The sequence below is a fragment of the Bradyrhizobium quebecense genome (assembly GCF_013373795.3).
GTDB classification, from domain to species: Bacteria; Pseudomonadota; Alphaproteobacteria; order Rhizobiales; family Xanthobacteraceae; genus Bradyrhizobium; species Bradyrhizobium quebecense.
This window is the reverse complement of the sequence record NZ_CP088022.1, coordinates 1-110,201: the sequence shown is the minus strand read 5'-3', so window position 1 is coordinate 110,201 and position 110,201 is coordinate 1. Positions and strand designations below refer to the sequence as shown.

116 protein-coding genes, 2 pseudogenes and 1 other annotated feature (1 of these 119 running past the window's edge) are annotated in these 110,201 nt (G+C 64.6%); of the genes and pseudogenes, 53 read left to right on the top strand and 65 right to left on the bottom strand.

The features are described from left to right. The 4 genes from HU230_RS00590 to HU230_RS00575 all read right to left on the bottom strand — a co-directional run. Positions 1 to 478: the 5' portion of an autotransporter outer membrane beta-barrel domain-containing protein gene (locus HU230_RS00590; RefSeq protein ID WP_176533430.1), read on the bottom strand. The gene continues 2,219 nt to the left of window position 1, outside the view; only the first 478 of its 2,697 coding nucleotides appear in the window; the start codon lies at positions 476 to 478; its stop codon lies beyond the left edge, outside the window. Between the two features lie 272 nt (positions 479 to 750). Then, positions 751 to 1,185 (bottom strand): DUF5413 family protein, encoded by a 435-nt coding sequence (locus HU230_RS00585; RefSeq protein ID WP_176533431.1) that lies wholly within the window; start codon positions 1,183 to 1,185, stop codon positions 751 to 753. Between the two features lie 193 nt (positions 1,186 to 1,378). Then, positions 1,379 to 2,947, bottom strand: coding sequence for a hypothetical protein (locus HU230_RS00580; RefSeq protein WP_176533432.1), 1,569 nt, complete (start codon positions 2,945 to 2,947; stop codon positions 1,379 to 1,381). 35 nt (positions 2,948 to 2,982) lie between these two features. Beyond that, positions 2,983 to 4,275, bottom strand: a complete 1,293-nt coding sequence (locus HU230_RS00575) for an adenylosuccinate synthase (protein ID WP_176533433.1) — start codon at positions 4,273 to 4,275, stop codon at positions 2,983 to 2,985. 350 nt (positions 4,276 to 4,625) lie between these two features. On the opposite strand from HU230_RS00575, the gene ybaK reads away from it, so the two are divergent. Further along, positions 4,626 to 5,108 (top strand): Cys-tRNA(Pro) deacylase, encoded by a 483-nt coding sequence (gene ybaK, locus HU230_RS00570; protein WP_176533434.1) that lies wholly within the window; start codon positions 4,626 to 4,628, stop codon positions 5,106 to 5,108. Positions 5,109 to 5,212: 104 nt separating this feature from the next. Here ybaK and HU230_RS00565 read toward each other — a convergent pair whose 3' ends face one another. Genes HU230_RS00565 through HU230_RS00555 form a run of 3 tightly spaced genes read right to left on the bottom strand, consistent with a single transcriptional unit; the run spans position 5,213 to position 7,450 of the window. After that, complete coding sequence (locus HU230_RS00565) at positions 5,213 to 5,431, bottom strand: hypothetical protein (RefSeq protein ID WP_092117320.1); 219 nt, start codon at positions 5,429 to 5,431, stop codon at positions 5,213 to 5,215. 38 nt (positions 5,432 to 5,469) lie between these two features. Continuing rightward, the gene (locus HU230_RS00560) at positions 5,470 to 6,834 is read right to left on the bottom strand and encodes a cytochrome P450 (RefSeq protein ID WP_224942785.1); all 1,365 of its coding nucleotides are present in this window, start codon (positions 6,832 to 6,834) and stop codon (positions 5,470 to 5,472) included. Beyond that, entirely contained in the window at positions 6,794 to 7,450 is a 657-nt protein-coding gene (locus tag HU230_RS00555) for an acyl-homoserine-lactone synthase (RefSeq protein ID WP_176533435.1), read from the bottom strand. The genes HU230_RS00560 and HU230_RS00555 overlap by 41 nt, the downstream gene beginning before the upstream one ends. Before the next feature lie 78 nt (positions 7,451 to 7,528). On the opposite strand from HU230_RS00555, the gene HU230_RS00550 reads away from it, so the two are divergent. The 5 genes from HU230_RS00550 (at position 7,529) to HU230_RS00530 (ending at position 12,531) form a co-directional block, all read left to right on the top strand. Continuing rightward, on the top strand, positions 7,529 to 8,302 hold the full coding sequence (locus tag HU230_RS00550) for a LuxR family transcriptional regulator (RefSeq protein WP_176533436.1): 774 nt from the start codon (positions 7,529 to 7,531) through the stop codon (positions 8,300 to 8,302). A gap of 420 nt (positions 8,303 to 8,722) precedes the next feature. Beyond that, complete coding sequence (locus tag HU230_RS00545; protein ID WP_176533437.1) at positions 8,723 to 9,109, top strand: hypothetical protein; 387 nt, start codon at positions 8,723 to 8,725, stop codon at positions 9,107 to 9,109. Between the two features lie 290 nt (positions 9,110 to 9,399). Beyond that, positions 9,400 to 10,326, top strand: coding sequence for a DMT family transporter (locus HU230_RS00540; protein WP_176533438.1), 927 nt, complete (start codon positions 9,400 to 9,402; stop codon positions 10,324 to 10,326). A 112-nt stretch (positions 10,327 to 10,438) separates the two neighbouring features. Continuing rightward, positions 10,439 to 11,248, top strand: a complete 810-nt coding sequence (locus tag HU230_RS00535) for an MlaD family protein (RefSeq protein ID WP_176533439.1) — start codon at positions 10,439 to 10,441, stop codon at positions 11,246 to 11,248. A 128-nt stretch (positions 11,249 to 11,376) separates the two neighbouring features. Then, entirely contained in the window at positions 11,377 to 12,531 is a 1,155-nt protein-coding gene (locus HU230_RS00530; RefSeq protein WP_176533440.1) for an alpha-hydroxy acid oxidase, read from the top strand. 2 nt (positions 12,532 to 12,533) lie between these two features. Here the strand turns inward: HU230_RS00530 and HU230_RS00525 are convergent, their stop codons facing one another. Next, complete coding sequence (locus HU230_RS00525) at positions 12,534 to 12,938, bottom strand: hypothetical protein (protein ID WP_176533441.1); 405 nt, start codon at positions 12,936 to 12,938, stop codon at positions 12,534 to 12,536. Between the two features lie 74 nt (positions 12,939 to 13,012). Between HU230_RS00525 and HU230_RS00520 the strand changes: the two genes are divergently transcribed. After that, positions 13,013 to 13,630 (top strand): TetR/AcrR family transcriptional regulator, encoded by a 618-nt coding sequence (locus HU230_RS00520; RefSeq protein ID WP_176533442.1) that lies wholly within the window; start codon positions 13,013 to 13,015, stop codon positions 13,628 to 13,630. Between the two features lie 142 nt (positions 13,631 to 13,772). Here the strand turns inward: HU230_RS00520 and HU230_RS00515 are convergent, their stop codons facing one another. Continuing rightward, positions 13,773 to 14,177: a DUF1330 domain-containing protein gene (locus HU230_RS00515; protein ID WP_176533443.1), complete on the bottom strand. Its 405-nt coding sequence runs from the start codon at positions 14,175 to 14,177 to the stop codon at positions 13,773 to 13,775. A gap of 133 nt (positions 14,178 to 14,310) precedes the next feature. Between HU230_RS00515 and HU230_RS00510 the strand changes: the two genes are divergently transcribed. Together HU230_RS00510 and HU230_RS00505 are read left to right on the top strand one after the other, a co-directional pair. Beyond that, positions 14,311 to 15,156, top strand: coding sequence for an HD domain-containing protein (locus tag HU230_RS00510; protein ID WP_176533444.1), 846 nt, complete (start codon positions 14,311 to 14,313; stop codon positions 15,154 to 15,156). Between the two features lie 414 nt (positions 15,157 to 15,570). Then, on the top strand, positions 15,571 to 16,512 hold the full coding sequence (locus tag HU230_RS00505) for a DMT family transporter (protein ID WP_176533445.1): 942 nt from the start codon (positions 15,571 to 15,573) through the stop codon (positions 16,510 to 16,512). A 118-nt stretch (positions 16,513 to 16,630) separates the two neighbouring features. Here the strand turns inward: HU230_RS00505 and HU230_RS00500 are convergent, their stop codons facing one another. After that, the gene (locus HU230_RS00500) at positions 16,631 to 17,587 is read right to left on the bottom strand and encodes a LysR family transcriptional regulator (protein ID WP_176533446.1); all 957 of its coding nucleotides are present in this window, start codon (positions 17,585 to 17,587) and stop codon (positions 16,631 to 16,633) included. Positions 17,588 to 17,722: 135 nt separating this feature from the next. On the opposite strand from HU230_RS00500, the gene HU230_RS00495 reads away from it, so the two are divergent. Next, positions 17,723 to 18,106 (top strand): nuclear transport factor 2 family protein, encoded by a 384-nt coding sequence (locus tag HU230_RS00495; RefSeq protein ID WP_176533447.1) that lies wholly within the window; start codon positions 17,723 to 17,725, stop codon positions 18,104 to 18,106. Positions 18,107 to 18,493: 387 nt separating this feature from the next. On the opposite strand, the gene HU230_RS00490 is transcribed toward HU230_RS00495, so the two are convergent. Further along, a complete protein-coding gene (locus tag HU230_RS00490) occupies positions 18,494 to 20,179 on the bottom strand; it encodes a methyl-accepting chemotaxis protein (RefSeq protein WP_176533448.1) in 1,686 nt (561 codons plus the stop codon). Between the two features lie 269 nt (positions 20,180 to 20,448). On the opposite strand from HU230_RS00490, the gene HU230_RS00485 reads away from it, so the two are divergent. The 4 genes from HU230_RS00485 to HU230_RS00470 all read left to right on the top strand — a co-directional run bounded on the left by HU230_RS00485 (position 20,449) and on the right by HU230_RS00470 (position 24,957). Then, entirely contained in the window at positions 20,449 to 21,492 is a 1,044-nt protein-coding gene (locus HU230_RS00485; RefSeq protein WP_176533449.1) for a C-terminal binding protein, read from the top strand. Between the two features lie 141 nt (positions 21,493 to 21,633). Beyond that, positions 21,634 to 22,980: an ABC transporter substrate-binding protein gene (locus tag HU230_RS00480; protein ID WP_176533450.1), complete on the top strand. Its 1,347-nt coding sequence runs from the start codon at positions 21,634 to 21,636 to the stop codon at positions 22,978 to 22,980. Between the two features lie 131 nt (positions 22,981 to 23,111). Further along, on the top strand, positions 23,112 to 24,068 hold the full coding sequence (locus HU230_RS00475) for a carbohydrate ABC transporter permease (protein WP_176533451.1): 957 nt from the start codon (positions 23,112 to 23,114) through the stop codon (positions 24,066 to 24,068). 46 nt (positions 24,069 to 24,114) lie between these two features. Next, on the top strand, positions 24,115 to 24,957 hold the full coding sequence (locus tag HU230_RS00470) for a carbohydrate ABC transporter permease (RefSeq protein WP_375789772.1): 843 nt from the start codon (positions 24,115 to 24,117) through the stop codon (positions 24,955 to 24,957). A 171-nt stretch (positions 24,958 to 25,128) separates the two neighbouring features. On the opposite strand, the gene HU230_RS00465 is transcribed toward HU230_RS00470, so the two are convergent. From HU230_RS00465 to HU230_RS00440, 6 genes are all read right to left on the bottom strand, one after another. Next, complete coding sequence (locus HU230_RS00465; RefSeq protein WP_176533452.1) at positions 25,129 to 25,950, bottom strand: TonB family protein; 822 nt, start codon at positions 25,948 to 25,950, stop codon at positions 25,129 to 25,131. 5 nt (positions 25,951 to 25,955) lie between these two features. Continuing rightward, positions 25,956 to 26,402, bottom strand: coding sequence for a TonB system transport protein ExbD (gene exbD, locus HU230_RS00460; protein WP_176533453.1), 447 nt, complete (start codon positions 26,400 to 26,402; stop codon positions 25,956 to 25,958). Between the two features lie 3 nt (positions 26,403 to 26,405). Then, positions 26,406 to 27,158 carry a tonB-system energizer ExbB gene (exbB, locus tag HU230_RS00455; RefSeq protein WP_224944081.1) on the bottom strand — a complete coding sequence of 251 codons (753 nt, stop codon included), beginning with the start codon at positions 27,156 to 27,158 and terminating at the stop codon, positions 26,406 to 26,408. 58 nt (positions 27,159 to 27,216) lie between these two features. After that, entirely contained in the window at positions 27,217 to 27,690 is a 474-nt protein-coding gene (gene hutX / locus HU230_RS00450) for a heme utilization cystosolic carrier protein HutX (protein ID WP_210284616.1), read from the bottom strand. A gap of 47 nt (positions 27,691 to 27,737) precedes the next feature. Then, positions 27,738 to 28,070: a heme-degrading protein HmuQ gene (gene hmuQ, locus HU230_RS00445; protein WP_176533455.1), complete on the bottom strand. Its 333-nt coding sequence runs from the start codon at positions 28,068 to 28,070 to the stop codon at positions 27,738 to 27,740. Between the two features lie 159 nt (positions 28,071 to 28,229). After that, positions 28,230 to 30,578, bottom strand: coding sequence for a TonB-dependent hemoglobin/transferrin/lactoferrin family receptor (locus tag HU230_RS00440; RefSeq protein WP_176533456.1), 2,349 nt, complete (start codon positions 30,576 to 30,578; stop codon positions 28,230 to 28,232). Positions 30,579 to 30,828: 250 nt separating this feature from the next. On the opposite strand from HU230_RS00440, the gene HU230_RS00435 reads away from it, so the two are divergent. The 6 genes from HU230_RS00435 (at position 30,829) to HU230_RS00410 (ending at position 36,240) form a co-directional block, all read left to right on the top strand. Next, on the top strand, positions 30,829 to 31,035 hold the full coding sequence (locus HU230_RS00435) for a hemin uptake protein HemP (RefSeq protein ID WP_176533457.1): 207 nt from the start codon (positions 30,829 to 30,831) through the stop codon (positions 31,033 to 31,035). 8 nt (positions 31,036 to 31,043) lie between these two features. After that, positions 31,044 to 31,994, top strand: coding sequence for a heme/hemin ABC transporter substrate-binding protein (locus HU230_RS00430; protein WP_176533458.1), 951 nt, complete (start codon positions 31,044 to 31,046; stop codon positions 31,992 to 31,994). Beyond that, on the top strand, positions 31,991 to 33,091 hold the full coding sequence (locus tag HU230_RS00425; protein WP_176533459.1) for a FecCD family ABC transporter permease: 1,101 nt from the start codon (positions 31,991 to 31,993) through the stop codon (positions 33,089 to 33,091). The genes HU230_RS00430 and HU230_RS00425 overlap by 4 nt, the downstream gene beginning before the upstream one ends. Beyond that, the gene (locus HU230_RS00420) at positions 33,088 to 33,891 is read left to right on the top strand and encodes a heme ABC transporter ATP-binding protein (protein ID WP_176533460.1); all 804 of its coding nucleotides are present in this window, start codon (positions 33,088 to 33,090) and stop codon (positions 33,889 to 33,891) included. The genes HU230_RS00425 and HU230_RS00420 overlap by 4 nt, the downstream gene beginning before the upstream one ends. A 108-nt stretch (positions 33,892 to 33,999) precedes the next feature. Continuing rightward, positions 34,000 to 35,352, top strand: coding sequence for an esterase-like activity of phytase family protein (locus tag HU230_RS00415; RefSeq protein ID WP_176533461.1), 1,353 nt, complete (start codon positions 34,000 to 34,002; stop codon positions 35,350 to 35,352). A gap of 444 nt (positions 35,353 to 35,796) precedes the next feature. Beyond that, a complete protein-coding gene (locus HU230_RS00410) occupies positions 35,797 to 36,240 on the top strand; it encodes a hypothetical protein (RefSeq protein WP_176533462.1) in 444 nt (147 codons plus the stop codon). A gap of 21 nt (positions 36,241 to 36,261) precedes the next feature. Here the strand turns inward: HU230_RS00410 and HU230_RS00405 are convergent, their stop codons facing one another. The 13 genes from HU230_RS00405 to HU230_RS00345 all read right to left on the bottom strand — a co-directional run bounded on the left by HU230_RS00405 (position 36,262) and on the right by HU230_RS00345 (position 50,676). Beyond that, positions 36,262 to 37,098, bottom strand: a complete 837-nt coding sequence (locus HU230_RS00405; RefSeq protein ID WP_176533463.1) for an enoyl-CoA hydratase-related protein — start codon at positions 37,096 to 37,098, stop codon at positions 36,262 to 36,264. Between the two features lie 81 nt (positions 37,099 to 37,179). After that, positions 37,180 to 38,856 (bottom strand): mucoidy inhibitor MuiA family protein, encoded by a 1,677-nt coding sequence (locus HU230_RS00400; protein WP_176533464.1) that lies wholly within the window; start codon positions 38,854 to 38,856, stop codon positions 37,180 to 37,182. A 272-nt stretch (positions 38,857 to 39,128) separates the two neighbouring features. Continuing rightward, positions 39,129 to 40,301 (bottom strand): thiolase family protein, encoded by a 1,173-nt coding sequence (locus HU230_RS00395; RefSeq protein ID WP_176533465.1) that lies wholly within the window; start codon positions 40,299 to 40,301, stop codon positions 39,129 to 39,131. Positions 40,302 to 40,683: 382 nt separating this feature from the next. After that, positions 40,684 to 42,273 (bottom strand): phosphoglycerate dehydrogenase, encoded by a 1,590-nt coding sequence (gene serA / locus HU230_RS00390; RefSeq protein ID WP_176533466.1) that lies wholly within the window; start codon positions 42,271 to 42,273, stop codon positions 40,684 to 40,686. Positions 42,274 to 42,481: 208 nt separating this feature from the next. Continuing rightward, positions 42,482 to 43,654: a phosphoserine transaminase gene (locus HU230_RS00385; protein WP_176533467.1), complete on the bottom strand. Its 1,173-nt coding sequence runs from the start codon at positions 43,652 to 43,654 to the stop codon at positions 42,482 to 42,484. A gap of 78 nt (positions 43,655 to 43,732) precedes the next feature. Beyond that, positions 43,733 to 43,945 (bottom strand): hypothetical protein, encoded by a 213-nt coding sequence (locus tag HU230_RS00380; protein WP_176533468.1) that lies wholly within the window; start codon positions 43,943 to 43,945, stop codon positions 43,733 to 43,735. 163 nt (positions 43,946 to 44,108) lie between these two features. After that, positions 44,109 to 44,579, bottom strand: coding sequence for a GNAT family N-acetyltransferase (locus tag HU230_RS00375; protein WP_224942784.1), 471 nt, complete (start codon positions 44,577 to 44,579; stop codon positions 44,109 to 44,111). An 18-nt stretch (positions 44,580 to 44,597) separates the two neighbouring features. Further along, positions 44,598 to 45,188, bottom strand: a complete 591-nt coding sequence (locus tag HU230_RS00370) for a glutathione S-transferase family protein (RefSeq protein ID WP_224942777.1) — start codon at positions 45,186 to 45,188, stop codon at positions 44,598 to 44,600. Positions 45,189 to 45,259: 71 nt separating this feature from the next. Continuing rightward, on the bottom strand, positions 45,260 to 46,111 hold the full coding sequence (locus HU230_RS00365) for an outer membrane protein (protein WP_176533469.1): 852 nt from the start codon (positions 46,109 to 46,111) through the stop codon (positions 45,260 to 45,262). 192 nt (positions 46,112 to 46,303) lie between these two features. After that, complete coding sequence (locus HU230_RS00360) at positions 46,304 to 47,152, bottom strand: outer membrane protein (protein WP_176533470.1); 849 nt, start codon at positions 47,150 to 47,152, stop codon at positions 46,304 to 46,306. 300 nt (positions 47,153 to 47,452) lie between these two features. Beyond that, positions 47,453 to 48,712: an MFS transporter gene (locus HU230_RS00355; protein ID WP_176533471.1), complete on the bottom strand. Its 1,260-nt coding sequence runs from the start codon at positions 48,710 to 48,712 to the stop codon at positions 47,453 to 47,455. Between the two features lie 226 nt (positions 48,713 to 48,938). Further along, on the bottom strand, positions 48,939 to 50,285 hold the full coding sequence (glmM, locus tag HU230_RS00350; RefSeq protein ID WP_092117402.1) for a phosphoglucosamine mutase: 1,347 nt from the start codon (positions 50,283 to 50,285) through the stop codon (positions 48,939 to 48,941). A 217-nt stretch (positions 50,286 to 50,502) separates the two neighbouring features. After that, positions 50,503 to 50,676 carry a hypothetical protein gene (locus HU230_RS00345; protein WP_176533472.1) on the bottom strand — a complete coding sequence of 58 codons (174 nt, stop codon included), beginning with the start codon at positions 50,674 to 50,676 and terminating at the stop codon, positions 50,503 to 50,505. A 122-nt stretch (positions 50,677 to 50,798) separates the two neighbouring features. Between HU230_RS00345 and HU230_RS00340 the strand changes: the two genes are divergently transcribed. After that, on the top strand, positions 50,799 to 51,935 hold the full coding sequence (locus HU230_RS00340; protein WP_176533473.1) for an alpha-hydroxy acid oxidase: 1,137 nt from the start codon (positions 50,799 to 50,801) through the stop codon (positions 51,933 to 51,935). 313 nt (positions 51,936 to 52,248) lie between these two features. Here the strand turns inward: HU230_RS00340 and HU230_RS00335 are convergent, their stop codons facing one another. Both HU230_RS00335 and HU230_RS00330 read right to left on the bottom strand, forming a co-directional pair. Next, on the bottom strand, positions 52,249 to 53,277 hold the full coding sequence (locus HU230_RS00335) for an IS110 family RNA-guided transposase (RefSeq protein WP_176528479.1): 1,029 nt from the start codon (positions 53,275 to 53,277) through the stop codon (positions 52,249 to 52,251). 195 nt (positions 53,278 to 53,472) lie between these two features. Then, complete coding sequence (locus tag HU230_RS00330; RefSeq protein WP_176533474.1) at positions 53,473 to 54,081, bottom strand: single stranded DNA-binding domain-containing protein; 609 nt, start codon at positions 54,079 to 54,081, stop codon at positions 53,473 to 53,475. 368 nt (positions 54,082 to 54,449) lie between these two features. Here HU230_RS00330 and HU230_RS00325 point away from each other — a divergent pair, with 368 nt between their 5' ends. Then, a complete protein-coding gene (locus tag HU230_RS00325; RefSeq protein WP_176528479.1) occupies positions 54,450 to 55,478 on the top strand; it encodes an IS110 family RNA-guided transposase in 1,029 nt (342 codons plus the stop codon). A 327-nt stretch (positions 55,479 to 55,805) separates the two neighbouring features. Here HU230_RS00325 and HU230_RS00320 read toward each other — a convergent pair whose 3' ends face one another. The 5 genes from HU230_RS00320 to HU230_RS00300 all read right to left on the bottom strand — a co-directional run bounded on the left by HU230_RS00320 (position 55,806) and on the right by HU230_RS00300 (position 61,248). Then, positions 55,806 to 56,432 carry a hypothetical protein gene (locus HU230_RS00320; protein ID WP_176533475.1) on the bottom strand — a complete coding sequence of 209 codons (627 nt, stop codon included), beginning with the start codon at positions 56,430 to 56,432 and terminating at the stop codon, positions 55,806 to 55,808. Between the two features lie 68 nt (positions 56,433 to 56,500). After that, positions 56,501 to 57,355 carry a shikimate dehydrogenase gene (locus HU230_RS00315; protein WP_176533476.1) on the bottom strand — a complete coding sequence of 285 codons (855 nt, stop codon included), beginning with the start codon at positions 57,353 to 57,355 and terminating at the stop codon, positions 56,501 to 56,503. A 31-nt stretch (positions 57,356 to 57,386) separates the two neighbouring features. Continuing rightward, a complete protein-coding gene (locus tag HU230_RS00310; RefSeq protein ID WP_176533477.1) occupies positions 57,387 to 58,028 on the bottom strand; it encodes a YoaK family protein in 642 nt (213 codons plus the stop codon). Between the two features lie 95 nt (positions 58,029 to 58,123). Then, positions 58,124 to 60,172, bottom strand: a complete 2,049-nt coding sequence (locus tag HU230_RS00305) for an elongation factor G (RefSeq protein ID WP_176533478.1) — start codon at positions 60,170 to 60,172, stop codon at positions 58,124 to 58,126. A 170-nt stretch (positions 60,173 to 60,342) separates the two neighbouring features. Continuing rightward, positions 60,343 to 61,248, bottom strand: coding sequence for a LysR substrate-binding domain-containing protein (locus HU230_RS00300; protein ID WP_176533479.1), 906 nt, complete (start codon positions 61,246 to 61,248; stop codon positions 60,343 to 60,345). Positions 61,249 to 61,372: 124 nt separating this feature from the next. On the opposite strand from HU230_RS00300, the gene HU230_RS00295 reads away from it, so the two are divergent. Beyond that, on the top strand, positions 61,373 to 62,305 hold the full coding sequence (locus tag HU230_RS00295) for an alpha/beta fold hydrolase (protein WP_176533480.1): 933 nt from the start codon (positions 61,373 to 61,375) through the stop codon (positions 62,303 to 62,305). Here HU230_RS00295 and HU230_RS00290 read toward each other — a convergent pair. The 3 genes from HU230_RS00290 to HU230_RS00280 all read right to left on the bottom strand — a co-directional run bounded on the left by HU230_RS00290 (position 62,302) and on the right by HU230_RS00280 (position 65,024). After that, a complete protein-coding gene (locus HU230_RS00290; protein ID WP_176533481.1) occupies positions 62,302 to 62,784 on the bottom strand; it encodes a DUF992 domain-containing protein in 483 nt (160 codons plus the stop codon). The genes HU230_RS00295 and HU230_RS00290 overlap by 4 nt on opposite strands. A gap of 259 nt (positions 62,785 to 63,043) precedes the next feature. Continuing rightward, positions 63,044 to 63,568 carry a DUF992 domain-containing protein gene (locus HU230_RS00285; RefSeq protein WP_176533482.1) on the bottom strand — a complete coding sequence of 175 codons (525 nt, stop codon included), beginning with the start codon at positions 63,566 to 63,568 and terminating at the stop codon, positions 63,044 to 63,046. A 253-nt stretch (positions 63,569 to 63,821) separates the two neighbouring features. Continuing rightward, on the bottom strand, positions 63,822 to 65,024 hold the full coding sequence (locus HU230_RS00280) for a pyridoxal phosphate-dependent aminotransferase (RefSeq protein WP_176533483.1): 1,203 nt from the start codon (positions 65,022 to 65,024) through the stop codon (positions 63,822 to 63,824). A gap of 645 nt (positions 65,025 to 65,669) precedes the next feature. Here HU230_RS00280 and HU230_RS00275 point away from each other — a divergent pair. From HU230_RS00275 to HU230_RS00265, 3 genes are all read left to right on the top strand, one after another. Next, positions 65,670 to 66,323 carry a glutathione S-transferase family protein gene (locus tag HU230_RS00275; protein WP_176533484.1) on the top strand — a complete coding sequence of 218 codons (654 nt, stop codon included), beginning with the start codon at positions 65,670 to 65,672 and terminating at the stop codon, positions 66,321 to 66,323. Between the two features lie 180 nt (positions 66,324 to 66,503). Next, a complete protein-coding gene (locus tag HU230_RS00270) occupies positions 66,504 to 66,680 on the top strand; it encodes a hypothetical protein (RefSeq protein WP_176533485.1) in 177 nt (58 codons plus the stop codon). Between the two features lie 61 nt (positions 66,681 to 66,741). Further along, complete coding sequence (locus HU230_RS00265) at positions 66,742 to 66,897, top strand: hypothetical protein (RefSeq protein WP_176533486.1); 156 nt, start codon at positions 66,742 to 66,744, stop codon at positions 66,895 to 66,897. Between the two features lie 15 nt (positions 66,898 to 66,912). Here the strand turns inward: HU230_RS00265 and HU230_RS00260 are convergent, their stop codons facing one another. Beyond that, positions 66,913 to 67,266 carry a DMT family protein gene (locus tag HU230_RS00260; RefSeq protein ID WP_097673131.1) on the bottom strand — a complete coding sequence of 118 codons (354 nt, stop codon included), beginning with the start codon at positions 67,264 to 67,266 and terminating at the stop codon, positions 66,913 to 66,915. A 211-nt stretch (positions 67,267 to 67,477) separates the two neighbouring features. Between HU230_RS00260 and HU230_RS00255 the strand changes: the two genes are divergently transcribed. The 3 genes from HU230_RS00255 to HU230_RS00245 all read left to right on the top strand — a co-directional run bounded on the left by HU230_RS00255 (position 67,478) and on the right by HU230_RS00245 (position 70,074). Continuing rightward, positions 67,478 to 68,293, top strand: a complete 816-nt coding sequence (locus HU230_RS00255) for a PAS domain-containing protein (RefSeq protein WP_176533487.1) — start codon at positions 67,478 to 67,480, stop codon at positions 68,291 to 68,293. 102 nt (positions 68,294 to 68,395) lie between these two features. Beyond that, positions 68,396 to 68,857 carry a GNAT family N-acetyltransferase gene (locus HU230_RS00250; RefSeq protein ID WP_176533488.1) on the top strand — a complete coding sequence of 154 codons (462 nt, stop codon included), beginning with the start codon at positions 68,396 to 68,398 and terminating at the stop codon, positions 68,855 to 68,857. Positions 68,858 to 69,132: 275 nt separating this feature from the next. Beyond that, entirely contained in the window at positions 69,133 to 70,074 is a 942-nt protein-coding gene (locus HU230_RS00245) for an aldo/keto reductase (protein WP_176533489.1), read from the top strand. A 147-nt stretch (positions 70,075 to 70,221) separates the two neighbouring features. Here HU230_RS00245 and HU230_RS00240 read toward each other — a convergent pair whose 3' ends face one another. Genes HU230_RS00240 through HU230_RS44005 form a run of 3 tightly spaced genes read right to left on the bottom strand, consistent with a single transcriptional unit; the run spans position 70,222 to position 73,031 of the window. Further along, positions 70,222 to 71,451, bottom strand: a complete 1,230-nt coding sequence (locus tag HU230_RS00240; protein ID WP_176533490.1) for a DUF1501 domain-containing protein — start codon at positions 71,449 to 71,451, stop codon at positions 70,222 to 70,224. Beyond that, a complete protein-coding gene (locus tag HU230_RS00235) occupies positions 71,448 to 72,878 on the bottom strand; it encodes a DUF1800 domain-containing protein (RefSeq protein ID WP_420840827.1) in 1,431 nt (476 codons plus the stop codon). The genes HU230_RS00240 and HU230_RS00235 overlap by 4 nt, the downstream gene beginning before the upstream one ends. Further along, positions 72,879 to 73,031: a hypothetical protein gene (locus HU230_RS44005; RefSeq protein ID WP_420840826.1), complete on the bottom strand. Its 153-nt coding sequence runs from the start codon at positions 73,029 to 73,031 to the stop codon at positions 72,879 to 72,881. 314 nt (positions 73,032 to 73,345) lie between these two features. Between HU230_RS44005 and HU230_RS00225 the strand changes: the two genes are divergently transcribed. After that, entirely contained in the window at positions 73,346 to 74,020 is a 675-nt protein-coding gene (locus HU230_RS00225) for an HAD family hydrolase (RefSeq protein WP_176533491.1), read from the top strand. Between the two features lie 903 nt (positions 74,021 to 74,923). Here HU230_RS00225 and HU230_RS00220 read toward each other — a convergent pair. Continuing rightward, entirely contained in the window at positions 74,924 to 75,520 is a 597-nt protein-coding gene (locus tag HU230_RS00220; protein ID WP_176533492.1) for a TetR/AcrR family transcriptional regulator, read from the bottom strand. An 88-nt stretch (positions 75,521 to 75,608) separates the two neighbouring features. Here HU230_RS00220 and HU230_RS00215 point away from each other — a divergent pair, with 88 nt between their 5' ends. Beyond that, positions 75,609 to 76,403 (top strand): crotonase/enoyl-CoA hydratase family protein, encoded by a 795-nt coding sequence (locus HU230_RS00215; protein WP_176533493.1) that lies wholly within the window; start codon positions 75,609 to 75,611, stop codon positions 76,401 to 76,403. A gap of 114 nt (positions 76,404 to 76,517) precedes the next feature. Here HU230_RS00215 and HU230_RS00210 read toward each other — a convergent pair whose 3' ends face one another. Beyond that, positions 76,518 to 77,225, bottom strand: a complete 708-nt coding sequence (locus HU230_RS00210) for a glutathione S-transferase N-terminal domain-containing protein (RefSeq protein WP_176533494.1) — start codon at positions 77,223 to 77,225, stop codon at positions 76,518 to 76,520. Positions 77,226 to 77,445: 220 nt separating this feature from the next. On the opposite strand from HU230_RS00210, the gene HU230_RS00205 reads away from it, so the two are divergent. Both HU230_RS00205 and HU230_RS00200 read left to right on the top strand, forming a co-directional pair. Then, positions 77,446 to 78,561, top strand: a complete 1,116-nt coding sequence (locus HU230_RS00205) for an MBL fold metallo-hydrolase (protein WP_176533495.1) — start codon at positions 77,446 to 77,448, stop codon at positions 78,559 to 78,561. After that, positions 78,558 to 79,193, top strand: a complete 636-nt coding sequence (locus tag HU230_RS00200) for an SCO family protein (protein WP_176533496.1) — start codon at positions 78,558 to 78,560, stop codon at positions 79,191 to 79,193. Before HU230_RS00205 ends, HU230_RS00200 begins: the two co-directional genes overlap by 4 nt. Before the next feature lie 187 nt (positions 79,194 to 79,380). On the opposite strand, the gene HU230_RS00195 is transcribed toward HU230_RS00200, so the two are convergent. Next, positions 79,381 to 79,614 (bottom strand): hypothetical protein, encoded by a 234-nt coding sequence (locus tag HU230_RS00195; protein ID WP_092117453.1) that lies wholly within the window; start codon positions 79,612 to 79,614, stop codon positions 79,381 to 79,383. A 115-nt stretch (positions 79,615 to 79,729) separates the two neighbouring features. Between HU230_RS00195 and HU230_RS00190 the strand changes: the two genes are divergently transcribed. From HU230_RS00190 to HU230_RS00150, 9 genes are all read left to right on the top strand, one after another. After that, positions 79,730 to 80,632 (top strand): LysR substrate-binding domain-containing protein, encoded by a 903-nt coding sequence (locus tag HU230_RS00190; RefSeq protein WP_176533497.1) that lies wholly within the window; start codon positions 79,730 to 79,732, stop codon positions 80,630 to 80,632. Continuing rightward, entirely contained in the window at positions 80,625 to 81,623 is a 999-nt protein-coding gene (locus tag HU230_RS00185; protein ID WP_224942774.1) for an NAD(P)-binding domain-containing protein, read from the top strand. The genes HU230_RS00190 and HU230_RS00185 overlap by 8 nt, the downstream gene beginning before the upstream one ends. Beyond that, positions 81,620 to 81,835, top strand: coding sequence for a hypothetical protein (locus tag HU230_RS00180; protein ID WP_224942772.1), 216 nt, complete (start codon positions 81,620 to 81,622; stop codon positions 81,833 to 81,835). Before HU230_RS00185 ends, HU230_RS00180 begins: the two co-directional genes overlap by 4 nt. 152 nt (positions 81,836 to 81,987) lie before the next feature. Continuing rightward, a complete protein-coding gene (locus HU230_RS00175) occupies positions 81,988 to 82,212 on the top strand; it encodes a hypothetical protein (protein WP_176533498.1) in 225 nt (74 codons plus the stop codon). Beyond that, a complete protein-coding gene (locus HU230_RS00170; protein WP_420831769.1) occupies positions 82,209 to 82,415 on the top strand; it encodes a hypothetical protein in 207 nt (68 codons plus the stop codon). The genes HU230_RS00175 and HU230_RS00170 overlap by 4 nt, the downstream gene beginning before the upstream one ends. Positions 82,416 to 82,527: 112 nt before the next feature. Then, positions 82,528 to 85,440, top strand: a complete 2,913-nt coding sequence (gene uvrB / locus HU230_RS00165) for an excinuclease ABC subunit UvrB (RefSeq protein ID WP_176533499.1) — start codon at positions 82,528 to 82,530, stop codon at positions 85,438 to 85,440. A gap of 38 nt (positions 85,441 to 85,478) precedes the next feature. Next, positions 85,479 to 86,186 (top strand): hypothetical protein, encoded by a 708-nt coding sequence (locus HU230_RS00160; protein WP_176533500.1) that lies wholly within the window; start codon positions 85,479 to 85,481, stop codon positions 86,184 to 86,186. After that, complete coding sequence (locus HU230_RS00155; RefSeq protein ID WP_176533501.1) at positions 86,183 to 86,950, top strand: DpnI domain-containing protein; 768 nt, start codon at positions 86,183 to 86,185, stop codon at positions 86,948 to 86,950. Before HU230_RS00160 ends, HU230_RS00155 begins: the two co-directional genes overlap by 4 nt. Before the next feature lie 9 nt (positions 86,951 to 86,959). Continuing rightward, on the top strand, positions 86,960 to 87,241 hold the full coding sequence (locus tag HU230_RS00150) for a hypothetical protein (protein ID WP_176533502.1): 282 nt from the start codon (positions 86,960 to 86,962) through the stop codon (positions 87,239 to 87,241). A 44-nt stretch (positions 87,242 to 87,285) separates the two neighbouring features. Here HU230_RS00150 and HU230_RS00145 read toward each other — a convergent pair whose 3' ends face one another. The 4 genes from HU230_RS00145 to HU230_RS00130 form a co-directional block, all read right to left on the bottom strand. After that, the gene (locus HU230_RS00145; RefSeq protein ID WP_176533503.1) at positions 87,286 to 87,789 is read right to left on the bottom strand and encodes a GNAT family N-acetyltransferase; all 504 of its coding nucleotides are present in this window, start codon (positions 87,787 to 87,789) and stop codon (positions 87,286 to 87,288) included. Between the two features lie 45 nt (positions 87,790 to 87,834). Next, the gene (locus HU230_RS00140) at positions 87,835 to 88,221 is read right to left on the bottom strand and encodes a hypothetical protein (RefSeq protein ID WP_176533504.1); all 387 of its coding nucleotides are present in this window, start codon (positions 88,219 to 88,221) and stop codon (positions 87,835 to 87,837) included. 145 nt (positions 88,222 to 88,366) lie between these two features. Continuing rightward, complete coding sequence (locus HU230_RS00135; protein WP_224942770.1) at positions 88,367 to 88,558, bottom strand: hypothetical protein; 192 nt, start codon at positions 88,556 to 88,558, stop codon at positions 88,367 to 88,369. An 81-nt stretch (positions 88,559 to 88,639) separates the two neighbouring features. Continuing rightward, complete coding sequence (locus HU230_RS00130) at positions 88,640 to 88,879, bottom strand: hypothetical protein (protein ID WP_176533506.1); 240 nt, start codon at positions 88,877 to 88,879, stop codon at positions 88,640 to 88,642. Positions 88,880 to 89,232: 353 nt separating this feature from the next. Between HU230_RS00130 and HU230_RS00125 the strand changes: the two genes are divergently transcribed. The 6 genes from HU230_RS00125 (at position 89,233) to HU230_RS00100 (ending at position 92,858) form a co-directional block, all read left to right on the top strand. After that, a complete protein-coding gene (locus tag HU230_RS00125; protein ID WP_176533507.1) occupies positions 89,233 to 89,676 on the top strand; it encodes a nuclear transport factor 2 family protein in 444 nt (147 codons plus the stop codon). 127 nt (positions 89,677 to 89,803) lie between these two features. Then, positions 89,804 to 90,064: a hypothetical protein gene (locus HU230_RS00120; protein WP_097673103.1), complete on the top strand. Its 261-nt coding sequence runs from the start codon at positions 89,804 to 89,806 to the stop codon at positions 90,062 to 90,064. A 194-nt stretch (positions 90,065 to 90,258) separates the two neighbouring features. After that, on the top strand, positions 90,259 to 90,693 hold the full coding sequence (locus HU230_RS00115) for a nuclear transport factor 2 family protein (protein ID WP_171947760.1): 435 nt from the start codon (positions 90,259 to 90,261) through the stop codon (positions 90,691 to 90,693). 244 nt (positions 90,694 to 90,937) lie between these two features. Continuing rightward, on the top strand, positions 90,938 to 91,915 hold the full coding sequence (locus HU230_RS00110) for a hypothetical protein (protein WP_176533508.1): 978 nt from the start codon (positions 90,938 to 90,940) through the stop codon (positions 91,913 to 91,915). A gap of 154 nt (positions 91,916 to 92,069) precedes the next feature. Beyond that, positions 92,070 to 92,489: a hypothetical protein gene (locus tag HU230_RS00105; RefSeq protein WP_092117486.1), complete on the top strand. Its 420-nt coding sequence runs from the start codon at positions 92,070 to 92,072 to the stop codon at positions 92,487 to 92,489. A 228-nt stretch (positions 92,490 to 92,717) separates the two neighbouring features. Then, complete coding sequence (locus HU230_RS00100) at positions 92,718 to 92,858, top strand: hypothetical protein (RefSeq protein ID WP_171947762.1); 141 nt, start codon at positions 92,718 to 92,720, stop codon at positions 92,856 to 92,858. A gap of 107 nt (positions 92,859 to 92,965) precedes the next feature. On the opposite strand, the gene HU230_RS00095 is transcribed toward HU230_RS00100, so the two are convergent. The 3 genes from HU230_RS00095 to HU230_RS00085 form a co-directional block, all read right to left on the bottom strand. Then, complete coding sequence (locus HU230_RS00095) at positions 92,966 to 93,109, bottom strand: hypothetical protein (protein ID WP_016841369.1); 144 nt, start codon at positions 93,107 to 93,109, stop codon at positions 92,966 to 92,968. A gap of 183 nt (positions 93,110 to 93,292) precedes the next feature. After that, the gene (locus HU230_RS00090) at positions 93,293 to 93,775 is read right to left on the bottom strand and encodes a MaoC family dehydratase (protein WP_176533509.1); all 483 of its coding nucleotides are present in this window, start codon (positions 93,773 to 93,775) and stop codon (positions 93,293 to 93,295) included. An 8-nt stretch (positions 93,776 to 93,783) separates the two neighbouring features. Continuing rightward, positions 93,784 to 94,242, bottom strand: a complete 459-nt coding sequence (locus HU230_RS00085; protein WP_173640865.1) for a MaoC family dehydratase — start codon at positions 94,240 to 94,242, stop codon at positions 93,784 to 93,786. Positions 94,243 to 94,556: 314 nt separating this feature from the next. On the opposite strand from HU230_RS00085, the gene HU230_RS00080 reads away from it, so the two are divergent. Together HU230_RS00080 and HU230_RS00075 are read left to right on the top strand one after the other, a co-directional pair. Then, positions 94,557 to 94,853 (top strand): DUF4282 domain-containing protein, encoded by a 297-nt coding sequence (locus tag HU230_RS00080; protein WP_092126096.1) that lies wholly within the window; start codon positions 94,557 to 94,559, stop codon positions 94,851 to 94,853. A 155-nt stretch (positions 94,854 to 95,008) separates the two neighbouring features. Then, on the top strand, positions 95,009 to 95,152 hold the full coding sequence (locus HU230_RS00075) for a hypothetical protein (RefSeq protein ID WP_173640864.1): 144 nt from the start codon (positions 95,009 to 95,011) through the stop codon (positions 95,150 to 95,152). Positions 95,153 to 95,273: 121 nt separating this feature from the next. Here HU230_RS00075 and HU230_RS00070 read toward each other — a convergent pair whose 3' ends face one another. The 3 genes from HU230_RS00070 to HU230_RS00060 all read right to left on the bottom strand — a co-directional run bounded on the left by HU230_RS00070 (position 95,274) and on the right by HU230_RS00060 (position 96,954). Beyond that, positions 95,274 to 95,954: a ParA family protein gene (locus tag HU230_RS00070; RefSeq protein WP_021081815.1), complete on the bottom strand. Its 681-nt coding sequence runs from the start codon at positions 95,952 to 95,954 to the stop codon at positions 95,274 to 95,276. 181 nt (positions 95,955 to 96,135) lie between these two features. Next, positions 96,136 to 96,462: a hypothetical protein gene (locus HU230_RS00065; RefSeq protein ID WP_176533510.1), complete on the bottom strand. Its 327-nt coding sequence runs from the start codon at positions 96,460 to 96,462 to the stop codon at positions 96,136 to 96,138. 207 nt (positions 96,463 to 96,669) lie between these two features. After that, a complete protein-coding gene (locus HU230_RS00060) occupies positions 96,670 to 96,954 on the bottom strand; it encodes a hypothetical protein (protein WP_224924250.1) in 285 nt (94 codons plus the stop codon). Positions 96,955 to 97,361: 407 nt separating this feature from the next. Between HU230_RS00060 and HU230_RS00055 the strand changes: the two genes are divergently transcribed. Next, a complete protein-coding gene (locus HU230_RS00055) occupies positions 97,362 to 98,645 on the top strand; it encodes a tyrosine-type recombinase/integrase (RefSeq protein ID WP_224924249.1) in 1,284 nt (427 codons plus the stop codon). Here the strand turns inward: HU230_RS00055 and HU230_RS00050 are convergent. From HU230_RS00050 to HU230_RS00035, 4 genes are all read right to left on the bottom strand, one after another. Continuing rightward, positions 98,642 to 99,345 (bottom strand): IS5 family transposase gene (locus HU230_RS00050; RefSeq protein ID WP_371821831.1). Its coding sequence is split into 2 segments (ribosomal slippage): positions 98,642 to 99,102 and positions 99,102 to 99,345, totalling 705 coding nucleotides; the frame shifts between segments, so codons are not numbered across the junction. The two genes, HU230_RS00055 and HU230_RS00050, sit on opposite strands and share 4 nt — an antisense overlap. A gap of 188 nt (positions 99,346 to 99,533) precedes the next feature. Beyond that, positions 99,534 to 100,298, bottom strand: a complete 765-nt coding sequence (locus HU230_RS00045) for an SDR family NAD(P)-dependent oxidoreductase (protein WP_173640849.1) — start codon at positions 100,296 to 100,298, stop codon at positions 99,534 to 99,536. A gap of 41 nt (positions 100,299 to 100,339) precedes the next feature. Then, entirely contained in the window at positions 100,340 to 101,311 is a 972-nt protein-coding gene (locus tag HU230_RS00040) for an aldo/keto reductase (protein WP_173640848.1), read from the bottom strand. Between the two features lie 88 nt (positions 101,312 to 101,399). Beyond that, positions 101,400 to 101,795, bottom strand: a complete 396-nt coding sequence (locus tag HU230_RS00035; RefSeq protein ID WP_173640847.1) for a (R)-mandelonitrile lyase — start codon at positions 101,793 to 101,795, stop codon at positions 101,400 to 101,402. 296 nt (positions 101,796 to 102,091) lie between these two features. Here HU230_RS00035 and HU230_RS00030 point away from each other — a divergent pair, with 296 nt between their 5' ends. Beyond that, positions 102,092 to 102,985, top strand: coding sequence for a LysR family transcriptional regulator (locus HU230_RS00030; protein ID WP_176533511.1), 894 nt, complete (start codon positions 102,092 to 102,094; stop codon positions 102,983 to 102,985). An 18-nt stretch (positions 102,986 to 103,003) separates the two neighbouring features. Here HU230_RS00030 and HU230_RS00025 read toward each other — a convergent pair whose 3' ends face one another. From HU230_RS00025 to HU230_RS00010, 4 genes and pseudogenes are all read right to left on the bottom strand, one after another. After that, positions 103,004 to 103,639, bottom strand: coding sequence for an SDR family oxidoreductase (locus HU230_RS00025; RefSeq protein WP_173640845.1), 636 nt, complete (start codon positions 103,637 to 103,639; stop codon positions 103,004 to 103,006). 36 nt (positions 103,640 to 103,675) lie between these two features. Next, positions 103,676 to 103,924, bottom strand: coding sequence for a transposase (locus tag HU230_RS00020; RefSeq protein ID WP_173640844.1), 249 nt, complete (start codon positions 103,922 to 103,924; stop codon positions 103,676 to 103,678). A gap of 170 nt (positions 103,925 to 104,094) precedes the next feature. Next, positions 104,095 to 104,637: pseudogene (locus HU230_RS00015) on the bottom strand (IS256 family transposase); the annotation flags it as partial. A 205-nt stretch (positions 104,638 to 104,842) separates the two neighbouring features. Next, positions 104,843 to 109,054, bottom strand: coding sequence for a Ulp1 family isopeptidase (locus tag HU230_RS00010; protein WP_224942768.1), 4,212 nt, complete (start codon positions 109,052 to 109,054; stop codon positions 104,843 to 104,845). 333 nt (positions 109,055 to 109,387) lie between these two features. Between HU230_RS00010 and HU230_RS00005 the strand changes: the two are divergent. Then, positions 109,388 to 110,199, top strand: a pseudogene (locus HU230_RS00005) (IS3 family transposase); the annotation flags it as partial. Continuing rightward, positions 109,672 to 109,789 (top strand) — a sequence feature (AL1L pseudoknot). (Overlaps the previous pseudogene by 118 nt.) Positions 110,200 to 110,201: the final 2 nt, after the last annotated feature.

Sequence of the window (110,201 nt, the reverse complement as noted above, 5' to 3'; positions counted from 1 at the left end):
CGATAATCCCCCCAGAATTGTTGATGTTGGCGGTGCCGCCGACGGTGATCGCCGTCGGTCCAGTAGTGAAGATGGAACCATCCGCCTTGTTGGTTAGCGTTAAATTGCCGCTAGCCACTACGCCTTTGATTGGTCCCCAAATGATGCCACGGGATTCATTAGTTACCGTTCCGTCGTGAATGGAGATGCCGGCAGAATTGCCTGTGAGCGTACTCCCGGTGCCGACGTTGATGGTGACGCCAGCCTCGCTGCCGGTTCCGTAGCCAAAGCCTTGAACACTAGCACTGGTGCCAGGTGCGCCGCCGCCCTGATTGGTGGTCGTGCCCGTGCAGAACGCCGTCACTCCGTCAGCGGCTGCGGGCGTGCAGTCGGCATAGGCCGGCCGGTTCATCCACAACGGAAGTGCTGTCAGTAGTCCCGTAGCCAGCGTCAAGCGACGCAAAGCGACGCCGCGATAGTGAATTCCCAACTTGCGCATTCCCAGCCTTCCCGTCGGGCAATCCAGATTAGAAAGCGCCAACGCTCGGGCACAACTCTGAGGCGATTATCGTAACAGACGCAATGTGGACTGAACCGACTCAACTACCGAAATTGCGGATCGTCGCCTCTTGTTGCTACACGGCAACAATCTGCTTGGCTTGGTCTTGGCGCTAACGGTATAAGCGGTATGGATATCCGGATCGCGGCGCGCGCGGACTGGAGTCATCTGGGGTTCGTGATCTCGAAGGATCGAGATGCTCCGTGAACGTCCTAATGCTGGGATGCCGGCGTCGCCGGCACGTGCTGCTCTTCGGCATATTTGTGCGCCAGCCAGGACGTGATCACGCCTGGGATGAAGCCGACCAGCCCGTAGAGGATGAACTGCACGGCGCCGCTTTCGGAGCCGTGCGAGGCGTAGGTCAGCGCTGCGCCGACGAACGCCACCGCGCCGACGATCAGCATCCGCACCGTCGGCGTGATCCGCCGCATATGCATCAGGATGTCGTCGACCGCGCCGAACATCAGCGACGGCACGATGCCGAACAGATAATTGTATTGCAGCGACTTCACGAACACGACGAGCAGCTTCGCCACCTCGCCGCCATTGGTCTCGGTCCAGTAGCCGGACTGATAGGTGGTCATGAGCAGCAGCAGGAAGCCGCCGATGAACGGCCCGATGGCTGCGAAGATCAGATAGCGTTTCATAGCGTGCCCCTGCCCGACATCAGGCGAGTGTAACGCAGTCACGCAACGGTTCTAGGGAAAATCGAAAGCGCCCGGTAATGTTCCGGGATCATCGCGTCGATGCGCTGCAACAGCCGGACTTCGCTGCGATACGGAATCGCCCGGACACAGCCGGGCGATGAGATCGTGAGTACCGAGGTGAGCGCTGAAGCTGTTACTCACCCCACGCGGCGAACGCGTCGTTGAAGGCGCGCTCGCCGGGGGCGCCCTTTTCGATCGCGATGATGGCGCGGCGCTGGTTGGTATAGACCAGCGGCACGTCGAACCAGGAGCGCTCCTTCAACAGCTGCAGATTGCGCGAGCGGTCGGCGTCGACGTTGGAGAGGCCGACCAGGAAGAAGCCGTCGGTGACCTTGACCGCGAGCCCGGCCAGCGGCGTGCCGCGCGCCTGCTCGTTGGACTTCATCAGGATGCCCGGCACGTTGCCGACGCCGCCATTGGCGAAGTCCTGCGGCAGGATGAAGGTCAATTCCGCGGTGTGGCTCGCCGGCAGCGATGAATCGGTGTTGCGGCGGAACGACATCGTCATCTTGAACTTGCGATCGGGGATGTCGATGTCGGCGCGCACCGCGATGTCGGGCTTCTGGTTGCCCGAGCCCTTGACCTGCTCGGTGCGCCAGACCACCGAACCGACATATTGCTTGCCCTTCGGATCCGACGGGTCCTCGTCATAGAGCACCACGCGCTGCGCCACCGGAGCGACCGGCTCGCCCGACGACGACGGCTGGCCGACGCGGTCGGTGATCTTCTTGCTCGAAGGCGTCGCCGCGGCATCCTTCGGCGCCTCGACGGGGGCGGAGGATTTGAACAGGCTGCTGACGAAGGCGGTCGCCTGCTGCCGCAGCAGGATGCCGGTGCCGGCCAGGATCAGCAGGATGCCGATCACGATCGCGGTCTTGAACGGGAACATCGAACCGACACGCGGCCGCTTCGGCTCGCGCTCGGCATTGCTGACCCGCGCGCGCGGCGGCGGCGCCTGGGGCGGCTGCGGGGCGTAGCGCTCCGCCTCCTCGATCGACTCCTCGTAGGAATACGGCGCCTCGGGATCGCCGCCGCGGTTTTCGAGGCTCGGCTCGAGCCGGTCGAATTCCGGCGAGGGCGACGGCACGTTGGCGTAGGTCTTGCGCGCGTTGCGGCTGGCTTGCGCGGCGGCCCGGCCGAGATCGTCGGCGTCGGCGGTGATGTCGCGGAAGCCGCGCACACCCGGGGCGGCCGGGGGCGGCGCGCCTTCGGGGCCACGGCGCGGCGCAGCCGGCCGGGCGGGCGGCGCCTGGGTATCGGTGCCGGCAGCAACCTGCGGGTTCTGCGGCCGTGGTGGGGCCGGCGGCGGCGCGTCGGGGCGCAAATTGCGCGGGCGGGGTTCGACCGGCGGCCGCGGGCGCGCGGCATTGTCGGCGGAATTGGCCTCGGGCGGCCTTGTATTTGCCTCCGGCGGTCTTGGATTGGCACGGCGCAGCGGGTCGCTGCTGCGGGCCGCCCCGCCGCCGGGGCGCGAGGCCTCGCGGGCGCGCTGCGCGGCCTCGGACTCGACCTTGCGCACCGCCTCTTCCAGCGACAGCCGTTCGCGGGTGATCTCGGATTCGGAGAGCGGCGGCTGCACGCCGCGGAGTTGCTGGATCAACGCCGTCCGCGCCCGCGCATACAGCGCACGGCGGGCTTCGCCGGGGGCGTTGGGGTCCAGTCCGGCGATGGCACGGGCGATCAGCGGGTAGTAGTCAGCCATTTCCACACAATTGGTGGGATATAGGTAATATCCCGTTAAGCCTCGAACGGATTCTGTACCAGAATAGTATCTTCACGTTCCGGGCTGGTGGAAAGCAGGGTGACCGGGCACCCCACCAGTTCCTCGACCCGGCGGACATACTTGATGGCCTGGGCCGGCAGGTCCGCCCAGGACCGCGCATTGGCGGTCGGCTGCTTCCAGCCCTCGATGATCTCATAGATCGGCTCGATGCGGGCCTGCGCGCCCTCGCCCGCCGGCAGATGGTCGATTTCCTTGCCGTCGAGCTTGTAGCCGATGCAGACCTTGATGCTGTCGAACCCGTCGAGAATATCGAGCTTGGTCAGCGCCAGCCCGGCAATTCCGCAGGTGCGGACGGTCTGCCGCACCAGCATCGCATCGAACCAGCCGACCCGGCGCTTGCGCCCGGTGTTGACGCCAAATTCCTTGCCGCGGCGGCCGATTTCCTCGCCGATCTCGTCGTTCAGCTCGGTCGGGAACGGACCCTGGCCGACCCGGGTGGTGTAGGCCTTGCAGATGCCGAGCACATAGCCGACCGCGCCCGGACCCATGCCGGTGCCGGTCGCGGCCTGCGCCGCCACCGTGTTGGACGACGTCACATAGGGATAGGTACCGTGGTCGACGTCGAGCAGCGCGCCCTGCGCGCCCTCGAACAGGATGCGCTTGCCCTCGCGGCGCTTGATATCCAGCAGCCGCCACACCGTCTCGGCATAGGGCAGCAGCTTCGGCGCGAACGCCGTCAGTTCGGCGAGAATCCCCTTGCCGTCGATCTCCTCCAGATTGTTGCCGCGGCGCAGCGCATTGTGGTGCGCCAGCAGGCGTTCGATCTTGTGCGGTAGGGTATCGAGATCGGCGAGATCCATCAGGCGGATGGCGCGGCGGCCGACCTTGTCCTCATAGGCCGGGCCGATGCCGCGGCGGGTGGTGCCGATCGAGGTGACGGCGTTGGAGGATTCGCGCAGCGAGTCGAGCTCGCGATGCAGCGGCAGGATCAGGGTGACGTTCTCGGCGATCCGCAGATTGTCCGGTCCGACCGCAACGCCCTGGCCCTTCAGCTTGGCGACCTCGTCGAGGAAGGCCTGCGGGTCGAACACCACGCCGTTGCCGATCACCGCGAGCTTGTTCGGGCGCAGCACGCCGGAGGGCAGCAGCGCCAGCTTGTAGGTCTCGCCATTGATCACGAGCGTATGGCCGGCATTGTGGCCGCCCTGGAAGCGCACGACGATGTCGGCCTGTTCCGACAGCCAGTCGACGATCTTGCCCTTCCCCTCGTCACCCCATTGGGCGCCGACGACGACAACATTGGCCATTGCGAAGATGTTCCCTTCAGGTGTTTCAGAGACCATGATCGCGGCGAAAACGCGTCCGCCCACAGCGACCATGCATGATATGCCCAGCCCAAACCGCGGCGGCCGGCCGCGGCGCACGCAAGGCGCCTACCGGATAAAGGAAGCGGGTCGGCTGCGCAAGCAAGAAGGGGGTCGTTTGCGCCTTTTAGACGAGCTACAACCCTTTGATATCCCCTGAAAATTCCATGCCGTGCCCGGCTGCGCCGGACTGGCGGGAATTTAATGTTGGGGCGGCCTTGGGCTAACCGTACGGCCGATTGATCGCCGGGCCCATTGCGGCGATCATTCGCCCGTATCAACCGGCCCGGACCATGCCCAATTCGACACAAGCGACGATTGCGCTGCGCAAGCTAGGCATTGCCTTCAAGCTCCACACCTATGTCTACGATTCCAGCGCCGAGAGCATCGGGCTGCAGGCGGCGGAGGCGCTCGGGGTCGACCCGAACCGCATGCTCAAGACGCTGATGGCGGAGGTCGACGGCAAGCCGGTCTGCGCCGTGGTGCCGTCCGACTGCGAGGTCAGCATGAAGAAGCTTGCCGCAGCCCTCGGCGGCAAGTCGGCCAGGATGATGCGCCCGGCCGATGCCGAGCGGCTGACCGGCTATCATGTCGGCGGTATCAGCCCGTTCGGCCAGAAAAAGAAAGTGCCGACCGCGATCGACGAGACCGCGCTCACGCATGTCAGCGTGTTCGTCAATGGCGGCCAGCGCGGCCTGCAGATCGAGATCGATCCGAACGACGCCGCGCTTGCCGCCGGCGCCACGATGAAGGCGCTGGTGGCGACGCAGGATTAGAGCTTCGGTTACGATTGAATCAGAATCGAAGCTCCGGCTTCTTGCTCTAGCGCGCGTTCTTCACGCGAACCGGTGCCCACTTCGCTCGAAAACGCTTCGCGCGATCAATGCGAGGGCTTGTCCCTGTTGAACTCCGCGCCGACATAGTCGGACAGGCCGGACAATTCCTCCGCCGAAATATCGTTGACGTTGAGCCTGAGCTGCATGATCGCGAGGTCGAGCAGATGTGCGGCGAAGGTCGCGCCGGCCGCCGTCACGATGCTGCGCTGCTCGATCAACACCGCGATGACGTCGCGCAAGCTGCGCATTTGCACTTGATCCATGGCCCTCTGCCCGATGCTGGCAGTCGTGATGTGTGTTGTCATTGGGATACCGATTGTAATGTGCTGATGGACGCCGCGCTGGCGGATGAAATGTATGGCAGCCGCTCGGCTTCCTCGCCGAGATGCAGGATGCGCGATGGCAGCTCGCGGACTTCGATGTCGATCGTCATCGGCGGCGGAATCAGCGTCACCGAAGCTTTCGGCCAGGGCGCCGGATTCGGGCTGACGGCGGTGAAGCGATAGGCGGCTGCGATCTCGAGCGCGAGCAATTGCAACTCGAGCATCGCAACCCCCATCCCGGCGCAGGCGCGCGGGCCGGCGCCGAACGGGATGTAGGCGTCGGTGTTGTAGCGCCGCGTCATCAGGAAGCGGTCGGGATCCTCGAAATGCCTGGGATCGCGCTGCAATTGCCAGGGACAGATCAGCAGCGAGGTGCCGACCTTGAGGTCGCGCCCGCCGATCGTCACCGGCTGCATCACCTCGCGCGAGAACCACCAGGCGCTGGGATACAGCCGGCAGACCTCCTTGACAAGCGTCGCGCTCAGATTGGCGCGCTTCACCGCGTCAAGCCGCAGCTCGCCGTCGTCGCCAAGGCACTCCGCCGCCTCGTCGGCAATGTCGTCCATCAGGGCGGGATCGGACGCCATCTGGTAGAACATCCACGCCGCAGTCGAACCGGTGGTGTGATGGCCGGCCAGCAGCAGTGTCAGGATCTCGTCCTCGAGATCGCGATCGCTCAGGCCGAGCGCCTCGAGATCCCGCAGCGCGCTGCTTGAGCCCGCCTTGCGGCGCAGGCGCTGCACCACCGTCGACATCGCGAGCTTGGCGCAGACCCGGTTCTGCCGGCGCCGGTACCAAGCCACCGGACCGAACGGCAACGCGCGGAACATCTCCTCGGCCAGATCGTCCTCGATCACGCCGACGGCCTGAACCAGCGCTTCCTCGTCGCCGGACGACATCAACTGGGAGCCGAAGATCGCGACGCAGATAGTCCGCAACGCCAGCATCGCCGTGACATGATGCGGATCGAACGATCCGAGCCGGGCCAGGCTGGCGCCGACCGCGCGGATCTCGGCGCACATATGCGGCAGGAATTTCTCGACGCTGCCCTTGGCCATGTGCTTCTGCAGCACCGTCCGCCGCCGCTTGTGCTCCTCGCCGCTCAGCATCAGCGAGCTGCGGCCGAGCACCGGCGTCAGCTTCTTGATCAGCTTCCCCTTTCCGATGTCGGTCTCCGGCGCCTTGAGGATCGGGCGCAGCAGATCGGGATCGTTCACCAGAAAGACGGGCGCAGGACCGAGCCGCAGGGGCACGAGACCCAGCTCGGCCTCGTTGCCGCGCGTCAGCAACAGACGCAGCGGGTCACGCTGGAATGCTCGAACGTCCGAGAACATGTGAGGCATCGTGAATCTCCAATTGCCGTCCAAGGTCGAGGAATTTGGTCAGGCCGGGATTGTCGGCGAGACCAAGCGGGATTTCTCCGGCGAGCGCCGTCAGCGGGCGGCCCATGCGATCATTGCCGATCACCTGCGGCGGGCCGTAGCGGCGGGTGCGGATGTCCATGCGGGTGAGAAAGCGCTCGTAGGAAAGGTCGGCGAGCGCCACGAGCGCCGCCGCCCCGCGCAGCTCGGCGAAGCGGAACATCAGCGCGTAGTTCACGCGTGCCGTCCGCGACCTCGCGACACCAGGCAGCACGCCGAACCGGCTGATTTCCCAGGCATCGCGACGGCTCGGAAAGCGACGCATCGCAAGCTGCGGGAACACCGACTTGGTCAGATAGGGATAATCGGTGCGGATCGCCCGGAAGCCGCCGACCAGCTCGACGCCTGAGAACAACAGGCAGTGCTCGGTATACCAACTGTCGAACTGATCGCGTTCGACGTCGCCGGTCGTGCTCAGAAGCCAGCCGCAATGGTCGACGAACAGTTGCTTGCGCAGCCGCAACATCGCCCCGACATGCGCCGCATCAAGCTCTTCCCTGGTGATGAGTGCATGATATCCGTCCAATGAATGCGGCATTATCCCTTCCTCCAAATGCGGAACATCTGGAACGAAAGGGGTTAACTGTGGTACCCCGAAAACCGGGGGTTTTAGTCAATGGGCCTGGTAGACGCGATTGCAACCATCGAGGCGTCGCATACCATCGACGAGCTCAGCTCGTCATTGCATCGTGTCGTCCAGAACTACGGCTTTTCGGGCTTCGCCTTTGTCGATGCCGGCCGGCCCGACCTTGATCTGCCCTATCATGTCGGCACCTTTCCCGACGCCTGGAAGCGGGCGTATGTGCAGAACGAGTTCGTCCATGCCGATCCGGCGCTGGCGCGGTCGCGACGCACCAACACGCCGTTCAGCTGGAGCAGCCTGAAGCTGCCGGAACGAAGCGGACACAAGCGGGCGCCCGAAGCCAAGACGATGGATGCCGCCCGCGAGTTCGGCTTCAAGGACGGCTTCGTGGTGCCTTTCCATTACCGCGACCGGCTCGGCGCCGTGCATTCGAGCTCGACGGTGTTCTTCTGGGAAGACGAGCGGCGCGACTTCGACAAGCTGTTCGTCTGCCATCGCCATGAACTGCATCTGTTAATGATCTACTGGGTGCAGCGCGCGATGGACATCGTCAACCGCGACCAGCGCAACGCGCCGACCATCCTGAAACCCGCCGACGCCGCCGAGACCATCAAGCTGACGGCACGGGAGAAGGAAGTGATCGCCTGGGCGGCGCGCGGCAAGACCGTGGTCGACACCGCGCAGATCCTCGGCATTTCGCCGGAGACGGTGGAAGGCTTCATCAAGCAGGCGCTGCGCAAGCTCGAGGCCTCCAACAAGACGCACGGGGTGGCGAAGAGCATCGCGCTCGGGATCATCGACCTGTGAGCGGGGCCGCGCGGCCGTCGCGGCGCTCTGAGGGCTGCTTCGGTGCGCGCTGCTTCCGTGCGCCCCATATCGCCGCGCTCGGCGGCAACGCCGCGAACTGTGGCAAGGTCACACATCCGGGTTGGATTTGCCTCCACGATCACCCACAGATTGCATTCGCGTACGATCTAGATAATAAGGCTGCGGCCCGATGACAGGGATTTCAGACCATGGGTGCATATTGCAGTGCCCGCCCGGCGCGACTGCCGAGCTGTCGTGAAAGCACGGTTCGTCCTGCACCTCGCCCGGTGCGCCGGGACCGATTGTCGATCCGGGTGATCCGTAGAAGTCCCGTCGCGACGAACCGCTGTTCCATTTGCTACCAATCATCGTCGCGGACATGCTGTCGACGGACGTAGCTGGAGATCGCCCAAGCGCACCATGAGCACATCGCAGGACGACCAGATCGATCAACTGGTGCAGGCGCGCTGGCGCGCAATCGGGCTGTCGCAGGCAGATCTCGCCGAGATCCTGTGCGCGGGGGCCTCCCTGCAAAAGAACGGCGTGGACGGCACCGTCAAAATCGATACCGGCCGCCTGGCGACCGTCGCCGAGATGCTCGGGATCGCCGCCGACATCCTCAATCACCGGCCCGCCGCCACAGCGCAGACACAAGGCGGCCAGGCGTCGGAATCGCTGCAATCCCTGCTCGAGCTGCGCATGCTGCGGGTGTTCCGCGACGTCAAGGACCCTGACACCAAGCGGATCCTGATCGAGCTCGCCGAGCAGATCGTCAAGCGCCAGACCACGCCGCCGGAGACCGGCTAGAGCATGATCCGGAAAAGTGCGACGCGGTTTTCCCTCGCGACAAACGCGGAACGCGTTTGCGCGGAGATCATGCTCATACAAGAGGCTTGTGGCGGATCGGCGTGTGCCGACCGGCCTGGCAAAGCGCCATCGCGCCTTCCGTAAGAGGCCTTCGCGCATGGTCGCGATGCGTCGATCCCCATTGATAGAACGGCGGAATCCGTGTCTGTGACGGGGCGCCGGGACGATCCATACCGGCCCGGCGACGGCCGGGCGGGCGGGCCGCGGCGCCGTGAACCCGGGCCTTTCGCATGTCTGCCACCGATTCCACCACAACGCCTGCGTCCGGCTCCTGGATCGCCAACCAGCCATATCTGCTGCTCTGCATCACCGCGATGTGCTGGGCCGGCAATGCCATCGTCGGCCGGCTCGCGGCCGGCCATATTCCGCCGGTGACGCTGTCGTTCCTGCGCTGGTTCGTGGCGTTCCTGATCATCCTGCCGTTTGCCTGGAAGCACCTCGCCAGCGACTGGCCTGCGATCCGCAAGAATCTCGGCATCATGATGCTGCTGTCGATGACCGGCATCAGCGCCTTCAACACGCTGCAATACTGGGCGCTCGAGCACACCCAGGCGCTCAACACGCTGTTGCTGCAATCCTCCGTGCCGCTGATGGTCGCGCTGTGGTCGCTGATCCTGCTCGGCGCGCGGCTGACGCTGGCGCAGCTCTGCGGCGTGTTGCTATCGCTCGCCGGCGTGCTGGTGATCCTGCTGCACGGCGATCTCACGACGCTGTCGAAGATCGAGTTCAACAAGGGCGACCTGATCTTCATCGCCGCGCTGGTGATCTTCGCGCTGTACTCGGTGCTGACCCTGAAGCGGCCCAAGATCCATGGCCTGTCGGTCGCGGCCTTCACCTTCGGCTGCGGCGCGCTGTTGCTGATCCCGTTCCTGATCTGGGAACTCGGCACGCGTCCGGTGATGCAGCTCACCACCAGCAATCTGCTGTCGCTGTTCTATGTCGCGGTATTCCCCTCGACGGTGGCCTATCTGTGCTTCAACCGCGGTGTGCAGCTGATTGGCGCCAACCGCGCCGCGCCGTTCTTCCACATGGTTCCGGTGTTCGGCACCATCATGTCGATCGTGTTCATCGGCGAGCATCCGCAGGCCTTCCATTTCATCGGCTTCGCGCTGGTGCTGGCCGGCGTCTTCGCGGCGTCGCGGAGGCAGAGCGCATGACTCTCCACTACCTCTCCCCGCAAGCGGGGCGAGGTAAGAGGACAAGCGCGGTGACTATCCGCCGCAAATCCGCTATCTCTTGAGGTCTGCTTCGCGGACAGGTCCCCAACGCATGGCGCGCGCCAGCAATCTCGTGATCGGCACCCTGACGCTGGCCCTGATCGCCGGCTCGCTCGGCGGCTGGCTGGGCTATCAGCGCTATGCCGGCATCAAACGGATGGTGCCGTTCCGCGTCGTGTTCGAGGGCTCGGCCTCCGGCCTGCGCCGCGGCGGCAGCGTCAACTTCGCCGGCGTGCGGATCGGCGAGGTGGTCTCGATCAGGCTCGACCGTCACCGCGTGGTGGCGATGACGCGGATCGAGGGCAACGCCCCGATCAAGAAGGACACCCAGGTCGGCCTCGAATTCCAGGGCCTCACCGGGATCGCCTCGATCTCCTTCACCGGCGGCACCGACGATGCTCCGCCGCCTGCGCTCGGCGCCGACGGCATTCCCGAGCTGACCGCCGACGCCGAAGGCACGATGGGCATCCAGGAGAAGCTGCGCGTCGCGCTGCGCAATGTCGATCGCGTCATCACCGAGAACGAGGCCGACATCAAGGACTCGCTGCTCGGGCTCGAGAACTTCACCAACTCGCTGTCCGGCAGTGGCGAGCTGATCGCGGGCTTCATCGATGCCGCCGAGGACGGCGTCGACGCGGTCGACGGCAAGTTGACGTCCGCCGACAAGTTCCTGAAGAGCTTCGGTAGCGACAAATATGGCGGCGAGTTGCTACCGACCGTGATCTCGCTGCGCGAGCTGATCCAGAGTTTTGACAAGAAATCCGGCGCCATGATCGCCGAAACCCGCAGGACGCTCAGCGACGTCAGCCAGTCCGTCAACACGTTCAACGAGAAAATTGTCGGGCGCGGCGGCAGGCGCTAACCCGAAACTCCAACCAAGAACCAAGAACCAAGAACCAAGAACCAAGAACAACGGAAACACTCGACGTGCACGACCGGACCGCAGCCCCTTCCCCGCCTCCCGCAAGCGTCAACCGCGCGGCGAGTGCCGTGCCCCGGCATTTGCGACGCTATCTCACGCTCGACGATTTCGAGCCGCAGGCGCGGCGGCTGTTGCCGAAATTCCTCTACGGCTACATCTCCGGCGGCGCCGAGACCGACGCGGCACGGTCAGACAATCGCCGGGCGTTCGACGAATACGGCTTCGTGCCGCGGGTACTGAAGGACGTCTCCGGCCGCGACCAGACCACGACGCTGTTCGGCAAGACCTACGCCTCGCCGTTCGGGATCCCGCCGATGGGCTCGTCAGCGCTGTGCGCCTATCGCGGCGATATCGTGCTGGCGCGCGCGGCGGCCGCGGCCAATGTCCCGATGATCCTCTCGGCTTCCTCGCTGATCACGCTGGAGGACGTCCGCGCCGCCAATCAGCAGGCCTGGTACCAGGCCTATCTCGCCGGGCTCGACGAGCGGATCGAACCGCTGGTCGATCGCGTCGCGGCGGCCGGCTACGACACCTTCGTCGTCACCGCCGACGTGCCGGTGCCGCCCAACCGCGAGAACAACATCCGCAACGGCTTCCAGGTGCCGCTCGAGATCACGCCGCGGGTGTTCTGGGACACCATCACCCATCCGGACTGGCTGCTGAACACCTGGGCCCGCACCGTGTTCAATCACGGCATGCCGCATTTCGAGAACATGGACGCCAAGCAGGGCCCGCCGGTGCTGTCCAAGAATTTGATGCGCAACATCGGCAGCCGCGACCAGCTCGCCTGGAAACACGTCGAGCTGATCCGCAAGCGCTGGCGCGGCAAGCTCGTGGTCAAGGGGCTGATCTCGCCGGAGGACGCGCGGCTGGCGCGCGAGCATGGCTGCGACGGCGTGATGGTTTCCAACCACGGCGGCCGCCAGCTCGACTACACCGTCTCCGCGCTGCGCACGCTGCCGGAGATCGCGGCGCAGAAGGGCAGCATGACCGTGATGATGGACGGCGGCATCCGCCGCGGCACCGACGTAATCAAGGCGCTCGCGCTCGGTGCGGACTTCGTCTGGATCGGCCGCCCGTTCCTCTACGGCGCGGTGGTCGCGGGCGAAGCCGGCGTCTCGCGCGCGATCTCGCTGCTGCACGCCGAGATCGACCGCGACCTCGCGCTGCTCGGCATCCGCAGCCTAAAAGAGATCACCCCGGACCTGGTGCGGAAGTTTTGAGCTCACGCATAACGCGCCGCGCCCATGCAGAGCGCGGTGATCGCGAGCAGCCCGGCCGCGATGCGCTGGGCGACCGCGAGCCGCGAACGTGCGGCTGATGCGTCGGCCGCGCCATTGCGCAGCTGCCTGATGGCGCCGCCGCCGACGATGATCTGCACGGTGATCGCGGCCAGCGCGGCGAGCGCGCCGCCCGCCAGGATCTGCTCCGACAACGCGAACGAACCTTCATGGACCAGGCGCCACAGCGTGGCACCGGTCACGATCGCAACCGTCGCCGCGCCGATTTGCGGAACCAGCAGCTTTTCGCCACCGAGGCCGCCGGTGCGCGCCAAAGTGAAGCTGGAGCCGGCCCAAAACACCGATGACAGGACGTGAAGGGACAGGGCTATGATGAGGATGATCTGCATGATCTCGCTCCAATGGGCATTGGAAATTAGATATACACAATGTATAATCAATTAGACGAAAGCAAGGCCAGCCGATGCCGCCGCGCAGCTATGTGAGCCCGGCGCGCAGCGCCGCCGCCGCCGAGACCCGCGAGCGCGTGATCGAGGCGGCCGCGCGCGCGCTGCGCGAAGGCGAGAGCATGGCGCGCTTCTCGCTGGATACGGTGGCGAAGGCCGCCGGCGTGACGCGGCTGACGGTCTATAACCAGTTCGGCTCCCGGCGCGGGCTGCTCGAAGCCGTGTTCGACGAGATCGCGCGCCATGGCGGGCTGCATCAGCTCGCCGACGCCATGGCGATGGCCGATCCGCGCGCCGCGCTCGACCGCATGGTCGAGATCTTCTGCGCATTCTGGAGCCGCGATTCCGCGGTCGCCCGCCTGCACGACGCGATGGCGACCGATCCCGAATTCACCGAAGCCGTGCGCGAGCGCAACGAGCGTCGCCGCCGCGGCGTCACCGCATTGGTCGACCGCATCGCGGGCAAGGGCGCATCGCCGCAGGCCCGCAACGATGCCGTCGACCTGATCTTCGCACTGACGAGCTATCCGACCTTCGCGTCGCTCAGCGCGGGACGATCAAGGGATGAGGTCTGCCGGGTGGTTCAGACGGCCTGCCGCGCAGCGCTTGCTAATCTGTCAGACCCGTCATCCTGAGGTGCGAGCGCTTGCGAGCCTCGAAGGATGAATCGGCCACAGTCGGGCCGTCGACCCTTCGAGGGCCGCTGAAGAAGCGGCCACCTCAGGGTGACGGAGATGGATTGGCGTACACGGGTTCAGTCAAGAGACGTGCGTCTTGCTACTCGCCCACCTTGAACTTGCTGTAGGCCTCGCGCGTCGCGATGATGACGTGCTCCTCGCAGCCGTTGCGGCGATGCGGGTCGCAGCGGGTCTCGTAGTCGGCCGAGGTCATCATGTCGAGGAAGGCCGCGACGCTCGGGTAGGTGACCAGCGCGAGGTAATCCCAGCGCTGGCCGGCCGGTTCGCCCAGTGCGACCGTCTCGGCGCTGCCGGTCCAGAGCAGCGTGCCGCCGCGTGCCTTGATCATGGGGACGGTGAGCGCGCTGTAGCGCAGATATGCATCCCAGCCCGAGCCGTCGCCGTCGAGCGACCGCTGGCGAAATCGCATCAGGTTGACCATGACGACCGGAGCCTCTTGATCCAGTTCGCCCAAGCCTTTGACATTCAGGAGATCGACACCCATCCACCAGCTCCCGCCCAAAGTCGCATCAGTTCGGGCCGGGTCGGTCCGGCCGCAACGATTATGTCACATCGCGGGACTACCCTGAAATGCCGGCAGGCCGTAAGCTCGTCACCCGATCTCGGAGGTCAATGCCGTGATGACCCTTCCCGAACTTGCGGCCGACGCGCTCGGCAAATTCCTCGGCGAATACATGCAGCGCCGGTTCGGCTCTTCACAGACCCAGCTGGTCGAGATGGTGCCCTCGATCGCGCGGATCGCGATCGAATGCATCGGCAACAGCGACGCGCTCTATCACAATGTCGAGCACACCATGCTGGTGACCCTGGCCGGCCACGCCATCCTGCGCGGCCGCGCGCTGCACTCGCACATGAGCGCCGAGGATTATGCGCATGTCATCGTCGCCTGCCTCACCCATGACATCGGCTATGTGCGCGGGCTGTTCGACGCCGACGACCGCAACGGCTATCTGGTCGCCGCCGACGGCCGCAAGGTGATCCTGCCGCGCGGCTCGTCGGATGCGGCGCTGATGTCCTATCACGTCGACCGTTCGAAGATCTTCGTGATGGAGCGGCTCAAGGGCGTCGACCTCCTCGACAAGGAGCGCATCGCGCGCGCCATCGAGGGCACACGGTTTCCGCAGAGCGCGCCGGACGGGAATGAGGAGTTCGGCGAGGAGGCCAGCCTGCTGCGGGCGGCCGACCTGATCGGCCAGCTCGGCGATCCCCATTACATCCGCAAGGCCAACGCGCTGTACCTCGAATTCGAGGAGGCCGGGCTGAACCGCCAGCTCGGCTACGATTCGCCGGCCGATCTCGTCGACCTCTATCCGCGCTTCTACTGGGACAGCGTCGCGCCGCATGTGCAGAAGGCGATCCGCCACCTCAACATCACCTCCAGCGGACGGCAATGGATCGCCAACCTCTACAGCAACGTGTTTCGCGCCGAGCGCGACATCTCGCTATCCGGGCCGCAGAAGTAGGTTGAAGGCCGCGCAGGGCCGCAAGCAAGACACTATCCCCGTCACCCTGAGAGGATGTGAGGCTATATCCTCGTCCACCGCTGTCATCGCCCGGCTTGACCGGGCGATCCAGTACGCCGCGACCTCTCGGCTCAAGCACCGCGGTCTCTGGAATACTGGATCACCCGCATGCGCGGGTGATGACACGGAGCAAGCTCAGCAATCACCCCGTCACCCTGAGGAGGCCGCATCGCGGCCGTCTCGAAGGGTCGACGGCCCAACTGTGGCCGTGCATCCTTCGAGACGCGCTGCGCGCTCCTCAGGATGACGGAATCGCGCGGTGAAACGAGTGACGACAAGCTCGGCCACGCATGGCTCCAATCCGCTCTTTCGTCTTGTGGCGGCGGCGGAATCGGGCACAACATCCGCCAGATAATGACCGCCTTGCCCGCACCTGCCACAACCCCGCGCTATCAGCCGCTGCACTGGCTCAACAACCAGCCCTATCTGCTGCTCAGCCTGACGTCGCTGTTCTGGGCCGCCAATATCGTGCTGGCGCGGCATGTCGGCAGCCATGTGCCGCCGGTCACGCTGACCACGATCCGCTGGTTCGGCGTATTCCTGATCCTGCTGCCGTTCGCCTGGCCGCATCTGAAGGAGGACTGGCCGAAGCTGCGCAGGGCGCTGCCGCTGATGCTGCTGTTGTCCGCGGTCGGTTTCGCGTTCAACAACGCGATCTCCTACTGGGCGATGCAATATACCGAGGCGTTGAACGCGCTGCTGATCCAGTCGGCGGGGCCGCTGTTCGTGGCGCTGTGGTCGCTGATCCTGTTCGGCGTCCGGCTGACGCCGGCGCAGCTTGCCGGCATTGCGATCTCGCTGGCCGGGGTGCTGACCATCATCCTGCGCGGCGATTTCTCGGCGCTCGCCAGCATCAGCTTCAACCGCGGTGACATCATGTTCGGCGCCTCGCTGGTGTCGTTCGGGCTGTATTCGGCGCTGATCCCGCGGCGGCCGAAAATCCATCAGCTCTCGCTGATCTCGTTCACCACCTGCTGCGGTGCGCTGATGCTGTTGCCGGTGGCGGCGTGGGAATTCGCCAACGGCGTGACGCTGAAGCTCGACGTTCTGACCTTTGCCACGCTGGGCTACACGCTGATCTTCCCGTCCACGCTCGCCTATCTGTTCTTCAACCGCGGCGTCGCATTGATCGGCCCGAACCGCGCGGCGCCGTTCTTTCATCTGGTGCCGGTGTTCGGCTCGGCGATGGCGATCCTGCTGCTCGGCGAGACGCTCGCGCCGTTCCATCTGATCGGCTACGCGCTGGTGCTCGCCGGCGTCATCATCGCCTCACGGCAAGGATCGGCGAAGGGCTAGCTGACGCCGGGGATATGGCTAAAGCGTTTTCGAGCGGAGTGGGCACCGGTTCGCGTGAAGAAAACGCGTCAAAGCAAGAATCTAGAGCTTCGGTTCTGATTCAATCAGAACCGAAGCTCTAACCTGCCTTGCGCAAGCCGGCGGACTTGCGTGGCGAATGGGGCTTTGCCGTCAGCGTTTCAGTGATGAAGTCGATGAACCGCCGCACCTTGGCCGGCACGTGGTTACGCGAGGCGTAATAGACGTAGAGCGGAAAACGCTCGTCGGGCCAGTCGGGAAACAGCTCGATCAGCGCGCCGCTCCTCAGGTGATCGTCGAGGCCGAGATCGATCACTTGCGCGATGCCGAAGCCGGCCAGGCAAGCGCCGAGCTTGGTTCCTGAATCGGTCACGGTGAGCCGCCCGTTGACCGCCACCGGCACGACCTCGCCGCCGCGCCAAAACTCCCAATCGAAGGGACGCCCGGTCGCCGCGTCGATGGCCAGGATGCACTGATGGTCGCGGCTCGCCAGCTCCCGCGGATCAAGCGGCCGGCCGTGCCGTTCGAGATAGATCGGCGAGGCCACGGTGAGCACGCGCGCATCGAGGACGCGGCGCGCAATCAGCGCCGACGGCGCCGGCTCGCCGAAACGCACCGCCAGATCAAAACCGTCGCTGACCAGATCCGCGATCCGGTCGCGGGTCTCGATCCGCAGCTCCATGCCCGGATTCTGCAGCAGGAACTCGCTCAGCTTCGGCGACAGCACCATGCGGGAGAACAGCGGATCGACATTGACCCGCAGCCTGCCGCGGACCGCATCGCGCGATTTCGCGGTCTCCGCCGCCGCCTCGCCGATCCCGGCCAGATGCGCGGCAACCCGCTCGACCAGCGCGCGTCCTTCCTCGGTGAGCTCGACGGCGCGGCTCGTGCGGTGAACCAGCCTGGCATCGAGGCGCGCCTCGAGCTTGGCGATCGCCTTGCTGACCCCGGATTGCGTCATGCCGAGCCGTTCGGCGGCCCGGCCAAAGCTGCGCGCATCCGCCAGCGCCGCGAGCACCACCAGGCCGCCAACCAGCCGACCGTCAACTTCGTCCATGCCGATGCCTCTCAGTCATCCAAGAGATGACCGGCCAGTCGTAGCACTCCGCCACCATATCGGCCACTGTCGGCGCAGATCACCGGTTCGATCCGGTGAGGCCACCGCCACATCATCCGCTACGGAGATTTTGCAATGAGCGACATCCAGGCCATCGCATCCGCGATCGATGGATATTTCGACCTGATGTATGACGTCGACGATAGCCGGTTCCGCGACGTCTTCTCCGATGGCTGCATCGTACACGGCATCCGGGACGGCAAGCACACGGTGCGGTCGGCCGCGGAATTTCGCGACTTCATCCGTAGCCGTCCCTCGCCGGCGTCGATGAAATCGCCGCGCGAGGAGGCCATCATCAGCATCGACCAGACCGCGTCCGATCTGGCCATCGCCAAGGTGCGCGTCAGGGCCGGCCAAACCGGCTTCATCGATCATCTCGTGTTTCATCGGATCGACGGCAGGTGGCTCATCACCACCAAGGCCTTTCACGTCGCGCAGGTCTTCCCGGCGGGATCGTAGCGCCCCCTCACCAATATTTCTGAATACCGGAATAATGAGGCTGATTTGCCCGACGTGTCAAGTTGCCTGGTCGACCGCCGGCCGCCATCGGCTACTTTGCATGGGGTTGTTTTCGATATTTTTGGCAGCCCATCCCTGCGACGGCCCGGGAGTAGCCATGCGGCGAAAGGCTGCTCCCGGCACCTGCCAATTCCGTCATCCTGAGGTGCGCGCTGTTGCGCGCGTCTCGAAGGATCGACGGCCACCAGCCGGGCCGCACATCCTTCGAGGCTCGCCCGGCGGCGCAATTGCGCCGCAAGGCTCGCACCTCTGGATGACGGGGATGCGCAGTCGTGGAATGCGCTGGGTGGGTTGCGCTTCGCTAGCTAACCCACCCTGCGCGATCCGTCACGCCGCACGTACCTTCTGCAGGAACTCGTCGACCGCGTTGCGCAGCATGCCGGACTGGGTGTCGAGCTCGCGCGCGTTCGACAGCACGTCGCCCGCGGCGGTGCCGGTGGCGGCGGCCGCGGTGGTGACGCCGCCGATATGGGCGGAGATCTCGCTCGAGCCGGCTGCGACCTGCTGGATGTTGCGCGCGATTTCGCGCGTCGCATCGCCCTGCTGGTCGATCGCGGTCGAGATCGAGGCGGTGATCTCGCTCATCTGCGCGATGGTCGCGGTGATACCGCCGATCGATGTCACCGCTTCGCCGGTAGAGGCCTGCATCGCCGCGACCTGCGCCGAGATCTCCTCGGTCGCCTTTGCGGTCTGGTTGGCCAGCGCCTTCACCTCGGAGGCGACAACCGCGAAGCCGCGGCCGGATTCGCCGGCGCGCGCCGCCTCAATGGTGGCGTTGAGCGCCAGCAGGTTGGTCTGGGCGGCGATCGAGTGGATCAGCTTGACCACCTCGCCGATCTTCTCGGCGCCGGTGGAGAGCGCCTGCACGGTCGCGTTGGTGCGCTCGGCATCGGCCACCGCTTGGCTTGCGACCTCGCTGGAGCGCGCCACCTGGCGGGAGATCTCCGCAACCGAACTGGAGAGTTCCTCGGCCGCCGCGGCGACGGTGCCGACATTGTTGGAGGCAGAATCGGAGGCGGCACCGACGGTCGCGGCCCGCGCGCTGGCGTCGCTGGCGGTTGCGGTCATCGACTGCGCCGTGGTCTGCATGCCGGCGGCGGCGGAGGCCACCGTCCGGACGATGCCGTTCACGCTGCGCTCGAAATCGCTCGCAAGGTCCTGCATCGCGCTGCGCCGCTCGGCGGCGGCGCGCGCCTGCGTCTCGGCCTCGGCCTGCTCAAGGCCGCGGATGCGGATCGCATTGTCCTTGAAGATCTGCACGGTCGCCGCCATGCCGCCGACCTCATCGCCGCGGCCGACACCCGGGATGTCGCCGTCGAGCTTGCCGTCGGCGATGTCGCGCATGCGCGAGCCCAGCAGGTTGAGCGGCCGGGAGATGCTGCGGCCGATCAGCCAGGCGACCGAGCCGGAAATGATGCCGATGCCGAGGATCGCAAGGCCGAGCAGCCACGCGATCGGCCGCATCTTGGCGTCGATATCCTCGAGATAGGCGCCGGTGCCGAGATACATGTCGAAGCCGGGGACCGCGACGGCATAGCCGAGCTTGTGGATCGGCGTCTCCTGACCGGGCTTCACATAATCATAGAACAGCAGGATCTCGCCCTTGGCCTTCACGCCGTCCATCAGTTCCTGCGAGAGCTTGCGGCCATTGGTCACGACGTCCATGCGGTTGGTTCCGACCTGCTTCGGATCAGGCGCCAGCACGGTGATGCCGTTGTAGTCGGTGCCGAACAGATAGCCGGCGCCGTTGTCATAGGTCATGGCGTTGGCGCGCTTGCCGAACTCGGCCAGCGCGGCCTCCTTGGTCATCTTGCCGACGTCGACTTCCTTCTTCAGGCCCGCCGCCATGTTCTTCGCCATCTCGACGATGGCCTTGGCCTGGTCGATGCGTGCATTTGTCATCTCACGCTGCATCAGGTGACCGGCGAGGATGCCGGCCGTGCACAGACCAAGGAGGGTCACCCCCACCAGAATGCCGAGCTTGGGGGTGATCTTCAGATTTGACAGCTTCACGGGGATCTCCAGAAGAGGCGGGGAACGCGACGCGATTGGCGGATTGATTCCGCTCACCGTAATGTGAGACCCTTTACCTGATGGTTACGGAGGTTCCCCGTAGAAGCCCGGAGAATCGGGCCGCGGACCAACCGGCAATTGTGGAGCGAACAGCGCCGCTCGCGTAGAAGTAGGGACAGTGGTGATCCAAGCCGCGCTCCGAGAAGCAAGAACATCAAGAAGCAGACCAGCAAGAAGCAAGAACAGAAGACCTCAATCGGGAGCAGACAATGTCGAAATTCAGGGTGGTGACGCCGAAGGGCGCGAGCTTCACGGTCGCCGGCGGCGGCTATGATTATGAGCGCGAGGCGCTCGATCCGATCGGCGCGGAGATCGTCGAGGCGCCGGCCAACGAGACCGAATTCATCGCCGCGGCACGCACCGCGGACGCGATCTACGCCAAGGGCATGCCGATCACCAAAGCGGTGATCGACGCGCTGGAGAACTGCAAGGTGATCACGCTCGGCAGCGTCGGCGTCGACTCGGTCGACGTCAAGGCCGCGACCGCCCGCGGCATCCCCGTCACCAACATCCCCGACACCTTCATCGAGGAGGTTGCCGACCACGCCATGATGCTGCTGCTCGCCGGCTTCCGCCGCCTGATCGAGCAGGACAAGATGGTGCGCAGCGGCCGCTGGGCCGAGGGCCGCCCGGCGCTGCTGAAGATTCCGCGGCTGATGGGCCAGACGCTCGGCTTCATCTCGTTCGGCCGCGTCGCCCGCGCGGTGGCCAAGCGCGCCGCGCCGTTCGGCCTCAGGATGATGGCCTACGATCCCTTCATTCAGGAAACGCTGATGTACGACCACGGCGTGATTCCCTCGACGCTGTCGGAGGTGCTGTCGCAGTCGGATTTCGTCTCGATGCACGCCCCGGCGCGGCCCGAAGTGCACCACATGCTGACCGAGAAGCATTTTCGTCAGATGAGAAAATCGGCCATCTTCATCAACACCGGCCGCGGCGCCACCGTCGATGAGGAATCGCTGATCAAGGCGCTGCAGGAGGGCTGGATCGCCCACGCCGCGCTCGACGTGCTGGAGAAGGAGCCCCCGTCGCACAACAATCCGATGCTCGGGATGGACAATGTTACCTTGACCGCCCATGTCGCCTCGGCATCGGCACGTTTTGACGAGGCGCGCAAGCGCCGGGTGGGCTACGAATTGTCACTAGTGCTGCAAGGCATGTGGCCGGTAAGCTGCGTCAACCCGTCGGTGCTGCAAGACACCGCGCTGCGCCGCTGGCAGCCCGTCAGCATGGATCGCGGTCCGAACAGCTAAGGCGGGAATGCGCTCTTCGCGCGAGGACCCGCCATGCGGGCCCTTCGCGCGGGCGCGCCGCGACCACAAGACCCTTCACCGGCGGCCAACGCCGGGAAGGAACAATGACAACGAAACAATAAGAACGGGAGTGCGAACGACATGAAGTACGAGATCACGCGTCGCGACGCGCTGGCGCTGGGGGCGTCCGCGGCGGCACTGGCGGTCACCGGGGCTGCGGCGCAGGACGCATCGAAAGTGAAGGCTGCCGACGTGGCGGCGCCGGCGCTGCCGATCGAGAAGGGCGCGACCTTGCGCATGTTGCGGCCGGTGCGCTTCGTCCAGGCCGACGAAGACGTGTTCCGCGCCAATGCCAAGCGATTCACCGACAAGACCGGCGTCGAGGTCAAGGTCGACTTCGTCGGCTGGGAAGACATCAATCAGCAAACCGCGGTGACCTCGAACTCCGGCGCCGGCCCCGACATCATCATCGGCTTCGGCGACGCACCGCACATCTATATCGACAAGCTGATCGAATTGACCGACGTCGCCGATTATCTCGACAAGCGCTACGGCGGATGGCTCACGCTGGCGCGCCGCTACGGCATGCGCTCGAAGTCGAAGAGCTGGGTCGGCCTGCCGTTCGGCGCCTCGGGCGGCCCGCTGGTCTACCGCAAGTCACTGGTCAACGCGGCCGGCTTCGACAAGGTGCCGGAAGACCACGCCGGCATCCTCGCGCTCTGCAAGAAGCTGAAGGCGGCCGGCAAGCCGGCGGGCTTCGCGCTCGGCAACGCCGTCGGCGACGGCAACGGCTTCGCCAACTGGCTGTTGTGGTCGCACAACGCCGCGCTGCTCGATGAGGAAGGCAATATCATCATCAACAGCAAGGAGACCATCGCCGCACTGAAATATTTGAAGGAGCTCTATCCGACCTTCATCGCCGGCACGCCATCCTGGAACGACGTCTCCAACAACCGCGCCTACTCGTCGCAGGAGATCGGCCTGACCGGCAACGGCGTCTCGCTGTACTTCTCGCTGAAGAACGATCCCGCGACCAAGGCGATCGCCGACGACACCGAGCATCAGTTGCTGCCCAAGGGATTGGCATCGACCTCGCCGATGTCCGGCCTGACCCTGAATGCGATGGTGTTCAAGCACAGCCCGTATCCCAACGCGGCGAAGGCCTTCCTACAATTCATGCTGGAGAAGGAGCAGTACGAGCCGTGGCTCAACGCCAACTCCTGCTACTGGTCGCAGCCGCTCGCGGCCTACGCGGACGCTGCGGTGTGGTCGGGCGATCCCAAGGTCGCGATCTTCAAGGACACGATGAAGAGCCCCTATTACAACGGCTACAAGGGGCCGATCTCGACCGCGACCGGTGCCGTCAACGCGGATTACGTGCTGGTGCAGATGTGCGCCTCGGTGGCGACCGATGCGGCAACGCCCGAGGCTGCCGCCGCGGAAGCCGAGCAGCGCGCCAAGCGGTACTTCCGGCGGCAGGGCCGGTAACGACGGTCATTGAACCGCGAAACTTAATCAACCGTCATTGCGAGCGAAGCGAAGCAATCCATAACGCCCCAGAGGAGAGATGGATTGCTTCGTCGCTTCGCTCCTCGCAATGACGACAAGACGAGCATTCAATGTCCGTAACCACCCTCAATTCACGCGGCGCGGCACTACGCCAGCCCGGCTGGCTCGCGCGCCTGTTCGACTACAAGCCGTTCCTGATCGTGATGTGCCTTGCGCCCGCGGTCGGCCTGCTGCTGGTGTTCCTCACCTATCCGCTCGGCCTCGGCATCTGGCTCGCCTTCACCGACACCACGATCGGCCAGCGCGGTGTCTATATCGGGCTCGAGAACTTCCAGTATCTGCTCAAGGATCCCCTGTGGTGGAACGCGGTGTTCTACTCGATCTTCTACACCGCAGTCGCAACCTTCGGAAAATTCGCGCTCGGCTTCTGGCTGGCGCTGCTGCTCAACAACCATTTCCCGTTCAAGAGCCTGATCCGCGCCATCGTGCTGCTGCCATGGATCGTGCCGACGGTGCTCTCCGCGCTGGCATTCTGGTGGATCTACGATCCGCAGTTCTCGATCATCTCCTATCTGCTGGTCGACGTGCTGCACCTGCGCGACAGCAATGTCGATTTCCTCGGCTCGCCCTGGCCGGCGCGGTTCTCGCTGATCGCGGCCAACATCTGGCGCGGCATCCCGTTCGTCGCGATCTCGCTGCTGGCCGGGCTACAAACCATCTCGCCCTCGCTTTATGAAGCGGCGATGCTCGATGGCGCCACCTCCTGGCAGCGCTTCCGCTACATCACCTTCCCGATGATGATGCCGATCCTGGCGATCGTGATGACGTTCTCGATCATCTTCACTTTCACCGACTTCCAGCTCGTCTACGCCATCACCCGCGGCGGCCCGGTCAACTCGACCCATCTGCTCGCGACGCTGGCGTTCCAGCGCGGCATCGCCGGCGGCGAGCTCGGCGAGGGTGCAGCGATCGCGGTCTCGATGATCCCGTTCCTCGTGTTCGCGACGTTGTTCAGCTACTTCGGCCTCGCCCGCCGCAAATGGCAGCAGGGAGAAGCCAATGACTGACGTTGCCGCCCAATCCTCCAACGTCGCCAGCGCCACGCCCGACACGATGGCGTGGGATTCTCGCGCCCGGCGCGTGGTGATGATCTATCTGCCGCTCGCCTGCTTCATCCTGATCCTGCTGTTCCCGTTCTACTGGATGGCGATCACCTCGTTCAAACCGAACGCGGAGCTCTTGAACTACAAGGAGCACAATCCGTTCTGGATCACCTCGCCGACGCTCGCGCATGTCAAGCATCTGTTGTTCGACACGTCGTATCCGCGCTGGCTGAAGACCACCATGCTGGTCGCGATCGGCTCGACCTTCCTGTCGCTGTTCGCCTCAACGCTCGCCGCCTACGCGATCGAGCGGCTGCGCTTCCGCGGCAGCCCCTATGTCGGGCTCGGCATCTACCTCGCCTATCTGGTGCCGCCGTCGATCCTGTTCATTCCGCTGGCAACCGTGATCGTGCAGTTCGGCCTGTTCGATTCACCCTTGGCGCTGATCCTGGTCTATCCGACCTTCCTGGTGCCGTTCTGCACCTGGCTCCTGATCGGCTATTTCAAGTCGATCCCCTATGAACTCGAGGAATGCGCGCTGGTCGACGGCGCAACGCGGCTGCAGATCCTGTGGCGGATCACGCTGCCGCTCGCGGTACCCGGCTTGATCTCGGCCGGCATCTTCTCCTTCACGCTGTCCTGGAACGAGTTCATCTACGCGCTCGCCTTCATCCAGAGCGGCGCCAACAAGACCGTGCCGGTCGCGATCCTGACCGAGCTCATCACCGGCGACGTCTACCAGTGGGGCGCGCTGATGGCCGGCTCCCTGCTCGGCTCGCTGCCGGTCGCGCTGTTCTACTCGCTGTTCGTCGACTACTACGTGTCGTCGCTGACGGGGGCGGTGAAGGAGTAGCGGGGCGTCGGTCGAAGCGAACTCAGCCTTTCCCGTCATCCTGAGGAGCGCGAAGCGCGTCTCGAAGGATCGACGGCCACCGGCGGGGCCGTGCATCCTTCGAGGCTCGCTCCGCTCGCACCTCAGGATGACGGCAAAATGAAGTGCGACCTAGGTCAGTGAGGCTTGGTACTAGCGCGGCACGAACGCGACCGGCACGCTGAAAGCCATCGAGCCCTGCGTGACCTCGGATGGAAACGCCGGAAACGGCTGGGCCTGGCGCACTATCGCCAGCGCCCGCGTGTCGAAGGTCGGATTGCCGGAGGAGCAACCGAGATGGCTCGACAGCACCTGCCCGCCGCGGCCGAGCGTGAACACCAGGCGGACCACGCCGCGCTGGCCGTTGCCCCCGGCCGGATAGGAATGGAACCGCAGCAAATGCGCGCGAACGCGTGCGTTGTAGGCCGCGATCGCCGACGCGGCTGCGCCGGCGCTGATCGCGGATGCCGCGGGCGCCTGACGCTCGGCGCGGCTCGGCGCGCTGGTGCGTGGTGCCTGCGTCGCCTCGGACGGCTTCTTTGCCTCCCGGCGGACCACCCTCGGCTTGATGGGTTCGGGCTTCCGCTCCGGAACGACCTTCGCGGGTTCGGGCTTCGGCGGCCTGGCCTGCTGCTTCTGCTCCGGCGGCGCCGTCACCTCGGGCTTCTCCTGCAGCAGCGTCGGCGCGATCTCCTCCTGCACCGGCAGCGCGGCGGCAGGCTCCGGCGGCGAGGCGTCAGCCTCCTGCATCGCCGGACCCGGCGGCAGTTCGGTCTCCGAAATCGCCGGCGAGGACGTGATCGGCGTCAGGTCGACCAGCACCGCGGGCACGGCAACGCCCGGCGGCGGCGCAGAGACCCAGGTGATGCCGAGCGCAATCAGCGCCGCATGCGCTGCCAGGATCGCGGCCGCCGACAGGCCCCACCGCCTCAACCTGATATCGTCGTCCGCATCATGAAGCGCATACGCATTCATCGAAATCAGCTGCGTCCGTCGAGGCCGACCAGCGCGATCTTGAGATAGCCGGCATTGCGCAACAGGTTCATCACCTCCATCAGGTCGCCATAGCTGACTGCCTTGTCGGCGCGCAGGAAGATGCGCTCGTCCTTCTTGCCTTGTGTCGCGCCGTCGAGGGTCGCGGTCAGCGCGTCGCGCGCGATCACGTCCCCGCCGACCGCAACCGAGAGGTCGGGCTTCACCGTGACGAACACCGGCTTGTCCGGCCGCGGCTGCGGCTCGGCGGTCGAGGCCGGCAGGTCGACACCGAGATCGACGGTCGCCAGCGGCGCCGCCACCATGAATATGATGAGCAGCACCAGCATGACGTCGATGAACGGCGTGACGTTGATCTCATGGGCCTCGGTCAGCTCGTCGTCGCCGCGACGCCGGCCGCCGAACGCACCGCCAGTGCCAAGCTTCGCGCCCATCCCCTACTCCGCGGCGCGCGCCAGCCGGAACAGGCTGCGATCGCCCTCGCGGCTGACCAGCAGCATCACCATGACCGAGGCGTCGCCGAGCAGCGCGCGGTAGGCCGCGATCGAACGCGTCAGGTGATTGTAGATCACGACAGCCGGAATCGCGGCCACCAGACCGAGCGCGGTCGCAAGCAGCGCCTCCGCGATTCCAGGCGCGACCACCGCGAGATTGGTGGTGTGGGCCTCGGAGAGGCCGATGAATGCATTCATGATGCCCCAGACCGTGCCGAACAGGCCGACGAACGGCGCGGTGGCGCCGATGGTGGCGAGCACGCCGGTGCCGCGCGCGATCTGCCGCGACATCGCCGCCTCGATCCGCTCCAGCCGCAGCGCGATGCGCTCCCTGAAGCTGTCGTCGAACATGCCACCGGAGAGCGCCGCCTCGCGCGACGCCGACTGCACGATCTGCGCCACCGCATCGCTGCCGTCGCGGCTCGCCTGCTCGACCTCGGCAAGCTGCGTGTCGCGCTCGAGGAGCCCTATCCGCTGCCGCGCAAGCGTCGTCTTGCGGCGGATCTCGACGGTCTTGGCGAGCCAGACCGTCCAGGTCACGAGCGAGGCGAAGGCGAGCCCGATCATCACCGCCTTCACGACGATGTCGGCGCTCTCGAACATGCCCCAGGGCGAGAGGTTGCGCGGCAGCAGTGCGGCGTCGGCTGCGGCGAGGCTCGCGCCCGGCAGCATGCCGAACACGGCGCCCGCCAACATCCCGATACGTCGCCCAAGCCTGCGCTGCGACATGGTCGCCTCCCGTCCTTCGTCGGTCTCAGCCCGCTTTCGGTGCGAAGCGGTCCGCCAGCGCGTGGAAGCGCGCCAGCTGGTCGCCGCGCAACGCGCGCGTCTCGTCGCGGCCGACGAACACCTTGAACATGATGCCGCCGTCGAGATTGATGAAAGCGATGAAGGCCGACACCTTCCCCATGAACGGCCGCTCGACGAAGGCGATCGCCGCACAGCGCTCATGCCTGAGATGGCCGTGCAGGCCCTTCGGCTGCATCAGGTTGAAATAGCCGCGGCCTACTTCGCCTTTCGGAACAGCGCCGGTGAACTCGAAGATCGCGTCATCGGTGTGCACGATCAGCGTTACCTCACCCCATTCCGCGATGTCCTGCATCGTGGCGGCGAACTCGGCAGCGCCGATCCGCACCATGCTTTCGGGCAGCGCCTCAAGCACCGCGCGCGGCGTCACCTTGCAGTAGCGCGCGACGTCCTCGATGACTGCGCCGGGATTGTCGGCCATATAGGCCTTCAGCCCGGCGAGCTCCGCGTTCTGCACGGCCGCCTCCGTCACGCCGGGCTCTTGGCCCGCTCGGTGATCAGCACCTCAAAACCTTCGAATTTGGGATGGCCGAGATAGAGGCTGCCGCCGGTCTCGTTGCCGGCGCGAGAATGGGCGCGGCGAAACGCATCCGACCGGGTCCAGTCCTCGAACGCTCCCTTGCTACCCCACACCGTGTGGGTTGCATAGAGCGTGTGGTCCTCGGCCTCGGGGCCCTTCACCAGATGAAATTCGATGAATCCCGGCAGATCGCCGAGATAGGATTCACGGGTCTTCCAGACCGTCTCGAACGCCTGTTCCTTGCCCTTGATCACCTGAAACCGGTTCATTGCGATGAACATGAAAGTCTTCTCCTGTTGGCGGCGGCTGCCTCGGACGATGCCTTGGATCCTGCCGGTTGATCTCGTTAATAACATGAATGCGCCAAGGAGTACGCCAAGGCCGCGCTGGGGGCACCAGCGCGGCCGGAGCAACCTGGATGGAATGATCGGCTCGTCGCGTTACGCTCCACCTAGGTGAATCCTGAGCCCGGCCTTGTAGACGGTGCCCGGACCGGGGCTCGAGAACAGCACGTCGTTCTGCGTCGTGCCATCGGTCGAGGAGCCCGGGATCGCATAGGGCCGGTAGTACTGGTTCAAGAGATTGTCGACGGACGCTGTGAAGGTGATGTCCTTGGTGGCGTTCCAGGTCAGATAGAGATTGACCAGCTCGTAGCCGGTCGAGGGCAGATAGCCCGCCGGCAAATCGTTGTTGGCGCCGAACGAGGACCATTGCGCGGCAATGATCAGCGAGCGGTCGAGCAGGCGGACGCCGCCCGTCGTCGTCACCTTGCGCGGCGTGATGGTAGCGAGCCCGACATTGGTCCCGGTGTTCCGGCCGCGCATCAGATGGCCGGTGACCCCCACGAACCAGTCACCCGCGTCATACATCGTCTCGAGCTCAAGACCCTCGACGCGGGCATGGGCGATGTTCTGGTACTGGTAGAACTGGCTGAAGCGTCCGAACGGCGTCAGGGTCGGCGCCGAAGGGACGAGGTCGATATAGCCGTCGACGTCGTTGTGGAACACGTTGATCTTGCCGCGGAATGAATCGTTCGCGGTGAAGATGCCGTCATACTTCAGATTGATGCCGGCTTCCTTGTTCTTGCCGACCTCGGGCCGCAGCGCCGCATTGGGCAGGAAGCAGAACAGGCCGCTGGTGCCATCGGGGCAGTTGAACAGCGCCGGCCCGCCGCCGGTGGCGTGGCCGCCCGAGATCAGGGTCTCGGTGATCGACGGCGCGCGATAGCCTTCGGCATAGCTCACATAGGGCGTGAAGCCGGCCACCGGCGTGACGCCGACCGTGATCTTCGGCGACAGCCGGTCGCCGCTGGTCGTGGTGTTGATCGAGGTGAGCTCGTAATGATCGTAGCGGACCGCACTGACGAGCTCGAGCCAGGTCGAATAGTTCTGCTTCAATTGCACGAAGCCGCCCGACACCGTGCGCTGGCCGCCGGGCGTCGTGATGTTGGAATTGCCGCGGGAGTCGAAGGTCTCGACATCATCGCGGAAGGCGTCGAAACCGTAGGTTAGGGCGTTGCGCCAGTCGCCGAAATTGAAGCGCGAGGTGTTGTTGACGTCGAGGCCGACGGTGTCGAGCGAGTAACCGCGCTTGTCGCCGACGCAGCCGGAGATGTTGTTGCCGGGATCGGCCAGCGTGCAGACGCCGCCGCCGGTGCTGATGCGGTTGTTGTAGGTCTTGACCTGGTCGTTGTCGGTGCGGTTGCCGTAGACCGAGATGTTCCAGTCGAACAGCATGTCGTCGGGCTTGGAGTATCGCCAGCTCAGCGTGCCCGTGTAGTTCCTTGCATCGGAGGCGTAGACCGAGGAGCCGGCGATCGCCGCCAGCGGCGCCGCCGTGGTGGTCGGGCCGCGGTTGGGCTGGCCGATATTGTACTGGTAGTCTTGGAAGACACCGCCGATCTTGAACTCGTGGCCTTCGGCCGGGCGGATCGTCACCTTCATCAGGCCGGCCGCGATATCGTTGCCGGTGTTGCCGATCTCGGTGCCCGCGCCGTCCTCGTAGTTGCTCCGGGTGCGGTAGACCGCGCCGCCGAAGACATCGACATTCGGATCGGCGCGCACGCCGCCGAACACCGAACCCATGCCGCGGTCCTTGTTGCTGCCGAAGGATCCCGACATGTCGACGCCCCAGCGCTCGCCAGGACGCACCACATCGTCGATATCCTTGGTGCGGAACGAGACCACGCCGCCGATCGCGCCGGAGCCGTAGATGTTCGCGGTCGGGCCGCGCACCACGTCGACGCCGCCGACCAATTCGGGATCGAGGAAGAACGAGCCGTTGGCGTTGTGGCCTGTGCGCTGATAATTCTGCCGCGCGCCGTCGACCACCACGGCGACGCGGCCGAAGTCCTGCAGGCCGCGGATGTTGATGACGGTCGCCGGATCGTCGCCGCGTTCCTGGAACGAGACGCCGGGCACGTTATAGAAGATGTCGGACACCCGGTTCGGCTGCAGGCCCTGAATCTTCTCCAGCGTGACGGAGCTGACCGGCGCCAGCGCGTCGATCGCGCGCTCTTCGGTCTTGGAGGCGACCGCCGTGATGGTGTCGAGCGATTGCACCGGCACCGCGCCGATCTGCGCGCGCGCATTCATCGCCGGCGACGCCGCCGCCTGCGGGTTGGCCGCAGGCTTCGGCTTGCGTTGGGCCTGCTTCGGCCGCTCGGTCGCGGGACGCGCAGCCGAAGCATCGGCCGTTTGCGCCAAACCGCCTGCCGGCAGTGCTGCCGAAATTGAAAACACCGACGCACCCAACATCAAGGCGCGCGAAACCCTAGCCCCGTCAGCCATTCTAGCCCCAGCCCGATCTTCGCTCTTCTGGTTTGGCTGGCGTGCGCTCCACTGAGCGGCTTGCTGGCTACGTTGCGATGCAAGCCACAGCCTACATCGTGTGATGATTGGTTACGAGCCGGCAACAAAACGGTCAAGAATGCGGCAGCGCTGTTTACATCGATTGTAAAGTGCAGCCGTTGGAATGCGCTGTCGCCCGCTTATACAAGCAAGCATCATTTGAAGATTTCGTAGGCGCAGCACCACGAGTATGTCGGCAACTTCCGGAGACAACATCGGCGCGGCGGGAAAACAGGCCGCATCAGCGTCTGACGCTGCCAAAACGCTCATCATGCATGGGAATCGCCTCGACAGCCGCGACCTGTTCTCGGCTGAGCGCGAGATCATCATCGTGCATGGCGAAGAGCACTACCGCTTGCGGTTGACCTCGCAGAACAAGCTGATCCTGACCAAGTGACCGCCCCGATGACAATTTGTCGCACGCTCGCTCTGCTCGCGTTCTGCTGTCTGCTGCCGATCGGCGCAGCGGCCGCCGAGGGCATCACCGTGCACGACGCACGCGACCGCGACGTCGTGATCGACGATCCCACGCGGATCGTCTCGATCGGCGGCGCAATCACCGAGATCCTCTATGCGCTCGGCTTCGAGGACCGCATTGCCGGCGTCGATGCGACCAGCCTCTACCCGCCGTCCGCACTGCGCGAGAAGCCCGACGTCGGCTACATGCGTCAGCTGTCGCCGGAGGGCGTGCTCGGCCTGCATCCATCGCTGGTGCTTGCGGTGCAGGGCTCCGGGCCGAAGGAGACCATGGAAGTGCTGGAGGCGGCCAAGGTGCCGCTGGTGCTGGTGCCGGAGACGTTCTCGGAGACCGGGCTGGTGGAGAAGATCAGGCTGGTGGGCCACGCCATGGGCGCCGATCCGCGCGCCGCCTGCCTGGCCACGGCGGTGGAAAACGATCTCACACAACTGCGCACACTGCGCGCCAAAGTGGCAAAGCCGGTGCGCGTGATGTTCGTGATGTCGCTCCTGAACGGCCGGGCGTTGGCCGCGGGCCACAAGACCGCCGCGGACGAGATCATCCAGCTCGCCGGCGGCGTCAACGCGATCGACGGTTACGACGGCTACAAGCCGGTCAACGACGAAGCCATCGTGGCCGCGAAACCGGATGTCGTGCTGTCGATCGATCGCGGCAAGGATTCGCTGACGCCGGAGGCCGTGTTCGCGCATCCGGCCTTCGCGCTGACACCGGTCGCGGCCAACAAGGCCTTCATCTCGATGGAGGGGCTTTACCTGCTCGGCTTCGGGCCGCGCACCGCGGCCGCGGCACGCGACCTCTCGGTCAAGCTCTATCCGGCGCTGGCGCCGGAGGCCGCCACCTTCAAGCCGGCGGCGCTGACCGCGAACTGCCGGCAATGAGTGTGCTGGCCGAACGCCGCACGCGTGCGAACCAACGGCGCGCCGGCATGTCGCTGCGGCCGGCAGCGACACTCGCCCTGCTCTGCCTGCTTGCGGCGCTCGCAGCAAGCGCTCTGGTCGCCCTGACGGTCGGCGCCGCGGGTATCCCAATGGCACGGCTTCCCGCCGCGCTCGGACTATGGGCCGACGGCGCGGCCAACCCGCTGCTCGCGCGCGACCAGCTCGTGGTGTGGTCGATCCGGATCCCGCGGATCGCCGCGGCCGCGATGGTCGGCGGACTCCTTGCCGTATCAGGCACAATCATGCAGGGCCTGTTCCGCAACCCCCTCGCCGACCCGGCGCTGGTCGGCGTCTCCTCCGGCGGCGCGTTTGCCGCCGCGGCGGCGATCGTGTTCACCGACAGCCAGTTCGGCGAGAGCTTGCGCTTCCTGCAGCATCAGCTGCTGCCGATCGCGGCCTTCGCCGGTTCGCTGGTCACGACCATCGTGCTTTATGGCATTGCGAGCCGCGGCGGCCGGACCTCGATTGCGATCTTCCTGCTCGCCGGACTTGCAATTGCCGCGATCGCCAATGCCGGCATCGGGCTGCTGGTCTTCGTCGCCGACGACCGCCAGCTGCGCGACATCACCTTCTGGATGCTGGGTTCGCTGAGCGGCGCGACCTGGACCAAGCTCACGGCGCTGGCGCCGGTGCTGGCCGTGGCCCTGATCGCCTGCCTCTGGATTGCGCGCGGGCTCGACGTGCTCGTGCTCGGCGAGGCCGAGGCGTTCCACAGCGGCGTCGATGTCGAACGGCTGAAGCGGATCTCGATCGTGCTGGTGTCGGCGATGACCGGGGTCGCGGTTTCGGTCTGCGGCGTGGTCGGTTTCGTCGGCATCGTGGTGCCGCATCTGCTGCGGCTGGTGATCGGACCCGGGCATCGCCTGCTGCTGCCGGCCTCCGCATCGCTCGGCGCCATCCTGCTGGTCGGCGCCGACACGGTGGCGCGCACCATCGTGGCCCCCGCGGAAATGCCGATCGGCATCCTGACCGCGGCGATCGGCGCACCGTTCTTCCTTGCCATGCTGCTGCGCCAGCGCTCCCTGGTGTCGCTATGAGCGCGCTGCTGGAGGCGCAGTCGGTATCGATGACGGTCGGCGGCGCGGCGCTGGTCGATGCGGTCTCGCTGCAGATCGGCGCCGGCGAGATGGTCGCGATCGTCGGTCCCAACGGCGCCGGCAAATCGACCCTGTTGCGGATGCTGTCGGGCGATCTCCGTCCGTCGCGCGGAACGATCCGGCTCAGGCAGCGCGACCTCAACGCCTATGGTCCGCGCGAGCTGGCACGGCACCGTGCGATGCTGTCGCAGCACGTCAACGTCACCTTCCCGTTCACGGTCGAGGAAATCGTCAGCATGGGCGCCGGCGAGCGTCCGCGCGCGGTGACGCGGGCGCTGGTCACTGCCGCGCTGGACGAGGTCGGGCTGGCGCATTTCCGGTTCAGGCAATTGCCGACGCTGTCCGGCGGCGAGCAGCAGCGCGCGCATTTCGCCCGCGTGCTGGTGCAGCTCGCCTGCGGCGAGGCGCTGCATGGGCCGGGGCTGTTGCTGCTGGACGAGCCGACCTCGAGCCTCGATTTGCGGCATCAGATCGACCTGGTCGAAACCGCCCGGCGGCGCGCCGCGCGCGGCACCGCCGTGATCGCGATCCTGCACGACCTCAACCTCGCGATGCGGTTCGCCGACCGCATCCTGCTGCTGCATCGCGGCCGGCTTGCCGTCGACGGCGACCGTGCCGCCGCGATGCAAGCGGACACGCTGAGGCAGATCTTCGAGATCGACGCCACGATCGACTATACTACGAGCGGCGTGCCCTTCCTGCTGCCGCAGACGATGCGGCCGGCGGGCAAGGCGACGTAACGCCGCAAGCCTTATCCCGTCGCAACATCCGCGATTCACAAAACTGTCAGCCGGCTGTAACAGGCGGCTCGGAGAACATCGCATCGTTTATCCTTTGGGAGATCAACCATGCGCCTGTCACTGCTCTGTTCCGTCGCCTCGATCCTGCTCGCCACCTCCGCGTTCGCGCAGAGCGAGGGCGAATTCCTGGCGACGCTGGCAGGACATGCCGTGATGCCGGCGGAGAGCTTCATCGACGCCCCCGCGGATGCCCCGAACGATTTGAAGACATCGGGCAAGTACACCACCGGCAAGCGCGTCGACGCCATCGGCACCGTGATGGGCAAGTCCTACGAGCGGCCGACCGGCGTGTCGCTGCCATTCAAGGGCCAGCCGCTGCAAGGCCATTCCGGCATCAAGGCGATGCCCGACGGCTCGTTCTGGGTGATCACCGATAACGGCATGGGCTCGCGCTACAACTCGGCGGACTCGATGCTGTACCTGAACCGCTACAAGATGGACTGGGCGAACGGCAAGATCGAGCGTCAGGAGACCGTGTTCCTGCACGATACCGACAAGAAGGTGCCGTTCCGCATCGTGCATGAGGACACCGCCAAGCGCTACCTCACCGGTGCCGATTTCGACACCGAGGGCTTCCAGATCATCAACGACACCTTCTGGATCGGCGACGAGTTCGGGCCCTACATCCTCAAGGCCGACAAGACCGGCAAGATCCTCGCGGTGTTCGAGACGGTCGCCGACGGCAAGCCGGTGCGCTCGCCGGATCACTGGGCCGTGCAGTCGCCCGGCGCGCCCGGCGCAAGCTACACCAACGTCAATCTGCGCCGTTCCAAGGGCTATGAGGGCTTTGCCTCCTGCAAGGACGGCAAGTTCCTCTACGGCCTGCTCGAAGGGCCGCTGTGGGATGCCGACAAGAAGGACTGGGAGAAGGTCGACGGCAAGGAAGCCTCGCGCATCCTGGAATTCGACGTCGCGGCGGAGAAGTTCACCGGTCGCTATTGGCAATATGTGTTCGAGCAGAACGGCAATGCGATCGGCGACTTCAACATGATTGATCCGACCCAGGGCCTCGAGATCGAGCGCGACAATGGCGAAGGCACCGCCGACAAGGCCTGCCCGCAAGGCCAGCGCGGCGAGAACTGTTTCCCTGACCTCGCCAAGTTCAAGCGGGTCTACAAGATCGAGCTGTCCGACGCCAATGTCGGCAAGCCGGTGCGCAAGATCGCCTATATCGACCTGATGAAGATCCGCGATCCGAACAAGAAGGCCCGCAAGCCGCTCAACGACGGCGTCTACACCTTCCCGTTCTTCACCATCGAGAACGTCGACCGGGTCGACGAGACCCGCATCATCGTCGGCAACGACAACAATCTGCCGTTCTCCTCGAGCCGCGACCCGAACAAGGCCGATGACAACGAGTTCGTGCTGCTCGAAGTCGGCGACTTCCTGAAGGCGAAGTGAGCGGTTGCTCGCGCTACACACAACGGTGTCATCGCCCGGCTCAACCGGGCGATCCAGTATTCCAGAGGCGTCCGAACTCAACGGATGAGCCGCGGCGTACTGGATGCCCCGCTCAAGGCGGGGCATGACAGTGAATATGCGGAAGCAGTCCCGTCATCCTGAGGTGCGAGCGGAGCGAACCTCGAAGGATGCACGGCCCCGACGATGCCGCGCGGAGCAAGCCGGGCCGTCGCCCTTCGAGACGGCCGCTTTGCGGCCTCCTCAGGGTGACGGTGATGGAGCTGCCCCGCCTCACTCAGCGTTAGCTCGCTCCTTCTTCGTCCGAATTCCCGAACATAGGATCGCGCTGGACAAGGCGCCAACGGTTGTCTTGCAATTGCCCTTCTACCGAAGCGCTCGATGATGATAGCCTCGGCCGATACTTGAATCGCTTCGGGGCAAATCATGCGAGATAAATCCAGCCTGACCTGCATCGAGGCGTTCATCGCCGCGGGCTTCGTTGCGTACTTGGCCTGGGACCAGAGCTGGGGGCTTCCGCCCGGGCTCATCGCTTTGATTCTCGGCGTGATCGTCTACTTTGCCTACCTGGCCTTGATGCGACGGTTGGTGAGATTTCATCAGAACAGCTATGAGGTCGTGGCGACGATCTTGGCCGTTGCTTGGGGCGTGTTGGCTTACCTGGTCACGGGTGCGCTGCAGGCGGGGTTCGCCAATCAAATACCCGCCTCGCTGCTGATGCATCTGTGGCCCTGGATCGCGGCGATCGTGGCTTTCATTGGAGCACTCGCCAGCAAAGTGCGCTTCATGGACGATGTTCGCGAATATGTCGTCGGCCGCCGCGCGCGCTGGGACAATCAGCAATGGCTGGAGGAGGACGCGGGCTTCTAGCCCGCGTTCGCCGTCAAGCCGTCACTCCTTCTTGGTCCGGTAATCGCCGAACGTCGTGTCGCGCTGGTCAAGTTGGGCCTTCACGCTGCCGCCGTCGCGGCGGAAGCCGGCCATGTAGGCCTTGCTCGCCTCGGTGGTGAAGGCCAGCGCCTGGATCTCGGTGCCGGCGCGCATCGCGGCGCGGGCGCCCATGATCTCCATCGCGCGATGCACGCTGCGCTTGTTGAGCTGCTGCAGCTCGACCGGCACCTTCGCCGCGCGCTCGGCGAAATCCAGCGTCTTCGCCTCCAGCTCGGCGAGCGGGAACGAGCGGGTCGCATAGCCCCACTCGGCGGCCTCGCGGCCGGACATTGCATCGCCCGTCAGCATCAATTCCATGGCGCGGCGCATGCCGACCAGCCAAGGGTGATACTGCATGTCGGGCGGGCTCATCAGCCGCACCGGCGGATAGCCGATCTGGGCATCGTCGGCGACATAGACCACGTCGCAGGCGGTCGCGAGCTCGGTGCCGCCGGCGAGGCAATAGCCGTGCACCTGCGCGATCACCGGCTTTGCCAGATCCCAGATCGAGAACCAGCCCTCGACGACGTGGCGCGACCACTGGCCGGGGCCGGACGCCGAATGATAGGGCTGGTCGACGCGGTTGTCGGCGGAGAGATCATAGCCTGCCGAAAAACACGGACCCGCGCCACGCAGGATCGAGATCGAAATGTCGGGGTCGCGATCGGCCTGCTCCAGCACCTCGAAAATCTCGCCGCGCAAGCGGTTGTTCAGCGCATTGCGCTTCTCGGGCCGGTTCAGCGTGATGCGGCGGACGCGCGGACGCGGATCATCGACGATGATGTGCTGGTAGCTCATGGATCCTCCCGATCTCGGCTTTTTGCCGTTGGCAAAGTGATGCCCGAGATCGGGAGGGAAGTCATCGGCTGCCGGTGCAGATCAGCCCGCCGGCACCATCACGACGCCCTTGTCCTTGGGCCAGCGCATCCGCCAGGCGAAATTGACATCACGGACTTCACCGGCCTTGGCCTCGAACGCCCACTCCAGCACCCCGCGTCTGTCGCGCAGATTGGTTGTCGTCGCCGGCGTCGACGACGGCAGCATCTCGACCACGATATCGTCGTTCTCGCTGACCGGGAGCTGATCCTGGATCGCGACCTTGATCGGGAAGTCGTGGCCGTTGCGCACCGTGGTTTTGAAGGCGCGCTCGTCGGTCTTCGACGTCGTCACGATCAGGCCGGCGGAGCCTTCATTGCGCTTCACCACCGTGCGCTCGATTTTGACCTTGTCGTCGGCGCCGAAGCCGAGCCGCACGGTCTCGTCCTTGGCGGCGGTGGCCATCCGGCTGCGACCGACAAAGATGCCGTCGCGATAGATCGAGACCTGCCCCGGCAACAACGGCGCCTCGTCGGCCTGCACGAAGCTCGCCTCCAGGAACGCGGTCGGATCGATCACCGGAACGGCGCGCACCGCGAGATCAGGGGTGATCGTCGCCGTCGAGATGCGCAGGCTCTTGGCGCCCTCGTTGGCGGCGACGCTGACACGGCCGGGAATTTTGAACGTGGCCTGGAAGGCGCCGACGTCAGCTGTGGCCTCTTGTTCCGCAATGACCGCCCCCCCACCAAGGTGGAATTCCTTGAGCGCGTCGGCGACCGGAGCGGGCGCCGCGGCCGAGCGCTGTTGCACGCCATCCTCCCTATTTCGCCACGCAAGCGGCCGCGGCGGCTGCGGGTACTGCACGATCAGCGAATGGAGGTCGGGTGCATTGCCGCCGCGGGCGACGCGCACGGTGGAGACGGCGAGCGCGACGTTCGACCAATCCTCGCCGGTCGACTGGGTAATCTCGGCGCGGCGCACCAGTTCGATCGCGGGCTTGCGATCCCTGGCGCCGGTGTCGAGACGGGCGTCGTAAAGCGGCATCCAGCGGGCGTTGCGCACCGCATAGGTCACCCGCAATGTCGCGCGGGTCGCGGCCGCGGAGGCAAGCTCGATCCGCACCTCGAGCTTGCTCGGCGGCTTGGCGGCGCGATCGGCTTCGAGGTGTGCGATCTCGCGATCGATGTCGCGCTGCTTGCGCGCGGCGTCGCGGATCGCGGTGTCGGCGGTTGCGACTTCGTCCCCGACCGCAGAGAACGCGGCGCGCCACTCGCTGACCGGACGTGCCTCGCCCTTCTCGCCGATCCCGACCGGCGAGGCCTCGGCGAAGTGTTCGGCGAATTTGCGCCGCGCCTCGGCCGAGGTGATGATCCCCTGCAGATCCTCGCGCTGATCCCGCAGCGCCTCGATCCGCTTGTCGATCTCGGGCAGGTTCGCCGGCTCCACCGGGCGCGGCGGCCGCGCGTCGATGGCGCCGATCGTCAGCTTGCCGCCGGCCTCACCCTCCACGCGGAGCGAGGACGGATCGAGGCCCATCGGGAAATCCTTCGCGACGAGCGTGTTGTCACCGGCCGGCAGATCGAGCGTAATGACGCGGGTGACGCTCGCGCCATCGGGATAGACGGTCACGGCGTCGACCTGCGACGCCGCGTCGAGATTGGCCGCATGCAGCGGCCCGGCAACCAGCGCTCCCGCCAGCACCAGACTGGTGGTCACAAGACAATTCGCAATCTTTCGCATCACATCCCTCCGGGAAACATCGCATCGCGCGCGAGACGAACGGCACGCCGAACTCAAAGGCGCACCGTTTCTCGTGGTGAGACCCAGCGAGGAAAGGACTGGTTCGATTGAGGTTTCGGTGCGGCGCGACGATGGCGCGCTCGCGGCTGCCGCATGGCGCGGCGATGTCGAGCGGTCTCCTTTGCCGTCAATGCACGGAAGGCGGCATAAAAAAGCACGGCGCCCTGAGGCGCCGTGCTGCAGAATCTTGAGCAGTCAGCCGCGTTGCACGCTCAGCTGTAGATCTCGAACAGGCCGGCGCCGCCCTGACCACCGCCGATGCACATGGTCACGACGCCCCACTTGGCCTTGCGGCGCCGGCCTTCCTGCAGCAGGTGGCCAGTGAGCCGGGCGCCGGTCATGCCGAAGGGATGGCCGATCGCGATCGAGCCGCCGTTGACGTTGTACTTCTCGGGATCGATACCAAGCTGGTCGCGCGAATAGAGACACTGGCTCGCGAACGCCTCGTTGAGCTCCCAGAGATCGATGTCATCGACCTTCAGGCCGTGGCGCTTGAGCAGCTTCGGCACGGCGAACACCGGACCGATGCCCATCTCGTCGGGCTCGCAGCCGGCCGAGGCCCAGGCCACGAAACGGCCTAGCGGATTGAGGCCGCGCTTCTCGGCGTCCTTGGCTTCCATCAGCACCACCGCGGCGGCGCCGTCGGACAGCTGGCTGGCATTGCCGGCGGTGACGAACTTGCCCGGACCCTTGACCGGCTCAAGCTTGGCAAGGCCTTCCAGCGTGGTCTCGGGGCGGTTGCACTCGTCGCGGTCGACGACGTAGTCGACGATCGACTCGGCCTTGGTCGCCTTGTCGACCACCTTCATCTTGGTCTTCATCGGGACGATTTCGTCCTTGAACTTGTTGGCCTGCTGCGCGGCCGCCATGCGGCGCTGCGACTCCAGCGAATACTCGTCCTGGTATTCGCGGCTGACCTTGTAGCGCTCGGCGACGATGTCGGCGGTGTCGATCATCGCCATGAAGATGGCGGGCGCGGTCTTGAGCAGGTCCGGATCGATCGATTCCTTCGGCGCGCCGCCGCCGGGAATCGAGATGCTCTCGACGCCGCCGGCGACGATGCAATCGGAGCCGTCGGAACGGATCGAATTGGCGGCCATGGCGATGGTCTGCAGGCCCGACGAGCAAAAGCGGTTCACCGAGACGCCGGCGGTCGACTTCGGCAGGCCGGCGAGCAGCGCCGCCTGGCGGCCGATGTTCGGCGCGCCATGCGCGCAATTGCCGAGATAGCAATCCTCGACATAGTCCTTGTCGACGCCGGCGCGCTCGACCGCGTGCTTGATGGCGTGCCCGGCCAGCGACATCGGCGGGGTGATGTTGAATCCGCCACGGCCGGACTTCGCCAGGCCGGTGCGCGCGTAGGAAACGATTACGGCTTCACGCATTGTTTTCTCCCTCTGAGATCGCCGGATAGTGGCGCGTCTTGACGCCTTCGTACACATATTTTGGACACTGCAACAGGAATACCAGACGCCCCGGAACGGCAAACGCCGCCGCCGGGGCCGGAGACGGCGTCATGTTCCGCAGATCGGAATTTGGGTGTGCTTGAACGAGATCCGGTGGTGACCACGAGTTCGCTTTGCCCCCTCTCCCGCTTGCGGGGGAGGGCTGGGGTGGGGGTATTTCCGCAATCGAGAGTCTTCGTGAGGAGAGAGCCCCCACCCGGATCGCATCTATCGATGCGATCCGACCTCCCCCGCAAGCGGGAGAGGTGAAGCGAGTGTGCGGACAAACCGCCGATCGCAAAAACTAGAACGTCAGCGCCTCTTAGAAGGTGAGCGCCTTGGCCTGCTTCACCTGCGGCAGCGACTGCACCTTGGCGAGCAGATCCGCCGGCACCGCACCGTCGACCTCGACCAGCGCGATGGCGTCGCCGCCCTGCTTGACGCGGCCAAGATGGAAGGTCGCGATATTGATTTTCGCATCACCCAAGAGGCTCGCGAACGCGCCGATGAAGCCCGGCTTGTCCTCGTTGGTCACGTAGATCATCGACTTGCCGAACTCGGCGTCGACGCGGATGCCCTTGATGTCGACGAGGCGCGGCTTGCCGTCGGCATAGACGGTGCCGGACACCGAGCGCTCCTGGCGCTCGGTGGTGACGGTGACCGTGATCAGGCTTTCATAGTCGCTCTGCGCGGCGCGGACGACCTCGTCCACCACCATGCCGCGCTCCTTGGCGACGACAGGCGCCGACACCACGTTGACCTCGCCCAGCATCGGCCGCAACAGGCCGGACAGCACCGCCGAGGTGATCGCCTTGATCTTCATCTCGGCGACGTGGCCCTCATAGGTGATCGTGGTCTTGAGGATACCGCTCTCGGTGAGCTGGCCGGCGAACGAGCCGAGCTTCTCGGCGAGTTCGATGAACGGCCTCAGCTTCGGCGCCTCTTCCGCTGTGATCGATGGGAAGTTGACCGCGTTCGAGATCGCGCCCGACAGCAGATAGTCCGACATCTGCTCGGCGACCTGCAGCGCGACGTTCTCCTGCGCTTCGGTGGTGGAGGCGCCGAGATGCGGGGTGCAGATCACGTTGGGATGGCCGAACAGCACGTTCGAGGTCGCTGGTTCCTCGACGAACACGTCGAAGGCGGCGCCCGCGACGTGCTTGGAATTCAGCGCATCGACCAGCGCCTGCTCGTCGACCAGACCGCCGCGGGCGCAGTTGATGATGCGCACGCCCTTCTTCATCTTGGCGATCGCGGCCGCGTCGATGACGTTGCGGGTCTTCTCGGTCAGCGGCGTGTGCAGCGTGATGAAATCGGCGCGCTTGAGCAGATCGTCGAGCTCGACCTTCTCGACGCCGATGTCCCTGGCGCGCTCCGGCGACAGGAACGGATCGAACGCGATCACCTTCATGCGCAGGCCGAGCGCGCGGTCGGCGACGATCGAGCCGATATTGCCGCAGCCGATCACCCCTAACGTCTTGGCGGTGATCTCGACGCCCATGAAGCGGTTCTTCTCCCACTTGCCGGCCTGGGTCGAGGCGTCGGCTTGCGGGATCTCGCGCGCCAGCGCCAGCATCAAGGTGATGGCATGCTCGGCGGTCGTGATCGAATTGCCGAACGGCGTGTTCATCACGATGATGCCCTTGGCGGTCGCGGCCGGAATCTCGACATTGTCGACGCCGATGCCGGCGCGGCCAATCACCTTCAGCTTCGTCGCCTTCTCGATGATCTTGGCGGTCGCCTTGGTGGCCGAGCGGATCGCAAGGCCATCATAATTGCCGATGATCTCGGCCAGCTTGTCCTTGTCCTTGCCGAGGTTGGGCTGGAAATCGACCTCGACGCCGCGATCCTTGAAGATCTGCACGGCGGCGGGAGACAGCGCGTCGGAAATCAGAACCTTGGGTTTTGTCATGTGACTGTTCCTCTGCCCTGCAGCGGGCGGGTCTCTTGGACCAATGTGGTGAAGTCTCTGATCACTTCTCCCTCTCCCCGCTCTTGCGGGGAGAGGGTTGGGGTGAGGGCAGCCACGGGCGAGGAACAAGCCGAAAAGGCCCCTCACCCGGATCGCTGCGCAATCCGACCTCTCCCCGTAAGAACGGGGAGAGGTGACAAGAGAAAGCTTAGGCCGCCTTGGGCAGCGCTGCCTTGGTTTCGGCGAAGGCCCAGTCGATCCACTGCGTCAGCAGCTCGACGTCCTTGGCTTCGACGGTGGCGCCGCACCAGATCCGCAGGCCGGCCGGCGCATCGCGGTAATACGCGAAGTCGAAGCCGGCGTTCTCCTTCTCGACCAGCGCGACCAGCTTCTTGCAGAAGTCGGCCTGGGCGTCTGATGGAAGCGAGGTGATCGCGGGATCGGTGAACTTCAGGCACACCGAGGTGTTGGAGCGGATCGCGGGGTCCTTGGCCAAGAAGTCGATCCAGGGCGTCCGCGCCTTCCAGTCGGCGAGCGCCTTGGTGTTGGCGTCAGCGCGAGCGATCAGCGCCTTCAGGCCGCCGATCGACTTCGCCCAGTTCAGCGCATCGAGATAATCCTCGACGCAGAGCATCGACGGCGTGTTGATGGTCTCGCCCTCGAAGATACCCTGGTTGAGCTTACCGCCCTTGGTGAGGCGGAAGATCTTCGGCAGCGGCCAGGCCGGCTTGTAGGTCTCGAGCCGTTCCACCGCACGCGGCGACAGGATCAGCATGCCGTGTGCCGCCTCGCCGCCGAGCGCCTTCTGCCAGGAGAAGGTAACGACGTCGAGCTTGGCGAAATCGAGCGGCTGCGCGAAGGCGGCGGAGGTCGCGTCGCAAATCGTGAGGCCTTCACGGGTTGCGCTGATCCAGTCGGCGTTCGGCACGCGCACGCCGGAAGTGGTGCCGTTCCAGGTGAAGACGACGTCGGACGCGGGATCGACCTTGGCGAGATCGGGGATTCCACCGTAAGCCGCGTTCAGCTTGGTGACGTCCTTCAGCTTCAATTCCTTGACGATGTCGCTGACCCAGCCCTCGCCGAAGGATTCCCAGGCGAGCGTGGTGACGGGCCGCGCGCCGAGCAGCGACCACAGCGCCATCTCGACCGCGCCGGTGTCCGACGCCGGCACGATGCCGATCTTGTAGTCCGCAGGCACCTCGAGCACCTCGCGCGTCAGTTCGATCGCGAGCTTGAGCTTGGCCTTGCCGACCTTCGCACGATGCGAGCGGCCGAGGGCGGCGTCCTTGAGATTGTTGGGGTTCCAGCCGGGGCGCTTGGCGCAGGGGCCGGAGGAGAAATGCGGCACGTTGGGCCGCGAAGCGGGCTTCGCTGCAGTCATCATCTACCCTTCCAGATAGCTGCCTCTCGGTGGGGAGAGGTTTCCCGCCGTCGGAAATAGTGGAAGGGCACCAAAACGTCAAGGAAGTTCCGACTTTTCCGGGACAGCCGGGGGATCACGGCTGATTGATGGAGCGTCCTCGACCTGCTGCATCGTCTCCTGATCGAGCAAATCCGCCGCGAGAGTCATGATCTTAACTGCCTTGCGCCGGCTCGATATTTTCAAAATGCTCTTATCGCCGGCCTGCACGATATACTCGTTGCCGACCCGCACGATCGAATAATCCGACATCCAAATCCCCAGTTGCCCGCCGCCCCGTGGGAGACGTCCGACATACCGGACTCGTTCCGACCCGTAAATTCACGGAGACCGGCTTAGTTTATTGGCTGTTAACCGGATAGCGCAGCAGCGGCTACCGCAGGCATTGCCTTGTGTGCGGCACAACTCGCACAGGTCAGAAGCGCAGCGTCATGCCGACATGGCTGCGCGCGAATCCGAGCCGCTCATAGAAGCGCTGCGCATCGACGCGCGTGTGATGCGTCAGCAACTCGACGAGCATGCAGCCTTGCGCACGCGCCTCCGCGACCGCCCACTGCACGAGCTGCTCACCGATGCCGCGGCTGCGGCAGTGTGTTGCGACGCGGACGTCCTCGAGCAGGCCGCGCGAAGAGCCCTGCGAGCTGATACCCGGCAGCACCGCAAGCTGCAGGCAGCCGACGACGGCGCCCTCCCCGTCGACGGCGACGACAAGCTGCAGGTTGGGATCACGCTCGACCCGCGCGAAGCCGTCGTAATAGCTTTGCGGCAGCGGATCCGCGATCCGTTCGCGCGCACTGCCGAGCGGATCGTCCGCCAGCATGCCGACGATGGCGGCGACATCCTCGCGGCGGGCGCGGCGGATCGTGATCGATGAAGCTTCACGCATGGCGAGGTTTACCCGAGATCAGCGGACCGGCGGCAGAGCGAGCACATGCTCCGCGTTGGCGATCCAGCGGCGGATCATGGGATAGCGTTCGAGCGCGAGGCCGCCATCCTCCGCAACGCGCGTATAGGCCAGCAGCGAGACGTCGGCGAGCGAGAACGCATCGCCGACCAGGAATTTCGTACTGGCAAGATGCCGCTCCAGCTGATCGAGCGCCCCATAGCCGCGCTTGATGAGATTCGGATCGATCTCCGACACGGCCTTGCCGAGATACACGGTCTGAAAGCGGCAGACGGCGACATAAGGCTCGTGGCTGTTCTGCTCCCAGAACATCCAGGCATCCATCTGCGCCGCGCGATAGGGATCGCCGGGAATCAGATCGCTGCCGCGCGCGAGATAGCGAATGATGGCATTGGATTGCGCGAGCGTGCGGCCGTCATCCAGTTCGACCGTCGGCACCTGGCCCCAACCGTTCAGCTTGAGGAATTCCGCGGTGCGGCTGCCGCCCTTCATGGTGTCGGTCTCGACCCATGTGTACGGCAGCGCCAACTTGTCGCACACCCATTTCACCTTCAGGCAATTGCCTGAATTGGCGTCGCCGTAGATTTTCATCTGAGGTCGCTCCGCTTGCGGAGCAACATCCGATCAGCCGCAGTTTGCGGTGTCAAGCGAAGCGGCGTGTGTCAGAACTTGTAGCCGATGGCGGCACGTACGCTGTTCTGCGTGACCGACGTGTTCTTGACCGGGCTGAACTTGACGTATTCCCACTCGCCGCGCACGAAAACACAATTCCACAGCATGTATTCAAGGCCGAGACCAGCGGTCCAGCCGGCAACGTAGGCGTCTGTTTTCGCATCTGTCGCGGTTTGGGCAAACTGCGGGAGTGCAAAGGTGGTCGAACTTCCGTCAGCAAAGTTGATCGTTCGGTTCACGGAGCTTGTGACCGTGCGCGAAACATCCATTCGGCCGACTGCAAGGCCGCCGAAGACGTAAGGCAGAAAGTCACCGGTTGCCCAACCTGCGCGGCCGCGGAATGTCATCTCATCCTTGAGCTTCAGCGACGCGCTTCCGTTCAACGTCACGCCGTCCGCGGCAGTGGCGCCGGCCGGCAAGACCAAGTTTGGCTGAGCGACTTGAATCGGACCCAGACTTCCGGAGGTCGTTGTCGTAAGGCCGGACCAATAGGTATAGTTTGCTTCGACACCCACCACGACGTCGTCAAACTGATAGTTGCGTCCGACAAATGCTCCGAAGCCCGAGCTTTGCGCGTTGACCCGGCCCAGCAGATTGAACTGGGACGTCGGCCCCTGCAGCGTGGTGTTGCGGAAGATGGAATTGGTCAGGGAAGCAACGCTGCCCCCGAAGTCGGTGTTGATCCATGTCTGGCCGGCCTGACCGCCGACATACCAGCCGTCCCAGTTTCTGGTTGGCGCGCTGGAAGCGGGAAGACTGCCGCGAAGGAAATCAGGCATGTCGGCCGCCTGTGCGCCGGTCACCGCCCCGAACATCATCGCCGCCAGCAAGAACCTACGCATTGCAACGCTCCATCCCACTCACCGAATGCGCGTTGATCATCGCCTGTTAACCTTAACCAATCGTTGTCGCCGCGAGCTTTTCGACCATTCAAGTTGCAGAAGCTCGCGACATGACACGCAAAGAAAAACGGCGCGGGGTGATCCCGCGCCGTTTCAATCGTTAACCATGAAGGCTCGAAATTAACCCTCAAATTAGCCCTTGCGGATCAGCGGGGGCGGCGGCGGGGGGGGCAGCACGTCGCAGCAGGGCAAAGCGAAGCGCACGCCGAGCTTCACATCCTGCGAGGTCATGTCGCGGAACTGGAAGCTCGAGGGGCCGGCCGGCGTGCCGTCGAAGAAGTGACCCTGGCCGTGGCCGGCGGTGCCCATGTCGAGGTAGCGATAGGCCAGTTCAACCGTGAAGTTGTTGGTGACCTTGTAGGCGACACCGGCATGCAGCGCCCAGGCGAGGTTGGTCTTGGTCGCGCCGTCGGCGACGAAGGAACTGGTCAGGCCGGACCCGCTCGGGAACGTGGCGACGTCGGAGAAGGCCGAGGTCTTGATCGTCGCGGCACCGACACCGGCGCCGATGAACGGGGTCAGGCAACCCCAGGTGCCGAGATCGGCGTAGACGTTCACGAGGCCGACCCAGCTCTGGACACCGCCATGATAGGTGTCGCCCAGCGAGCTGGGCCCGGGGAACGTGAAGAAGTCGGTGCCGTTGAAGCTCACCTTCGAGCGATATTCACCGGTGATGTCGGCACGGAACCAGCTGTTGAACTGATAGCCGACGCCGACGCCGAACAGCATGCCGCTGTCGAAGCCGGTGCCGAACTGACTGAACGCAGTGCCGGGCGGCAGCGTGTCGTAGGCATTGGCGTGCAGCTTGGCCTGGGTGTTGGTCATGCCGATGTCGCCGCGCAGATACCAGCCGCCGAAATCCTGGACCGGCGGAGGAGCATACGCCATCGGGGGCGGCATGATCGGCATGTCGGCAGCGAACGCCACCGAGGACAGCAGGGATGCCGCGCCTGCGGCAATCAGGGTCGTTACGCTACGCATTGGCTTCGTCCTTTTGGGCCAGTGAGGCGACACGAAAGCCCCACGTCTGAAACTCACGGGCGGGACGATGCCAGCAAATGTTTAAGCGGCACTTAACCCTAATTTTTAAGGTTGATTTTCTCTCACCTTTTGCTGCGACTGTTGCTTATGGGTCCATAAAAGCGCGAGTGCGGTGGCGAAAGATGGCGATCTCGCCACAGGTGCTAATGAAGCGTTGACGCAGGTGCAGGGTTTACCGCGCACGCAAGCCATGAGTGTTAGCGAGTGCTTAATGCGGAGCGGCGCCCTCGCCGCGGACGTTCAGCGAACGGCCTTCGGCATCTTCGGCAGGAACACCGCGAGCAGGCCGATCGCCGGCAGGAATGCGCACAGCTGATAGACGAAGGCGATCGAGGTGTGGTCCGCGAGCTTGCCAAGCACCGCGGCGCCGAGACCGCCGATGCCGAAGGCGACGCCGAAGAACACGCCGGAGATCATGCCGAGGCGATGCGGCATCAATTCCTGCGCGAACACGATGATCGCCGACGTCGCCGACGAAATGATCAGGCCGATCACGACCGTCAGCACGGCGCTTGCGAACAGGCCGGCATAAGGCAGCGCCAGCGTGAACGGCAGCGCGCCGAGGATCGAGAACCAGATCACGTATTTGCGGCCGAAGCGGTCGCCGAGCGGCCCGCCGATGAACGCGCCGGCGGCATTCGCCGCCAGGAAGATGAACAGATAGAGCTGCGCCGCCTGCGTCGAGACGCCGAACCGGTCGATCAGATAGAAGATGTAATAGCTCGACAGGCTCGAGACATAGAGCTGCTTGGAGAACAGCAGCGCGACCAGCACGACGAGCGCAAGCATCACGCGCCGCTGGTCCGGATGGTCGGGATGCCGCGCGATGGTGACGGCCTTCTTGCCTGCGATCTGCGGCTTGTACCAGGCGCCGATGCGCCAGAGGATCATGATGGCGAGGAACGCGATCGAGGAGAACCAGGCGATCGAGGGTTGGCCGAACGGCACCACGATCAAAGCGGCGAGCAGCGGCCCCATCGACGTGCCGAAGCTTCCGCCGAGCTGGAACACCGACTGCGCGAAACCATAACGTCCGCCGGAAGCCAGCCGCGCGATGCGCGAGGATTCCGGATGGAACACCGCGGAGCCGAGACCGACCAGCGACGCCGCGACCAGGATGATTCCGTAGGAGTGCGCGACGCTGAGCAAGAGCAGTCCGAAGAAGGTGAAGCCCATGCCGATCGCAAGCGAGAACGGCTGCGCCTTCTTGTCGGTGAAATGCCCGACCAGCGGCTGCAGCAGCGAGGCCGTGAACTGGAACGCCAGCGTGATCATGCCGATCTGCGCGAAGTCGAGCGCATAATTGTCCTTCAGGATCGGATAGACCGAGGCGATCAGCGACTGCATCGTGTCGTTGAGGAAGTGCGAGAAGCTGATGCCGGCGAGCACGACATAGGCCGGCCCCGCAGCGGCGGCCGCCTTCGCGGCCTGCGCGGCCGTCAACTCCGGCACCGGCACCGGTTCGCCCAGTGCCCGTTGGCTTACGACGGGCTTGTTCAATGCAGCATTCCCGGACAGATTCGCAAAAATACCTCCGTGTCGTACGACGCGGAGGTGAAGTGGACCAGTTGCACTAGCCGATGGCAGCGATGCGCTGTGCAGTCAGCAATTGAGCTCAATCCCCGTCATCCCCGCGCAAAGGCTTCGCCTTTGTCGCGAGGAGCCTGCGCAGCAGGCGTCTCGAAGGATGACGGGACCGGCAGATGCGAGATTGGAAACAGCAGCCTTACGCCGCCGCGGCGTGGCCGAGTGCGCTGACGATGTTGTCGACGACCTCTTCCACCAGGATGCGATCGTCGCCCTCGCCCATGACGCGGATCACCGGCTCGGTGCCGGAGGGGCGGATCAGCAGGCGGCCATGGCCGTTGAGGCGCTTCTCGCCGTCGGTGATCGCGGACTTGACCTCGGCGTCGTCGAGCGGCTTGCCGCTGCGATAGCGCACGTTCTTCAGGATTTGCGGCAACGGATCAAACCGCCGGCAGATCTCCGACACCGGGCGGCGCAGCTTCTGCACCACGGCCAGCACCTGCAACGCGGCGACAAAGCCGTCGCCGGTGGTCGAATAGTCCGACATGATGATATGGCCCGACGGCTCGCCGCCGAGATTGTAGCCGCCGCTCAGCATCTGCTCGAGCACGTAGCGGTCGCCGACCGGGGTGCGAACCATCGAAATGCCGTGGCCCTGCAGGAAGCGCTCCAGCCCGAGATTGGACATCACGGTCGTGACGATGCCGGGCTTGGCGAGACGCCCCTCTTCCTTCCAGCTCTGCGCGATCACCGCGAGCAGCTGGTCGCCGTCGACGATGTGGCCACGCTCGTCGACCAGGATGACGCGATCGGCATCGCCATCGAGCGCGATGCCGATGTCGGCGCGCATCTCGCGCACCTTCCGCGACAGCGCTTCCGGCGAGGTCGAGCCGCATTCCTTGTTGATGTTGAAGCCGTCGGGTTCGACCCCGATCGGCACCACATCGGCGCCGAGCTCCCACAGCGCTTCCGGCACCACCTTGTAGGCGGCGCCGTTGGCGCAATCGACCACGACGCGCAGGCCGTCGAGCGAGAGGTCGCGCGGCAGGGTGCGCTTGGCGAATTCGATGTAGCGGTCATGGACGCCGTCGATGCGGCGGGCGCGGCCGAGGCTCGCGCTCTGCGCCAGGCGTCGGTCGAGCGATTCGTCGAGCAGCTGCTCGATCTGCTTCTCGACATCGTCGGAGAGCTTGAAGCCCTGCGGGCCGAACAGCTTGATGCCGTTGTCCTCGAAAAGATTGTGCGACGCCGAGATCATGACGCCGAGATCGGCGCGCATCGACTTGGTCAGCATCGCGATTGCCGGCGTCGGCATCGGGCCGACCAGCAGCACGTCCATGCCGACCGAGGTGAAGCCTGCGACCATGGCGTATTCGATCATGTAGCCGGACAGCCGCGTGTCCTTGCCGATCACGACGCGATGGCGATGGTCGCCACGCTGAAACACCAACCCTGCGGCCTGCCCCACCTTGAGCGCGAGCTCCGGCGTGATCAGCCCATTGGCGCGGCCCCGAATTCCATCGGTCCCGAAATATTTGCGGCTCATGATACCCCCAACACGGACCTCTCGAACCACCCGGCGAGAGAGTCCTGAACGCCTACCAGTGTAGCGTGCATCGGCCTTATAGACTGCCAGGCGCTAAAATGACTTCAAAAAATATGATGAATCATTACCGCGGCCGAACCGCGTTTTTCGGCATTAAGGTGCTGAAAAGTATAACATTATGGCCCTTCAGGCAATCCCCGGGAACGGGTGCTGTCCCCTACCTCTTGTCGCCTCGCTTGACGTGCTGATCGCCCTTGCTGGGGGCCGGCTGGGTGACATTGACGGGGTCGGAACCGGGAAACGTCTCCTCCAGGCCCTCTTCCAGGGCCTCGTCGAGCTGGCGCTTTTCGGCATTCTCGTCTGGCTTCGGCTTGGAGCCTGATTGCGTCATCGTGCTCTCCCATCCGTCTTCAGATTTGGCGTGCCATCCAACCATGCTAGATGACGGCAAGACCGAACATCCGCAAGACGTCTGCATCGAACTTGCGACCGAGAAGAGGGCCGGGAACGTCCATGAAGCACATTACCTGCATCGAAGATCTACGCCAGCTGCACAAGCGCCGGGTGCCGAAGGCGTTTTTCGATTATGCGGACCGCGGCTCCTACACCGAGGACACGCTGCGCGCCAACTCCGAGGACCTGCAGCAGATCAAGTTCCGCCAGCGCATCCTGGTCGATGTGTCCAAGCGCAGCCTGGCGACCACGATCCTCGGCGAGCCCTCGGCGATGCCGCTGATCCTGGCGCCGGTCGGCCTGCTCGGCATGCAGCATGGCGACGGCGAGATCTACGCCTGCCGCGCGGCGCAAGCGGCCGGCATCCCGTTCACCCAGAGCACGATGTCGATCTGCTCGATCGAGGACATCGCGGCCAGTGTCGACAAGCCGTTCTGGTTCCAGCTCTACGTCATGAAGGACCGCGGCTTCATCAAGTCGCTGATCGAGCGTGCGATCGCGGCGAAATGCTCGGCGCTGGTATTGACCGTCGACCTGCAGGTGATCGGCCAGCGCCACCAGGACATCAAGAACGGCATGACGGTGCCGCCGGAATGGTCGCTGTCGAAGCTGATCGACTTCGCGAGCAAGCCGTCATGGGTCGCCGGCGTGCTGCGCGGCAAGCGCCGCAGCTTCGGCAACATCGTCGGTCACGTCAAAGGCACCGAGGATCTGACCAAGCTGTCGGAATGGACCGCCTCGCAGTTCGATACCACGCTGAACTGGAAGGACATCGACTGGATCCGCAGCATCTGGCCGGGCAAGCTGATCCTTAAAGGGATTCTCGATGTCGAGGACGCCGAGCTCGCCGCCAAGACCGGCGCGCAGGCGATCGTTGTCTCCAACCATGGCGGCCGCCAGCTTGACGGCGCGCCGTCCTCGATCGAGGTGCTGCCGGAGATCGTCGACGAGGTCGGCTCGAAGCTCGAGATCATGTTCGACGGCGGCATCCGCACCGGCATGGACATCATGCGCGCGCTCGCGCTCGGCGCGAAGTCCTGCATGATCGGCCGCGCCTATGCCTACGGCCTCGGCGCCGGCGGCCAGGAAGGCGTCGCCAAGGCGCTCGACATCCTCGGCAAGGAGCTCACCACCACGATGGGGCTGTGCGGCGTCAACACCATCGCCGAGATCGACGACAAGGTGCTGGCGGTTTAGCGCGGCTACACACTGCCCGTCGTCCCGGGCAAGCGAAGCGCGACCCGGGACCCATATGTGGACGGCCCCCGTGGCACAAGAGCTTTCTGGGATTGGTCGGATCGCTGTCATCCATATGTCCGGCCTGTTTGATGCGATCGTGTTGATCGCTGGGCCAAGATGGTTTCCGCGACGCGAGTGCCAAACAACCTGGCGACCTTGTGAAGGCCAATGGGTCCCGCGGCTTGTCTCGCGTTCTGGATCGATCGATCATTCCATCTGCTCTTGCAGCTCCGGTTCGTCCGGCGAGCGCTACGTCCGGCCGGCCGACCTGTTAGGTGACAGCGTTCATGCGTGCGGCATCATAGCTCTCGCCGGTCGCCATCAGCTTCCAGGCGATGCGGGCCACCTTGTTGGCGAGCGCCACGGCCGCAAGCTTCGGCGGCTTGCGCCTGAGCAACGCCACGAGCCAGCGCGAGGGGTGGCCGCGCCCGAGCCTTGCCTGCCGGATCACCGCGGTCGCCCCGGCCACGAGCAGGCGACGCAGGGTCTCGTCGCCAGCGCGGGTGATCTTGCCGAGCCTGGTTTTGCCGGCGGTGGAATGGTCCTTGGGCGTCAGGCCGAGCCAGGCCGCGAACAAGCGGCCGGAGCGGAAGGCGTGCGGGTCCGGCGTCTTCATCACAAGCGAGGTCGCGATGATCGGACCGACCGAGGGGATCTGGGCCAGACGACGGCTTGTGGCGTTGGCCTGGTGCCAGGCCAGCAGCCTGGCCTCGACCGCCTTCAGCTCACCCTGCAACTGCGCATAGTCACGGCCCTGCATGGCGAACAGCTCGCGCGCCATAGCGGGAACGCTCTCGTCCTGCGTGATCCGGGCCAACAGCGGCTCGATCTTGTCCAACCCCTTCGGCGCGATCAGGCCAAACTCCGCCGCGTAGCCGCGGATCGCATTGCTGAGCTGGGTACGGCGGCCGATCAGCCCATCGCGGACACCTGCAAGCATCAGCGCGGCCTGCTGTTCGGCGCTCTTCACCGGCACAAACCGCATCCGCGGTCGGCCCATCGCTTCGCACACCCCATCCGCATCTCGCCCGTCGTTCTTGTTCCGCAGCACATAAGGCTTCACCAACTGCGGCGCTATCAGCTTCACCTCATGGCCAAGCTTGCCAAGCTCGCGCCCCCAGTAATGAGCCGCCCCGCAGGCCTCCATCCCGATCACGGTCGGCGGAAGCTTGGCAAAAAACTCAAGCACCTGCTTGCGCGACAGCTTCTTGCGCAACACCGGCTGTTCCGCCGCGTCAACTCCATGCAGCACAAAAATATGCTTCGACGTATCCATCCCAATACGGATAATCTCTCTCACGGACGGTCTCCTTGTCTGAGATTTACAACAACCTCATTCTGGCACACTGATGCCGTAGGGGGCCGTCCACACCATCAACCACAGCCCTGCGAGATTTGGCACGGCTGTGGCCACAACACTGTTCAACAATGATGATCGGTGGTTATGGGTCCCGGCTTTCGCCGGGACGACGTGTTGAAAGAGCTTCGCCTCAGGTCACATCGGCGGTGCGATGCCGTCGCGGCCGACGTTGACGCGGTTGGCTTCCAGCGTGCCGTCGTCTTTCTTCACCGCGCCGAAGATGATGATCTTGGCGCCCGGCTTCAGCTCCGACTTGTCGCCCGAGACGAAGGTGACGATCGGGGTCCCCGGCGGCACCACGACCTTCTTCTCACCGTCCTTGTATTTCACCAGGATGTTCTGGCCGTCGGTGCCCTCCACCGTCTCGGCGACGGTGGCGTTGGTCATGGTCGAGTTGGCACGCAGGTCCCAGGGACGAAAACCTTCCGCGGCGCCGCGCTGGTTTTCCGGGAAGATGTGAACCGCGATCGCCTTCTGCGTTCCGTCAGGCTCCGGCATCGCGGTGACGCCGATATAGGAACCGGGCTTGATCTCCGACAAATCGGTCTTGGCGACACCGAACACCGCGACGTTGTCGGTCGTGCGCACCTTCATATCGTCGCCGTCGCGCGACTTGATCGACAGCATTGCGCCGTCGACGGCTTCGATGGTGCCGCGGATGCGTACCGTCGGCGGCTGCTGCGCCGATGCAGCCGAGGTGAAGGCAGCGAGAAGCAATGCGGCGAACAGCGTCGATTTCGGCATGGTGTCCCTCATGGGTTTGGCTGGCGAATCAGGGAACACCGGGGAGTTGAAGGTATTCCGTGCGGCCACCTCCCCTTCGCGGGAAGGTGGCGCGCACGACAACTACGGACCGGATGAGGATGCTGTTACTGCGATAACGGACAGGTGATGCGCGTGCGTGTGCACGACCGCCGTGGCCGGACAGTCTCGTCGTCCCGGGCAAGCGAAGCGCGACCCGGGATCCATAACCACGACGCTGCGAGATTTGGCGCGCTGTGGCTCCAGCTCTTCTCAACAATTGTCATCGCTGGTTGATGGTGTGGACGGCCCCCTACGGCATCAGTGTGCCAGAATGAGGTTGTTGTAAATCTCAGACAAGGAGACCGTCCGTGAGAGAGATTATCCGTATTGGGATGGATACGTCGAAGCATATTTTTGTGCTGCATGGAGTTGACGCGGCGGAACAGCCGGTGTTGCGCAAGAAGCTGTCGCGCAAGCAGGTGCTTGAGTTTTTTGCCAAGCTTCCGCCGACCGTGATCGGGATGGAGGCCTGCGGGGCGGCTCATTACTGGGGGCGCGAGCTTGGCAAGCTTGGCCATGAGGTGAAGCTGATAGCGCCGCAGTTGGTGAAGCCTTATGTGCTGCGGAACAAGAACGACGGGCGAGATGCGGATGGGGTGTGCGAAGCGATGGGCCGACCGCGGATGCGGTTTGTGCCGGTGAAGAGCGCCGAACAGCAGGCCGCGCTGATGCTTGCAGGTGTCCGCGATGGGCTGATCGGCCGCCGTACCCAGCTCAGCAATGCGATCCGCGGCTACGCGGCGGAGTTTGGCCTGATCGCGCCGAAGGGGTTGGACAAGATCGAGCCGCTGTTGGCCCGGATCACGCAGGACGAGAGCGTTCCCGCTATGGCGCGCGAGCTGTTCGCCATGCAGGGCCGTGACTATGCGCAGTTGCAGGGTGAGCTGAAGGCGGTCGAGGCCAGGCTGCTGGCCTGGCACCAGGCCAACGCCACAAGCCGTCGTCTGGCCCAGATCCCCTCGGTCGGTCCGATCATCGCGACCTCGCTTGTGATGAAGACGCCGGACCCGCACGCCTTCCGCTCCGGCCGCTTGTTCGCGGCCTGGCTCGGCCTGACGCCCAAGGACCATTCCACCGCCGGCAAAACCAGGCTCGGCAAGATCACCCGCGCTGGCGACGAGACCCTGCGTCGCCTGCTCGTGGCCGGGGCGACCGCGGTGATCCGGCAGGCAAGGCTCGGGCGCGGCCACCCCTCGCGCTGGCTCGTGGCGTTGCTCAGGCGCAAGCCGCCGAAGCTTGCGGCCGTGGCGCTCGCCAACAAGGTGGCCCGCATCGCCTGGAAGCTGATGGCGACCGGCGAGAGCTATGATGCCGCACGCATGAACGCTGTCACCTAACAGGTCGGCCGGCCGGACGTAGCGCTCGCCGGACGAACCGGAGCTGCAAGAGCAGATGGAATGATCGATCGATCCAGAACGCGAGACAAGCCGCGGGACCCATTGGCCTTCACAAGGTCGCCAGGTTGTTTGGCACTCGCGTCGCGGAAACCATCTTGGCCCAGCGATCAACACGATCGCATCAAACAGGCCGGACATATGGATGACAGCGATCCGACCAATCCCAGAAAGCTCTTGTGCCACGAGGGCCGTCCACATATGGGTCCCGGCTCCCGTGCGCAATTGCGCACTAGGCCGGGACGACGTGTTGAGAGACTGGCGTTCGGGTCACATCGGCGGGGTGAGGCCATCGCGACCGACGCTGACGCGGTCGGTCTCAAACGAGCCGTCGGGCAGCTTCTTCATGAAGGCAATGACCTTGGCGCCGGCCATCAGGTCCGCCTTGTCGCCGGGAACATAGGTCACGACCGGCGTGTCGGGCGTGACCTGTACCTTCTTCTCGCCGTCCTTGTACTTGACCAGCAATGTATGACCGTCATTGCCGGCGACGGATTCCGCGACGGTGGCGTTGGTCATGCTGCTGTTCGGCTTCAGATCATACGGCCGCGAGCCTTCCCCGGTGCCGCGCATGTTTTCGGGGAAGACATGCACCTCGACCGCCTTCGGCACGCCGTCGGGCCCCGGCACCGTGGTCGTACCGATGAAGGAACCGACCTTGATGTCGGACAGCGCGATCTTGGTGAGGCCAAGCACCACCATATTGCCCGCCATGTGCAGCTTGACGTCCTCGCCGCTGCGCGACTTCACCGCCAGCGTATCGCCATCGACGCTCTCGACGGTTCCACGCACCCGCGTCGGCGTCGGCGGCTGCTGGGCAAGCGCGTAGAGCGTGGATGCCGACACCATCGCGAGCGCAATGAACGGACGAGTGAAGTGGGAACGGCTGGCAGGCATCATTGATCTCCGGGAGGGAACGCGGGGGACTAACACGAGACACCGCTCCGGAGACGCTATTCCAGGCCTCAAGTCTTTGTGAGATCGGCTTCGACAAGCGCACGCAGCTCCGGCGTGACGTGCGGGCGCTGGCCGAACCACAGCTCGAAACCGCGCACGGCCTGATGCAGCAGCATGCCGAGCCCGTCGGCGGTCTTCAGCCCCCGCGCCGCTGCCGCGGCAAGCAACGGCGTCACCAGCGGCACATAGACAAGATCGGAAACAACCGCGCTCTGCGGCAACAACGCGACATCGATCTCGAGCGCGGGCTGGCCATGCATGCCAAGCGACGTCGTGTTCACCAGCAAACCTGCGCGCGGCAAGAGCTCGCCGACCGTGTCCCACGTCGCCGGATGAACGCGCGCGCCGAATTGCTCTGCGAGCGCGCGGGCGCGGTCGATGGTGCGGTTGACCAGATGCACGCGCGCAATCCCGCGCTCGATCAGGCCGAACACCACCGCACGCGCCGCGCCGCCGGCGCCGAGCACCAGCGCGTCTTCCGTGTTGTCCCAGCCGGGCGCGCGGGCGTCGAGATTGTTGATGAAGCCTTCGACATCGGTGTTGGTCGAGCGCAACTCGCCATCGGCGAACCACAATGTGTTGGCGGCGCCGACGGCGCGGGCGCGCTCATCCGGAGCCGACAGCGCGAGCGCGCGCTCCTTGTGCGGAAGGGTGACGTTGGCGCCGACGAAGCCGCGCAGCGACAGGCGGAACAGGAAATCCTTGAAATCCTCCGGCGGCACCGCCTCGATCACATAGCCGCCCTCGATGCCGAGCGTGCGCAACCAGTAATGATGGATCAGCGGCGAGCGGGAATGCGCCGCCGGCCAGCCGATCAGGCACGCGGCGCGGGTTTTGCTTTGGGTGTTGCCTTGGGATGTCATGGCCGTGACATCGGCCAAGGCAGGCGCGCTGTCAATCCGTCCGCTTCGCGGTTGCGGCAACCAGCGCGCTGAGGGCGAACGCGGTGCCCGCGGCAAACCAGATCGCGGCGAGGTTGATCCAGCGGTAGGCGAGTGCGCCGGCAAGCGCGCCGGCGACCATAGCCGCCCATAGCAGCAAATTGGGCAGCCAGGCCCAGGGCGCACCGCCGGTCAGCGCGGCGGCGATCAGCTGGCCGGCCTTCACCAGCGCCCCGGTGACATAGGTGAGGCCAAGCCCGGCCCCGCCTTCAAGCTGGAACACGGCGTTCTCGAGCCCCATCGCCAGCACGATGGCGGCGACCGCCGTGTTCGGCAAGCCATACGCATAAGCCAACGCCGCCGCCATCAACAGCAGCGCCTCGGCGAGCAGGATCAGCGGCTGGCGATACGCGAAGCGGCCGAGCACGACCAGGCTGCCGGCCGCGGCGCCGGCGACGAACAGCACGATCAGTTCCAGCGCATCCAGGGCGTGCTGCCAGTGGCCCTCGGCCAGCGTCACGCCGAGCCGCGTCGAGTTGCCGCTCATGAATGAGACGAACAACCCGCCAAGATGCAGATAGCCGATGCCGTCGACATAGCCGGCCAGCGCGCTGAGCGCGCAGGCCAGCGCCAGGTTACGGCGGGATTCAAGCATGATGTCGTTGCGCCCCAATCAGGGACACAAGCTAGCGGCCTCCGGCCATCCTGCCAACGATCACGCCCACGCGGGGCGTGATCGCGGCAGCAGTCTCACGCCGCGTCGCGATGCGCGGCGATGATCTGGTCGGCGGCGCGGCCGGTCACTTCGGCCATGCGGTCGAACTGACGGGTGAAGGTGCCGGCGCCGGCGGTGGCCGAGCGCAGCTCGACGATGAGGTCGCCGATCTCGGATTCCGGCATCGTGGCACGGACGCAGTCCCAACCGCTCCAGCCCTCGCGGGTGTCGAAGCCGAGGATCTGGCCGCGGCGCGCCGACAGGATCGCGTTGATCTTGGCGGTCGCGTCGGTCGGACAGACGATCTCGACCATATGGATCGGCTCCAGCAGCACCGGCTGGCACTGCGGCAATGCCTCGCTGACGCCCACCCGCGCCGCGGTGCGGAACGCAAGGTCGGAGGAGTCGACGCTGTGATAGGAGCCGTCGGTCAGCGTGACGTCGACGTCGATCACGGGGAAGCCGAGCGGGCCGCGCGCGAGCGCGTCGACCACCCCCTCCTCCACCGCGCCGATATAGTTGCGCGGCACCGCGCCGCCGACCACCTTCTCGTGGAATTCGAAGCCGCTTCCGCGCGGCTTCGGCTTGATGTCGAGCACGACATCACCGAACTGGCCGTGGCCGCCGGACTGCTTCTTGTGCCGGCCGCGCTGGGTGACCGCCTTGCGGATGGTTTCCTGATAGCCGATCGCCGGCGGATGCGATTTGACGTTGACGCCGTAGCGGTCCTTCAGCCGCTCCTGCGCGACGCGCAGATGCATCTCGCCCTGCCCCCACAGCACGGTGTCGTGGGTGCGCGGGTTCTGGATCATCGTCAGCGACGGATCCTCCTCGTTCAGCCGCAGCAGCGCCTGGCCGAGCTTGACGTCGTCCTTGCGGTCGGTCGCGGCGATCGAGATCGACAGCACCGCCGCGGCGGGCTCGACCTTGACCAGCGAGGCCGGGGCGGTCTTGCCGCTCGAGACCGTATCGCCGGTCTTGATCGCGTCGAGCTTGCCGAGCGCGACCGCGTCGCCGGCTTCGGCCTGCGGCCGCTTGCTGTCATGCGTACCCGACACCGCGAGGATGCCGGAGACGCGCCCGCTTTCGCCGGACGAGGATTGCAGCGTCGCGCCGTCGTCGAGCCGGCCTGCGAGCACGCGCGCCAGCGACAGCTTGCCGCCGTGCTGCAGATGCACGGTCTTGAACACATAGGCCAGCGCATCCTTCTGGTCCTTGATGCCGAGCCGGCTGGCAGTCTCAGTGACGCCGGGCGCCTCGTGGCGCAGCGCCTTCATCAGGCGGAGCACGCCGTTCTCGCGGCTCGCCGCACCAAGCAGCACCGGACAGATCAGCCCTTCGCGCAATTCGCGCGCGAGATCGTCGAACACCGCATCGCGCGGCGGCTGGATATCCTCCAGCAACTGCTCCATCAGCGCATCGTCGTGATCGGCGAGCTTTTCCAGCATCGAGAAGCGCGCTTCCTTCTCGCGATCGAGATTGCCGCCTTCCAGCGCCATCACCTCCGACGGCTTGTGCTCGCGATAGACGAAGGCGCGCTCCAGCGCGAGATCGACAAAGCCTTCGATCAGATCGCCGTTCCAGATCGGGATCTGGCGCAGCACCAGCGGCACGCGCGACGCCGGCTGCAGCGTCGCAAGCGTCTCGCGGACGCGCTTGTTGGCACGGTCGATCTTGTTCAGGAACAGAAAACGGGGAATCCCGAGCTCCTCGAGCTCGCGCAGGATGATCTGCAGCTGCGGCAGCTTCTTCTCGTCAGCCTCGCAGACCACGACCGCGGCATCGACCGCCGGCAACGCGGCACGCATGTCGTGCGCGAATTCGATCGAGCCGGGGCAATCGATAAAGGTGTAGCTGTCCCCCATAAAGGTGGTGGTCGCGGCGGTCAGGCCTACGCCCATCTTGTGTTGACGTGCCTCGGGGCTGGCATCGCCGACGGAGGTTCCGGCATCGACGCTGCCGGCAGTCTTGATGGCGCCAGTACGCGCCAGGATCGCTTCCAGAAGTGTGGTTTTACCGCTTTGGAAAGGGCCCACCAGCGCGATGCACCGTGGACCTCGGGGACTTCTGACGTCTTGTCCCATTGCCGCCTCCTCGTGTTGGAGCTCGGCCCATGATTGGGTCGGCGACCATTTATGGTCTGCCTGCGTTTGGCGTTTGGCAAGCGGGAAAACGTCGCTGCGGTGCGGCGTCGCAGAAGTTTGCGATAGCGGAGCTGCGCGCCACCATTCGCCGGACGATTGCGTCCGATGCGTCAGTTCCTAAACGGCGCAATCTCGCGCCAGCGCTGCGCGATGTCGAGCAGGCGCTGCACGGCCGGCGACACATCTTCCTCGCGCCACGCGATCGTGAGCGCAGCCGTCACCATCGGCGCGGCAAGCCGAACGTACGCCACGCCGCGACCGGTTTGCGCGCGCGCCGCGCCTTCAGGTACGAGCGACACGCCGACACTGGCGGCGATCAGGCCGATCGCGGTTTGCAGATGCAGAACTTCCTGTGCGAGCCGCGGCGTGAAGCCGGCGGCCTGGCAGGCGGCGACGATCAGGCTGGTGACCGACGGCTCCGGCTGCGCCGGATAGAGCACGAAGGCATCGTCGGACAGTTCGGCGAGCGCAATGTCGCCGCGCGCCGCGAGGGGATGCGCGCGCGGTAGCGCCGCGACATAGGGCTCATCGAGGATCAGGCGCTGGGCGAGCCCCGCTTCGGGCAACAGCGCCGGGCGCGCGAAGCCGACATCGATCCGGCGCCGCCGCAACGCCTCGGCAATCTCCGCCGCCAGCATCTCGTCGAGCACGAGCTCGACATCGGGACAGGCATCGCGATAGGCGCCGACGATATCGGGCAGGCCGGCAAACATGGCGGAGCCGACGAATCCGATTGCGAGCTTGCCGGCGTGGCCGCGCCCAACGCGCCGCGTGTCGGCAACCGCACTCTCGAAACTTGCGAGCAGCGCGCGTGCACGCGCAAGAAACAGCTCGCCGGCCTCGGTGAGCCTGACAGGACGGCTATTTCGCTGCAGCAGCGTCACGCCGAGCTCATCCTCGAGCTGGCGGATCTGCTGGCTCAGCGGCGGTTGTGCGATGTGCAGCCGCTCGGCCGCACGGGTGAAATTCAATTCCTCGCCGAGCGCCACGAAATATCTGAGGTGTCGTAATTCCATGCCGGCGATATAGCACGACGGCCGGCGCCGGCAGCCATACGCAATAGCTCTGCTACCGTATCGAACGGGTATTGGACCGGACGCGCGAACGCGGACAGCCTGCGGCAAACCACAGGAGGTCGCCATGACGGCACTGGAAAAAGCTTTCGCGGACGCGGCCGCGGCCGGCATCACGCAGCAGAAGATCGAGATCGGCGGCCTGTCCGTCAACGTCGCGCGTTTCGGCAAGGGGCCGCCGCTGCTCCTGCTCCATGGCTGGCCGGAGTTCTGGCTGGTGTGGCGCCCGCTGATGCTGCGGCTAGGCGACAGTTTCGAGCTGATCGCGCCGGACCTGCGCGGCTGTGGCGACACCGGCAAGCCGGTGCCGGGACCTGACGCGTCCGCCACGGCGGAGCGCCACGCGCTGGACATGTTCGCGCTCATGGACGCGCTCGGTCACGACCGCTTCGGTGTGATCGGCGGCGACCTCGGCGCCTATGTCATGCAGGCGATGTCGCATCGTCAGCCGCGGCGGCTGACCGGCACGCTCTATCTCTGCACGCCCTATCCGGGCCTCGGCCAACGCTACGGCGAGCCCGGCCACCTGATCGAGGTCTGGTATCAATACTTCCAGCAGCTGCCATGGGCCGCGCAACTGGTCGAGAGCTCGCGCGAGTCATGCCGGCTCTACTTCCGCCATTTCCTCGACCATTGGTCGGGCGACAATCCCGCCGTATTCGGCGACCTGCTCGAAGCCTATGTCGATAACTTCATGAAGCCGGGCAACATCCAGGGTGGCTTCGACTGGTATCTCTCGTCCGCGCCCAATCGCCGGCTCTGGCTGGAAGGCAGACTGCCGGCACAGACGCGCATCGAAATCCCTTCGCGCTTTCTCTGGGGCCGGCGTGATCCGTTGATCTCGCCGGAATGGTCGGACCGGCTGGGGGACTACTGGAGCGAACCTTCGATCAGGTTCGTCGACACCGGGCATTATGTTCACGCCGAGGCGCCCGGGATCGTTGCCGAAGAAGCCCGCGGCTTCTTCGGCCGATTACGGACCGGTGCACGCACGCTTTAGCGGCCGGGACGCAGCTCCAGGCTCTCGAGGCCGGCGGCGATGTTGACGCCGACCTGGCCCTGCACGCTGAGCGGCTGCAGGGCGATCGTGTTGTCGGAGCCGCCGACCAGCACATTGCCGCCGACGCCGACGCCGAGCGTCGCGCTGCCCTGCGCGCCGGCGTAATTGCCGGAGAGCGCACCCGGCCCGAGCCGCTCCACCGGTGCATAGACGCCCCAGGCCAGCGCCGACTCCTGGGTGATGCCGAGATCGATGCCGACCTTCTGGATGGTCGCGATGTAGCGATCCTCAGGCAGGCCGTTGGCGCGCAGCACGCAACCGAGATGGGTCACGGAGCCGACGATGAAGCCGACGCTCGCGCCACCGCGGCATTCCAGGACGCCGACCTGCACGCGCTGGCTCGGCTGTTGGCCGTTGGCGCCAACGATTGCGGTCAGCGTGGCGATGGCGGCACCGGCAAGGAGAGTGAAGCGACGCATGTTGGAGAGTCTCCGGCTGAGGGGCATGACGCGAGCAGAGAACAGAACGGCGCCGTGTCTGCGGCGCCATTCGCATCCTATGCCACAACATCGATTGTGCAGCCAGAATTTGCGGTGCCCGGCCACCAATTGTTGCAGGATGTGGCGCTAATGCTTGCCCCGCGCGCCCTGCAGAAGCTGTCACGCAACAGACAACAAACGACAGACGGCAAAAAAGAGGCCCGCTTTCGCGGGCCTCCTTGATCGAACACCGACCGACTTAGTGGTGGTGATGATGACGGTGGTGACGATGATGCCGGCGCGGACCAGCGGTGCGGACCGGCTCGAGATCGATCCCGGCGATGCCGGCCGCAACGTTGAGGCCGGTCTGGCCCTGCACGCTGATCGGCTGCAGCGCATAGGCGTTGTTCGGCCCGCCGAACAGGAAGTTACCGCCGGCACCGAGGCCGACCGAAGCGTTGACGCCGACGCCGCCGTAGCTGCCGGCAAGCGCACCGCGCGGAAGCTGCGTGGTCGGCGCGCTCACGGCCCAGGCAAGCTGGGTCGTCGCGGTGACGCCGAGGTCGACGCCGATCCGCTTCACGGTCGCAACATAAGGCTCGGGACGGCGGCCGCCGCTCTGGAACACGCACTCAAGGCGGGCAACAGAGCCGACGACGAAGCCGACGTTCTCGCCGCCCTGGCATTGCAGAACCCCGGCCTGAACCTGCTCGGGTGCCGCGTTGGCGGTGGCGAACGGCGCCAGCAACGCAAGCGCTGCAAGGGTGAGAGTCGAAAGTCGCATTGATCTGTCTCCGCAAGGTGAACTGAATTTGTGCGGCGGACAGAATGCAAGGGTCGTGTCCAAAACAAGGCAGTTCGCAAAGAGGCCGTAAAAACTTCCAGCGTGTGGCATCGATGTTCGTGCACACACGCGTGAGATGAGCACGTTGTGATTTGACTCCGCGATTTTACCGACTACGCGACGTCGCTGCACAAACAGAAACGCTCCCGCACCAGGTGCGGGAGCGTTTCTTGGCTTCTCAGTTCAGAACCGATTACCGCAGATTACCGCAGAAGCGCTGGATGCGCTTGCAAGCATCCTCGAGATCCGAGGTCTTGGTAGCGTAGGAGATGCGGAACGCGGGTCCGAGACCGAACGCCGATCCCTGCACGACCGCGACGCCTTCGCTCTCGAGCAGCTCGGTGACGAACGCCTCGTCGTTGTCGATCACGTTGCCCGAGGGCGCCTTCTTGCCGATCGTGCCGGCGCAGGACGGATAGACGTAGAACGCGCCTTCCGGCCGCGGGCACTCGATGCCGTTCGCCTGGTTGAGCATCGACACCACGAGGTCGCGACGCTCCTTGAACACCTTGTTGTTCGCGGCGATGAAGTCCTGCGGACCGTTGAGCGCCTCGACCGACGCCCACTGCGCGATCGACGACGGGTTCGAGGTCGACTGCGACTGGATCGTCGCCATCGCCTTGATCAGCTGCGCCGGGCCGCCGGCATAGCCGATGCGCCAGCCGGTCATGCAGTAGGCCTTCGACACGCCGTTCACGGTCAGCGTGCGATCGTACAGGCTCGGCTCGACCTGCGCCGCGGTGGTGAAGACGAAGTCGTCATAGACGAGGTGCTCGTACATGTCGTCGGTCATCACCCAGACATGCGGATGCCTGACCAGCACGTCGGTGATCGCCTTGAGCTCGCTCCGAGTATAGGCCGAGCCGGTCGGGTTCGATGGCGAGCACAGGATCACCCACTTGGTCTTCGGCGTGATCGCCTTCTCGAGATCTTCCGGGCGCAGCTTGAAGCCGGTCGAGGCCGGGCAAACCACCGGCACCGACTCGCCGCCGGCTAGCGCGACCATCTCGGGATAGCTGACCCAATACGGCGCCGGGATGATCACCTCGTCGCCCGGATTGATGGTCGCCATCAGCGCATTGTAGAGCACCTGCTTGCCGCCGGTGCCGACGATGATCTGGTTCGGCTTGTAGCTCAGGCCGTTCTCGCGCGAGAACTTGTTGATGATGGCTTCCTTGAGCTCCGGAATGCCGCCGACATCGGTGTACTTGGTCTTGCCGGCCTCGATCGCGTGGATCGCAGCCAGCTTGATGTTGGCAGGCGTGTCGAAGTCAGGCTCGCCGGCGCCGAGGCCGATGACGTTGCGGCCCGCGGCTTTCAGCGCGCGTGCTTTGTCCGTGACCGCGATCGTCGCGGACGGCTTCACACGGTCGAGCGCAGCGGACAGGAAGGCCATTATCATCTCCTGGCAAACGTCGTGAGCCGTTCGGCCACGACTTGATTTGAATGGGATCGCGGCACCCTAGGCCTGTCGCCGCTGCATCGCAAGAAGCTTGGCGGTAAAGCACGAAAACTTTCCCGCATGGCTCGCAACATGCGCAATATTCCGCAAGTTCCGGCCCCGAATGACTCATATCCGGCAAGTCCGCTGATGGCAGCTCCAGCCTTGCCGGCAAGGCCTGCGGCCGCGTCCGCCGGCGCGGATTGCTCCGAGGACAATTGCCGTGCGGCGCTTGCCTGATGGTGCCGACGGCAGACGGTCCGTGCAGCCGCCGACGGGCACATCGCGCGATAGGGATGGCGCGTTAACGTTTGTGAATTGCCGCGCGCCGGCCAAGGTATCGACCACGGCATCGATGGCACCGACCGGCACCGTGCACAGCGTCGCGCAGCCGTGATCCGAGTTGTTCTGCCGTGTTGATGGAGTCGTTCTGCACGCGTGCAGTGCGGTAGACGTTTCGACTTTTTCCACGTTGCAGGGCTTGCGACGCACCCCTGTCGGCATCATTGTTTAGCGGCATTGCGGTGTGACAGGCCGCGCAATTTCAAAGCGTACCGTCTCCTTGCAGCCCGACTTCCTGATCGAGTGAACCCCGACGCAATGTACAAGCTCTATTCGATGCAGCGCTCCGGCAACAGCTACAAGGTCCGGCTGGCGCTTGCGGTGCTGAACACGCCCTACGAGGCGATCGAAATCGACATCCTGCGCGGCGAGAGCCGCACCCCGGACTTCCTGGCCAAGAATCCGAGCGGCCAGGTGCCGTTGCTCGAGGTTGCCGAAGGCCGCCATCTCGCCGAGTCCAACGCCATCCTCTGGTACGTCGCGATCGGCACGCCGCTGGCGCCGGAGTCGCGGATCGAGCGCGCCGAGGCGCTGCAATGGATGTTCTTCGAGCAGCACGCGCTGGAGCCGAATATCGGCGCCGCCTATTTCTGGCTGTCGCTGGTCAAGGGAGGGCGCGACCTGCAGACGCATGCGCTGGAGGACTGGATGGAGCGCGGCTATGCGGCGCTGCAGGTGATGGAAAATCACCTCAAGGGGCACGCCTTTTTCGCGGCCGAACAGTTCACCGTCGCCGACATCGCCCTCTACGGCTACACCCACGTCGCCGACCGCTGCGACTTCGACCTGGCGACCTTCCCGTCGATCCGCGCCTGGCTGAAACGGGTCGAGCAGACCCCCGGATTTGTCGCGATGGATTGGCAGCCTGGTGCCGGGGCCGAGCCCCAGGCCCGCCTTGTGGCAGGCGTTTGAACGACCGGGTCTGAATTCCGGGAATAGCGGGGAAACTGCCCAAATATCGGGCAAGACCCCCGCCGAGGCCGCATTTTCGCCGTTTTCGAGGGACCTCGCCGCCGCAATGTTGCCGGTGACGCTGGGCAGATTCGCTCGGATGTCGCGAGTGATTCGCTCGCGGCCTGAGGGATTTAGACCATGAAACGGTGGTCCGGCACGGCAGGCTTCCATGGCCGCCCTGCCCCAGTGGCATCATCCCGCCTGACCAACGCGATCGCCACGTCGCTCGCGCTTGGCGCACTGACGCTGTGGCTCGTCGTCGCGGTGACGCTGCTGGCGAGCAACATCAGCATGGCGACATCGATCCCGGCGTAATCCAGCAATTTCCAATTGGCACCTGATCCGCGGCAAGGCGCGGGAGAGACAGCGGCGCGACATGATGAAGACCCCCGTCGGACTTGTGACCGTGACGCTGTCGGCGGCGATCCTGCTTGCGGCCTCGCTCCTGATCGTGACCGGCACGCAGGGCGAAGACCGCGCGCACCCGGCGCACGTCACGACGCCTGCCGCCAAACCGGCCCCGCACCGCTAGACTAGCGCAAGCGCGCTAGCTCCATTTGTGGAAGATGAAGAACGCACCGGCGGCGATGAAGGCAAATCCGAGCGCGTGATTCCAGCCCAGCGGCTCCTTCAGATACAACACCGAGAAGCCGGCGAACACGACCAGCGTGATCACCTCCTGCATGGTCTTGAGCTGCGCCGCGCTATAGACCTCGCTGCCCCAGCGATTGGCCGGCACCGCCAGCCAGTATTCGAAGAAGGCGATGCCCCAGCTCACCATGATGACGATGGGGAGCGAATGATCCTTGAACTTGAGATGGCCGTACCAGGCGAAGGTCATGAAGACGTTCGAGGCAAACAGCATCAGGATCGGCAGCAGCGAAGGCGAAATGGCGGGCATCGATGTCCTCTTTCAAGCAAAGCACGCGGTAACCCGCAGGCCCGGAACCGGGTTCCATGCCGATCTGCATATCATTTGATTTGAAAGCAGCGAAAGCTGGTTCTGCTCGCGCAAGGCCGGCTTAACGGTCGGGGCGGAAATCCTGGCACCGTTGCGGAGCTGTCGTCAAACTACCGCTTTATCGTTTGTTTGACAGACAGCGAGAACGCGCATGCGGTTTGATTGGCGTGCAATTTCAGGTCCGGCCCTGACGGCGATCACGGCGCTTGCCGCGTTCCTGATCGACCGTCTCCTTGTCCCCGTCCCCAATCCGGCGCCGCTGTTCGTCTGCATCGTGGCGCTCGCCAGTTCAATCAGCGGCATCAGCTCCGGGCTGATCTCCGCGGCAATCGCGGTGGCCGCCTCGGCGCTGTTCTTCCTCGATCATCGCGCGCTGCCCGGCTACGACGCCGCCGACGTCGCGCGGATGCTGATGCTGGCCGCGACCGCGGCCGGCACCGCCCTGATCACCGGAATGCTGCGGCAGAAATGGATCGACGCCTTTGCCGCGGACCAGCAGCATCACGCCACCTCGGAGCGGCTCGCCGCCGCGCTCGACCAGGTCGACATCGGCATCGTGCTGCTCGACGCCGACACCCGCGCCGAATTCATCAACCGCGCTTTCCGCGAATATTTCGCGCTCTCAGACGCGCAGGCCGACAGCAAGCCGCCGTTCGTCGCACTGATGTATCATGGCCGCGACACCGGCGCCTACGAATTGCCGGAAGACGAGCTGAGCGCGTTCATCGCCGAGCGCATCGCGATGATGCGATCAGGCGATTCCACGCCGATCAACCTCAATCTCGCCGACGGCCAAGTGCTGCGCTTCAGCTGCACGGCGCTGCCCGACGGCGGTCGCATGCTGAGCTATACGCCCGTGACCGACCTTGTGCGGCACACCGACGATCCGGCGAAGGCCGACGAATATCGCGCGCAGCGCGCCGGGCGCGAACGCCATCTGGCGCGGCTGCTGCGCGCCGCCGAATGAGGCGCGACCACCTCCGCAATTGATCCCGCGAGATAGCGACGGTAGAACTTTCGCGAGCGATGCGCAGACATCGTGCAACGCGGGATCATCCAAGGTTCGCTCATGTCCGACGACGTCACCATCCGCTTCGTCACGCGCGACGATTACGCCCAGTGGCTCCCTCTATGGGACGGCTACAACGCCTTCTATGAACGGTCAGGACCGACCGCGCTCGCGCCCGAGATCACCGCGATGACGTGGCAGCGCTTCTTCGATGCCTACGAGCCGGTGCATGCGCTGGTCGCCGACGCCGGCGGCACGCTGCTCGGGCTGACGCATTATCTGTTTCACCGCTCGACCACGGCGATCGCGCCCACCTGCTATCTGCAGGATCTCTTCACCAGTGAGGCCGCGCGCGGCAAGGGCGTCGGCCGCGCCTTGATCAACGGCGTCTACGCGCAGGCGAAACTCGTCGGATCGCCGCGCGTCTACTGGCAGACGCATGAGACCAACCACACCGCGATGCAGCTTTATGACAAGGTCGCGGACAAGCCCGGCTTCGTCATCTATCGCAAGATCATCTGAGCGCGCCTGCGCGGCCTGTGGATTGAATGGAGATGTCACCGGCGCGTTACAAAGCCCGGCTAGGCTTCCGCTTGCGTAAGATCAGGCCCCCCGTCTCAGATCTTCGCCCCGAGCGGTCCCCGTCAGTCGCCGCGTCTGACCGGGACCGCTTTTTTTGTGACATTGCCGTCCGTGATAGGTGCCATGCGTGATCGGCGGTAGGGCGGCACCTTGCCGCCCCTCGGCGTGCTTGTCACAATGCACGGCATCCCTCGCCTATCCCACAGGATTGTCTCATGGAAATTCGTAATCTCGGCGGCTCCGGCCTGCGCGTGTCCGCGGTCGGCATCGGCTGCAACAATTTCGGCCAGCGCACCGATCTGGAAACCTCGCGCAAGGTGATCCACAAGGCGATCGATCTCGGCATCACCCTGTTCGACACCGCCGACATCTATGCGGGCATGGGCGGCTCGGAGACCGTGCTCGGCACCGTGCTGGGCGATCGCCGCAAGGACATCGTGCTCGCCACGAAATTCTCCAAGCCAATGGCGACCGACGGCACCAGGCAGGGCGCCTCGCGGCGCTACATCATGTCCGCGGTCGAAGCGAGCCTCACCCGCCTGAAGACCGACTACATCGATCTCTACCAGCAGCACGATTATGATCCGCTGACCCCGATCGACGAGACGCTGCGCGCGCTCGACGATCTCGTGCGCCAGGGCAAGGTGCGCTACATCGGCAACTCGAACTTCCCAGCGTGGCGGATCGCAGAGGCAGAATACGTTGCGCGCGAGCTGAACGTGAACCGCTTCGTGTCCTGCCAGGACGAATACAGCCTCGTGGTGCGCGGCATAGAGAAGGACCTCTTGCCCGCCGCGCAGCAATACAATCTTGGCCTGCTGCCGTTCTTCCCGCTCGCGAGCGGTCTTCTGGCCGGCAAGTACCAGCGCGGTGCCGCCGCTCCCGCCGACACCCGTTTCGCCAAGGCGCCGGCCTTGAAGGACCGCTACGTCACACCACGCAACGAGGACATCGTCGAGCAGCTGCAGGCCTTTGCACAGGAGCGCGGCCACAGCATGCTCGAGCTCGCCTTCTCCTGGCTCGCCGCCCGCCCGCAAGTCGCAAGCGTCATCGCCGGCGCGACGCGCGTCGAACAGGTCGAGCAGAACGTCAAGGCGATCAGCTGGAAGCTGAGTGCGGAGGAGATGGCGGAGATCGATCGGATTACGAAGGGGTAATTACTTGCGTCGTCCCGGCGAAGGCCGGGACCCATAACCACAAGTGTGCGGTTATGGCATGCTGTGGCTCCAGCGTATTCCAACAATCGAGTTCGGTGGCAATGGGTCCCGGCCTTCGCCGGGACGACACCGAGTATGTGATCGCCGCTAGGCCACCAGCCCCTTCATCGGCTTCACCGGGGCGCTGTCCGGGAACACGGCATCGGCCAGCACGCGCTCGCCGAGGCCGAACTGGTCGTGCAGCACGCCCTTGATCACGGCGCGCAGGTCGGTGGTCGGGGCGAGGTCGCGGGCCTGGTAGAGATTGGCCGGCTTCAGGCCCGGCCAGTCGGTGATCATCCGGCCGCCGTTCACCGCACCGCCGGCGAGCAGCGCGATCGTGCCGGTGCCGTGGTCGGTGCCCTCGGTGCCGTTGATGGGCGCGGTGCGGCCGAACTCGGTGGCGACCACGATCACGGTGTCGCGCCAGCGCGCACCTAAGCCGCTCTGAAATTCCGCCAGCGCGCCGTCGAGACCGCCAAGCAACTGCGCAAGCCGGCCGACCGGCCCGCCTTCATTGGCATGGGTGTCCCAGCCGTCGAAGGCCAGCGCACCGATCCGCGGGCCGTCATCCGCCGCCATCAATTTGGCGGCGCCGCGCGCCACCAGCCGCATCGCCGCGACGCCGCCACCGCCGGGCTGCGGCTTCATCTCGTTGCCCTGCGCCTGCTTCTCGAGCTGCAAGCCTTGCGTCAGCGCGCTCGCCAGCGTCGGATCGCGGTGCTGGTAGAGATCGAGCAGCCGCATCGCGGTGTCGTCGGCGGCCTGCGGCAACGCGGTCGGCGCCCAGCCGACGGTCGGCGCTGCGCCGCGCAACACCAGCGGTGTGGTCGGACCGACGGCAAGCGCGCTCGTCACCCGCTCACCCCTTGGCAAGGCTTCGAGCGCGCGGTTGAGCCAGCCCGACTGCACCCGGCCGGGCCCGGGGAAGCCACTCTCCAGCACATCCTGGCCATCAAAATGCGAGCGATCGCGATAGGAGGTCGCAACCGCATGAACCACCGCGGCCTGCTTGGCGCGATACATCCGCGCGAGTTCCGGCATCGCCGGATGCAGGCCGAAGAAGGGATCGAGCATCACGGCCGCGTTCGGTCCGTCGGCTTTCAGCGCGATCGCGCCGTGCAGGCCGGCGTAATCGGGGTCGCCGACCGGCGCCACGGTGGCAAGGCCATCGAGCGCGCCGCGCAGGATGATGGTGACGAAGCGCGGATCGCGGCCATCGGCCGCGCGCGCGAATTTCGGCAGATAGGCCCAGGCGGCAAAGGAGGCGCCGCCGAGCAGCAGCGCGCGACGCGACGTCGCCTGCAGCATCAAGCTCTCGGAGCAATCCATGGTCATCTCCTCTGGAATTCCGGCGACATCAGCAGCAGTGCCAGCGCCTGCTGCCGCGATTCCGCGCGCTCGATGGTGCGCCGCGTCTCGACCGAAGCGGCATCCGCCGCAATCAGCTCGAGCAGGTCACGCGGGTCGAACCGGTCGGCCAGTTGCGAGGCAAGCTGCGCCGAGATGTCGAGCCTGAGCTTGATGCCCTCAGGCGCGGCCCATGCCGCCGCGGTATCCGGAAAGCCGTTCGGCCCGGCCGGCGACCACAGCGGTTGGCCGAGCACGTTGAGACCGTTGAGGTAGCGGCCCGGATCCTCCGGATTGCGTGCCAGCAGCCGGCCGGAGGCGAGCAGGAATTCATAAGGCGAGCGCATCTTCGTCAACGGCGCCTGCCACGCCTCGTTCGACTGAACGAGCGCGGTGGCCAGCGCCCTGAGATCGCCGTCGGTCCTGGTGAAGGAGTCCTGCAGCTTCGCCACCAGCGCCGGCGGCGGATCGTCGGCGACGAAGTGACGGGCAAATTTGGTCGCGATGAATTTCGCGGTCGAGGGATGCCGAGCGATATCTGATAGCACAGCCTCGCCCTGTGCGAGGCCGGCCTGCGCGTAGGTCTTGCCCAGCACCTGCTGCGGCCCGGGCTGGTGCGCATTGGCATTGAACACGAAGCTGCCGGGCGCACCTAGCTGGCCCCGGCGGCCGGCAAAGGTCCAGCCGGTGATGACCCGTGCCAGCGCCGTGACGTCGTCCTGGGTGTAGCCGCTGCCGACGCCGAGCGTATGCAGCTCCATGATCTCGCGCGCCAGATTCTCGTTGAGGCCGCGGCTGCGATTGATGCCGGCACGTGACTCCGGCCCGAGCGATTGCTGGTTGTCGAGGAAGAACAGCATCGCCGGATGCTGCTCGACAGTTTTCAGCATGTCGCCGAAGCGGCCGAGCACATGGGGGCGGATCGCCTCGCGTTCGAACGAGCCGGCCCACATCCGCGCCAGCGCGCCCTTGTTGGCGGAGATGCAGAAGTGGTTGGACCAGAACACCACGAGCCGCTCGACGAAACCACAATCGGCGACCACGCCGCGTTGCAACCGCGCCAGCGCCTCGGCGCGGAACGTCTTCTGAATGATGTTGAGCGGTTGCGCCGGCGGCTTGGGCGGACCGGCCACCGTCTGCATCGTCGGAGGCTGCATCGTCGCGGACGGCGTCATTGCCGCATTGGCGCTGTCTGCGGCCTGCGGCTGCATCGCCGGATCCTTGCCTGCGATCTCCTTGGCGGCGGTCGATAGCGACAGATTGCGCCGCTGCTGCGGCTTCGCGTCCGGCCCCTGCGGCGGCGTCTCGCTCGCGCCTTGCTGCGCGGCTTTCGCGGCATTGCGCGCCTGCTGGATCTCGAACTGATAGTCGAACACCTGCTTGCCGAGCTCCGGCGTCGAGAGCAGGCCCGGCACTTAGAGCAGCGCGCCGTTCGGACGCGCCAGTTCCGCCAGCACGAAACCGCGCGGATCGGAGGCCGCGTTGATGAAGTCGCCGGCCGCCCCGCCGCGGGCGCCAAATCCAAACCGGTTGAGAGCAATCAGCGCGGCTTGCGAATCACGGGCCATCAGAATTCCCTTAACGGCCTATCCCGGCTATATGTGTTGCCCGGCATCATGCGCGGTCCGGGATGAACCCGAGATTAATTCGCGCATTAAATCGCGGTTAGAATGGACCTCACGTCACACGATCGTTCCGAACCAGTTGCTCCGCGCCGGCTTGCCTGCACGGCATGCGGCAGCGAATTCTCCTGCTCGCTCACGGGATCGTGCTGGTGTTCCGACGAAAGCTTTCGCCTGCCGATGCCGACCGACAGCAGCGACTGCCTCTGCCCCGCATGCTTGCGGAAGCTGGCGGAACAGCAGACAGCGGCGAGCACCACGTGAACGCACCCTGGACCGTCGACGCCGTCCTGCTGGACATGGACGGCACGCTGCTGGACACCGAGAAAGTCTACTTCGACAGCCTGGTCGCGGCGCTGAATGCATGCGGCTACGCCGACGGCGTCGTCGCGCTGTGCCATTCCATGGTCGGACTTCCCGGCCCGGTCTGTGAAGCGATGCTGCGCGATCATTACGGCGCGGCGTTCCCGCTCGCCGAGGTCAATCGCGCCTTCATCGTCACCCGCGATCGCATGTTTGACGCCGGCCTGCCGCTCAAGCCCGGCACGATCGCACTGCTCGACGGTCTTGCCGTCGCCGACCGCCGGACCGCGATCGTGACCTCGTCATCGCGCCGCACGGCCGAACGCCATCTCGCGCTCGCCGGAATCCGCGACCGCTTCGACACGCTGCTGACGCTCGACGACGTGACCCACGGCAAGCCGGATCCGGAGCTCTATCTGAAGGCGGCCGCGCGGCTCGACGTGACGCCGGCGGCCTGCATCGCGGTGGAGGATTCCAACCACGGCGTCGCCGCGGCCCACGCCGCCGGCGCCATCACGCTGATGGTGCCGGATATGGCGCCGCCGACCGAAGCGACGCGCGCGAAATGCGCAGCCGTGCTGCCGGACCTCAACGCCGTGCTGGCGCTGCTGCAGGAGCGTGGCGCGCTCTAACCGTCTTTGCGAGCGAAGCGAAGCAATCCATGTCACCACAAGTGGAGGCATGGATTGCTTCGTCGCTTCAGCGCGAAATTGCTCCGCAATTTTGTCGCGAGCTCCTCGCAATGACAGAGGCCGATCGGCCAAAGTGTGTACTCATAAAGGTTCGCTCCTGGGGATGAAGCGGATGCCAGTCGGCTCGGCCGCCACCGACCCCTTTGACCCATAGCGGAAGTGAAACGTATAACGCCCGACGGTTGTGGCGTTGGATGGCTTCAGTTAGAATGCAATCTATGGACGAGCGCCCGTATCTTCCCAACTACAATCCAGATTTTTGTCTCAAGGTCGCAAAATGGGCAGCCGCTACCTGCGTTGCGTGGCTCGTTTGCGCCCTGCTCATTCTGATGTTCGTTGACCCAAGCCGTGGCGGCTGCCCGGGATGGATCATTCACTCCAGAAACGGTAACGCCACATCTTTGTGGGTCTTGGTAGGGATGTTGACGGCGTTTCCAACAATCTGGATTTGTTGGATTGTTTTTCGGTGGGACCATTTTTCTCAGAAGATTTACGATAGTGCCAAACCCACCTATTACGGGTCATTCCCCAATGCCCTACCCAAGAAACTGTACGACCGATACAGGCCAGATCCCGTCAGCTTCCCACATAACCAAGTCTTTGTAGTCGTATGCGTGGGATGGAGCCTGTTTAGCACGGCCTCCCTGTGGTTGATGCTCGCCAACTGTACGAGCTTGCCCCGCTATTTGGGATATTGATGACCAAAACTGATCGGAGTGACCGTGCACGTTACCTCTGGGTTTAGTGCGCTCGTTGTCACGGAGTTCGCCTATTGGCCCCAATGCCGACGCGCACTCCGGCCGGATTCCATGTCGCCTTTTTGAGAACTAAGCAAACGCGACCCTAGCCCCGTTTGCGCCCCGGCTTCGCCAGCGCCATCTCGATCAGCGTGCGCGCGGCCTGGCCGGCCGTCTCCATGTAGCTCGCGTCGCGATGCAGCAGCACCACGGCGAATGATCCATCCAGCAGCAGCAGGATCTGCCGCGCCAGCTTGAGGGGGTCGGCGATGCCCTGCTCCACGAAGGTCGCGCGCAGCCAGTCCTCGAACATCTTCTTGTGCGCGGCGCCGATCCGGATCGCGGGATGCCCGGGCATGTTGGCGAGCTCGGCCGAGGTGCGCAGGAAGCCGCAGCCCTTCCATTTCGGATGCCGCGCCGAGCGTGCGAGGTTCTTGAAGATCGCCTCGACCTTCACCGGCAGCGCGCCATCGGCCTCCGCGAACCATTTTCGGAACAGCGCGAGATTGGGCTGGTCGCGCGCGGCGAGATAGGCGGCGACGAGGTCGTCCTTGCTCTTGAAGTGATAATACAGCGTGCGTTTGGTGAGGCCGGCCTTGGCGGCCACCTCGTCGACGCTGACGCGGCGGATGCCTTCACTGTAGAACAGCGAATTCGCCGCCTGGACGATGCGCTCGCGGGTGGGTTCGGAGGGTCGGGGCATCCCTCGTATGTATACTCACCAGTGAATATACACAAGGTCCAGGAGCCTCTAGGTTCGGCGCCACGAACACCCATGCCGGAGACTCACGATGCCCGACCCCATCCTGCTCGCCATCCACGACGGGATCGCCCTGATCACCCTGAATCGCCCCGCGCAGCTCAACGCGCTCAATTACCAGCTGATCGATCAGCTGATGGCGGCGCTCGACCGCATCGAGGGCGACGCCGGCGTGCGGGCCGCGATCCTGACCGGCGCCGGCGAGCGCGCCTTCTCGGCGGGCGCCGACATCAAGGAATTTTCGGAAAGCGTCAAGCAAGGCGCCGCCGCGGTCGCAGTGCGCGACTTCGTCCGCCGCGGCCAGGCCATGACCGCGCGGCTCGAAGCGTTCAAGAAGCCGGTCATCGCCGCGATCAACGGGCTCGCCTTCGGCGGCGGCTGCGAGATCACTGAGGCGGTGCATCTCGCCATCGCCAGCGACCGCGCGCTGTTCGCAAAACCCGAGATCAAGCTCGGCATGCCCCCGACCTTCGGCGGCACCCAGCGGCTGCCGCGGCTGGCGGGACGCAAGCGCGCCCTCGAGCTGCTGCTGGCTGGCGATCCGTTCCCGCCCGAGCACGCACGCGAGATCGGGCTGATCAACCGGATTGTGCCACACGATCAATTGCTGGCCGCCGCGCGCGAGCTCGCCGGCCGCATCACCAGGCATTCGCCCGGTGCCGTCGCCGGCACCATCACCGCGGTGACGCGCGGGCTCAACATGTCGATTGCCGAGGGCCTGCTGGTCGAGAGCGAGCAGTTCGCCGCGCTGGTGCCGAGCCGCGACCTCGCCGAGGGGCTCGCGGCGTGGAAGGAGCGGCGGCCGGCGAAGTATGCCGGGGCGTAGCCCTCGCTCGCTCCGCGTCGTCATTGCGAGGAGCGAAGCGACGAAGCAATCCATCCATCCGTTAGGCCGGAGAGATGGATTGCTTCGCTTCGCTCGCAATGACGGTGGATAGCCCTACCGCACCACCGCCGCGGTCTGCCCGAACAGCAGCTTGCGCTCTTCCTCGGTGCGGATCGCGGGCTGGCCGAAATTCGGGTTGACCTCCTTCGCCTTGGCATAGGCGCGCTCGGTCGCCGGGCGCTTGCCGATCGTCTCCAGCCAGCGCTTCAGATGCGGGAAATCGTCGATCTCCTGGCCCTGGTTCTTGTAGGGCACGACCCAGGGATAGCTCGCCATGTCGGCGATCGAATAGTCGCCGGCGATGAATTCGCGGTCGGCGAGCCGCTTGTTGAGCACGCCGTAGAGCCGGTTGGTCTCGTTGACATAGCGGTCGATCGCGTAAGGCAGCTTCTCGACAGCATAGTTGCGGAAGTGATGGTTCTGCCCGGCCATCGGCCCGAGCCCGCCCATCTGCCAGAAGGTCCACTGGATCGCGTCATAGCGGCCGTAGAGATCCGCAGGCAGAAATTTTCCGGTCTTCTCGGCGAGATAGAGCAGGATCGCACCGGATTCGAACAGAGAGATCGGCTTGCCGCCGCCCTTCGGCGCGTGATCGACGATGGCCGGAATGCGGTTGTTCGGCGCGACCTGCAGGAAATCGGGCTTGAACTGATCGCCCTTGCCGATGTTCACCGGGAAAACCTTGTATTCCAATCCGGTCTCTTCGAGGAACATCGTGATCTTGTGGCCGTTCGGCGTGGACCAGTAGTGGAGATCGATCATGGGCGTGATCCTGCATTTCCGGGGATTGCTGACGCATCACGAGAAAGATGCGAATGCATGAAGTTGCGCGCATAACCGCACCCGAGTCAATGGCGCGCGCATTGCACCGCGCGCGAATGTGATCTGCAAACGACGCAAGCGCGCGATTGAGCTGCGCCCCGATAGCACCTAGGCTCCGCACGGTTCGCATTGAAGAATTTTCAAAACTTGGGGGATAATAATGACACGGGATTTGGCACGACGTGATTTCCTGAAAGGCTCGGCGGCGATCGCCGGCGCCGCCGCCGCGGGCGCATTCTCCTGCGTCGAGATCGCGAGCGCCGCACCGATCGAGGTGCCGACCGTCGACAAGCTGTCGATCCGCGTGCTGGTCGATTCCAGCTTCGACGTCTTCTTCAAGCTGAAACAGGCTAACGGCGTCTCGATCGCGCCGGCGGCGCGCAGCGCCGACTTCCGCAAATCGCTGCACAATGAATGGGGCCTGTCGCTGTGGCTGGAATCGGAAGCCAAGGGCGCGCAGCGTACGCTGATGCTCGACTATGGCTACACGCCGGAAGTGCTGCTCAACAACATGGCGCTGGTCGGCGTCGATCCGGCGAAGATCGACGCGCTGATCGTGAGCCACGGGCATTACGACCATTTCGGCGGCCTCAACGGCTTCCTCGACAAATTCCGCGACAGACTGCCGGCCGACGTGAAGCTCTATGCCGGCGGCGAGGACAATTTCTGCCACCGCGTCAGCGCGACGCCGACCAAGGGCCAGTTCACCGATTTCGGCACGCTGGACCGCCGCCAGCTCGCGGCGCAACGCGTCACCACGGTGCTGTGCGAGACCCCGACCGTGATCGCAGGCCACGCCTTCACGACCGGCAAGATCACCCGCCGCAGCATCGAGCGCGTGCTGCCGCAGACCTGGGTCGAGTTCGGCATGAAGGACGGGCTCGGCTGCAACGCCAGCCACTATCTGCCGGCCGAGCTGGACGGCAAGATCGTGCCCGACGAGCACATCCACGAGCACGCCACCTGCTTCAACGTGCGGGACTTCGGCCTGGTCGTGATCTCGTCCTGCGGCCATGTCGGCATCGTCAATTCGGTGAAGCAGGCGCAGGAGGTCTCCGGCATCCAGAAGGTGCACGCAATCGTCGGCGGCTTCCATCTCGGGCCGGCGCCGAAGGACTACCTCACCGAGGTCGTCGCCGAGATCAAGAAGCTCGATCCCGACGTGGTGGTCCCGATGCATTGCTCCGGCCTCAACTTCGTCCAGGAGGCGACCGCGCAGATGGGCGACAAGGTGCTGGTCACGACCACCGGCAGCCGCCTCTCCTTCGGCATATGATCGCGCCGCTCCTGCGGGGCTTCGCATGCGCCGGCGCCGGCCTCTTGCTGACGCTGGCGTCAGCACTGGCCGGCGATGCGCCGGCGCAATCGGCGCGCTCGGCCGCCGAAATCATGGACATCCTGATGTGGAACCGGGAGCCGGTCGGCGGCCCGTTCGCGCTGACCGACCAGACCGGGCATGTCCGCACCGACAGCGATTTCCGCGGCCGGCTGATGCTGGTCTATTTCGGCTTCACCTATTGCCCCGACGTCTGCCCGACCGATCTGCAGGCAATCGGACTGGCGCTCGACAAGCTCGGCCCTGACGGCGATCAGGTGCAACCGATCTTCATCACGGTCGATCCCGAGCGCGACACCGCGGCCCACCTCGCGGAGTACTTGCCGCTGTTTCACCCGCGGCTGGTCGGGCTGACCGGCAGCTTTGATGCGATCCGCAAGGTCGCCGATGCCTACAAGGTGTACTACGCGAGGGTGCCGCTGAAGGACGCCGGCGACTACACCGTCGATCACACCGCCTACATCTATTTGATGGACCGCGACGGCAACTATCTCGGCTTCTTTCCGCCGGGCACATCGGCCGACCGCATGGTCGAGATCATCCGGCCACGGCTCGCCGAGCCGGCGCGCTAGTGCTGCAACGGGACTGCCCTCCCTCTCCCGCTTGCGGGGGAGGGTCGGGGTGGGGGCTCTCCCCACGAGTCACATCGTGGAGAGAACCCCCACCCGGATTGCATCTGCGATGCAATCCGACCTCCCCCGCAAGCGGGAGAGGTGAAGAGAAAGTATCTCGACAGGCAGGCTCGGACCAATCGCGAACTCAATGCAGCCGTCCGTGCGCGCGCAAGAAGGTCTCGCCGGTTTCCGTCACCATCACCCGCATGCCCTCGACCGAGGGACGGCGCGCGACATAGCCGCGGTCGACGGCATCCTCCCAGATCGTCAGCCGCGGGCATGAGGTGCGCCAGACCTCGAGCACCTCGGCATAGGGCCGCGGCTCGCGCGCGACCCATTCCACGAGATCGAGCACCAGGGCGTCGGTGGTCTCAGTCATTTGGTCCTCGCCGGGGTCAGCAGGGATTCAAAATCGTCTGCGGTATTTCTGCGCTGCTTGGCCTCTGCCGGCAAACTGAGTTATCTTGCCCTTGCATCAGGTTTCCTGAGGGTTCATGCGGCGGCTGCTCTTTCTCAACGGCATCAAGGCATTCGAGGCCGCGGCGCGGACCGGCAGCTTCGCCGCCGCAGGCAGCGAGCTCAACGTCTCGGCCGCCGCGATCAGCCGGATGGTGCATCTCCTGGAAGAGCGGCTCGGCGTCGCCCTGTTCGAGCGCAAGGCGAACCGCCTGGTCACCACCCAGGCGGGCCGCGCCTATCAGGGCGGCCTGACGCCGATCTTCGACGCGCTGGCGAGCCTCACCGCCCAGGTCACGGCCTCCGCGAGCGCGCGCGTGCTGACGGTCGGCGTCGGCCCGACATTTGCGATGAAATGGATGATCCCGCACCTCACCGAGTTCCGCAAAGCGGAGCCCGACATCGAGGTGCGGATCACGACCGGCGGCATGGCGGTGCCGTTCGCCGAGGATTGGAGCTGCGGCATCCAGCTCGGCGACGGCCAGTGGCCCGGCCTGGTCGCCGAGCCGCTGTTCGCCGCCGACCTGATGCCGGTGTGCACGGCGCGGCTCGCCAACACCCTGAAGCGTCCCGCCGACCTGAAAGGGCCGAGCCTGATCCGCGTCGCACATTCGCCCGACGACTGGCCATCCTGGCTGAAGGCCGCGGGCGTGCCGCGCCTGACGGCGCGCGGGCCGGAATTCCAGTTCTACGGCCAGGCGCTGCAGGCAGCGAGCGACGGGCTCGGGATCGCGATGGGCATCCGGCCCTATATCGATGACGATCTCGCCGCCGGCCGGCTGGTGGCGCCGTTTGCGCTCAGCGTACCGAAGGGCATGCGCTGGTATCTGGTCTATCGCGGCTTCCATACCGAGCAGCGCGATTTCGCCGCGTTCCGGCGCTGGATCATCCGTGCCGCCGCGGAACCCGCCGCGCGCCGCAAGGGAGCACGCAATGCCTGACGAGAGGATCGACACGCTGGTGATCGGCGGCGGCCAGGCCGGGCTCACCATGAGCCATCGGCTGAAGCAGCGCGGCATCGCCCATCTGGTGCTGGAGCGGCGGCGGATCGCCGAGCGCTGGCGCAGCGAACGCTGGGACGGCCTCATGTTCCAGTTTCCGAACTGGTCGGTGCGGCTGCCGGAGTTTGCGTTTCCGCATAGCGATCCCGACGGCTTCTCGGACACCGCCTCCATCATCGCCTTCATCGAGGACTACGCCGCCTTCGTCGCGCCGCCGATCCGCTGCGGCGTCGAGGTCACCAAGCTGCGCCGCGACGCCGATGGCTTCCTTGCCGAGATTGCCGGCGGCAGCATAACCGCCCGCAACGTCGTCATTGCCACCGGCCCCTATCAGCGGCCGCTGCGGCCCGACGTGCTGGACGGTCATCCCGGCCTGTTTCAGGTCCACGCCAGCGGTTACAAGAATCCCGCGCAATTGCCTGACGGGGCGGTGCTGGTGATCGGTGCCGGCGCCTCGGGCGCGCAGATCACCGACGAGCTGGTGCGCGCCGGGCGCCATGTCTTCCTCTCGGTCGGGCGTCACAACCGCCTGCCGCGCCGCTATCGCGGCCGCGACCTGTTCTGGTGGCTGGCCGAGATGGGCGTCGACGCGACGCCGGTCGAGCAGCGCGGCCCGTCCCGCCTGCTGCCGGTTATCTCGGGCGCCCATGGCGGCCACACCATCGATTTCCGCCGCTTCGCCGCCGACGGCGTGACGCTGCTCGGCCGCGTGGCGGCGGCGTGCTCGAGATCGCGCCCGATCTCTCCGGCAACATCGCCAATGGCGACGCCTACTACACGACATTCCTCGGGATCGTCGACGACTTCGTCGCGGCCCGCGGCCTCGATCATCCCGACGATCCCTTGGCGCGCGTCCGCCTGCCCGAACCGCCGGCCCTCACTGCGCCGCTGCGCACGATCGACCTGCGCGCGGAGCGGATCAGCAGCGTGATCTGGGCCACCGGCTATGGGCTCGATCTGAGCTGGATCGACATGCCGGCGCTGGACGCCGATGGAGCGCCACGACACCGCCACGGCGTCTCCGACGTGCCGGGCCTGTATTTTCTCGGCCTGCAATGGCTGTCGAAGATGAAATCCTCGTTCCTGTCGGGCGTCGGCGACGACGCGGCCGTGCTCGCCGATCATATCGCCGCCCGCGGCTAACGCGTTGATGCGGTTCGCCTGAAGAAACCGCGTCAAAACAAAAAGCTGGAACTCCTTGGCCCGTCGGAAATAAACCGCGCGACTTGTGATCTGGTTCACATTGGGCGCCGCGCGCCCATGCTTCCTATGAGAAGGGGCATCCCGAGGTCGCCATGATTTACAGCGGTTTTGAGATCAAGTCGTTCGAGATGGGGAAGGGGCAATGGCACGCCAGGATTCAACGGGTCGATCAAAGGCCGGTCGTCATCGATGGCATGCCGTTTCCGATGCTCGACATCGGCTTTGCGTGGTCCGATCCGGATGCGGCGATCGACGACGCGAAGCGGACTATCGACCGGTTCCCACAACGATATGGCATGACAATGCCGTCGGCGTGACCGGCAACGTCGTGGTCGCCGTCGTCCCGCAATGCGAGCCGGATCCGGTCTGGCCGGCGCAGGTCAGAACCAGCTGCCCGGAATGCGCCGCCCGGCTCTCCCTGCTGCGCGTGATTCCCGGCCGCGCCGCCGAATACTGGACCATGCGCTGCGACGGCTGCGGCGGGATCCATCTCGACATCGTCGACCTGCCGCGCGCCTGACGGCCGCGACGGCGCCGCCTGCTGACACCCTGCTGTCAGCAGCCTAGCTTGTGCGCCAATCCAGCGGTCGATTGCCCTTTTCTCGCTGCCGGACTCGTCCCATATTCCCGGCATGGCGAAGACACCGAACACTCCGAAAAAGCCCGGCAAATCCCCCAAATCCAAGGCACACCGGCCCGAGGTCCAACCGATCGGACCGGCGCTGGCTGAGTTGCTCAATCCCGCGATCAACCGCGGCGATGCTGGCATGGGTTCGGGCACCGGCCTGCAGCCGCCGCCGGACAATTCCTGGGACCGCCGCGCCGGCGGCGAGGCCGCCGCGCATCGCGCGCGGGCGTCGACGCGCGAGACCAGCGAGGACGTCGCCCGGCGCGACGCGTCCGGCCTCGAGGAAGCCCCGCAGGCCAATTACGGCACCTCGGCCACCATCCCGACGCTTGATCCGGAACTGGCGCGGCAGCTCGGCCTGCCGACCGCCGAGGATGATGACGAGGCGCTCGCCCGCCCGCCGCGCAGCAAGATGGAGGCGCTCGGCGTCAAGGCGACCGCCGACGCGCTGGAGAACCTGATCCGCGACGGCCGCCCGGAATTTCGCAGGGATGACGGCTCGATGCGGGTGTGGACCCCGCACCGGCCGCCGCGCCCGGAGAAATCCGAAGGCGGCGTGCGGTTCGAGATCAAGTCCGCCTACGAACCGAAGGGCGACCAGCCCACCGCGATCGCGGAGCTGGTCGAGGGCATCAACCGCAACGACCGCACCCAGGTGCTGCTCGGCGTCACCGGCTCGGGCAAGACCTACACCATGGCCAAGGTGATCGAGGCGACGCAGCGCCCGGCGCTGATCCTGGCGCCGAACAAGACGCTGGCCGCGCAGCTCTATGGCGAGTTCAAGAGCTTCTTCCCCGACAACGCGGTCGAGTATTTCGTCAGCTATTACGACTACTACCAGCCGGAAGCCTACGTCCCGCGCACCGACACCTACATCGAGAAGGATTCCTCGATCAACGAGCAGATCGACCGCATGCGCCATTCGGCGACGCGCGCGCTGCTCGAGCGCGACGACGTCATCATCGTTGCCTCGGTGTCCTGCATCTACGGTATCGGCTCGGTCGAGACCTACACCGCGATGACCTTCGCGCTGAAGAAGGGCGAGCGCATCGACCAGCGGCAGCTGATCGCCGACCTGGTCGCGCTGCAATACAAGCGCACCCAGGCCGACTTCACCCGCGGCACCTTCCGCGTCCGCGGCGACGTCATCGACATCTTCCCGGCGCACTACGAGGACCGCGCCTGGCGCGTGAACCTGTTCGGCGACACCATCGAGACCATCGAGGAGTTCGATCCGCTCACCGGCCACAAGCAGGACGAGCTCGAATTCATCAAGATGTACGCCAATTCGCACTATGTGACGCCGCGCCCGACGCTGGTGCAGGCGATCAAGTCGATCAAGAGCGAGTTGAAGATGCGGCTCGACCAGCTCAACGACCAGGGCCGCCTGCTGGAGGCGCAGCGGCTGGAGCAGCGCACCACCTTCGATCTCGAGATGATGGAAGCGACCGGAAGCTGCGCCGGCATCGAGAACTATTCGCGCTACCTCACCGGGCGCCGCCCCGGCGAGCCGCCGCCGACGCTGTTCGAATACGTGCCCGACAACGCGCTTGTCTTCGCCGACGAAAGCCACGTCACCGTGCCGCAGATCGGCGGCATGTTCCGCGGCGACTTCCGCCGCAAGGCGACATTGGCCGAATACGGCTTCCGCCTGCCCTCCTGCATGGACAACCGCCCGCTCCGCTTCGAGGAATGGGACATGATGCGGCCGCAGACCGTCGCGGTGTCGGCGACGCCGAGCGGCTGGGAGATCAACGAGTCCGGCGGCGTGTTCGTCGAGCAGGTGATCCGCCCGACCGGGCTGATCGATCCTCCTGTCAATATTCGCCCCGCCCGCACCCAGGTCGACGACCTCGTCGGCGAGGTCCGCGCCACCGCGCAGGCCGGCTACCGCTCGCTGATCACGGTGCTGACCAAGCGCATGGCGGAGGACCTCACGGAATATCTGCATGAGCAGGGCATCCGCGTCCGCTACATGCACAGCGATATCGACACGATCGAGCGCATCGAGATCATCCGGGATCTCAGGCTCGGCGCGTTCGACGCGCTGGTCGGCATCAACCTGCTGCGCGAGGGCCTCGACATTCCCGAATGCGCGCTGGTCGCGATCCTCGACGCCGACAAGGAAGGCTTCTTGCGCAGCGAAACGTCCTTGATCCAGACCATCGGCCGTGCCGCGCGCAATGTCGACGGCAAGGTGATCCTCTATGCCGATCAGATGACCGGCTCGATGGAGCGCGCCATCGCCGAGACCAACCGCCGCCGCGAGAAACAGGTCGAGTACAATACCGAACATGGCATCACGCCGGAGAGCGTGAAGAAGTCGATCGGCGACATCCTCAACTCCGTCTACGAGCGCGACCATGTGCTGGTCGAGATCGGCGACGGCGGCATGGCCGACGACGTGATCTCGATCGGGCATAATTTCGAGGCCGTGCTGGGCGACCTCGAAACGCGGATGCGCGAGGCCGCCGCCGATCTGAACTTCGAGGAAGCCGCCCGGCTGCGCGATGAGGTCAAGCGCCTGCGCGCCACCGAGATGGCCGTGGTCGACGATCCGACTGCCAAGCAGCGCAACGTGCAAAAGCAGGCCGGCGCCTATGCCGGCACCAGGAAATACGGCGACGCCGCCAACCTGCCGGTCGCCGCGCTGAAGAACAAGACCGCGCAGACCTCGCTCAAGGCGAGCCGCGGCGGCAAGTCCGGCTCACGGGTGCACAAGCCCGACCTCGACGAGATGCACGGCCCGGAATCGCTGCCCTTCCGCCCCGGCGGCGCGCTGCCGGCGAAGCCGTTCGGCACGACGAGCCGGATCATCCAGCCGACCGACTCACGGCAGTCGGGGCCGGAGTTCGGGCCGGCACCGCGGAGCAGCGGTGGTGCGCCGGGCAAGCGGGGCGGGTGGAAGAAGCGGTAAACAACAAGCGCGTAGAAATTTCATACTCGGACAGTCATATGGCAACGGCCACCGACACGTTTTTGCACGAAAGAGACGAATTATTGAAGGAGCTTGGCGAAGTACTGGTTCCACAGATTGCATTACGCCTGCTTCGCGACGGCGATGTTTCAACGGAAGGGAAGACAAACGATCAGATCAGGGCTGACGTTACGTTGTTCTTGAGGGAAGCAATCAAAAAAAAGACGCTCAACGTTTCCATCGCAATTGACCACGCCATCGAACTTTTACCGGAAGCTCGTCGGCTATTGCGCAATGGAAAGAACGAGCTAAGCGCGGTCTACTTCGCAACTTATTTCGAGCATAGCCTGAACTGGCTCATTTTCCAAATTTGCGAATCGAAAAAAATCAACGCCGCAACCATCAAGCAGGTGCTTCGTGACACAAACATGCGAGCAAAGTGCACATGGGTGATGACACTGCTTGGTCACAAGCCATTCTCAAAAGAGAAATTGCGAGCCCTTGAAGAAATCGCAGAAGTTCGCAACGCATTCATCCATTATAAATGGCCTCTCACAGAGCTATCCGAAAAAGAGTCGAAAGCGCACGGGCAGATACTGGTTAAGCTTAGAAAAGCGGAATCGCTAGTAAGATATCTGCGCGAGTTTGAGAATGATCAGCTCTATAAGGGCCGCGGGAGACGCCTTCGAAAGGCTTTGAAGACAAGCAGCAGCGCGACCACGCAGCCGAAGAACTCCAAGAGATGAAGCTCGGCTTCGAAGAATCGCAAACCTCCTACATCAGCGGCTCGCAGAGCGCCCGCGCCTGGACGGAGGCCTGGGTCAAGGCATGGGCCTATTGCCCCCATTGCGGCAGCGCGAAGATGTCGCAATTTCCCAACAACAGCCCGCTGGCCGACTTCCTGTGCGGATCGTGCAGCGAGGAGTTCGAGCTCAAAAGCCAGAAAGGAAAGTTCGGCCCGAAGGTCGCTGATGGCGCCTACAAGACGAAATGCGAGCGCCTTGCCGCAAGCAACAATCCCAACCTTCTACTGATGAACTACGATCTGAAGACGTTTGCGGTCGTCAATTTGCTGATTGTCCCGAAGCACTTCTTCGTCCGCGACATCATCGAGGAGCGGAAGCCGCTGGCTGCGACAGCCCGGCGCGCTGGGTGGGTCGGGTCCAATATCCTGCTCGGGAAGGTCCCGGAGTCGGGGAAAATCCGCATCGTCCAGAACGGCATCATTCGCGACAAGGAGCTTGTTCTTGCGGAATGGCAGAAGACGCTCTTTCTCAGAGATCAATCGCTGGAGTCGCGGGGCTGGCTACTCGACGTGATGAAATGCGTTGAATCGCTGGGCAAGCGCGACTTTGCCCTTGGCGAAGTCTATGCCTTTGAGCGCCATCTTGGCGATCTGTATCCAGGCAATCAAAACGTCCGGCCGAAGATACGCCAGCAGCTTCAATTCTTGCGTGACCAAGGGTTTATCGAATTTCTGACGCGAGGAAATTATCGCTTTAAATCCTGAGGAGTCGACATGGCCTGGTTTCTCAATTTCTACAAGTGTGATCGTTGCCGACGTCGATGGACCGATGAATGGTCGTGCACATGTGACGACGAATGCCCTCATTGCGGCGCACGCGACATGACGCCGATCAGGAGTGAAGACCTGACCGAGCTCATCGAAGAGGAAGGCAGCGAATTCGTCGTGATGCGTTCACCCGATACGGCGGAGCATGATCCCGATTATGAAGAAATCGGACGCTTTCCCACGCGCGCACAGGCGGAGGAGTTTCTGGCCTCTACTGAGCAGGACTAGCTTTCAAGCGGCATCGTCGAACGCGTCGGACCTTGCTTAACCGATCATCTGACGTCGAATGCTCTATGATAGCTGACATCCCCGTTCGGCGGATCGCCCCTCAGCAAGAGCCGCTGGAAGTACGGGCTCGGCTCGCCGGCATAGGTCAGCGCGGGATCGCTGACGAAGCCGAAGCGGCTGTAATAGGCGGGGTCGCCGAGCAGGACGCAGCCGCTGGCGTTGATTGCTGCAAGGCGCGCCAGGTCCTCGCGGATCAACGCGCGGCCGATGCCCTGGCGTTGCATCTCCGGTACGACCGAGATCGGACCCAGGCCGTACCAGCGCCCGGCGGTGCGATCGATCTGCACCGGTGAGAAGGCGACGTGGCCGACGATGCTGCCATCATCGGATACAGCCGCCAGCGAGATCGTCAGCGCGCCGGCTTGGCGCAGCGCCGCGACGATGCGGGCTTCGGTGCCGCTGCTGTGAGGTGCGTTCGCGAATGCGGCGGCCGTGACGCGGCTGATCGCCGCGGCGTCTTCTTCGTCACGTTCATCTCTGATCTGCATTCCGGCAGGTTAAGGCTGATCGGAGGAGCGCCGCAAGGCGGCGCATCACCGCACGCTGACCACCGCGACCGCCAGCAGCGACATCATGATCATCGTCGTCACAAGTTGCCGCGAGACGCTGGGCTGCGCGCGCCACTGCGCGATCTTCTCGGACAACGACAGGCTGGCGTCGAAGAACATCGGCGCGTAGGCGTGCGCGAACCGCTTTGGAAACTTTGCCGCAAGCAACGGCGAGATCGCGGCAGAGACCAGCGAGGCCAGCACGACAAAGATCGCGGCGCCATAGCGTTCGCCGACGATCTCACGGGCACCGAGGATCTTCAGCACCAGCACGGCGGCGGCGAAGGTCGGCAGCCCCTGGAGGATGGCGGTGAGCGCAAAGCCTTCGAGCCGATTCTGCGCGGAAGATTTCGGTGCAGCGATGGCATTCATGGCGGCGATCCCTTCTCAATCGGGTGATCAGATGCCGCCACGCTAGCCGCGCGCCTGCGCCTGCGGCGTGACGCAGGTCACGCCGACCCGCGTCGTCCCGGCGTTCGCCGGGACGACGGCGGAATATGCCGCGCCGCCTCGCGCCCTACCCGGACCGCCTGTTGCTGGTGTTCTGAATCAGATTGCCGTGCGCGGCCTGCTCGCGGATGTTGTGCTTCTCGTCGTCACGATGGCCCTTGGTGGTGTCGAGGGGAACGTCGGGGGCGCTGCCGGGGCCCTTGTGGCTCTTGTTGTCCTCGGGAACGGGCTGGATGGTCTTGTTCAGTGGCTTCGTCATCATCGTCTCCGGTACGCAACGAGACAACGCCGCCCGTGCGGGCGGCGTTCCCGGAAATGAGACTTTACAACTGGTCGGGCCTTACAGCTTCTCCTGCTGCGAGGGCTGCGCCTGCTGCTGTTGGCGCTGACGTTCCTGCTCCTTGGCGTGATGGCGGCCGTAGAGGCATCCGGCGGCAGCGCCGAGCATGCCGTGATGGCCGGCATAATGACCGGCGACACCGCCGACGACCGCACCCTTGATGCAGCCCTTGGCGTCGGCGGGCGAGGTTACGGCAAGCGCACTGACGGCAATGGCGGACGCGAGAAGAAAGGATTTCATGATGCGGCTCCAATGGAATTCTCTGGGATCAACGGCTGAGCGGCCCCGCCGGTTCCCGCCGCGTCAGGGCCAACGTGAAACGCCGGGGGAGTTCTCACGAATTCGCGGCCACCTGCCCCCGCACCCTTCACGTCGTCGAGACGCGATCAGTTCAGTTTCATCAATTCAGTCCTGCCATGTCGGATGGCACCCCGGCGCAACCGCATGCATGTTGTGCCGCAATGCACGTTCCGGTTGCCGAACCTAATCGCGTCTCGTGCGTCAAAACATATGTTTGAGAGTGGAACGCTTCGGTTCACAATGCGGGCCAGGGCCAGTCGAAGGCGAGTCGGACTGAACCGGCGGAGTCGAACATGGGCGAGGATTTGAACCGGCAGCGCGTCTTGAACTTCCTCGACGTCTATTATGCCGGCGGCATCGAGGGCGCGCTCGAGCGCTGCAGCGACGACGTCGCGTTTCTCGCCAACGCCCCGATCGACATTCTTCCGCATTTGGGCCAGCACCGCGGCAAGGCCGCGCTGCGCCAGATGTGGACCACGATCCACGAGCGCTATTCCGATATGCGCTACGAGGCGCCGCTGGTGGTGGCCGAAGGCGACAAGGTCGCGGCGCAGCTGCGGGTGTTCTTCCGCAAGCGCAACAACGCCCGCGTGGTGCAGTTCGACGTCGCGGTGTTCTACACCCTGCGCGACGGCAAGATCACCGAGATCCGCGAGATCATCGACACATTCGACCTCGTCCAGCAGGTGCTGGAGCGTGATGTCGCAGCGGCGTTGATCGGGCAAAACGCGGGCTAACACCCCGAAAACCCGGGCAACCCACGCCGGCGTTCCCGCCCGACAAATTCGTCCCCGCCAGCGTTGAACCTCGAAGGCCCGGCGCTGACCTATCACTGGGCTTGTTGCGGTCGGGGCTGAAATCACCATGAAAGTCGCATTGCTCGCTGTGCTTGGCCTTGCACTGGGCGCCCTTGGCGGCGCCGCTCTCGGCATCGGAGCCGGACTCACCTGGATCGGGCTGGCCAAAACCTCAGGTCTCGACAGCGGAACGCTGGTGTTTTTCACCTTCATGCCGCTCGGCGCCGCGATCGGCGGTATCGGCGGTGCGCTGCTGTTCGCGGTGGTGGCGATCCGCGACGCCGAGATCGTGATCGAGCGGCAGCCGCTGCGGCAGCGCGACCGTTGAATTGCGGGCGGGCGGTCACATTCCGGTCAAGACCGGCGCAATTGTGCATTGCAAAAAAGTCATTTGCGTTTTGGCCGTTCCGCCCTATTTGAGGCCGTAATCGTAATAGTGACGTGCAGCAACCTGGCAGGGCGTCGACGCTGACCGCCTGCCATTCGTTTGCTTTGAAAATCCAGTTTCAGGACGAGACCAAAATGACAGAGCACAGCCTCTGGCGTTTTTCGCGTGCGTTGCATCGCGCGATCAACGAACGCCAGCTTGCAGACATCGAGCCGCTGCTCGATGACGAGGTCGAATGGGCCATCTACGGGCCGATCGACCTGTTTTCCTTTTTCGGCTCGCGCCGCGGCAAGGCCGCCGTGCTCGAGGTGATCAGGCAGATCGGCGAGAACCTGAGGGTTCACCGCTTCGATCGGGAGTCCATCATGCTGGGCGCGGATTCCGCGGCCTCGATGCTGCGCTATTCGCTGACGGCATTGGACTCCAACAAGCCGATCTCGCTCAGGATCGCGCATTTCGCGCAGTTCAAGGCCGGCAAGCTCACGAGCTTCCGCGTGCTGGTCGACAGTTTCGACCTGGTCGAGCAGACCGTCGGTTACCCGATCCATCTGCCGCGCATCGCGGTCTGACAGCGCCACGATTTCACGCCTTCGTCATGTCCGGGGCCGCGCCTTCGCGTCAAGGCGCCCCGGTAGCTGCGGCCTGTTTTACCAGCCCCGAACGGCCGCGCCCGGGCGGCGCGATGCGCCAACGCGCTTAGCGTTTGTCCCGGACATGACGATCACGCGTTGATCAGTTGCCTTCGCAGCGCCGTTGCCACAATTTTGCGCCAAGAAAACCGCATGTTGCGGCGCTGGAATTTGCGGGCTGGGAATGACTTCTACATCACGATTTGGCTGGACGAGGCTGCCGGTGCTGGCGGCCGGCTTCAGCGTGGCGATAGCGTTTTCGGCCACGGCGCAGACCTCGCCCTGGGCGATCGCTCCCGCCGCCCAGGACATCGCGAAAGACAGCGCGCAAGACAGCGTGAAAGGCACCCCCGCTGACGATGCAGAGGCTACGGCCGATGAGGCGCCGCCGGCGGCCGATGCCAATGACGCCGACATCCTGAAGGACATCGACCAGAGCAAGCTCGACTGGAGCCAGCTCGACACCGACTCCACCAGCCTGCCCACGCTGGCGCCGAAGAGTGCGGCCAAACCCAGCAGCATCGCCGGCAACGATCCGTCCTGGTCGACCAACAACAACGCCAACGGCTCGTCGGCGGTGTCGGTCAAGCAGTCGGTCTCGCCGTTCCTCGACACCCGCATCGGCGCCGACATGACGGTCGCCAAACAGGGCACGATGACGACGTCGGAGCAATTGTCGGAGCGGCTCGCCAATGGCGGCAGCCTGCCGCAATCCGGCGGCTCGGCCTGGGCTTCGGTCTCGACGGGTGGCGTGGCTTCGATCTGGGACAGGACCTCGGTCGAGGCGCGCGTCGATCCGGGCGCCGACCAGAGCAAGGTCGGCACCTCGCTCAGCAAATCGGTGCCGCTGTCGGAGCAGTATTCGCTGACCTTGCAGAGCGGCTACAACCTGATCCAGCAGGGCGTGGTGCCGGTGCCCGGCGTCGACGGCCACCCGTCGCGCAGCTACGATACCGATCAGTCGGCACGCCTGTCCGCTACCGACACCGGTACCAGCATCACCGCAGGCCAGACGCTGTCGACCGCCGAGGACAGATGGCTGCGCCGGGTCGGCGCCGAGCAGAAGCTGTTCGACGGCGTCACCGTCTCCGGCTCGGTCGGCGAGACCCCCCAGGGCACGATCAACAAGAGCATCGGCGCCGGCTACAAGCGCTCATGGTGAACGATCTGTTAGCCCTGTCGCGCTAATGATCAGGCATTGCCCCAACTTGGCCCAGATGCGGTCAAATTCGGCGGCACTGATAGGTCCGTAACTTCATCAATTCGTCGTGCGGGGGACAAGCCGCGCTTCGCTATTGCGAACCAGGGGAAAGCCGATGAACGCCACCAACCGTACCGAGGAAGCCGCTGAAACGACTTCCGAGGTCGATTCCAACCTTGCTGCGGTCTCGGAAGTCGAAGCCGGCATCCGCGACTTCGTGCGCAACGACATCGCCTATCTGCGCCGGCCGGTGGCGAGCCCGGAGACTGCGCCGACCGACACCAATACCGATGCCACCGTCAGCAACGTCAACTCGCTGATCCAGCGCGTCGCCGGCACCTCGCTCGCCGAGATCGAGAAGCTGATCGGCGAGCTCGAGAGCCTGCGCGACCTGCTGCATGCCGAGGGCCAGCGCGTCCAGCGCGAGATCTCCGGCTATGCCCAGCTCAGCCAGGCCGCGATGAAGTCGACGCGTATGATCGCCGACAACGTCTCGCAGTGGAAGCGCGCCGCCGACGGCCTGCGCAACAGCTGATCCCGATCAGTTTTCCAGACTGATGGCCGCCGCCTCCCGACCAGGGGGCGGCGGCTTCGTTTTGCGTGGGCCGATTCAGCGCAGAACGATTCGTTATTCAGCGCGGTGTAAACTCCGCGGCGTCAATTCTTGCAGAAGCCGATTTGAACTTGAGATGCCGAGCCCGCGTCCAACCCGGAATTCGCGTCCGGACCGCGCCTTTGCGGGACGTCCATTTGGAGAGAATTCATGCAGAGCGTCCGGCCGGATAACGCCGCTGATCCGATTCCGCTGCGCCGGCCGCAGCAAGGCATCGGCACGATCATGATCCGGTTCCTCGGCATCCTCGCAGCCGCGACCGTCGTGATGGTGCTGATCTGGAATCGTTAAGTATCGGGATCGGGAGAAGTGTGACGCAGCCTGCCGACGGGTCACATTGAAAAGCGCGAATGCGCGCCACGGCGCTCGCTCGAGCGCCGAGGGTTACAGACGGTCGATCAGCGATCGATGCTCGCGGTGGTCTCGAAGGAATAGTTGCCGTCGGCAAAGCCCTTCACGACCATTCCCGTGGCCAGCATCACGACAACCGTCACCGTCGCAAAGATAATGCCGACGAGTTTCAGCGCGCTGCGATCTGCCATAGTCGTCCCCAAGTGTTGGCCCAGGTGTTCGGCCCAAGTGCTCGTACCCCCGGCCATAAGGCAGGGACAAAGGTTCAAAATGCGTTAGCAAAAAATGAGTTCCACGCAACGCACAACTACGTCGGCAGCAGAAGTAGCTGCCGACCATGGCGTCCGTGCAACATCAGAGGCGCTGGGGCAACATCAGGAACCCGGATTCCGGCGCGGCACGAAGGCGGTCGCGAGGAACGAGAACACCACCTCATTGCGCTGATTGACGCCGGTGTTGCGCGCCTGAAGGATGCCCCATTCCGGCCGCTTCTCGGACGTGCGCTTGGTCTCGATCTGGTTGGTGAAGCTGATGGTGTCGCCGGCCAGCACCGGGCGGATCCAGCGCAGCTCACGGAAGCCCGGCGAGGGTCCCCAGACCGCGACCGTCTCGCCGCGGGCGGCGGCTTCCGCGGCGAGCCGCTTGCCGTCGGCGACGAGCAGCTTCATGCAGACGCTCGCAACGTGCCAGCCCGACGCGGCGAGCCCGCCGAACAGCGACTTGCGCCCCGCCTCCTCGTCGAGATGGAAGCGCTGCGGATCGAACTGCGCGGCGAACCGCTTGATGTCCTCGGCGGTAAAGGTGAATGAGCCGAACTCGCGCCGTGCGCCGATCTCGATGTCTTCAAAAAAGCGCATGATGTCTCCTATGCGCTCGCAGCGTCACGGCGGCTGATCATGATCGGCGCCTCCATCTCGCACAGCATCTCGCCGCGCGCGTTGCGGATCGTGCTCTTGAAGGTGACGATGCCGGTCTCGGGCCTGCTCTTCGAGACCCTCGCTTCAATGACATCGACATCCAGCGTCAAATCGTCGCCCGGACGCAGCGGCGCCACCCAGCGCATCTCGTTGACCCCGGGCGCGCCCAGCGAGGCGGTGCGGCCGATGAAGCCGTCGAACAGCATCCGCATCATCAGCGACCCGAGATGCCAGCCCGAGCCCGACAGGCCGCGGAGCATGGATTTCTTCGCCGCCTCCTCGTCGAGATGCATCGGCTGCGGGTCGAATTCGGCGGCAAAGGCCAGGATTTCCTCGCGCGAAACATGGCGCGGGCCGAACGTGCCGAAACGGCCGGGCTTGAAGTCTTCGAAGGTCAGCGTGGTCATTGGGTGAGGATATGCTGGAGGGAAGCCCGATTGTGGCCGTTATTTGCAGCAATCACAACCAGCCCACTCGCATAGCTCGCCCCTGGACTGCCGGCGCCCGGGCCTGGCTTTGGCGAGACTGATTGGGCTTCTGCGGTATCGATCCCTCTGGGTGCGGAGGCGCTTTGGCGCCGCCCCGAACCATTGGCCCGGCGAGACGCCTCGTCCTGACGGAGCCTGCTGCGCGGGCTGCCGGGACGAAGTGATCACGCCGGGGGTGACGCAGTAGGATGAACGAGACGCGAATCATATTTCGGCTGGCCGGGAGAACCATGATGTTCGATTTCCAGGATCTGTTTCAGTGGGACCGCTTCATCACGCCCACGATCATCAAGACGTTCTACTGGCTGGTGATCGCGGTCATCGTGCTGTTCGGGATCTCCGGCATCCTGTGGAGCCTCACCGCGATGGCGATCAGCCCGTTCGTCGGCTTCATCCAGTTGCTCGCGTCGATCGCCAGCATCTTCGTCGGCATCGTGTTGTCGCGCATCGCCGCCGAGTTCATACTGATCGTGTTCCGGATCAACGAGCATCTCGGCGCGATCCGCGATCGGGATGGAGGCATGCACTGAGGCTTTGGGCCGCCCGCCGGATGCGGCCAGCCGCCCGGGCTGTGGTTAATCCGAAGTAGCACCCGCGCGCAAATGCCCGCGAAATTCCGAGCGGGATCTTAAAACCGCTCGCGTATCAGTCTCCGCATTGCGCTTGAGACTAACGCGGGGGCGTCGTGAATTCGAGGAATGGTTTTATTGCCGTGAGGCCGGGTCAGCCGGGCTTTACGACCGAGGATATTCTATGGGCTGTCGGCATCTGGTCGGTGATCCTGACCCTGGCGCCGGTGATCGTTTTTTATCTGCTGATGGTGGCGTAACGCCATCCATCGCGTGATCGCCAAAGTCAGCGAGGCAATCTGCGATTGCCTCGTCGCATCAGCACGCAAAAAACGCGCGACTGCCGCGCGTTTCTTTCCAGTTCGAACCAAAGCGGCGTTGTTACGCCGCCTGCTTGTGCATCGCGCCGGACGCCGACGCCGTGCCGCGAATTGCCTTGATCGAGCGTTCGATCGCGGCCCACAGCCGATTGATCTCGGCTGCGGCGCGGCCTTCCGCATAATATTCGCGCGCGCCTTCACCCTGGCCGAGCGCCATCAGAAGGTCGGCGCGGTTGGTGATCTGGCCGCTCCACACCGGTGCGCGGAATTTCGCCAGCGCCTCACGCGCGATCGCGACGATGCGGCTTTCGGCACCATCACGCTGCGCAGGCGCGCCGTTGATCACGACGGCGTAGGGCTTGCGCATCGAGCGGCAGGTCTGAATCGTTTCCTGCACCGCGTTGACGTCGAACACGCCGGGCCGCGCCGGAATGATCACCATCGTGGCGTTCTTGATCGAGTCGTCGACCACAGCCGACAAATTCGGCGGCGTGTCGATGAACACCCACTCGATGCCGTCGCGCTTGGCTTGAGCAATGATCCCGCTGACCGAGTTCACCGCCGTCTTGATCGCCGGCTCGTTGGTGCCGCGCAATTTATGCCAGAGCGTCAGCGAGCCCTGCGGATCGGCGTCGATCAGCAGACAGGGCTTCGTTGCCTTGTGCACTTGCGCGGCGAGGTGAGCAGCCAGGGTACTTTTCCCCGAGCCCCCCTTACGCGAAGCGAAAACAATCACGTTCATACGTTGGCCTCCAGATTGACCCCAGGAGGCGAAAATGAATCAGCGTGCTGATTCGCGAAAGAAGAAACTTCTTGCAATCCGCAAAGTGGCCAAGATTACCGGTGCATTCTGCTTTTTGAGTCACACTCAACTTATGACACAACCGAAAATGGAAGCGCTAAGCGTTTGATAAGACTCACGCCTAGCGCTTTTCGGCAGTCTTGGCGCGCTGGCGCGCGATCCACTTGCGCTCGATCCAGCCGAGCAATTGCGCCGTCGGTTTCTGCAAGAACGGCACATCCTGCGCGAACAAAAGGAGTCCGAGCGGCAGCATCCAGAGTCCGAGCACCGGCAGGAAGCTGAAGATGCCGCCGATGATCAGGAGGATCGCGAGCGGAATCCGCACATAGCGCGACGACGGCTTGCGCAGCCACGCGACGAAGCGCGCCGACCTTTCCGGAAGCTTGGCTTCGAACCAGGCGAAGTGCCGATCGATCTCTCGCTTGTCGTATTCGCTCACGCGCCTCACTCCATCCGTTCCGTCGCGAAACGGATTCTGCAAACAGCACCAGCCTCAGAGATGATGCTGCGTGACAGCGTCACAAGGCGTCAGTCTGCCGCGCATGACGGTCTTGAAATCGCCGCCAAGCGATCAGCACGCGCGGATGCACAACGGTTTGCGTCAAGACAACGCGCCGGGGCTCGCGGCTCTCGCATGCGCGTGATGGGAACAAGATCAGTGGGTAGACTTCTTCGCCTTGTGCGACTTGGAGACCTTTCGCTTCGCAGGCCGCCGCTCGCTCGCCTCGCGCGGCTCGGGATCTGCGCGGAAGAACACGCGGCAGGCCGGCGACAGCTGCGCCCTGTTCCTGATCATGCAGGCCGTGATGCGATCGACATCGGGAATCTCGGGGCCACAAAGCCGGAACGCGTCCGGCGTGCAGGCCTGCTGCTGATCGGGCGTGTAGGCCTCACCCCGGCCCGGGAGCAACAGCGCGGTAAAGGTGAGCGCTGATATCAACGCAAACGAAAAACTCCTTGAACCGGCGGTCCCCATGCATCCCCCCCCAAAAGGCGTCACTAAGGCGTCGTTAAGGCGTCGTTTCGGGGAGTGTGGGTGAAGGCACGAGGAAGTGCAAGCGGGCGAGATGACACGCTGGCGGCGATCAAGGAGACGGAAAGCGATCTTGCGCTGTCCTGACCTTGCGACGTTGCGGTGGGTGATCGTGTGGATGGTACAGTTGGGTGGGCTCGAACCACCGACCTCCTGTTCCACAGACAAAACAAGAGCTCCGCCGGCATTACGATATTCCCGCCGTTTTCGCGAAAATCTCATTATTATCAATAGTTAAGCCCGCCGCGCCTCGCCTTAACTGCGCTCCAATTGGGGTTATGGTGGTAGCTATATGGTAGCTACAGAGGCGATCGATGGCGGTCTCAAGTATAACGATTCGCGCAGTACAAGCGCTCAAGTCAGGCGAAGCTATTTGGGACGCAGACCACCGCCAAGCGGTGCGGGGTTTTGGCGTTCGGCGTCAACGTGACCAGGCGACCTACGTCCTCAAGTACCGAATGTTCGGCCGGCAGCGCTTTGTTACCATCGGTCCTCATGGCGCCCCCTGGACGCCCGAGCTTGCACGCAGGGAAGCCAAGCGGCTTTTGGGCCTGGTTGCCGATGGCAAAGACCCGGCGGACGAGAAGGCCAAGGCCCGCATGCAGGCGGCCGACACCCTCCGGGTGATCGCAAATCAATATCTCCGGAACGCCAAACAAAGGTTGAGGCCCGGGACCTATGCGGGAATAGAACGGTACCTGTTGGTCAGTTGGAAACCTTTGCATCCTGTCTCGGTCTTCCAGATCACCCGGGGTCATATCTCGGCTCGTATCGCTGACATCGCATCACGTCATGGAAAGGTCTCAGCGGCCCGCGCCCGTACAGCCCTGTCCTCAATGTTCAACTGGGCAATACGCGAGGGCCTCGATATCGCCGCGAACCCGGTTCTCGGCACTAACCGACCTGCGCAACCGGGAAGCCGCGAACGGGTCCTCACGGAGACGGAGCTATCAGTCATCTGGCACGCCTGTGGCGATGACGATTACGGGCGCATTGTGCGTTTGTTGCTGGTCACAGCCCAACGCCGCGATGAAGTGGGCAGCATGCAATGGGCCGAACTTAATACCTCTTCGGGGATCTGGACGCTGCCAAGCGCCCGGACCAAGAACCATCGCGAGCACTCCCTCCCGCTGGTTCCCGCCGCCTTGGCCCTACTCCCGCCCCGCCGAACCGGCCGAGACTTCCTCTTCGGTGACGGACCCCGACGCAGCGGTGACCCACACCGTGGGTTCTCCGGCTGGTCAAAGTCGAAGGCCGCGCTTGACGAGCGCATCGCCGAGGCCCTAGGCGAACCCCTGCCCCATTGGACGGTTCACGATCTCCGGAGATCGGCGTCCACGGTGATGGCCGACCGGCTTGGCGTGTTGCCGCACGTCGTGGAAGCAATCCTAAACCATGTCAGCGGCCACAGGGCCGGCGTCGCCGGGGTATATAACCGCGCTCGGTATGCAACCGAAATGCGCAAGGCGCTTCAGCGCTGGGCGGAACACGTTACGGCCTTGTTGGCCCAAAAGCCGGCACATGTTGACAATGTGATAGCGGGCGCCGCGCTCTCTGATCTTAGATGTCTCCACGAGGCTGTCGGGATCCACTCCTAGGACGCGGACTCATTAAGGCGCAGCCATAGCCTGATTGACGCGAGTTGAACGAAGGCAAGGTAGTTGGCAGCAAGCCTGTCGTAGCGCGTTGCGACCCGACGACATTGTTTGATCCTGTTGAAGAACCGCTCGACCCGGTTGCGAGCGCGGTAGAGATAGGGGCTGAAGCAGATCGGGTCGCTGCGATTACTTTTCGGCGGGATGTTGGCCCATGCGCCTTTCTTCATGGCGAGTTCTCTGATCCAGTCGGCATCGTAGCCGCGGTCGGCAAGCATCGACCCGGATTTCAGGCGAGACAGCAGCCTTCCGGCAAGTCTAACGTCGTGGGCCTCACCGGGGCTCAGCGCCAGCCGTACTGGCAGACCATTGCTATCGACCACCGCATGAATCTTGCTCGTCAAGCCGCCGCGTGACCTTCCTGTCAATTGGCGCTTGTTCTTTGTGATGCAGGCTCCATCTGATGCACGCGGACAATGGAGGTGTCGATCATCTGGACAGTGGCATCATGGGCAGAGGCAAGTGCGTCAATGATGCGGCCCCAGACACCGGCCCGCCGCCAGCGGATGAAACGGTTGTAGCAAGTCGTGTATGGGCCAAACGCCTCCGGCAGGTCACGCCAGGGCGCTCCCGATCGCAAGACCCAGAAGATGCCATTGAGGACACGACGGTCATTTACCCGAGGAACGCCACGCGGCTTGATGGCAGCCCATTCCTAGTCGGCGAGTTCGTAGCGCATGATTCGAGCCCCCAGTTTGGGAACTTGAATCACAGTGGCCTGGCCGTCCGCAACGCTTCTGGGCCGGCGCCGGTCGGGCATTACGGGCAGAAGCGGATGGCAACCTGCAGATCGCCTGCTGAATCCCTCGAAAATGACTCTCAGCGACTTTGTCAGCGCATTATGAAGCCGCCGTCCACGGAGATCGACTGGCCGGTGACGTAGCTGGCGGCGTCGCTGCAGAGCCAGAGGACCGCATTTGCAATCTCCTCGGGCCGGCCGACCCGTCCCATCGGAATGCTCTTTTCCATGGCCTTGAGCTCGTCGCCTTGTCCGGCCGCAACCATTTGATCGGACATCGGCGTCCGGATAAGTCCGGGGCAAACGGCGTTGATACGGATGCCCCGAGCCGCATATTCCAGAGCCGCGCTCTTGGTGAATCCGACTACCCCATGTTTTGCGGCGTGGTAGATGCCGCGCTCGGCGCCGCCGATGAGTCCACCAAGCGATGAGCAATTGACTATGGCCCCGCTTCCCTGTTCGCGCATCCGACGCAACTCGAACTTCATGCAGCTCCATTCGCCACGAAGATTGATGCCCATGACGCGGTCGTAATCCTCGCGGGTCGTGTCGGCCGTCTCGGCCAGAACGTTCTGGACTCCCGCGTTGTTATAGGCCGCGTCGAGCCTTCCGAAGGCTGCGACCGTCTCCGCGACCATGGCTTCGACCTGCGCGTCATCCGAGACGTCGCACCGAATACCTATGGCCTTATGGCCCTGCGCGATCAGTTCGTCGACCGCAGCGTGCGTTGCCCTCTCGTTCCAGTCGGCGAGCGCGACGGAGGCTCCCGATTCCGCGAAAGCCTTTGCCGTGGCGTGGCCCAAACCGGACGCCGCGCCCGTCACTAGCGCGACCTTTCCTTCGAATGAGATCTTCATGGTAGCTCTCCTGTATGTTCGTCGTTCCGGCACGCGTGCAGTCAGCGCTGCGCGCGCTCGGCTTCTGCCGGCGGGTAGCGGTCGCCTACGATTTTGATCTTCGCGGCGGCGGCATCCATGTTGCGGATGTCCTCGCGCGTAAGCTCGATCGCGGCCGCGCCGATGTTCTCATCGAGGCGGCCGAGCTTGGTCGTGCCGGGGATCGGGACGATCCACGGCTTCTGCGCCAGCAGCCAGGCCAGCGCGATCTGCGCAGGCGTGGCGCGCTTCTGCGCGCCGATCCGTTCCAGCAAATCGACCACAGCACGGTTAGCCTTGCGCGCCTCGGGAGTGAAGCGCGGCAGGCTCGCGCGGTTATCGTTGCCACCGAACGAGGTGGTCTCGTCGATCTTGCCTGTCAGAAATCCCCGTCCGAGGGGACTGAAGGGGACGAAGCCGATCCCCAGCTCGCCGCAGACCGGCAGCACCTCCTTCTCGGGCTGGCGCCACCAGAGCGAATATTCGCTCTGGACCGCCGCGACCCGCTGCACGGCATGGGCGCGGCGGATGGTCGAGGCGCCAGCCTCGCTCAGGCCGAAGTGCTTGACCTTGCCTTGGGCGATGAGATCCCTCACCGCGCCGGCGACGTCCTCGATCGGAACGTCGGGATCGACCCGATGCTGGTACAGCAGGTCGATCGCCTCGACCCGCAGCCGCTTCAACGAGCCTTCGACGGCCTGTCGTATGCGTTCGGGGCGACTGTCGAGCCCGTCGGTATCAAGGTCGTGGCCGAACTTGGTGGCGATGACGACGTCCCTCCGGAACGGCTCCAGCGCCTCGCCTACGAGTTCCTCGTTCGTGAACGGGCCGTAGACCTCGGCGGTGTCGAAGAAGGTGACGCCGCGCTCGACAGCGGCCCGGACGAGCGCGATCATGTCGGCGCGGTTCGGAGCGGGACCCCGATGGTAGTTGAGGCCCATGCAGCCCAGGCCGATGGCCGAGACGGTAAGATCGCCAAGCTTGCGCGTTTGCATGCTAAATCTCCTTGTTTGACGGTCGCCCCCGCGGCCCGCGGCCGATTCGCTCGGACGCGTCGACGCAGCGAGGTGTCCGCGCACAGGGTCACTTGTGGTATTGCTCGTCGCTGACCTTTTCCATCCACTCGACATTCTTGCCGTCGAGCGATTCCGTGATGGCGATGTGCGTCATCGCATTCGTCGGTGTCGCGCCATGCCAATGCTTCTCGCCAGGCGGAAACCAGACGACATCGCCGGGGCGGATTTCCTCGACCGGGCTACCCTCGCTCTGCACCCAGCCAAGTCCGGTCGTGACGATGAGAGTCTGGCCGAGCGGGTGGGTGTGCCACATGGTTCGGGCACCTGCCTCAAAGGTCACTTGACCGCCGCTGATGCGTGTCGGGTCGCCCACCTGAAACAGCGGATCCACCCGGACGCTACCGCTGAACCATGCTTCGGGACCTTTGCCGGACGGCCGCGAGCCGTTGCGTTTGATGTCCATCGTTCCATACCTTCCATTGTTGACTGTCGCAGCGCGTGCAAAGGCCGCAGGCGTTGGTATCAGCGTCGCCAATGCGGCACCGGCCCAGAGAACGCTCCTTCGGGTGAAGGCATGCTGCGCCGGCGTCGGGGCGCTTCCGCAAAGCCGTAAGAGCGTGTGCGCCCTGTCCATCGGACGAACTCCGTCGCGTCGCGGGGGGGGGGGGCCGCTTCGGTAATCGCTGCTCCTAATTTAGCGCGCGCATCTATAGGGATTAGACGCTATAATCGGGATGGACCTATCAACAGGATCGATAAATGCGGCGTGGCAATCTCGACGATCTCTCGGTCTTTCTCGTCGTCGCCCAGGAGGGGAGTTTCACAAAGGCAGCGGCGAAACTAGGCGTGTCGCAGTCGGCGCTCAGCTACACCGTCAAGGAGCTCGAAGCCCGTCTCAAGCTGCGCCTGCTGACGCGCACTACGCGGAGCGTGTCGCCCACGGCTGCCGGCGAGCGCCTTCTGCGAAACGTCAGCCCGAGGATAGAGGAGATCGAGGGGGAGCTTGCGGCCCTGAGCGACCTTCGGGAAAAACCCTCGGGCACGATCCGCATCACGGCCACCGAATATGCCACCGACGCCGTACTCCTGCCGAAGCTCGCGAAGCTGCTTCGCGAAAATTCGGACATCAAGGTCGAGATCGTCAGCGATTACGGGCTGACGGATATCGTCGCGCAGCGCTTCGATGCCGGGGTGCGGGACGGCGAGCAGGTGGCGAAGGACATGATCGCCGTTCGCATCGGACCGGATGCACGCATGGCCGTGGTCGGCGCTCCGTCCTATTTCAAAAATCAGCCCGTACCGAAGAAGCCGCAAGACTTGGTTGAGCACAATTGCATCAATCTGCGTCTGCCCACCCATGGTGGCTTATACGCCTGGGAGTTCGGCAAGGGCTCACGCGCACTGAAAGTTCGCGTCGAAGGCCAACTGTTCTTCAGCACCACGACCCAGATGTTCCACGCCGCGCTCGCAGGTTTGGGATTGGCCTATCTGCCGGAGGGTCTGGTGCAACCACACATCAACAAGGGCCGGCTTAAACGGGTGCTTGACGACTGGTGCCCTCCGTATCCGGGCTACCATCTGTACTATCCCAGCCGGCGCCAACCCTCTGCGGCCTTTGCGCTGTTGGTAGAGGCGCTCCGGCATCGTCCCTGATGTGGGCGATCCCACAGTTCAACGTATGGTATAGCCGCCATCCACGGCGAGCGCGTGACCGACCATGAAACTTGCTTCTGAGCTGCACAACCAGAGCACGGCGCTTGCGATCTCTTCGGGGCGGCCAAGCCGGCCGATGGGAACGTTCTGCAGCATCGCGTTGAGGGCGTCTGCCTGAGTGGCCATCATCTTGTCTAACATTGCCGTATGGATGATACCCGGGCATACCGCATTGATGCGAATGCCCCTTGCGGCGTAGTCGAGCGCTGCGCTTTTCGTGAGCCCCAACACCCCGTGCTTCGAGGCCTGGTATGTTCCGCGTTTGGGGCCGGCGACCAAGCCGCCGATGGAAGAGCAGTTGACGATTGCACCGTTAGCCTGCTTGAGCATCTGTCGGAGCTCGAATTTCATGCAACTCCATACGCCGCGCAGATTGATCGAAATCACTCGGTCAAAATCCTCCCGTGTGGACTCGGCAGCTTCCACCGCGACATTCTGGACGCCGGCATTGTTGTAGGCGGCATCAAGCCTGCCGAAGACAGGGGCGGCCGGTAGACCCCGGAGCGCGCGATGCCAAGCAACAGGCATTGCCGACGGGATCGACAGCGCCTTGTCCGCGCGATCGAGCATTCCTCGACGGTCCGGCGTGCTCATCTTCCGAACCTCCGCGCTAAAAATCGCGCTCGACCGTCAGTTGTCCAATCTTGGCGTGCAGCTTCTCGATCTCGCGTTCGCGCGTTTCCTCGCTCTCGCGCCCGGCACCCACATCAAAGTCCGCGCCGCCTGGTCCAGCAGTTGCTTCTTCCAGGCATAGATCTGGTTCGGGTGAACCTCATAGCGCTGGGCCAGATCGGCCACCGTCGCCTGCTCCCGCACGGCTTCCAGCGCAATCTTTGCCTTCAGTGCCGCGTCGATCTTGCGTCTCGTCTTCGTCGTCATCATGCCCTCCGTGTATCAAACGGAGCGGCCCTTTTCCAACTGACCTCTGATCCCAAAATCGGGGTCCATTTCACTCGCGCCCCCGGGCGACATCAAATCGGAATGGTGGGCGAGATCATCTCGGAATCCTGGGCGAGATCAAATCGGTACACCCGGGCGAGATCATCGGAATCCGCACCGAGATGCAGCCCGTCGATTTGGACCACCAGAAGGTCGAGCGTGGACAGATCGGCAGCCATGAAGTCAGCCAGCCGCACCGCCGACAGCGCTACGAACCTCCGCGAGGCCGCCGACTTCGAAACCCCCGATCCGGGCGGTACCGGCACGTCACCCTCGGGCAGCCGGACGGCGCGGCCGAACCGGCGCGTCGACACATTGATCAGCATCAGGTTCATCGCCCCGCGACCGAGCCAATCCTCCTGCGCCGCCGTTTCCCAGCTCGGGATCGTGACCTCGCCGCCATCCACGCCCCGGACCCGCGGGCGCTCGACCTCGATCTTGCCGCCGTGGAAGCCGATCCGTCCCCGCGTTCGGCCCAAGGTGCGTCCGCCGCGCCGCCTCGCGATCGTGGCGCGGCCCGCCACAACATCCGCCTCCATCATCGTGCCGAGCGCCTCGATCCCTGCCGCAAGGCAGAACCGATCGAAGCTCGCCCGCACTTCTGCAAACGCTTCGTCCACCGCCCCGGTCGCCGGCCAACCAGCCGGTGTGATATCTCTATCATGGCGTTGCTCTTCTTTGTGGAATCAGCACCCCGAGCCTACCGGCTCAAGGTGGGCAACGCCGACCTCTTCAGAAATTCAACAGAACCCGGGACATCCCCGAATCACAAGTGATACTTTCGATTCAAGATTTCGCGGATCAGCGCGAGTCGGCGAAATTATGGGTAATTGAAAGCTTCGTCGTATGCGTACGACATCAGCCCCTGAGTCGGTTCTGCAGCGCCCGCCGATTGGCAACGAGGCTGCTGAGGTTCAGCAGGTGTGGTGCTCGTCCTTGCTCCAATTGCCTAACCAGCGCCCGCGTGCCGTCCACCACGAAGACGCCGCAATCATAAGTGTTCAGCTGCTGGGTCATGCCGCGTGACTCCAGGCGGGCGCCCAGCCTTGCTGCGAGCTCTGCTGCGGGCGTGTTGTTGTATTCCCCCATGGAGTCGTAGCGATAGGCAACCGGCCTTTCGCGGTCGCGGCGATCAACAAACAGCAACGACCAATGGGTGCCGGGGAGATTCGTAGCACGGGCATTGTTCACTGGCAGGAACAGGAAGTCGGCTGTGTCGTCACCATTCTGATCATGGACGATGCGCTGGAATGCGCGTAGCATTTCGCTCTCGGTGCCCAAGCGCAGGCTAACAAGGGTTATGAGAGGATCCACGAACCGCGTCCGGGCGGCGAGATTCGGATTGTCCCCCCCCAACTCTTGCGCCAGGAGCTGGTAATCTCTCAGGACATGCTCGTCGCCCAGCCATTCCGTGTCCTCGAGCACCAGCCCGCGGCCGTGAGGCGAGGCTGTCGGACCTAAAGCCCCGATCTGAGCATCGTAGGAGGTGCTCGGAAACGCCGGCACAGAATTAACATCGCCGCGTGATTCAGACGGCGTGGCCGCAGTCAGATCAACCAATGGAGGACCGCCGTAGGTGCTTGAGCGAGCCCCGGCAGCCTGCGCTGGCTCAAAGTGAGCATCGTCGCGCAACTCGGACGGTGTCGGCGCATTCAGAGCAAGAAATGGCTCAAGACCAGCGTAGATGTCTGAGGGAGCCCTGGTAGAGTGCGCTGGCGCAAAGTGAGCGTCGTCGCCCAACTCGGACGGTGTCGGCGCATTCAGAGCAAGAAATGGCTCAAGACCAGCGTAGGTGCTTGAACGAGCCCTGGCAGCCTGCGCTGGCGATGCTTCCAGCATCGGCCACATACTCCAATCAAAGTTGAGCGGCATCTGCGGCGACCAGGTTGAGGCGGACCAGGCAGGTTCCTGCTGTCCAGCTTGGACTATGTCCTGCGCCTGCTCCGGGGGAACCCCGGGCCACGGTGGGCCGTCTTCCACCATCAAACGCAGATCCTGATTATAACCTTCCGGGAGGACCAATGGCCGACTGACAGCTCGCTGCAGCGCCGTGGCATCTTGGTACCCACTCCCCTGCATCGTCGGCTGCGCCTGCCATGGCGATGCACCCAGTTGATGGGTGGGGGCCGACGTCAGCAGGCGACCGCCTGAAGCGACGATCTCGCTCAGTTGCCGCTCAATGGCAACGCCGTGCAGATTGTCTAGGGTCCTCGGCCTCTTCGCTGGCCTCAATTCAGCTGTGTCATGCTCATCGTTGATGACGACCTCCTCGCTTGGCAGGAGGTTGCTCTTGGCAAGTGCACCGATCGGCTCGTCCGGGAACTGCTGGCGGTCGTAGCCCCAATTCAAGGGACGAATGGACTCTCCGGGATCCGATGACTGGTCATGGCGCGCGGCTGGCTCAAGAAGAGATGACGACGGGCCGGGTTCGTCCATCAGCTCCCAAAGCAAATCCTGATCGTAGCCTTCTACAGGAAGCAGCTCCTTTGGCCAACTGCCCGCGTCCTGCGACGCGCTGTGCTGCGCAGCGGCGCCGCCGGCGGGCATCGGCTCCATCAGTGCCGCGTCTTCGGGATCAGGACCGGGGGAAATATGGCGCTCGAGCTCCATCGCTTTAGCGCCAGCCTGCGATTTTCGGAGATGGGTCAGTGCGGCACCGATCCGCCTATTACCACCGGCGTCCTTATAGTCCTCGACATCTCCATCCAACGCCTTGCCGGAAAGCCGAGCAGCAATGCCCTTCTTGTTGTTTTCACGCAGGTAGTCACTGAAACTGCTAAGGGCAAATGCATAGGTACTGGCGGTACCTGTCGTTGCTTCGTTTTTGTACTCCTTGATGAGAGCCGCGTCCTGGGGATAAGAATTCAGCTTAGCGCGGTCTGCGATCGGCACGATTCCGCCCGTCGACTGCGAGGTCCGGAGATGATCTATTGCCGTAAGGAGTCTCGTGGGATTACCCTTTCCGAAGAACTCGCGCGCATCAACAGTCAACGACTCGTCGTCGAGCCGAGCAGCAATGGACTTTTTGTTATTTGCGAAGAGCCAGCGGCCAAAGCTGAGAAGGCGATTTACATTGTACTTGGCAGTGGTTTCGGTGGCCCCGCCCTTGATGAGGGCCTCCTCAAGCCCCGAAATAAGGGGAGCGTCCTCGGAATAAAGAGACTGCTTCCTGCGAACCCCAGTTGATCGAGCCGGCTGCAGCGCCGAGGACGACGGGCCGGGTTCGTCCATCAGCCCCAAAACCAAATCCTGATCGTGGGCTTCCGCAGGAAGCTTCTCTGGCCAACTGAAAGCTCGCTGCGACGCGTTGTGCCGCGCAGCGGCGTCGCCGACCCGCCTCGTCTCCATCAGGGCCGCGTCTTCGGGATCAGGAAAGGGGGAAATATGGCGCTCGAGCTCCATCGCCTTAGCGCCGGCCGACGATTTTCGGAGATAGGCCAGCGCGGCACCGATCCGCCTATTACCACCGGCGTCCTTCTTATAATCCTCGACATCTCCATCCAACGCCTTGCCGGAAAGCCGAACAGCAATGCCCGGCTTGTTGTTTTCACGCAGGTAGTCACTGAAACTGCTAAGGGTAAATGCATAGGTAATGGCGGTACCTGTCGCTGCTTCGTTTTTGTACTCTTTGATGAGAGCCGCGTCCTGGGGATAAGGATTCAGCTTAGCGCGGTCTGCGATCGGCACGATTCCGCCTGTCGACTGCGAGGTCCGGAGATGACCTATTGCCGTAAGGAGTCTCGTGGGGTTACCCTTTCCGAAGAACTCGCGCGCATCAACGGTCAACGACTCGTCGTTAAGCCGAGCAGCAATGGACTCTTTGTTATTTGCGACAAGCCAGCGGCCAAAGCTGCGAAGGGGCCATACATTGGCCTTGGCGGTGATTTCGGTGGCCCCGCCCTTGATGAGGGCCTTCTCAAGCCCCGAAATAAGGGGACCGTCCTCGGAATAAAGAGGCTGCTTCCTGCGAACCCCAGTTGATCGAGCCGGCTGCAGCGCCGAGTGCGACGGACCGGGTTCGTCCATCAGCCCCAAAACCAAATCCTGATCGTAGCCTTCTGCAGGAAGCTCCTCTGGCCGACTGAAAGCTCGCTGCGACGCGCTGTGCTCCGCAGCGGCGTCGCTGACCCGCCTCGGCTCCATCAGGGCCGCGCGTTCGGGATCAGGAAAGGGGGAAATATGGCGCTCAAGCTCCATCGCCTTAGCGCCGGCCGACGATTTTCGGAGATGGGTCAGTGCGGCACCGATCCGCCTATTACCACCGGCGTCCTTCTTATAGTCTCCGACATCTCCATCCAACGCCTTGCCGGAAAGCCGAGCAGCAATGCCCTTCTTGTTGTTTTCACGCAGGTAGTCACTGAAACTGCTAAGGGCAAATGCATAGGTACTGGCGGTACCTGTCGTTGCTTCGTTTTTGTACTCTTTGATGAGAGCCGCGTCCTGGGGATAAGGATTCAGCTTAGCGCGGTCTGCGATCGGCACGATTCCGCCCGTCGACTGCGAGGTCCGGAGATGACCTATTGCCGTAAGGAGTCTCGTGGGATTACCCTTTCCGAAGAACTCGCACGCATCAACGGTCAACGACTCGTCGTCGAGCCGAGCAGCAATGGCCTGCTTTTTGTTTTCAAAGAGCCAGCGGCCCAATCTGAGAAGATGACCTACATTCTCCTTGGCAGTGCGTTCGGCAGCCCCCCCTTTGATGAAGGCCTCCTCAAGCTCCAAAATAAGGTCAGCATCTTGGGAATAAAGAGGACGCCTGCGGGTACCGTAAACCTCTGTTGACTGGCCAGGCTGCAGCGCCGAGGCGCCTGGCATCGGCCCGCCGCCTTTACCCTGCGACGCTGGAGGGCATTCGCGCCCGCTCGCCTGCATGATGGGCTGCGCCTCCGATGGCGATGCGGCGACTTGATGGGGGGGGGTCTGCATCAGCACACGATCACCTGGACGGGTGATCTCGCTTAGCTGCCGCTCAAAGGCCGCCGCGTCTGTCGACGGGGACACCGGTGCAGTCTCTTGCTGGGCGGCGCTGTTCGATTGTTGCTGCAATCGGCTAGTTGAGGTGAAATCCATCCGTTCTCACTTTCGAAGATATAGGCGCATCAGAGCTCGGTTTGGATCTCATGCGCGGGGCAATCGAGACGGCAGCGCGGCGACCAAATCCACAGCACAGAATGTGCTCTCAACGTTGGATCCAGCAACAAACCAGCGTGGATCCGAACCGTCCGCGCCGCAGGCAGTCGGACACTCGGATGTTCTTCCCCACAATTTTTGCTATGAGAGGAAGCTGTCGAGTACCTGACGAGCGCTGTGGGACGACGTAAAAAATTGGCTCTGACTCACTTTTGTTGCAGTCTGAACCGCCCCGGGTTTGCCGGAGGCTCCAACTCCCGAGAGGATGGAGCCATGACGAGCAAGACGACGAACAAGTTTTCACCCGAGGTTCGGGCCCGTGCGGTTCGGATGGTTCCGGATCACGCCAGCGAGCACCCTTCGCGGTGGGCGGCGGTGAGATCGATTGCCGCCAAGATTGGCTGCACACCGCAGACGCTACATGACTGGGTCAAGAAGGTCGAGATCGACAGCGGGCAGCGGACCGGCGTTCCGACGGAGATGGCCGAGAAGCTGAGGGCCCTGGAACGGGAGAACCGTGAGCTTCGACAGGCCAACGAGATCCTGCGCAAGGCGAGCGCTTATCTTGCGATGGCGGAGCTCGACCGCCGGTCCAAGCCATGATCGCCTTCATTGACGATCATCGTGGGGCGCATGGGGTCGAGCCGATCTGTCAGGTGTTGCCTGATCGCCCCCTCGACCTACCACGCCCATGTGGCCAAACGGCGCGATCCCGCCAGGCTGTCGACGTGCGCCAAGCCGGACGCCGCCCTGAAGATCGAGGTTCGGCGCGCCTTCGATCAAAACTTTTCCCTCTACGGCGTGCGCAAGGTCTGGCGCCAGCTCAAGCGCGAAGGCTTCGATGTTGCCCGTTGCACAGTGTCGCGACTTATGCGGAACATGGGTTTGCAAGGGTGATCCACGGCAAACCCATCAAGACCACGATCAGCGACAAGGCTGCGCCACGCCTGCTGGATCACGTCAATCGCCCGTTCAAGGCGCCAAGGCCGAACGTTCTCTGGCTCTCCGACTTCACCTATGTCGCGACCTGGACGGGTTTTGTCTACGTCGCCTTTGTCATCGACGCCTATGCCCGCAGGATTGTGGG

Excerpts from the sequence above, each read along its gene's own strand:
- HU230_RS00585 (WP_176533431.1), bottom strand. The coding sequence starts at position 1,185 with ATGAAACGCTATCTGATCTTCGCAGCCATCGGGCCGTTCATCGGCGGC.
- HU230_RS00580 (WP_176533432.1), bottom strand. The coding sequence starts at position 2,947 with ATGGCTGACTACTACCCGCTGATCGCCCGTGCCATCGCCGGACTGGAC.
- HU230_RS00575 (WP_176533433.1), bottom strand. The coding sequence starts at position 4,275 with ATGGCCAATGTTGTCGTCGTCGGCGCCCAATGGGGTGACGAGGGGAAG.
- ybaK (WP_176533434.1), top strand. The coding sequence starts at position 4,626 with ATGCCCAATTCGACACAAGCGACGATTGCGCTGCGCAAGCTAGGCATT.
- HU230_RS00565 (WP_092117320.1), bottom strand. The coding sequence starts at position 5,431 with ATGGATCAAGTGCAAATGCGCAGCTTGCGCGACGTCATCGCGGTGTTG.
- HU230_RS00560 (WP_224942785.1), bottom strand. The coding sequence starts at position 6,834 with ATGCCTCACATGTTCTCGGACGTTCGAGCATTCCAGCGTGACCCGCTG.
- HU230_RS00555 (WP_176533435.1), bottom strand. The coding sequence starts at position 7,450 with ATGCCGCATTCATTGGACGGATATCATGCACTCATCACCAGGGAAGAG.
- HU230_RS00550 (WP_176533436.1), top strand. The coding sequence starts at position 7,529 with ATGGGCCTGGTAGACGCGATTGCAACCATCGAGGCGTCGCATACCATC.
- HU230_RS00545 (WP_176533437.1), top strand. The coding sequence starts at position 8,723 with ATGAGCACATCGCAGGACGACCAGATCGATCAACTGGTGCAGGCGCGC.
- HU230_RS00540 (WP_176533438.1), top strand. The coding sequence starts at position 9,400 with ATGTCTGCCACCGATTCCACCACAACGCCTGCGTCCGGCTCCTGGATC.
- HU230_RS00535 (WP_176533439.1), top strand. The coding sequence starts at position 10,439 with ATGGCGCGCGCCAGCAATCTCGTGATCGGCACCCTGACGCTGGCCCTG.
- HU230_RS00525 (WP_176533441.1), bottom strand. The coding sequence starts at position 12,938 with ATGCAGATCATCCTCATCATAGCCCTGTCCCTTCACGTCCTGTCATCG.
- HU230_RS00520 (WP_176533442.1), top strand. The coding sequence starts at position 13,013 with ATGCCGCCGCGCAGCTATGTGAGCCCGGCGCGCAGCGCCGCCGCCGCC.
- HU230_RS00515 (WP_176533443.1), bottom strand. The coding sequence starts at position 14,177 with ATGGGTGTCGATCTCCTGAATGTCAAAGGCTTGGGCGAACTGGATCAA.
- HU230_RS00505 (WP_176533445.1), top strand. The coding sequence starts at position 15,571 with ATGACCGCCTTGCCCGCACCTGCCACAACCCCGCGCTATCAGCCGCTG.
- HU230_RS00500 (WP_176533446.1), bottom strand. The coding sequence starts at position 17,587 with ATGGACGAAGTTGACGGTCGGCTGGTTGGCGGCCTGGTGGTGCTCGCG.
- HU230_RS00495 (WP_176533447.1), top strand. The coding sequence starts at position 17,723 with ATGAGCGACATCCAGGCCATCGCATCCGCGATCGATGGATATTTCGAC.
- HU230_RS00485 (WP_176533449.1), top strand. The coding sequence starts at position 20,449 with ATGTCGAAATTCAGGGTGGTGACGCCGAAGGGCGCGAGCTTCACGGTC.
- HU230_RS00480 (WP_176533450.1), top strand. The coding sequence starts at position 21,634 with ATGAAGTACGAGATCACGCGTCGCGACGCGCTGGCGCTGGGGGCGTCC.
- HU230_RS00475 (WP_176533451.1), top strand. The coding sequence starts at position 23,112 with ATGTCCGTAACCACCCTCAATTCACGCGGCGCGGCACTACGCCAGCCC.
- HU230_RS00470 (WP_375789772.1), top strand. The coding sequence starts at position 24,115 with ATGGCGTGGGATTCTCGCGCCCGGCGCGTGGTGATGATCTATCTGCCG.
- HU230_RS00465 (WP_176533452.1), bottom strand. The coding sequence starts at position 25,950 with ATGAATGCGTATGCGCTTCATGATGCGGACGACGATATCAGGTTGAGG.
- exbD (WP_176533453.1), bottom strand. The coding sequence starts at position 26,402 with ATGGGCGCGAAGCTTGGCACTGGCGGTGCGTTCGGCGGCCGGCGTCGC.
- exbB (WP_224944081.1), bottom strand. The coding sequence starts at position 27,158 with ATGTTGGCGGGCGCCGTGTTCGGCATGCTGCCGGGCGCGAGCCTCGCC.
- hutX (WP_210284616.1), bottom strand. The coding sequence starts at position 27,690 with ATGGCCGACAATCCCGGCGCAGTCATCGAGGACGTCGCGCGCTACTGC.
- hmuQ (WP_176533455.1), bottom strand. The coding sequence starts at position 28,070 with ATGTTCATCGCAATGAACCGGTTTCAGGTGATCAAGGGCAAGGAACAG.
- HU230_RS00440 (WP_176533456.1), bottom strand. The coding sequence starts at position 30,578 with ATGGCTGACGGGGCTAGGGTTTCGCGCGCCTTGATGTTGGGTGCGTCG.
- HU230_RS00435 (WP_176533457.1), top strand. The coding sequence starts at position 30,829 with ATGTCGGCAACTTCCGGAGACAACATCGGCGCGGCGGGAAAACAGGCC.
- HU230_RS00430 (WP_176533458.1), top strand. The coding sequence starts at position 31,044 with ATGACAATTTGTCGCACGCTCGCTCTGCTCGCGTTCTGCTGTCTGCTG.
- HU230_RS00425 (WP_176533459.1), top strand. The coding sequence starts at position 31,991 with ATGAGTGTGCTGGCCGAACGCCGCACGCGTGCGAACCAACGGCGCGCC.
- HU230_RS00420 (WP_176533460.1), top strand. The coding sequence starts at position 33,088 with ATGAGCGCGCTGCTGGAGGCGCAGTCGGTATCGATGACGGTCGGCGGC.
- HU230_RS00415 (WP_176533461.1), top strand. The coding sequence starts at position 34,000 with ATGCGCCTGTCACTGCTCTGTTCCGTCGCCTCGATCCTGCTCGCCACC.
- HU230_RS00410 (WP_176533462.1), top strand. The coding sequence starts at position 35,797 with ATGCGAGATAAATCCAGCCTGACCTGCATCGAGGCGTTCATCGCCGCG.
- HU230_RS00405 (WP_176533463.1), bottom strand. The coding sequence starts at position 37,098 with ATGAGCTACCAGCACATCATCGTCGATGATCCGCGTCCGCGCGTCCGC.
- HU230_RS00400 (WP_176533464.1), bottom strand. The coding sequence starts at position 38,856 with ATGCGAAAGATTGCGAATTGTCTTGTGACCACCAGTCTGGTGCTGGCG.
- HU230_RS00395 (WP_176533465.1), bottom strand. The coding sequence starts at position 40,301 with ATGCGTGAAGCCGTAATCGTTTCCTACGCGCGCACCGGCCTGGCGAAG.
- serA (WP_176533466.1), bottom strand. The coding sequence starts at position 42,273 with ATGACAAAACCCAAGGTTCTGATTTCCGACGCGCTGTCTCCCGCCGCC.
- HU230_RS00385 (WP_176533467.1), bottom strand. The coding sequence starts at position 43,654 with ATGACTGCAGCGAAGCCCGCTTCGCGGCCCAACGTGCCGCATTTCTCC.
- HU230_RS00380 (WP_176533468.1), bottom strand. The coding sequence starts at position 43,945 with ATGTCGGATTATTCGATCGTGCGGGTCGGCAACGAGTATATCGTGCAG.
- HU230_RS00375 (WP_224942784.1), bottom strand. The coding sequence starts at position 44,579 with ATGCGTGAAGCTTCATCGATCACGATCCGCCGCGCCCGCCGCGAGGAT.
- HU230_RS00370 (WP_224942777.1), bottom strand. The coding sequence starts at position 45,188 with ATGAAAATCTACGGCGACGCCAATTCAGGCAATTGCCTGAAGGTGAAA.
- HU230_RS00365 (WP_176533469.1), bottom strand. The coding sequence starts at position 46,111 with ATGCGTAGGTTCTTGCTGGCGGCGATGATGTTCGGGGCGGTGACCGGC.
- HU230_RS00360 (WP_176533470.1), bottom strand. The coding sequence starts at position 47,152 with ATGCGTAGCGTAACGACCCTGATTGCCGCAGGCGCGGCATCCCTGCTG.
- glmM (WP_092117402.1), bottom strand. The coding sequence starts at position 50,285 with ATGAGCCGCAAATATTTCGGGACCGATGGAATTCGGGGCCGCGCCAAT.
- HU230_RS00345 (WP_176533472.1), bottom strand. The coding sequence starts at position 50,676 with ATGACGCAATCAGGCTCCAAGCCGAAGCCAGACGAGAATGCCGAAAAG.
- HU230_RS00340 (WP_176533473.1), top strand. The coding sequence starts at position 50,799 with ATGAAGCACATTACCTGCATCGAAGATCTACGCCAGCTGCACAAGCGC.
- HU230_RS00330 (WP_176533474.1), bottom strand. The coding sequence starts at position 54,081 with ATGCCGAAATCGACGCTGTTCGCCGCATTGCTTCTCGCTGCCTTCACC.
- HU230_RS00320 (WP_176533475.1), bottom strand. The coding sequence starts at position 56,432 with ATGCCTGCCAGCCGTTCCCACTTCACTCGTCCGTTCATTGCGCTCGCG.
- HU230_RS00315 (WP_176533476.1), bottom strand. The coding sequence starts at position 57,355 with ATGACATCCCAAGGCAACACCCAAAGCAAAACCCGCGCCGCGTGCCTG.
- HU230_RS00310 (WP_176533477.1), bottom strand. The coding sequence starts at position 58,028 with ATGCTTGAATCCCGCCGTAACCTGGCGCTGGCCTGCGCGCTCAGCGCG.
- HU230_RS00305 (WP_176533478.1), bottom strand. The coding sequence starts at position 60,172 with ATGGGACAAGACGTCAGAAGTCCCCGAGGTCCACGGTGCATCGCGCTG.
- HU230_RS00300 (WP_176533479.1), bottom strand. The coding sequence starts at position 61,248 with ATGGAATTACGACACCTCAGATATTTCGTGGCGCTCGGCGAGGAATTG.
- HU230_RS00295 (WP_176533480.1), top strand. The coding sequence starts at position 61,373 with ATGACGGCACTGGAAAAAGCTTTCGCGGACGCGGCCGCGGCCGGCATC.
- HU230_RS00290 (WP_176533481.1), bottom strand. The coding sequence starts at position 62,784 with ATGCGTCGCTTCACTCTCCTTGCCGGTGCCGCCATCGCCACGCTGACC.
- HU230_RS00285 (WP_176533482.1), bottom strand. The coding sequence starts at position 63,568 with ATGCGACTTTCGACTCTCACCCTTGCAGCGCTTGCGTTGCTGGCGCCG.
- HU230_RS00280 (WP_176533483.1), bottom strand. The coding sequence starts at position 65,024 with ATGGCCTTCCTGTCCGCTGCGCTCGACCGTGTGAAGCCGTCCGCGACG.
- HU230_RS00275 (WP_176533484.1), top strand. The coding sequence starts at position 65,670 with ATGTACAAGCTCTATTCGATGCAGCGCTCCGGCAACAGCTACAAGGTC.
- HU230_RS00270 (WP_176533485.1), top strand. The coding sequence starts at position 66,504 with ATGAAACGGTGGTCCGGCACGGCAGGCTTCCATGGCCGCCCTGCCCCA.
- HU230_RS00265 (WP_176533486.1), top strand. The coding sequence starts at position 66,742 with ATGATGAAGACCCCCGTCGGACTTGTGACCGTGACGCTGTCGGCGGCG.
- HU230_RS00260 (WP_097673131.1), bottom strand. The coding sequence starts at position 67,266 with ATGCCCGCCATTTCGCCTTCGCTGCTGCCGATCCTGATGCTGTTTGCC.
- HU230_RS00255 (WP_176533487.1), top strand. The coding sequence starts at position 67,478 with ATGCGGTTTGATTGGCGTGCAATTTCAGGTCCGGCCCTGACGGCGATC.
- HU230_RS00250 (WP_176533488.1), top strand. The coding sequence starts at position 68,396 with ATGTCCGACGACGTCACCATCCGCTTCGTCACGCGCGACGATTACGCC.
- HU230_RS00245 (WP_176533489.1), top strand. The coding sequence starts at position 69,133 with ATGGAAATTCGTAATCTCGGCGGCTCCGGCCTGCGCGTGTCCGCGGTC.
- HU230_RS00240 (WP_176533490.1), bottom strand. The coding sequence starts at position 71,451 with ATGACCATGGATTGCTCCGAGAGCTTGATGCTGCAGGCGACGTCGCGT.
- HU230_RS44005 (WP_420840826.1), bottom strand. The coding sequence starts at position 73,031 with ATGGCCCGTGATTCGCAAGCCGCGCTGATTGCTCTCAACCGGTTTGGA.
- HU230_RS00220 (WP_176533492.1), bottom strand. The coding sequence starts at position 75,520 with ATGCCCCGACCCTCCGAACCCACCCGCGAGCGCATCGTCCAGGCGGCG.
- HU230_RS00215 (WP_176533493.1), top strand. The coding sequence starts at position 75,609 with ATGCCCGACCCCATCCTGCTCGCCATCCACGACGGGATCGCCCTGATC.
- HU230_RS00210 (WP_176533494.1), bottom strand. The coding sequence starts at position 77,225 with ATGATCGATCTCCACTACTGGTCCACGCCGAACGGCCACAAGATCACG.
- HU230_RS00205 (WP_176533495.1), top strand. The coding sequence starts at position 77,446 with ATGACACGGGATTTGGCACGACGTGATTTCCTGAAAGGCTCGGCGGCG.
- HU230_RS00200 (WP_176533496.1), top strand. The coding sequence starts at position 78,558 with ATGATCGCGCCGCTCCTGCGGGGCTTCGCATGCGCCGGCGCCGGCCTC.
- HU230_RS00195 (WP_092117453.1), bottom strand. The coding sequence starts at position 79,614 with ATGACTGAGACCACCGACGCCCTGGTGCTCGATCTCGTGGAATGGGTC.
- HU230_RS00190 (WP_176533497.1), top strand. The coding sequence starts at position 79,730 with ATGCGGCGGCTGCTCTTTCTCAACGGCATCAAGGCATTCGAGGCCGCG.
- HU230_RS00185 (WP_224942774.1), top strand. The coding sequence starts at position 80,625 with ATGCCTGACGAGAGGATCGACACGCTGGTGATCGGCGGCGGCCAGGCC.
- HU230_RS00175 (WP_176533498.1), top strand. The coding sequence starts at position 81,988 with ATGATTTACAGCGGTTTTGAGATCAAGTCGTTCGAGATGGGGAAGGGG.
- uvrB (WP_176533499.1), top strand. The coding sequence starts at position 82,528 with ATGGCGAAGACACCGAACACTCCGAAAAAGCCCGGCAAATCCCCCAAA.
- HU230_RS00160 (WP_176533500.1), top strand. The coding sequence starts at position 85,479 with ATGGCAACGGCCACCGACACGTTTTTGCACGAAAGAGACGAATTATTG.
- HU230_RS00155 (WP_176533501.1), top strand. The coding sequence starts at position 86,183 with ATGAAGCTCGGCTTCGAAGAATCGCAAACCTCCTACATCAGCGGCTCG.
- HU230_RS00150 (WP_176533502.1), top strand. The coding sequence starts at position 86,960 with ATGGCCTGGTTTCTCAATTTCTACAAGTGTGATCGTTGCCGACGTCGA.
- HU230_RS00145 (WP_176533503.1), bottom strand. The coding sequence starts at position 87,789 with ATGCAGATCAGAGATGAACGTGACGAAGAAGACGCCGCGGCGATCAGC.
- HU230_RS00140 (WP_176533504.1), bottom strand. The coding sequence starts at position 88,221 with ATGAATGCCATCGCTGCACCGAAATCTTCCGCGCAGAATCGGCTCGAA.
- HU230_RS00135 (WP_224942770.1), bottom strand. The coding sequence starts at position 88,558 with ATGACGAAGCCACTGAACAAGACCATCCAGCCCGTTCCCGAGGACAAC.
- HU230_RS00130 (WP_176533506.1), bottom strand. The coding sequence starts at position 88,879 with ATGAAATCCTTTCTTCTCGCGTCCGCCATTGCCGTCAGTGCGCTTGCC.
- HU230_RS00125 (WP_176533507.1), top strand. The coding sequence starts at position 89,233 with ATGGGCGAGGATTTGAACCGGCAGCGCGTCTTGAACTTCCTCGACGTC.
- HU230_RS00120 (WP_097673103.1), top strand. The coding sequence starts at position 89,804 with ATGAAAGTCGCATTGCTCGCTGTGCTTGGCCTTGCACTGGGCGCCCTT.
- HU230_RS00115 (WP_171947760.1), top strand. The coding sequence starts at position 90,259 with ATGACAGAGCACAGCCTCTGGCGTTTTTCGCGTGCGTTGCATCGCGCG.
- HU230_RS00110 (WP_176533508.1), top strand. The coding sequence starts at position 90,938 with ATGACTTCTACATCACGATTTGGCTGGACGAGGCTGCCGGTGCTGGCG.
- HU230_RS00105 (WP_092117486.1), top strand. The coding sequence starts at position 92,070 with ATGAACGCCACCAACCGTACCGAGGAAGCCGCTGAAACGACTTCCGAG.
- HU230_RS00100 (WP_171947762.1), top strand. The coding sequence starts at position 92,718 with ATGCAGAGCGTCCGGCCGGATAACGCCGCTGATCCGATTCCGCTGCGC.
- HU230_RS00095 (WP_016841369.1), bottom strand. The coding sequence starts at position 93,109 with ATGGCAGATCGCAGCGCGCTGAAACTCGTCGGCATTATCTTTGCGACG.
- HU230_RS00090 (WP_176533509.1), bottom strand. The coding sequence starts at position 93,775 with ATGCGCTTTTTTGAAGACATCGAGATCGGCGCACGGCGCGAGTTCGGC.
- HU230_RS00085 (WP_173640865.1), bottom strand. The coding sequence starts at position 94,242 with ATGACCACGCTGACCTTCGAAGACTTCAAGCCCGGCCGTTTCGGCACG.
- HU230_RS00080 (WP_092126096.1), top strand. The coding sequence starts at position 94,557 with ATGTTCGATTTCCAGGATCTGTTTCAGTGGGACCGCTTCATCACGCCC.
- HU230_RS00070 (WP_021081815.1), bottom strand. The coding sequence starts at position 95,954 with ATGAACGTGATTGTTTTCGCTTCGCGTAAGGGGGGCTCGGGGAAAAGT.
- HU230_RS00055 (WP_224924249.1), top strand. The coding sequence starts at position 97,362 with ATGGCGGTCTCAAGTATAACGATTCGCGCAGTACAAGCGCTCAAGTCA.
- HU230_RS00045 (WP_173640849.1), bottom strand. The coding sequence starts at position 100,298 with ATGAAGATCTCATTCGAAGGAAAGGTCGCGCTAGTGACGGGCGCGGCG.
- HU230_RS00040 (WP_173640848.1), bottom strand. The coding sequence starts at position 101,311 with ATGCAAACGCGCAAGCTTGGCGATCTTACCGTCTCGGCCATCGGCCTG.
- HU230_RS00035 (WP_173640847.1), bottom strand. The coding sequence starts at position 101,795 with ATGGACATCAAACGCAACGGCTCGCGGCCGTCCGGCAAAGGTCCCGAA.
- HU230_RS00030 (WP_176533511.1), top strand. The coding sequence starts at position 102,092 with ATGCGGCGTGGCAATCTCGACGATCTCTCGGTCTTTCTCGTCGTCGCC.
- HU230_RS00025 (WP_173640845.1), bottom strand. The coding sequence starts at position 103,639 with ATGAGCACGCCGGACCGTCGAGGAATGCTCGATCGCGCGGACAAGGCG.
- HU230_RS00020 (WP_173640844.1), bottom strand. The coding sequence starts at position 103,924 with ATGACGACGAAGACGAGACGCAAGATCGACGCGGCACTGAAGGCAAAG.
- HU230_RS00010 (WP_224942768.1), bottom strand. The coding sequence starts at position 109,054 with ATGGATTTCACCTCAACTAGCCGATTGCAGCAACAATCGAACAGCGCC.